Here is a 111,114-nt window from a genome sequence, read left to right on the forward strand (position 1 = left end):
AACTCATAGAACAACGCAGCTTGTTCGATTTGCCGATGCCCCATCATGACCTTCAGTCCTGCCAATTAGACAGACTGAATCACTGATATCTCTGCGTCGCAACAGCCGCCTTTTTCAACACAATCGGCCCCTAGCTGACTTTCGCTCAGGAAGCCGCCATGTCTGCTTCCGGGGATGAGGCGACCATGGTTAGGCAGGCCGCGCAGGTCTCAGCTTGTGACCCAACTCAGACATCGCAATTGCAGCCGCGCTGCCGTTGACACCCCCCTCGGACGGGGTCCATGCTGGGTTAGCGCGTTCGGCATTCGAGGCAGTGTCGGCGACGAACCTCGTTCCAATAATCAACCGTGCCGAGCCGCAGCATCCGCCTGACGGATCAATTCGGCTTCGAATGGGCACGCGCTCCTTAACTGGAGGGAACGCCATGTCAAACAAGACACCTTTTATGTACGCCATATCTCTCGGTCTGGCGCTAACCCCGATTTCTTTGTCCACAGTGTCGGCCCAAGAAAGATGCAAGGTCAGTGAGGATGCCACGGCCGCTAAATCCAACTATACTCAGCAACATGTGCTCGACGTCGGTGATGTACCTGGGCATCAGATCCGAGTTTACGAGCTCCACCGTACCTATGCGAACGACAAGCCAAACTGCGAGAACCTCAAGCGCACCGAGTTATGGAGCCGAGGTTATTCCGACTACATCGATCGCAATGGCCGAACCTGGGGATACGACGTAACCTTGTTCGAAAATGGCGACAAGATCTTTTCTCAATTTGACGGAACGAGCCAAACCACGGTCGGACCCGATGGTTCAAAGAAAAGCACCTTCACAGGTGTCACCCGATACACCGGCGGCACCGGAAAATACGAGGGTATTCGCGGCTTCTTGAGGATCCACGCTGTGTTTGAGCCCGACAAGAACGTGAACCAGCTGCAGACTGAGGGTGAGTACTGGTTGCCAGCTTCAACGGTGGGTCAGGGTCAGAAGTGACGACCAGCGCGGGGCACGTCTGCTTTACCCCCAGTAGCCGCCACGAACGGATTTGATCCTGGGGGAACGATCCGCCGTTCCGTCAATATCCGTTCGTGGCCCTAGCAGGCATCGCGAAGTCGCCTGCCAATTTCCGCTGTTGAGGGTACAACGGGCGCTCCGCAGCTTGGGTGCGGGGATTTCTTCAGCGAATTGCCGGCCGATCTGAAGCCGGCAGGTCAGCCGCGTGGTGCTCGTGCGCAGCGCATCGAAAACATGGGCCGCGAAGATGCCAGTGCTTACCATTGCCAGAAACGCTACCAACATTCTAATAGAACCAAGTTCATCTGACTTGCGGATTCTCAGCCGCGCGATGGAGAGAATGCGATCGCGGCTCGCGCCACGCGGCAGCTAGAGTGCTGCGGGGCGCCTCGTCCACCTTGGCTTCTTTCGTGTCGTCGCGTGGCGCCGACCCGAGCACCTCGACGGTTGCGGTGGCTCCCGCAACGAGTTCATTTCGCACAGTACGATCGAGAGCGATTCGGACCGGGATACGTTGGGCCAACCGCACCCAGTTGAAGGTCGGATTGACGTTGGCGAGCAGGGTAGAACCGGCGCTGCGATCCCGGTCTTCGATACCGGCCGCGACGCTCTCCACTTTGCCCTGCAACACATGGCTGCTTCCCATCAGCCGGACCTTGACCGGGTCGCCGATGTGGATGCGCTGCAGCTTGGTTTCCTCGAAATAGCCCTGAACGTGCAGCGTGTCGGTATCGAGCAGCGCCATCACGCCCTTTCCGGGCGTGAGGTAGGCGCCCGGTCGCAGCTCCATATTGGTGACGATGCCGCTGACGGAGGCGCGCACCTCGCTGCGATCGAGATTAAGCCTCGCAAGAGCGCGGTCCGCGACCGCCTGATCATAGCTTGCTTTTGCCGTGGCTTGCGTGGCGACGACCTGATCCATCCTCTGCCTGGAAACAACGACATCGGTTGTCAGCGCACTGTAGCGTTTCAGGTCGGCATTGGCATTGTCGAGCGTGGCACGTCTGGCGTCCAGCACCGCCTCGGCCTGTTCCAGCGCGATGGCGTACCGAGCCCGATCGATCCGGAACAGCACGTCACCGCTTTGTACTTGCTGGTTGTCCCGAACCAGAACCTCGCTCACAAAGCCGGAGACGTCGGGAGCCACGGGCACCACGTCGGCGCGAACGTGACCATCACGGGTCCAGGGCGCTTCAAAATAATAATCCCACAGCTTGTAGCTGGCCCAGACTGCGGCAAGCACCACGACACCGGTCAGCGCGAAGCGGCGTAGCGAATTCAGAAGGGCTTTCATGACACCAACTCCTTGGAGACGACGTTCGGCAGGGGCACGGCACTATCGCGCGTGTCTCGATTCCGGCAGCGCTTGGCGGCTTCGAAGTCATGCATCCCGGTCTGCCACTGCAAGCCAACAATTGTCCCCTTCACAGGCTGCAGCAAAAACAATGCCGCAAGCCCAGTAATGGGTACCCAGATCAGCAATTGAAGCCAAACAGGAGGTGAATAGGCCATCTCGACGGCAAGGAGTGCCGGCACGACAAGGTGGCCGACGACAGCGATCACAAGATAGGCTGGAAGGTCGTCTGCGCGTTGCGCCGTGTAATTCTCGCCGCAAACCTCGCAGCTGTCGACCACCTTCAGAAAGCGGCCGAACAGATGGCCTTGACCGCAGTTCGGGCACTTCATCGTGAACCCGCGCCATAAGGCTTTCGGGAACGAAACGGGCGTGGTCATGAGAAAAACTCCTTGGAAACGAAGACGAAGCTGGTGACGATGCAGACATAAACGGCGAAATCGAACAGCGCGGGATGCCAGACATGACGATAGAGACCGACGCGCCCAATCACCTTGCTCACGACGCGAGCGACGACATAGGCAAGCACGCTCCAGAGCAGGAGGCTCGGAACGATCACGCCGAACAGATCAAGTTGATATTTCATGCCGCGATTGTCCTCTGTTCGACTTGCTGCGGTTGATAGGGCGGCGATTCCGGGAAAAGCCCGGAGCGAATGCCGGCGAGACTCACAAGCACCTCAGCGTGGGCTTCGCCCGACGAATCCTGCAACGTGAATGCGATCGTGTCGTCGAGCTGTCCGATCAGGGCATCGGGAAGCCGACCGGTCGGGTGGGCCCTGCAAATCGAAGCAAGACGAGCGAGGAACGCTTCGATCGCCGCCCTTGTGCGGCGCGACAAGCCAGGGCTCACCCGCCTGATGTCGAGAACATTCAGCGCCGTTCGAAGCTGGCGGAGACTTGCGGCGTCGCTCTTTGCCTCGGCAGGAACCACGGTGATCCGCCCCGCAAGTAGCGCCAGGCGATGCTGCATCAGGCTGGCAAGGGCAAAAGGATCCTGGTCCGATTTGCGTTCTGCGACCGCAGCAAGCGTTGTCCAATTGCTCCGTAGCAATCGACTTGCGATCCACTCAGCCCCAAGCAGGCGAACGATGCCGCAGATCACGCCGGTCAGTGCGACCCCCAACATAAGCGCCAGACTTGAGTTGGCATAAAGCGAGAAATCGGCCGAGTAGCTTTCAGTCAGCGCCAATTGCACTGAGATGTAGATGGCAAGTATTGAGCCGACGCGCGCTGTCGCGGGCCGCGCAGCCATCCAGCCGAACAACAGGAAAGTCGGCATGAGTGCGGCAATCAGCATTTCCAGCGTCGTAATCCGCGGCAGCACGCCAAAAAGGTAGATTCCATGTATGGCGATGACGATGAGAAACAGGCCATAGAAGTTGCGGAATGTCGGAAGTGGGTCGTCTGCGCCGGCGAGGAAGCTGCCGACGACGGCGGCAAACAGCGGAGCGACGACGCCGTCGGACCAGCCGGTCGCGATCGAGAACATGCTGCAAGCCAGCACGGCAAGCGCCACGGACGCGGCAGTGAGGAGCGCAGACCCGTGGTCCCGGTGCGGGACGGCCATGGTCAACCTGTCAGGTCTGAACACGAGCGGAAGCGAATCCGGATGGCGACCATCGGCGATCGCCGCGCGCAAAAGCCGGCAATCCTGCATGACGTCCACAAGATTGCGCAGCCGGATGACGAGACCGGCGACCGTGATGTCGGTCCAGCCCGCATCCACGTCCAGAACGGGCCGAACCTCGTCAAGTGCTGCGCGCAACGCATCGGCCTCCTGACCATTGCGGCTGCCGTCTTCGAGCCATCGCGCGGTCCTTGCGCAGATTGCGGCAACGCGCGTCGACGCTTCTTCGTCCGAATTGAGTGCGAGCTTGCGGTCCTCGATCGATCCGAGCAGGGGAAGTAGCGACAGCATGTGCTGTCGCAGGCGCTGCAAGCCTTGCGCAATATTCGTGGAAGCGGCGACCTCATAGCCGAGATGGCGCCCAAGCTGGTCGATTTCGGACGCTGCGGCGGCGAGGCGGATGCGTTCGCGGTCCCTATCCTGTTCGCTGCCACGGCCGGTGAGGACGTCCAGGCCAAGCCGGCGTGCACCGGCGAGCCAGGTATCGGCTTGCGCGGTGATGCCAGAGGCGACGCTTCGTGGCAGCACGATCATGGCAACGACGCTCGCGCAGAGGATGCCAAGCCCGATCTCCTGCACACGGGCGACCACGATGTCGAAAGCCGATTGAGGCGTTGCAACGATTGGGAACCCAAGCAGCGCCACGGTGTAGCCTGCCAGCATGAACACATAGCTGCGCGGTGTGCCGTCGATCAGCGAGAGGTACAGGCAAATGCCGACCCAGAGCGCGATGCCGAGGCTGAGGAACTCAGGCGCATTGACGAGGTTCGGGACCAGGATGATCGTGCCTGCCGCTCCGATCAGCGTCCCCAGAACGCGATAGACGGCTTTCGAGTAGGTTGCCCCGGTGAACAAGTTGGCGGTGATGTAGACCGAGGCCATCGCCCAGTATGGACGCGGCATGTCCAGCAGGAGCGCGATCGAGAATGCCGACATCGCCGCTGCAAACGTCCTCAGCGAAAAGAGGAGGGCGGCATGTCGATTCCAGAATGAGGAAGGCTGGGTCATGACGATTGTGACATCCGCGGATTGTTATTTCAGCAGCGCATCCCGCTCGGAGCTGCAATGCGGGGACCGACGTTGGCTTGCGAAGCTGCTGGGAAGAACGCTAGCCCACATGCCTGCATTTCCGGACGCCTCGGTGCAGTGGCCGAGGTGCGGCGGTGTCCGGACGGCGCCGATGCTGCCGTCGGGCTTCAGGACGGTCACGAACACCATGAGGCACAGCACTTTGGCGGCGAACATGGCGAGGGTCACAACGTCGTTCATGTCAGCTCCCGTCAGTCGGCTTTGGCTGCACTGGTCATACGAGGTCCGAGCGGCCGCGGCTTTGCCCGGATTGCCGATGCTTTGTCATTTGTTGCTGTCGACGTGGCCTGAGCCCCTTCCATCGCTGCGACCGCGTCGAGTGGGCTGCGTTGCTCGGGCTGGATGAGGTCTTGGTCCGGAACGACATCCAGCTTGGATCCAAATTCTGTGGCGAGTTGCATTCCCGAATGCGCGGTATCGAACACCACGCGTTCCGGCCATTTGTGGTCTGAATGGATGCGCAGATTGACCCTTTCATTGGGAGGAAGCGCAGAATGTGAATGAGCAGCGGGACCTGGAAGCCACCAATCGGCGGCCAACAGCGCCACGAGAAGTGCACTTCCTACCCAAACAAAGTACTGACGTATCGGCATGGCGAGCACACCCTCAGTGGCTTACGAGGGCGAGGATAGTGGTATGACGGGCCACCGGCTTTGCATTGCGTGCTCTCGACTTGTCATTTGTTGCTGATGACTGGCGCGCCAGCGACATGCAGGTTCAGGCCAAAAACCGAAAGCGATTGCCTGGCATCCGTCAGAGAGAACCGGAATGGTTGCGATCCAGCCGTTTGACGATATTGACCTGGCGCTAACCCGTCGCCTGCTTGAAGGCTCGCGTGAAATTGGCTTGGCTGGAGAAGCTGAGCGCCAGCGCTGTGTCCACCAAGGGCCGATCGCCATGGATCAATAACGCTTTCGCGCGCTCGAGGCGCTTGGCGCTGACTCACACGAGATAGCCGGATACTCCGTCCCACAGTAATTTCAGCGCTGTCACGACCAACAATCCGTAGCAGACCCGATAAATCTGGCGTTGGTCCAAACTTCCGTGCAGCCGCCAGCCGGCCCACACGCCAGCGGGAATGGCGAGCACGCAAAGCGCCATCAATGTCCAGACGTTACCTGTTGGCTTCACCAGCAGGAGCCAGGGCACCGCCTTGGTCGCGTTGCCGACGGTGAAGAACAGGCTGGTCGTTCCTGCGTAGACGTCCTTGCTGAGGCCGAGGGGCAGCAGATACATCGCAAGCGGCGGTCCGCCCGAATGCGCCACCATCGTCGTGACTCCCGCGGCAAGGCCGGCGGTGATCGCCTTCGGCGTCGAACGTGGGCGCGTCGTCACCTCTGCGCCTGCAACAAGCCACAGCACGACAAAGATCAGGGTGATCGCGGCCATCGCGATCGCGATGGCGCGGTGGTCCAGGAAGCGGAATAGCAGATAGCCTAGTCCGATGCCGGTCACGAGCCCCGGTAACAGCGCTAGAAGGTCCGGCTTCGACCACGTCGAAGGCTTCCAGTAGAGCAGGCCGAACAGATCCATCGCGATGAACAATGGAGCGAGAAGGCCGCCGGCGGTGACCGGGTCCATCACGATCGACAACAGCGGAATGCCAATAATTGAGAATCCGCCACCAAACGCGCCCTTCATGAAGCAGATTAGGAACACGCCGGCAAAGGTGACCAGGATCGTGGCGACCGTCAGCTCCATGGTGCCGCCTCCAGCGTTGGCGCGTGTTGGCGTCCGCCTGGATATGTTGCGGCGGCCGAGATCAATTCGTCCGTTTTGTCCGAATGCGTCACCCGGCCGAAGACAGCCGCCTCCATCTGGAAACGGGTCAGGCCTATGTCCCGCAGTGCGCGGTCGTCGAGATCGTGAAGGCATGCCACGGCGGTCCGCCGGCCGAGGTGGTTAGCGATCCGATCACAAGCCGTGCTCAGCAGGCCGGAACAGGAGTCCAGCCCGGTCGTGACGGCAGGCAGCACGATGGTCGAGAGGATGACGGGCATTTGTAGTCCAATGTTCTTGGGGCCATGCAGTGCAACCTGGCGATTTTCGTCACGGCCGGCTGACGGGGGCTCCGCCCAACCGCCTCAATGATCCGCCGGCTCCGGGATCATCCACGAGGAAATCGTCTGCCAGGCGCCATCGCTCGACTTGCGCTGGTACGCGACGAAGTCGGCATCGTCGCCGTGCTGGATCTCGTAACGATAGGATTCGAAAGGTCTTGTCATTGAACTCTCCTTGCAGTTTTCGAGGACCGGCTTCACGCGCCGTCGTCAATGAAGATCTGCCGGATACGCGACCCCGTGTAGTGGTCGTCCGTGGAAACGGTCCTTCCGGGCAGCGGAAGGTCGTTTGAAAGGGACGTCCGTGCGCGCGACCTGCCAGGGATCGATGCTGCCTTCCGAATTCCGGGGCGCTATGGCAAAATCGGAAGACGTTCTTCCAAATATCGGAAGGGGGATGCAATGGATCGCCTCGAAGCGATGTCGACCTTTCTGACCGTGGTCGAGCAGGGGAGCTTGTCCGCTGCGGCGCGGCGATTGAAAACGCCGCTCACAACAGTCAGCCGCAACGTATCCGAGCTCGAGGCTCACCTGCGGACGAAGCTCTTCAACCGATCGAGCCGGCAGCTGGTGCTAACGGATACAGGCACTTCTTACGTTACGGCCTGCAAGCGCATTCTCGCTGATGTGACCGAAGCGGAGCGTACAGCGTCCGGTGAGTATACCGAACCGACTGGCGAGCTGGCGGTGACGACCCCATTGGGCCTTGGGCGCGTCATTCTCATGCCGATCATCGCGGACTTCCTCAAGACCTATCCGGACATCAAGGTTAGGATGATCCCTACCGATCAAAAGCTGAGTCTGGCTCAGGAGCAAATCGACGTCGCGGTGCGCATCGGAGAGTTGCCGGATTCGAGCTTGATTGCGTTACGGCTCGGCAGGACGCGCCGAGTAGCGTGCGCCAGTCCCGCCTATCTGGCGGCTCGTGGAACGCCGCGCACGCCGGAAGATCTGGCCAAGCATGATTGCATCAGTTATCCCGGCTTCTCGCCACCCGATGTCTGGACATTCGTCAAGGGCAACGCGACCATAGCGGCGCCGGTGCATACGCGGCTCATCGTCGGCAGCGCTGAAGCGGCTTGTGCCGCGGCCCGGGCCGGTATCGGAATTTCCATCGCCTTTGCTTATCAAATCGAGGCTGCTCCCGAAGAAGAAGCACTGACAACCGTGCTGGACGAATTCCAGCCGCCGGCAATGCCGGTCAACCTCGTGTATACGGCAAACCGGTTCTTGCCGATCAAAGTACGGGCTTTTCTGGACTTTGCAGCACCGCGGCTGAAGCGAGCCTTCGCGGAGTAGGCCGCGACACTCCGATCTCTGCTGTTCAGAGAATGCGGTCGCTTTTAGCCGCCAAAAGCGGTCCGCGTCTGCGCGCAATCTCCGTCCGGACTTGCTCGTGTGCGCTACTTCGGTTGGCGGAGTTGATCAGCACCGGTCCGGATTTCCAAAATTCGGAAGGATGACTTCCGATTTCCCCGCCTGTTGACCCAGGCCTTTCGCCCCATCTGCCATCCATGACCCGCCGAAAGCCGGCACAACAGTTGGAGGCGAATATGGGTGAAGTTATCCGATTTATCCCGAAGGCCGAGCGCGAACGGCTTCGGCTGATACGAGAAGCCCGCGCGAGATACGACAGCGTCTTCCCGCCGGCCGATTCCGTCCACGAGCAGCGCGACAACATTCCAATAGTTCATTCCGTCAATGGAACCTGGATTCATCAGGGCGGCGAACCGTTGTCGTGATCAACAACGTGGCCGTGCTCGATAGTCAACCAATAGGAGAAATCGCTATGTCAATTCGCAGCATACTTTTCGCCGCTGCATTCGGTATCGCCTCTCTGGCGTCCGCCCATGCTGATGGTCTGCGCCCGATCGAGGGCAAGAGCATCGACCTCGGCGGGATATCGGGGATCGCGTACTACACTGTCGAACGTGATGGGTTTCACGTCGTCGCCACCCTTGCGCAGGGCGAGGCAGGAACGCCGATCCGCGTTGTATCCGTTCTTGCACCTGGCCAGCGCGTGGTTCTCTCGACGCCGCAGCAAGCGGATGCAATCGAGATCAGCCGGAACGGCGACAGTGTTCTTGTTCGCAAGGCGAACGCGACGACGAACTGACTTCGACTCGAACCAGTGCAGTCGCTAAGCGGAAGGAAACTAAACATGTCCACCATCCACCTTCAGCGGACGACCACTGCGACACCCGAGCAGTACGTTGCCGGGCTCACCGATTTCGGGCCGGGTCGCTCGAAAATCTTCGGCAATAGCGCTGATGAATACCTGCAGGTGCACTATAAGGAGAGCTCGCAAGCCGATGTCACGGAAGGCTCGGGCGGAATCTGGGAGCGCCTGCACTACGATTGGTCCGATCCTAATCGCGTCGTCCTCACAACGACCGAGTCCAACGTGTGGGGTGGCGCGTCGGGTCACATCTACACCTTCACTCGTCAGCCTAACGGAACGACCGACATTGATGTGGTTGTCATACGCGATGGCAAAAACCTGACGGGGCGGCTCCTCGGGTTCGTGCTCGGGACCATCGGCAGGCGGGTTTTGGAAAAGGCGTTTGAAAACTCCGTCAAGGCCATCGAAGCCCGGAACAACAAGGCTGAACGCCTGGACGCAGGTAATTCCAAGCTCGCAGCCAGAGCAGGGGGTAGCGGGCGAAACCAGCAGGAAGTGACTGTCACCATCGTCAGCCTGAGGAGGTAGACATGCCTATGGTTCAAGTGAGCAGCGAGGCTGCAACCAGAGCCCCGCGGGACCAACTGTATCTTGACGACCTTTATGTCGGACAACGCTTTACCAGCGGGACGCACAGGCTTGACGAAGCGCAGATCAAGGCATTCGCGGTTCAATTTGATCCGCAGCCCTTTCACACGGACAAGCAGGCCGCTGAGCGCACATTTTTCAAGGGCTTGGTGGCGAGCGGTTGGCACACGGCCGCGATCACGATGCGACTGAATGTCGAGAGTGGTCCGCCACTCGCCGGCGGCTTCGTCGGCGCCGGGGGAGAGTTGAGCTGGTCGGCACCGACCCGTCCTGGAGACGTACTCCATGTTGAGAGCGAAGTCGTCGAAGTCACGTCCTCGCGTTCGCGACCCGATCGCGGCACGATAGTCCTTCTCAGCCGGACGATAAATCAGCGCGGCGAGGTCGTTCTGATTCAGAAGGCCAAGCTTGTTGTACCGCGCAAAGTCGCAGCGTGAGGCAAGCTCGGTTTACAGAATAGACCATCGGGCAAAATTCGGAATGTCGCTTATCTCACGACAGCGGTCTCCCGGATTCCGGGCCGAGCAAGTTGAGGCCACTCTGTAGGAGCGTGTCTTGGAAATCCAGCATGATCAGCCGGCCGCAGGGAGCCGATATGGATTGGAGCACTACGGTTTCGAAGGAATGCTGTCATCTTCGGCGGATCGAGCTTGGCCCGGCCTGTCGGCCCAACTATGTACCACCGTCCGCAAAGGGGTGATCCCATGGAGGACCCCACAATCCGAGATCAGCATTTGCGTCGATACCCACGGCAATGAATCGCTGGTCACGCGGCGGGCCCCAGGCGTCGAAAGCCGGGTAATCGCAAGGCGAGGTACAGTTTGGCTCTCTCCTCCTGGTTTGCAGGAAGGTTCGGTTGATATCGCCGAAGATCTGACGGGAATTTTGCATATCTATCTTCCGGTGAGCCATTTCTCGCCGGGCAATTTCGAAATCGATGTCGACCTAGCCGCAGTCAGTGCGCTGAACTACGAAAGGGCATTCGATGATCCGCTTCTGGCCGAGATCGGATTTGCGATTGCATCGGAGCTCCAGAGTGAAACCTCCGCCGGCGGCCTGCTCATTGGAGCCCTCGCAGCCAGTCTGGCGGCGAGGCTGGTTCAAAAATATGTCACCGCATCTTCCGCCCAATCCTTTCCTCGCCACACCGTTCAAGGGCTCGATCGGCGCAGGCTCTTGCGTGTGCTGGATTACATCGAAGCGAACCTGGAAGGCGATCTTAGCTTGGAGCGCATGGCATCCATTGCCTGTCTGAGCCGATACCACTTTGCCCGTGCCTTCAAGCAAGCCGTCGGGCAACCTCCTCATCGCTACGTAAGCGCCAAGCGCCTTGACCGCGCGAAGGCCTTGTTGATGCAGAGTCAGCGATCTTTGGTGGATATTGCACTGTCGCTAAGCTTTTCCGACCAAGCCAGTTTCACACGCGCATTCAGGCAAGCAACGGGTCAGGCACCCGGCCAATATCGTCGGGAGCTTGGATCGCGGGGGCCGGTAAAGTCACTGACTGTCATTAGGCAACCGTCCGCGAGTTTGGCCTGACTCTGCAGATCACAGCCGCATCAGCCTTCAAGACCGGTGGCTTCGTAGGGCTGCCCTCAAGATCAGCAACTGACAATACGACAGCATGTGACGCAAAGCATGCAGCCCGCCGCTTCACTATCTTCGATGCGATGAAAAGACATGAAGCCGGCGCGCGGGGGCGCCTTCGAATTTTCCGGCTCGCCATGGAGAAGCCGGCGCGCCGGTTATCACTACGCATTATGCGCGTTGCGCCACCTTCATGCTCTGCAGCGGCACCGCAAGCGGGAAGTCGTATGCAAGCTCGATCTTGCTGGACGGGCGTGAGTAGCGGCGAGTGAAGCAGCAGAATTTCTGGCGTGCCGTCGAACGCGCTTACGGGCGCAGCGACGGATGGTCCACGCAGTAAGCGATCCCACGTCCCTTCCATAGTTTGGAAGGACAACTCCCGACTTTTCTGTATTGCTGCAAAGCCGCCTAGCGTCGATATCGAACGGGCAGAACGACTGAGGAGTTCCGTGATGAGAATCGTAGATGCAACCGCGTTGTCAGGTTTTGCTCTCAAGACGGCTGGGTCAGCATCCGACTTCGCCAGCGTCGTTCACGACCTGATCATGGACGTGCGCGACAGCTACCGACCCGAACTGCTCTACATGCGCGGCCCCGACCCGAAATGGCGGACCCGTCGCGATGCGGCTAACCCAACCCAATAGCCGGCCGAGGTTGCGCAATCATGTTCGTGATTCCGGTGTACCTGCTTGCCGTTTCGCTCTTGATCAACCTGGCGACTATCGCAAGAGTCGAATCCTCGGAGCGCATCCGCATCTCCGATCGAGCCCCTAATCACGCTCGTTGGGCGGAAATCCGAGGTTGGATGCTGCTCGTTGGCGCTGGCCTCTGCATCGTATTGGTGGCTATGCTGAGCGGTTCGGTGCATGCCGGTGTCGCCCTCGAAGCGCGCAAACTGCCGATGACGTTCACCTGGGTCGATTGCCAGCCGAATTGCCGGGGCTGGGTCAGCGCGGTTGGTATCGTGACTGCCGATAGTCCAAGGGATTTTGATGAATTCGCCCGCGGCCGACAGCTCGGCGGCGCGACCATCCTACTGGATTCCAGCGGCGGCTCGGTCAACGACTCGATCGCGCTCGGAAGGCGGTTCCGGGAGCTCGGGATGGTGACAACCGTCGGGGCGACCCAAAGCGCGCGCGGCAAGCGTGCCCACGTGTCGCCGGAGGCTTACTGCGAGTCCATGTGTGCTTTTCTGCTGCTGTCAGGCAAGTTGCGCTACGTGCCGGAACAGGCGCATGTCCGTGTGCATCAGATCTGGATGGGCGACCGCGCTGACAACGCGCAGGCCGTGAGCTACAGCGCAAATGATCTCATGATCGTGGAGCGCGATATCGGACGTCTCGCCAAGTACACCTTCGACATGGGCGGCACGGGTGATCTGCTGGCACTATCGCTGAACGTGCCGCCGTGGGAAGCTTTACATGAACTGTCTCGGGAGGAATTGCGGCTGACCAATCTCATAAATACCGACATGGTTGCTCAGCTGGGCAGCCCCAACGCAGCGGGGGTCGAGCTGCCGCTCAAATCAGGACAGGGTCGGTTCGTAAGCACTGCGGCGGCTTCTGCTGGGCGAGAGTAGCGGGTAGCCCTTTCGAAGGGACTGCCTCCGGTTCTCGGAGGGCACGCAGTTTCCTCTGCGTCGACCAATGACGGCCGCGAGGTTCCGAAGGAGGGTTGTGCGCCCTCGCGAGCCGAGGCCGACGAACAGGAATTCGCATGTTAGCAGCAATCGCTCTGCAAGTACCTCAATCGCGCTGGCGCAGCAGCACGTCTGGTTCGCTAGACCATCGCGATGTCCACGCCAACGCCATTGTCCCAATTCCCGACCGGGGTCGCCACGCCGGCGTCGATCGTCGATGCGCTGTAAGCAGAAGCCAGTCATTCGCCAAAAGTACGCGCGAGCTTTGCGAAGGGCCGATGCGTCCGCGGCACGTATGTCCCCTCGGATCGGGCGGAGGAGATTACGAGATCCCTGAGCTTCACGAGACCATCACGCGTGCTGGCGCGTTTCTCGGTGGGTGGCGGCAATCCGAAAGTGGCGGATGACGACAGCCTTGGGCTGCGCGGCTTCAGTTTCAGGCTCGGGGGCGTTGACCAGCGCTCGGACATTCTCACACAAAGCGCTCCGGTTCATTATGCGAGGACCCTCGACCAGATGTTGGCCTTCCTCGAGGCGCGCATTCCGGGACCGAACGGAAGGCCGGATCTGGAGAATGTCAACGCATTCTCCGTTGCCAATCCTGAAACGTTGCATCAGGCAAACTATATCGCTGCGCATCCGCCGCGCGGGAGCTTTGCCGGCACGACCTATTGGGGCGTACACTCCTTTCCCGCAACGAATTCAAGAGGCGAGACGCGGTTCAGTTCAAGGTCGTTCCGGTCAGCGGAAGCGTAACGCTGACGGAGGATGAGGCCAGGATGAAGTCCGCCGACTTCCTGCACGGCGATCTCGAAAACCGGATTCGTGCGGGCGATATCCGCTTCAGCGTAATGGCGCTGCTCGACCGTTCCGGCGACCCCACCATGGACGTAACGATCCGATGGCCTAACGAGGACCGCCGTGAGGAGGTGCGGCTGGGAACGATCGTCATCACCGGTATCGAGCCAAACGAAGCGTGCGATGCAATCATGTTCGATCTAGCGAATCTCGCTGAAGGTATCGGACATCCGCCAGATGAGATCTTTGCGGCACGCCACGCCGCCGGCACCCTCTCATTCGCGAAACGCCGCTGAATGGAAGATGCCTGGCCTACCGGGGCCATGTCTCGCCCTCGGAGCGCATGCGCTTCCGACCAAGGAAGAAAACACCCTTGTAAAGTGGCTTAGATTGCCGAACCGGCCGATATCGCAATCTCCGACCGCGGCAGGTCACGGCGAAGTCGGACTGGTATCGCTCGCCCGCGATGTGGTTGAGCTTATCTGATAGCAGCGCACGATCGTCCACACGGAATTGCAGCGTATCGGTTCCGTGACACAAAGGCCGAGAAAGTGCCCAAGAACGTCAGAGCTATTGTCCTTCCGTGACAATCCCGCGATATGTGCGACAGCGGCAAAACGGCCGCGCGCCGCGCTTGCCCGCGACTTTGGTCGCCCGTAGGCGGGTTGGAGCAGGTTTAGGCAAAACACGGCCGCTTTGGGATAGACTCCGTACCTGCACAGCGCCTAGAACGCGTGCCGAACGTTCGATCAAGGTGCCCCCCTCAACGGCGAGGACAGGCCCATGAGCAAGCAGGTTCTGCGCGTTCTTTCGCAAGAGCATCAGCCAGACATTTCCCGGGCGCAGCAGCGCGATTTGCCGATCGGCGAGCGTCCTCACGCCGATGCGGAAATGACGCGCGTGCTCAAGACCAAGCCCGTTCGCATGGCGTCAGACCCGTCCAGCGGCGCGATCACCTTTTGGAAACATGATCCCCTGCACGACGTCGTTGCGCCCATGGCCGATCACGTAATCATGAGCTTCCCCGCCGAACCGGTGCGGTTCGAGCGCCGTAACGGGAAAGAATTTGTGAATGGAATGACGCGTCCCGGGACCGTGACGGTCATTCCGGCTGGTTCGAGCTCGCGATGGGACATATACCAGCCTCTGAATGTCGTTCAGCTCTACCTGCCGCACACGACGCTCCAGCGCGTTGCCCACGAAGCCGATGTAGCCGCTCCTGCCGATCTTGTGGAGCGAACGGTTCATCCCGACTCCGTTACATCCCGGTTGCTCCTCAGTGCTGCGGATGCGCTTGAAGGCAGTGCGGCGCTGGATTCGCTGTTCAGGCATCAGCTGACGGATCTTCTCGCCACGCGCCTCTTGGTGGCGCACGTCGGCTCGCCTGCAACGTTCCAGCCGGTCATGGGCGGGCTGTCGCCCAAGGTTCTGGGTCGCGCCATCGAACGCCTGCGTTCGGACAGCGATGCAGACGTATCGCTTGCCGCGCTGGCTGCTGATGCAGGCCTGTCGCGCTTCCACTTCTGCCGTGCCTTCAAGGAAAGCACCGGACTGTCGCCGCATGCCTGGTTGCGCCAGCACCGGCTTGAGCAGGCCATGAACATGCTTCGCGATCCTGACGCGTCAGTCGTCTCGATCGCAGCCACGCTTGGCTATTCCTCGCAGACTGCCTTCGCTGCGGCATTCAAGAAGCTGACCGGTGAGACTCCCAGCGATTGGCGGCGACGCATCCGGTGAACATGTCTTGCCGATGCCAACTTGGTGAATGGCAAATGCAAGGGTCGTTACGCTGATGGCATGATCAACTGGGCGGCCGTGACGGGGGAAACGACAATGCTTCCGAGCATGGGGGTGGATAGTTTCGGCAGCAATGGCATCACCGATTTCAAGTGCAGCGTCGAAAGGAACAGGCGATGAAGACGTTTCTCAGCATCGGCGCGGGCCCCGGGATGGGTTTCGCGACCGCCGAACGCTTTGCCAAGGAGGGTTTCCAAGTAATCTTGGCCGCTCGGAGCGTCGCCAAGACGCAAGAGCTGGCCGAAAGGCTGACATCAAAAGGGTACAAGGCTGACGTTCGCAAAGTCGATTCGAGCGATCCGAACAGCGTCGCGGAACTGGTCACTGAAGTTCAGAGGCAGCACGGCTCGATCGACGTCTTGCACTACAACGCTGCATCCAAGCGCAAGGCGACTCTCTCTGAACAGCCGCGCGACAGCTTCAATGGTGATCTCGCCGTGAACATCGGCGGAGCACTCGTCGCCGCTCAGGCGGTCGCCCCGAAGATGGAAGAGCAAAGGTCTGGTGCAATCCTGCTGACGGGAGGTGGCTTCGCACTAGCTCCCAGCCCGGACTATCTCTCGATCAGCATCGGCAAGGCCGGTATTCGCGCTCTGGCTCACGGACTTTTCGAACCGTTCCGAGAAAAGGGAATTCACGTCGCGACAGTAACTGTCTCCACGTTCGTTTCCCCGGAATCGAAGGAGGCCTCATCGGTGGCCGAACACTTCTGGCATCTGTACAGCCAGCCAAAGGACTCCTGGACCGTCGAAGCAAACTACGCCCCCGCGAGTGCATGACCCGGGGAGCGATTCCAGGTGGACAACACCATAACGGAGGTCAACCATGAAGATCGTTGTGATCGGCGGCACCGGCCTGATCGGCTCGAAGACTGTCGCCATTCTGCGCCAGGGTGGCCACGAGGTCCTCGCCGCGTCGCCCAACAACGGCGTCAACACCATCACGGGCGAGGGGCTCAAAGAGGCCCTGGCCGGCGCGCAGGTCGTAATCGACCTCGCCAATTCGCCCTCGTTTGAAGACAAGGCGGTACTGGCGTTCTTCGAGACCTCCGGCCGCAACCTTCTCGCGGCGGAGGCCGCAGCCGGTGTCCGACACCATGTCGCGCTCTCCATCGTCGCAATCGACCGGACAGACAATGGCTATTTCCGCGCCAAGGTCGCCCAGGAGAAACTGATCGAGGCCTCCGGCATCCCATACACCATCGTCCGCTCGACCCAGTTCCTGGAATTCGTCCGCGGCATCGCCGATTCAAGTGTGGATGGAAACATAGTCAGGCTTCCGCCCATCCTGTTCCAGCCCATTGCGGCGGATGACGTTGCTGCCAACGTTGCCGATGTGGCGCTCGCGCCACCGCGCAATGGTATCGTCGAGATCGCTGGCCCGGAACGAGCGCCATTCAACGAAATCATCGCCCGCTATCTGAAGGCGGTTGGCGACCCGCGCGAGGTCGTGAGCGATCCCGACGCCCGATACTGGGGCGGCCGGGTTGACGAGCACTCGCTCGTGCCGTTGGGCGAGGCGCGCCTCGGTCGCATCGGTCTCGACGAATGGCTTCGCCGCTCACAGGCGGCCGCCTGATCCCGCATCGGAGGTATGCCCGGTCTGTCACGAGCGTGTGCAGCGCCACGAATGAAAGAGGCGACCATGACGATCAAACTCGCTGCGTTGGTTCTTCTGTGCCTGATGACCGGCACGGCGGTGGCCCAGGAGCCCAAGGTCACGCCACTCATGTCCAAGGATCTTCCAGAGAATCCCGGCAGGGAAGCTCTGATGATCACAGTCGAACATGCGCCCGGCGGATCGAGCGCTATCCACCGACACAATGCACATGCGTTTGTTTACGTGCTGGAGGGCTCCGTCGTGATGCAGCTAAAGGGTGGACAACAGGTGACACTGACACCAGGACAGAGCTTCTATGAAGGCCCTGACGATGTTCATGTCGTCGACCGGAACGCAAGCGCCACCCAGCCGGCGAAATTCCTGGTGCTCTTGATCAAGGACAAGGGCGCCCCGGCGCTCGTGCCCGCACAGTGACTGTTACGGCAAGCCAAGTACGCGAAAGATGAAGCGAACAACAGGAGACAAACATGAGCCTAGACTACACCTCACATACCCCACATCCCGGTCGACCGGGTCCCGAAGAGTTGGTTCCGTCGCGCTATGCGCTGCGGATCGGCGAGATTGACGTGCTGGTAGTCAGCGATGGCGTGCTGCCGCTCCCAACCGCGATGTTGGCCCACAATATCGACCCTTCCGTTCGGGCAGCCTGGCTGAAAGACATGTTCCTGCCGCCGGACGCGTTCGATTGGGCGCTGAACGTCATCGTAGTGCGTAGCGGCGGCCGGACCATACTCGTCGACGCTGGGCTGGGGTTCGATCCGGACTTGCACTTGCCGCGGGCCGGGCAGTTGATCCATCGACTGGAGGCCGCCGGCATCGATCTGGCGTCCGTGACCGACGTGGTGCTGACCCACATGCACATGGACCACATTGGCGGGCTGCTCGTTGACGGGGTGAAGGACCGGCTGCCTCGGGACCTGCGGATCCACGTGGCGGCGGCCGAGATCAAGTTCTGGGAAGCGCCCGATTTCTCCCACGTCTCCATGCCACCCGGATTCCCGGACGCGCTCCGATCGGCTGCCAAGCGGTTCGTGAAAGAGTACCGCAGCCATCTGCGGTCGTTCGAGGAGGAGCATGAGGTTGCGCCGGGAGTGGTCGTCACTCGCACCGGCGGCCACACCCCCGGGCACAGCGTCGTCCGCGTGGCATCCGGCGGCGACCGGCTCACGTTCGCCGGCGACCTCGTGTTTCAGGTCGGGTTCGAACACCCCGAGTGGTACAACGGCTTCGAACATGACCCCGAGGAGGCGGCCCGCGTTCGTATCAGTCTTCTGCGCGAACTCGCCACGACCGGCGGGCTGCTGGTGGCCACTCACCTGCCGTTCCCATCCATCGGCCATGTGTCGCTGGACGGCGACGCCTTTCGCTGGGTGCCGGTCTCCTGGGACTACTGACCGCTTGTGGGGATGATTACCCGACAAATCAAAGCCCGCCGGTTCACGCTGGCGGGCCACGGCCCCGGATTTCTACGATGCAGTAACCTGCATTCTCCGACGGGCGAGAGCGTGATCCAGCTCACGTGATCGGGAAAAGTGGCAAATCAGCCGCTCCAGACGGGCGGCCCTTCTTCACAAATTCGGCGCAATACTTGGCTAGCATTTCTTCATTGCTACCAGTCCATTTTTTGTTCATTGCTATGAACGGATTTGTTTTGCGCTTAGGCGCCGTAGCCCTTTTATTGGGCTTCGCAATGTGGGCGACGCTTGGTCCGCCGAAATAAACCGTCGCTCGTATCAACATCGGTCACGCATATTAGAGTTCTTTCATCAGGGCCCAAAAATTGGACTCTGTAGTAACTGTCATGAACTCTTCCTCGGTTCCGCAGTTCTGGGTATGGTGCCTTGAGGCAAGTACGGGTGCGTAGATGACGGAACACACTCAATTGGCAAACACACCACGCGAACGTTTCCTTGAAGCGGCGCAAAAAGAGATGATCGACTTCGAGCGGAAAGAACGAGAGTTTCGAAAGAAAGCAAAGCAGGAGCGAGCCGCAGAACTGCGACTACCACTCCACAAGTCAGAACTTCACAGCTAGGCGGGGCCTGGAACGCCGCGCCACGCGGCCAGAGAGCCGTCGATAAGTCAATCCAGCGACGGCTCGTGTCGTTCATGGCGGGTCGGCTCAACGCGCAATGCACATCGTGGGGAAGTTGCAGCCGGTTCACGCTGGCAGGCCATTTGCACGCACGGACCGCCTAAGCCAGGCGGCTGTCCGAACGACCGGCTTTCCACCCGCCAAAGTCATCGGGGAGGGAACTGGCCAAGCTCTCCAGATTTGATTGCTCTTCGGTTAAGCGCTTTTGGACAAACTGCCGTTCAAGTTCTGTCAGGCTCGTTTTCAATAAGTTGCGATAGCGTTGAATATTACAGCGATGCGTACGCAATCGAGCCAACTGTTGATCAATCATCTATCGTCGTCCTTTGACGAGTGGGGTTTATTTGCTTTGTTTTGACGCAACGCCGGCCAGAGCGGAGTATATTCGCTCGGCGGCATTGGTATTTCCCCGGTCGGCTGCTGAAATGCCGGCTAGCTAACCTGCCGCAGGTTTGTGACGCTTTGATTACAGAGCCGATGGCCGAAGACCCGTTGAGAATCCAAGCTGTGACTAGGCGTTGTTCTTTGGCCTGGAGTCGAGAAGGCTTGGCAAAGGCGGCATCTGCTGGCGGGGAGCGTCGATCGGCTCGTCGGAAGGTGGCACAACTTCCTCCTCCTTACCGCTGAGAATGACACCAGCAAAGCCGGCGACTACCAGCAAGGTCCCTGCGATCATCAACCAATGTGGTAATCCCAACGATGCTATCATGAGCCTCGCCGATGCTGTGTTCTCCTCGCAGGGGCAAACCGGGCACGGTGAGGACAGTTCCTAGGGCATTCGTCGTTGCCGTGGTGAACGCACCTGACAAATTGGAGGAGCAAACGAAAATACTGGAAGTGATGCATCACCGGCCTAGGGCCATGTATGGGCCGACTTTTGGGGGCGCGACCCGACTGAAACCAGCGCAGGGATGCTAGTCAGTCGATTGGCACGAGCCGTTCGTCCCACTGCGCCGCTAGGTTCTTGATCTGCTCGAAATTCAGGATCGCCGGTTCACCCTCGCGGACGATTGTTGTCCGCTTGAATTGCTTCGCGACGCACAAGATGCAAACATCACCGAAATCGCAACGCGTTTCGGCTTCGTCCATCTCGGCCGCTTCGCGATCCAGTACCGGCATCGCTACGGAGAAACCCCGTCGGCGACGTTGCGGAGGTCGCGGCGGGCCAGTACGACGTCGGCGTCACAGTGGCCGATGCTTGCATCCAGGCTGGAGAGGCCGGCTATTGCCGTCCTTCCCTTCGACAACATCGGCCTGCCGCCCCATCATTCAACGGCCTTCGCCGACGAGATTGCCATGGCGCTCTGGCGCCTGCACTGGCTTCACGTCGTTGCGCCGCCGAATGCGCGCTATCGATTGTATGGCAAGGTGCGCGAAAGCGGGCGCGGGAGCGGGAGCATACGAGTTATCGTCCGTCTGCTCGATGCCCTGACAGGCCGATATCTATGGGCGGCGGCCTGGGAGGGCGATGTCCGCGACCCCATCGGCTTTGAGGAGCGCGTCGCTCACGGCGTGGCGCGCGCAATTCAGCCGGTGCTGCTCGATGCTGAGATCGATCGCGCGGCGCATCTCCAGCGTGGCGACCTCACCGCATGGGGACTGACCATGCGTGCGCTCCCATGCGTCACAGCAGTCGACGCTGCTGCTGAAGGCATGGCGCTCGAATTGCTGGACGAGGCCATGGAGCGTGCCCCGCGCGACCCGCTGCCGATTGCAACGGCTGCGTGGTGCCGTGGGCTGCGTGCCGGCCATCATTTCACGGTACGGCCCGAAGTGGAGAGAGCCGCGGCGAGCGAATTGGCCGCCCGCGCGGCAAAGCTCAATGCCGGCGACGCACTGGCAGAAACCATGCTGGCTGCGGGCTACACGCTCGCGCACGACCTTGCCTCGGCCGCAGTCCATGCCGACCGCGCGCTTGCGCTCGATGGCGGGTCGGCCTGGGCGTGGGGCCGTAGCGCCTGGGTCAAGGCATATCATGGCCAAGCGAGCGAAGCGCTGGAGGAATTCCAGATCGCGCGCTCCCTGGCACCGGCTGATCGGCTGAACTTTCTCTGGTCGGTCGGAATTGCCTCAACCAACTTCCAGAACGAGCGTTACGATGAATCGATCCGTTGGTACAAGCGCGCGCAGGCAGAAAATCCGGCAAGCACCTGGACCAATCGTTTCCTCGCAGCCACATACATCCTAGCGGGACGCGCCGACGAAGGTCGCCGCGCGCTCGATACTTTCATGCGCCACTATCCGGGCTTAACTATCAGTGCGGTGCGCTCGGGCCTTCCCTGGAACGCTTCTTACCTCGACCGTACCTGCGAAGGTCTCGAACAGGCGGGGATGCGGCCTTGAAGGCCCCATCGCTGCAGCGCCACTGGCACGGACAGTCTCTCCCAGCAACCGGCTGAAACGTCGGTTGAAAGCGATCCAGCACGGACCGGGCCAACCCCAGAATAACCCCGGCTACACCACGAACGAACGGGCGCAATCGTCCGCACAAAGAACCAAAGGTATAGGATTTTCAACGCTATACGCTGCAATAATCGGGTTCGGGACGCAATGGAGTTGAAAGCAAGCAGGGAAGTCTGTCACTTTGCGTAACACCGCCGGACGCACAGGCAGCCTTGGACCTCAATCTGCGGGGGGTGATGTCGGTCATGGTTTGCTCATGACAAAGCCCCGTGTGACGTTCCGGCCTGATGCCTTTTCGGCCAGGCTACCGCCTGAAACAGCGATTTGAGATGGTTGCACGTCCCCGCAACCAAACAAAGCCCTTGAGAACATGATGTTCTCAGGGGCTTTTTTACTGTCCAGAGTTTGGCTAGTAGCGTGGTTTGTGGAAGCGGCCGGAAGAAAGTTGCAGCGTAAATTCAGCGGGGGTGACGCGAGATATGACAACTCAATCGTGTCAATCCGCCGCGAATGATCCAGTGATCGATTGGAGGGGAGTTTGAGTTTTCAATCGGTTAGAAGGCGACGCGTGCACGATGTGCACCGAGAGGTCAAAAAACCGAAGGAGAGCTCATTGGGCCGGTGATCGCTGCGGGTGAACGCCACGGCCCGTTTCTTGATGACCGTCAAAATTGGGAAAATTCGGCCCGACGAACTCAGCGAGCCAACCTTCGGACACGAACGACGAAGAGACGTCGCTATTCAAGCCGCGCGAACGTTGACGAGAAACTTCTCGACGGCCGCTTTCAGGTGGGCGCTTTCGCTGGAGAGTGACTTCGCCGATTGCAACACCTGCGTCGAGGCGGCGCCAGTCTGAACCGAACCCTCGCTGACGTCAGAGATATTGGCTGCTACCTCCTTGGTCCAATGGCGGCTTGCCCGACATTGGTGGCGATCTCGCGGGTCATCACGCTCTGGGTTTCAACGGCCGCTGCAATGTGTGCCGCTATTTCAGACACGCTGCCGATCGTCGCGATGATCTCCTTGATCGCTTCGGCAGTCTCGGTCGTGGAATTCTGCATGCCCGCAACGTGGGCACCAATTTCTTCGGTTGCCCTTGGCTGTTTGTGACGCCAGCGCCTTTACCTCTTGAGCGACGACGGCGAATCCTCTGCCGGCCTCTCCGGCGCGGGCGGCCTCGATCGTTGCGTTCAATGCCAACAGATTGGTTTGCGCGGCAACAGACGAAATCAACTGAACGACATCACCGATCCGAGTCGCCGCTGCAGTCAGATCGACGATGCGCGCGTCGGCCCTTTGACCTTGCGCTACCGCCGCGTTCGCGATCTGGCTGGATCGATCGACCTGCTGGGCGATGGCTCCGACTGAAGAAAACAACTTGTCGGAGGAATTGGCCACCGAATCGACATTTGCCGACGCTTCTTCCGAAGAGGACGCGACGACTTCCGAAAGGTGCTGGGTTTTTTCTGCGGTTGTAGTCAACATCCTGCTGCGGATTCGAGCAAGCCGGCATTGGTCTGCCGAGTCGATCAACAACGACTACGCCGTCGGAAAGCCAATCGAGTTTGGCCGGTGAGTGACTACGAGCATGATCGGGGACGACGAGCCCGCTATAGGCGGTCATGCGCTGGTAGGCCCAATCACCCGCAATCTCGTCGGGTAGGGCGGCGTGGAGGTGAAAGCTGCGGCGCGCCAGCGCATCGAGCGGAGTGCCAGCGGACCAGTCGAGCGCCAGAAATCCGCCGGCCTTGCCGGACGCCGCCGCGGCCACTTCGGTCCGCTCCACCACGATGACGTCGATGCCGCGGCGAGCGAGGAAGTAGGCGGTGCAGGCTCCGATCACGCCGGCTCCGCAAATCACGATCCGCATGATGTCTCCATGGATCCCTACAGAAGCGCCGAGCCAGCCCAGGCCTGGCTCATTGGCTGCTGTTCGCCCGGCCACCAGTTTGACGGCGTGTTATGGCCGAAATTTTGGTGGGACGTAGCGTAAACGGGTGTCATCGCTTTGGTGGCTGTCAAAATAGCGGCACACTCCACAAAGAGTCGATCCCGGAGGACCGCTCCGATTAGAGAGTCGATTGCGAGGCGCGGCGTACTGAAGCGGCGTCGCGCCGATTTAGTTCAGCTCTGGCTCTGGGCTTGAAAAGCACTTATAGGCGGGAAATGCACCTCGCCTTTGGCCCATCTCGGCAAGTTATTGAAGCTGCAAACATCTTCTCCGCCCTCCGAGCGCACCACAGGCATAAACCATTGATGCGAAAAATGTTTTCGCGGTTTTTCTACTCCCGCATTGTTACTCACAGCGAACGTTAGTACTTTGTTCCGTGCAAATCTTCCCTGTTTGGTTTCGCGCGTCTTGGTTCAGCGCTTGCTCTCGTTGTCGTCGCATCTTTATTTGAACCAACGCCCCGCGAAGGAAAACCACCATTTGCTCACAAGAGGGCAGTGGCGTAGCGCAGCGCAGAAATCGGCGGGTTCGTACTCTTATCCGTGAGCGCTATGCGGTCCCCGAGCTGCGTGTCCATCAAAAGACATGCGGGCAGGGTGCCGTCCGCACTGCCAGACTACGTCGTTGAGCACGCCCACTGCCTCACGCCGATGTCGATCAATGACAGCCAAGTCGGGGTCGTATGGCGGTTACGGCAATGGACGGTGCCGAGACCGGAAAGTTGATTTGTCACGCTGATCCCTTGCCGACGCCTTGGCCATATTGGTCCGGTCCAAGCGGCATCGCTCCAGCTTGCCGCGGGCCTTCATGCGTAAGATTCAGGGAGCAGAAAAATCAGGTGGGTTGTGCGGAAAAACGGTAGCGCTCGCCCGCTACTTCTTCCCACTATTTCGTACGGCAGCCCACGATTATCTGCGATTTCGCACGCTTGATGGTAGCGCCCATGACGGCCTGCCCGAGTTGGCGATGGTGGCTTTCGCAGAATGAGCTGTTATGGAAGCTCTCCTTGGCAATAACGGACACCCCATTGGCGCCACCAATTGATTGGCGGCTCGCTACGAGACGGGGCTCAAATTACACAAATGGAGTCAGTCCGCGCACTGATAAGCAAAGAGGCGAAACCTTATCAATCGTGAGTTTGAAGCCCATTAACCGACATGGAGGCAGGCACGGCCGGGGCGATGTAGAGAGCTACTCCTTACTCTTCGCGCAGGCGAGTTTCATCGCTCGCCGGTCCGTCCGTACTTTCGGTCGTTCGCCGGCTCTGGATCTGGCTTGATCTCAACCGCACTGCTTGTGAACGGGCTACCGGGCTGAGCAACGAGGTCGGTTTTGACCCCAGACCGGACCTCATTGCCACGTTGTTTTACGGGCGACGATTTTAATGTTCTGGCCAAACGAAAGCCGACCCAGTTGTCCTGGACGTCTGGGGTGATAAGGAAGCGGCTTCCGGATCGGACGCCCAATGGATTGCCGATCCAGGAACCGCCGCGCACGACACGGTCGGTGCAATCTCCGTATGTGACGGGCGGAGCCATCGACCGGCGCGCTAGCAGCTGTCCCTGAAGCAGTCCTGCACCCGCGACAGAGTAGGCGCGGTTCGAGGGTTAACAACCGGTAAGTACAGCTGTCCGACTTCAGTCACGCGACTGTCACATAACCGTAATATTATGCCTTTGCCGCGTCTCTACCGGGTTGCTTCGGAACGCGATCCCAGGTGATCGACCGCCCGCCCGACGGACCTCTGAATTCATCAAAGCGGTCGTCAAGGCATCATAAATCCACAACGAGAAGTTTCTTAGGGTGCCGCTCCGGCGTTAAGCGTTTTTGAACCAGCCTTGAACGTCTAACCACAGGAGTTTGATATGAGAGCGAAGTTGCTTGCTGCCACGTCGTTCGTAGCTCTTGCCGGCGCGTTAAATACACCGGCATTCGCGCAGACGAAAACCATTACCATCGACGGTTCGAGCACCGTCTTCCCGGTTTCTGAGGCAGTCGCCGAAGAGTTCCAAAAACTAAAGAAGGCCGAGGTTCGTGTGACCGTCGGTATTTCGGGCACCGGCGGTGGATTCAAGAAATTCTGCCGCGGCGAGACGGACATTTCGAATGGCTCGCGGCCGATCCTTCGCCAGGAAATGGATGAATGCGCCAAGAACGGCATCAAGTTCATCGAGATGCCGATTGCCTTCGATGCGCTTACTGTCGCGGTCAGCCCGAAGAACAAGTTCCTGGAATGCATTTCCGTTGCCGATCTGAAGAAGATTTGGGAACCTGCTGCCCAGGGCAAGGTGATGAACTTCAGTGACGTCAATCCGGCATGGCCGAATAAGAAGATGGCGCTCTTTGGAGCGGGCGCTGATTCAGGCACATTCGATTATTTTACCGAGGCCGTGAATGGCAAAGCCAAGGCTACCCGCGCTGACTTTACCGCGAGTGAAGATGACAACGTCCTCGTGACGGGCATCGAGCGCGACGAGAATGGGCTCGGCTATATCCCGTTCGCCTATTACGAGCCGCACAAGAATAAGCTGAAGGCCTTGGGCATCGATGAAGGCAAGGGCAAAGGCTGCGTGAAACCGTCGCTCGAGGCGGTTACCGCCGGCACCTACAACCCGCTCGCGCGCCCGCTCTTCATCTATGTCAGCACCAAGGCCGCCGAGAAGCCCGAGGTGAAGGAGTACGTCGATTTCCTCATGACCAAAGGCCCGGCGCTTATAACGGAAGTGAAATATCTGCCGCTTCCTCCTGCTGCCTACGCAACTGCGCACAAGCACTTCAAGGATGGCCGGCTTGGCACGGTATTCGGTGGCGTCCCTGAGGTCGGCGTGTCGGTCGAAGACCTGATGAAGCGCGACGCGAAGACCTGATCGATAGAAGACCTGATCAAACGGCGGAGCATTGGCCCGGAGGAGCCGATAAGCCCCTCCGGGCCCTCTGACCGGGGCTAATGGGGAATAACTATGGCGTCTGCACTGACTGTCGGCGAGCGCCGCATCCAACGACTACGCGAGCGTGCGATTGAATTCGTTCTTCTTGTTGCGGCCGCATCGTCGGTTTTTGTAACGATCGCTATCGTTGCCGTGCTGATCTACGAATCGATCGGGTTTTTCAGCTCGGTGCCGATTTCAGAGTTTCTGTTCGGAACGACCTGGACTCCTCTCTTCGCAAACCCGCGATACGGTATCCTTCCTCTTCTTGGGGGCACGCTTCTGAGCACCTTTGTTGCGCTGTTGTTTGTTGCGCCCATCGGGCTTGTGACCGCGATTTATCTCAGCGAGTTCGCGTCACCCAAGGTTCGCGAAATCGTCAAGCCGATCCTGGAGCTGCTAAGCGGCGTGCCGACAGTTGTGTATGGTTTCTTTGCCCTATTGTTCATGACGCCGTTTTTGCAGACTTTTGTTCCAAACCTGCCGGGCTTCAACATTTTAAGTGCGGGCATCGTCATCGGCATAATGATCATTCCGTACGTGGCCTCGTTGTCGGAAGATGCCATGCGCGCTGTCCCCAACAACCTTCGCGACGGTTCGTTGGCGATGGGAGCAACTCGGCTTGAGACGGCCATCAAAGTCGTTCTCCCTGCCGCGACCTCTGGAGTGGCGGCCGCTTTCATTCTTGGAATGTCGCGCGCAGTTGGCGAAACGATGATCGTCGCGATTGCTGCTGGCCAACAACCAAATCTCACCGTCGATCCACGCGAACCCGCCGCTACGATTACCGCTTATATCGTTCAGGTTGCCCTAGGCGATCTGCCGCACGGCAGCCTTGCCTACCAGACGATCTTCGCCACCGGATTGGCGCTTCTCCTGCTCACTCTCTGCTTCAACATTGCCGGGTTTTGGCTCCGCCATAAATTCCGCGAGGTCTACTAATGTCCACCACATCGACGATGATTGGCGATAGGGCGACGAGCCGTGCGGTTGACAACGCATTTGTCGATCGTCTCAAGCGTCGCCGGACGAACGAAGTAATCTTTATTTGTCTGGGACTCGCTGCCACATCCATTGGACTGATTGCGCTGGCCGCGCTGATGATCGATCTGGCCGCTTCAGGTTATCCAAGGCTGACTGCCGACTTCTTTACCAATTTCCCGTCCCGGCGCGCGGGCCAGGCAGGTATCCTCTCCGCTTGGGTTGGCTCGCTTCTCGTGATTTCGGTCACAGCCTTTATTGGAGTTCCTCTCGGCGTGGCCGCGGGAATTTATCTCGAGGAGTATGCACCCAAGAATATCTGGACGAATGTCATCGAAATCAATGTCAGCAATCTTGCAGGCGTTCCATCGATCGTCTTTGGTCTTCTGGCCCTCGGACTCTTTGTCTACGGCTTCGGGACGGGCCGGAGTATATTTACGGCTGGCCTCACGCTGGCTCTGCTAATCCTGCCCATCATTATCGTTGCCACACGCGAAGCACTACGTGCCGTTCCATGGAGCCTGCGTGAGGCAGCGTACGGTATCGGCGCAACAAAGTGGCAAGTCACGCAAGACCACGTTCTGCCAGCGGCCGTTCCTGGGGTGCTGACAGGCGTTATTATTGGTATTTCCCGTGCTCTCGGCGAAACCGCGCCGCTTGTCACTATCGGTGCCCTTTCGTTCATCGCATTCCTGCCTCCGTCGCCCGTCAGCGCCGAGTTTCCTTTCATATCATTTGCGTGGTTGTTCGAAGGGTTCACGGTTCTGCCGATCCAAGCGTTCAACTGGGTGTCTCGCCCGGGCGAAGATTTCCACTCCAATGCCGCCGCAGCCGGCCTTGTTTTGTTGGCGATTACGCTTCTTCTCAACGGTGTCGCCATTTACTTCCGCTATCGGCTTCGAAAGAAGCTGCAATGGTAAGGCTTGATTTGCGAGCGCATACGGCAAGCCCAGAGTTACGGAGTTTTCGATGAACACCCACAGCGCACCAACAATGCCATCGGTGACGATTGGCGCATCCAGCGAAGTTCTCGCAAATCGGTCGAAAATTACCGCAAAGAATGTCAACGTCTTCTACGGAGAGAAACAGGCGCTTTTTGACGTTACGGTCAATATTCAGGAGAAGTCGGTCACTTCGTTCATCGGTCCCTCCGGTTGCGGCAAGTCGACGTTCTTGCGCTGTTTCAATCGAATGAACGATACGATTCCGATATGCCGCGTTACCGGCGACATCGAGATCGATAACACCAATATCTATGAGCGTGGCCTTGACGTGGTTCAACTTCGTGCCCGTGTAGGTATGGTGTTTCAGAAGCCAAACCCGTTTCCCAAATCGATCTACGACAATATCGCCTATGGGCCTCGAATTCATGGTCTCGCACGCAGCAAGGCGGATATGGACGGGATTGTTGAAACCAGCCTAAGAAAAGCAGGACTCTTCGAGGAGGTTAAGGATCGGCTCCGTGAGTCAGGAACCGGGTTGTCGGGCGGCCAACAGCAGCGTCTTTGCATCGCTCGTGCTATCGCTGTCGGACCGGAAGTCATTCTCATGGATGAGCCGTGCTCCTCGCTCGATCCGATCGCGACCGCCCGTATCGAAGAACTGATCGACGATCTGAAAGAGAACTTTACAATTATCATTGTCACTCACTCGATGCAGCAGGCCGCACGGGTCTCGCAGCGCACGGCGTTCTTTCATCTCGGTGTATTGGTGGAAGAAGGAGTGACGCAGACGATCTTTACCAATCCGCGGGACAAGCGCACGCAGGATTACATCACTGGCCGGTTTGGCTGACGCGCATAGTCGCAAGGAGAACAGACATGGCTTCTGATCATACCGCGAAGGCGTTCGACGAAGATCTGCAGGAATTGACTCGGCTGGTCGCGGAGATGGGTGGCCTCGCCGAACGCTTGATCACCGAATCCGTCGATGCGCTGGTCCGCCGCGACGTCGCACTCGGCAAGGGCGTCGTCGCTTCCGACGTCGAAATCGACCGCCTGCAGCACCTGATCGAGGAACGCGCGGTGCTGACCATTGCGCGGCGCCAGCCGATGGCGGTCGACCTGCGCGAAATCGTCGGCGCCATGCGGGTCGCAACCGATCTCGAGCGGATCGGCGACCTCGCCAAGAACATGGGCAAGCGGGTTGCGGCGCTGGAGAGCGATTTCCAGCCCCTGAAGCTGATGCGCGGGCTCGAGCACATGACCGATCTGGTGCAGTCGCAGGTCAAATCCGTGCTCGACGCCTACGCCGCGCACGACCTGCCGGCGGCCATGGCGGTCTGGAGGGGCGACGAGGATGTCGACGCCATCTGCACCTCGCTGTTCCGCGAACTCCTGACCTATATGATGGAAGATCCGCGCAACATCTCGTTCTGCATCCATTTGATGTTCTGCGCCAAGAACATTGAACGGATCGGTGATCACGCCACCAATATCGCCGAAACCGTGTTCTACATGATCGAAGGCCAGCAGCTCCTCGACAAGCGCCCGAAGGGCGACATAACGACGTTCGCCACCACGGTGCCGAACAACTGAGAGCGCGTTCTTCGAGCAGGGTGGATGCCAATTCGCGTGAAGAAAACGCGTCAATCAAAAAGAGAAGGCTTCACATATGACCGCGCGCATACTGGTGGTGGAAGACGAGGAAGCGTTGACCACCCTGTTGCGTTACAACCTCGATGCTGAGGGTTACGACGTCGAAACGGTCGCCCGCGGCGACGACGCCGATACCAGGTTGAAGGAGCGGGTTTCCGACCTGATCGTGCTGCACTGGATGCTGCCGGGCCTGTCGGGGATCGAGCTGTGCCGGCGCCTAAGGGCGCGGCCGGAGACCAGGCAGCTGCCGATCATCATGCTGACCGCGCGCGGCGAGGAAAGCGAGCGGATCAGGGGGCTGGCCACCGGCGCCGACGACTACATCGTCAAGCCGCTCTCGGTGCCGGAATTGCTGGCGCGGGTGAAGGGCATGTTGCGCCGCACAAGTCCCGAGCGTCTTGCCGCCGTGCTGACCTATGGCGACATCGAGCTCGACCGCGAGAAGCGCCGCGTGGTGCGCTCGGGCCGCCCGATCGATCTCGGCCCGACCGAGTATCGCCTCTTGGAATTTTTCCTGGAGCATCCGGGACGGGTGTTCAGCCGCGAGCAATTGCTCGACAGCGTCTGGGGCCGTGATATCTATCGACGAGCGTACCGTGGATGTGCACATCGGGCGCCTGCGTAAACTGTTGAACCCTGGCCGCGAGCAGGATCCGATCCGCACTGTCCGGGGCGCCGGTTACGCTCTCGACGATCGTTTCGCGAAAGAAGATCAATAAAACCAAATAAAACCAATCGACGCAATGGACGAACCTGCCGACACCACAGAAGTCACCTTGCATCATCTGACGGCCGTCGGGGAGTTCTTTCTCGATAGCGAGACCATTCGTGCTTGGCGAGGTAACCAAGCCCTCCGGCTGTCGATGCGGCAATTCCGATTGTTGGATGTTTTCATGCGGCATCCTGGGGAGCCGTTTTCCCGACGAGCATTGAGGGAGCTTGTGTGGGGACCCAAATCGACGATTGCGGAGACCACTGTCGACGCCGAGATCGCGCGCCTGCGCCGGGCTATCGGCGGACGTAGACGCGATATGCCCATTCGAACGGCCCGCAAGCTGGGCTATGTGTTCGAGGCTCCGAAGCGCCGCGCACAGTCCAAACAAAGGTTGTCTACTTCTGACGTTGAAGGACGGCCGTGATCCTAGCGGCTAAATGATCGGGGCGTTTCACTTCGGCTCTGGTGCGCCGAATCGAAGCAGCACCACTTAGTTCCGCTCAGATCGACCTTGCGAACGGCAGGCCGTGGGGCGATTTCTCAGGCTAACAAACCCAGAGCCGTCCGAGTAGCCCAGCGGTTGGTCTGGTAAATCGAATATTCCTGTCCCTTAAACCGTTTGCTCGCGAACCGACGAGAGCGTTTCCTGAGTCGGAAGCAGGAACGTAATAAGCCAGCATAGAAGTAGCATGACCGCTGAACCAACCAGGCATCCGGAGATACCGGCTACCTGATACAAAACGCCCGATAGGGTAATGCCGAGCAGCCGCCCAGCAGCGTTCGCTGCATAGTAGAAGCCGACGTCTTCGGCGGCCTTCTCCGACCCCGCATAGGCTAGAATGAGATAGGAGTGCAGCGAGGAGTTTACCGCGAACGGCAGGCCGAAAAGTGCCAAGCCTACAACAAGGACAATATCGGGGCGCGCAACATCCGTTACATTCATGATCACGGCCAAGGTGATCGGTACAGCGGCAAGCACCGCCGCCCACATTCGCGAGGCCGGGACCTCGCGACTCAAACCGTCGGCGCTGCGCGAGACGAGCGAGGGCGCAATGGCCTGAATCCCCCCGTATGCAATGGTCCATGCGGCAAGAAATCCACCGACCTCTAAGAAGCGCCAGCCATATGCATACAGAAAGACCGGTAGGCCGACCACGAACCACACGTCTCTTGCACCGAACATGAATATCCGGGCGGCGGCCAGCAGGTTGACGCCACGCGACTTGCCGAACAATTCCCGCATCGTCTTCGACGACTTGGCCTTACCGAGTTGGCGCGGCAACAGCAGCAAGCCGGCGACGAAGATCACGCTGAGCAGCGCGGCCATCATCCAGAGCGCGTTACGGAATCCTACGAGATCGAGCAACAATCCGCCGATAAAGAAGCCGATCCCCTTCATCGCGTTCTTGGAACCGGTGAACCACGCGACCCAGCGGAACAACTGCCCGCTGCCTTCGGCGGATGTCGCCTTGATCGCCGATTTCGATGCGGTCTTAGTCAGATCCTTGGCGACGCCGGCGATGCCTTGGGCGACCACGACCCAAGCGACGGAGGCCACGGCGCCCCATCCGGGGTCGAGCGCCGACAACATGAAGAGGCCAGCGATCTGGAGCATCTGGCCGATCGCGAGCATGCGGGGAATGCCGAAACGTGATGCGAAGTAGCCGCCAGCTAGATTGGCCCCAATCCCCGCCGCTTCATAAAGCAGGAAGAGAAACGCGAGGGTGAATGGGGTGTAACCCAACCGGAAAAAATGAAAGAGGACGAGCATACGCAATGCGCCGTCGACCAGCGTGAAGCCCCAATAGGATGCCGTGACTATGAGGTAGTTTCGGACCATGGCTTAAACGCCCGCTCGTTGAACAATGTTAGCGAGATCGACCATCCGACAGGCGTACCCGACTTCATTGTCGTACCAAGCATAGACCTTCAGGAGAGTCTCGTCCGTGACCATCGTACTCAAAGCATCAACAATCGAGCTGCGGGGGTCGTTGTTGTAGTCGGCCGAGACGAGGGGTCTGGTCTCTAGACCCAAGATACCGGCCAAAACGCTCTCCGATGCCGATTTGAAAAGCCGATTTACCTCCTCGACCGTGGTCGGGCGCTTCAGTTCGAATACGCAGTCCGTCAAACTGGCGTTCAAGACGGGAATGCGCACGGCGTGCCCGTTCAGCTTGCCCTTGAGTTCCGGATAGATCAACGAAATTGCGGTAGCGCTGCCGGTCGTTGTGGGTTGCATCGAAAGCATCGCGGATCTTGCGCGGCGAAGATCCTTGTGCGGTGCGTCAACGACGACGTTTGTATTGGTCGGATTATGAATCGTTGTGATCTGGCCGTGCCGGATTCCGATGGATTCATGAATGACCTTGACGACGGGCGCCAGGCAGTTTGTCGTGCACGACGCCGCCGTCAGCAGCCGATGCCGTTTGGGATCGTAGAGGTGATCGTTGACGCCAACCACGATGTTGAGCGCAGCCTCATCTTTGACAGGAGCGGCAACGATCACCCGTTTGACGCCCCGGTCGAAGTACGCCTGAAGCTGATCCGGCTTCAGAAATTTGCCGGTGCATTCTAGCACGACATCGCAACCGAGATCGCCCCATGCAACGTCACCCGGCGAGGCATGTTCGCTGAAGCCGACGCTCTTCTTTCCAAAGGCAATGGAGGCGCCGGCCTCCACCCCGATGGTTTCGTGCCAACGACCATGGATGCTATCGAATTCGAGCAGATGTGCAGTAGCCCCAATGCCGCCCTTCACCTCGTTGATGTGTGCAACGTCCAGACGGTTTTTCGCGCGCGGATCGCCCTCTGGACGCCATATGCCGCCGAATGCCGAACGCAGCACGAGCCTTCCGATGCGGCCCATGCCATTGATGCCAACTTTCATAGAAATTCCTCTTAGGGAGACATTCGTGTGGTGTCGCCGATCTCGTCCAGGCGTGCTTTCAAGGCCATACGGTCGAGGGCCGCGAACGGCAAACTGATGAAGATTTCAATCCTTCGCCGGATCATCGCGTAGAGCTCGTTCAGCAACGTCGTCCGCTCGGAGGCCGACCCCGTGAACTGTGCCGGGTCCGGTAGCGGCCACGCGCCGGTCACGAATTTTGTTCCGACGTCCGGGCAGAACTGCCCCTGCGGTGTGTCGCAAAGCGCGATGACAAAATCCATGCGCGGCGCCTCTGGGCCGGTGAACTCGTCCCACGACTTGCACCGCAAATGGGCGACGTCATGCCCCAGGTGCGTTAGGCGTTCGACAACCTCGGGCAAAGGGGCTTCAGCCGGATCGGAACCGGCAGAGTAGGCATGAAATCGTCCGCGACCGAATTTCTGCAAAAGCGCTTCAGCCATGATCGAGCGTGCGGAATTATGCGTGCACAGAAACAGGACGTTGAAGGCCGGCGCCACAACGTCGGTCCCAGGTTCTTCGGAAGGCGGCGCGATCCGGTCCGGAAGAAAGCCGCAGAGCTCAGGTTTCCCGTTACAGCAATCGCGCGCGAGAAACTCGACCAACCCGCGAAAGCCGTCAACATCGGCCCGGTAGTTCATCGCTCGGCCGTCCTTTTGAACAGCGACCAGGCCGGCCCGCATCAGGATTGCGAGATGATTGGACATGGTGTTGTGAGGCACCTCGCAGCGTTTGGCGATTTCGCCCGCAGCCAAACTCGCTGGATGAGCGGCGAGAAGGAGGCGCAGCGCGTGCAGGCGCGTCGGCTGCGCGAGCGACCCAAAGCCCTCGATTGCCGTCTCGGTGAAACTCGTCTGATCCATCGGTTAATCCTTCGCGAAACTCGCGATTGCGTCGGTATTCATCGACAAGTTACGTGACGGAGTAATGACAGTTGGTCACTGACAGCGCGGTCTTGGCGTCATTGTAGCGTCATCTTTCGTCTATATGTCGGGACTGATAGAAATATACACTAGGGAGGGATCGATGATCAAGCTCTGTCAGGCAATCCTCTTGGCATCGGCACTATCATTGTTGGGTTCCGCAACTCGTGCCGCGGAGACAACCGGAGCCGGATGCACGTTCGTCTGGCCCATTCTCGAGAAGTGGGCTGCGGAGTATCAGGCCAAAACCGGAAACAAGATCAGCTATCAGCCGATCGGGTCAGGCGCTGGCCTACATCAGATCCGGACTGCAGCAGTCGACTTCGGTGCCTCCGACATGCCCTTGAAGCCGGCCGAATTGGAGAAGAGCGGTCTCGGCCAATTCCCGCTTGTGATCGGCGGCGTTGTGCCCGTCGTCAACGTCGAGGGTGTCGGCCCCGGCGTCATGCGCTTTTCCGGTGCGATCCTCGCGGACATCTTTCTCGGCAAGATCAAGAATTGGGACCATCCGGCGATCCGCGCGCTCAATCCGGACGTCAAGTTGCCGGCGGCCGCAATCTCAGTCATTCATCGGCTGGACGGGTCGGGGACGACGTTCAACTGGGTGAATTATCTCTCGAAGGTCAGCCCCGAATGGAAGGAGAAGGTGGGTGAGGGCACAACAGTCGAGTGGCCCGTGGGCGCAGGCGGAAAGGGCAACGAAGGGGTTGCGGCGTTCGTGGGGGTTGCAAAGAACTCGATCGGCTACGTGGAGTATGCGTACGCCGTCAAGAACAAGCTTGCCTACGGACTCGTGCAGAACAAGGCAGGACGTTTCGTCCAGCCCGGCGCCGAGACCTTCCAGGCGGCCGCGAGCGCGAATTGGAGCGGAGCGAAAGACTTCTTCCTGATCATGACGGACGCTTCCGGCGAGAATGCTTATCCTATCACCGCTACCGTCTTCATCATCATGTACAAACAACCAAAGAATTTCGAACGAGCAAAACTGGCCAGGGATTTTTTCAAGTGGTCGCTGGAGAACGGACAGGCACAGGCCGACGCTCTGCATTACGTTCCGCTACCGCCCAATCTCGTTCGGCAAGTCGAAAGCTACTGGAATTCGGATTTCGGAGGTTGATCGGGGATAACGGTCTGCGGAAGCGCGGGCACATGGATACGCGGCGCTTGATCCACAACGCCGGCCTTGATCCGCACGTCATCGAGCAGCGAGAGCTGCTGATCTTGGTCGGGTGGGAGGACACTAACCGATGGTCAACGACGATTCTGCCAGGGAAGCCCGCCGCCTAATCCGGGTGGCTGAGGCTGTAATCGGAGAGCTGCGCCGTCAGGGGCTCTCTGCGGTTTTGACCGACCGTCGGTTCGATTTAGATAGCCATGGCGGTCATCAAGGCGGAAGACCGCGAGGAGGAGGGGGAGGAGGAGGTCCCGATCCAAAGGTCCAGGTAGCTTAGGGGCCTGCGTCCTAACGATCGGGCCGCACCGGTTTGCGCCGCTTGGTTTCCTACAGCGCGCGATCCAGCTGTAATCGTCCTGCCAGCTTTGCCGCTTCTTCCTTACGCTCGCTGTAGCGATCCGTAAGATAGGATGACCTCCCCCGCGTCAGCAGCGTGAACTTCACAAGCTCTTCCATCACGTCCACGATACGATCGTAATACGGCGACGGCTTCATACGGCCGGCATCATCGAACTGCTCATACGCCTTTGCGACCGATGACTGGTTGGGTATGGCTATCATACGCATCCAACGGCCAAGCACCCGAAGCTGATTGACCGCGTTGAACGATTGCGAACCGCCGCTGACCTGCATGACCGCCAAGGTCTTGCCTTGGGTCGGCCGCACGGCGCCGATGGATAGCGGTATCCAGTCGATCTGAGCCTTCATGATGCCGGTCATGGCGCCATGGCGCTCGGGGCTACACCACACTTGGCCTTCAGACCAGGCCGACAGGTCCCGCAGTTCTTGCACCTTTGGATGCTCGGACGGGGCGTCGTCCGGCAGTGGCAATCCGGAAGGATTGAAGATTCGGGTTTCAGCGCCAAAGGCTTCCAACAATCGAGCTGCTTCCACAGTGGCGAAGCGGCTATATGACCGTTCTCGCAACGAACCGTACAGCAGCAGAATGCGCGGCCGGTGTGCAACCTGCGGTGCGAACAGGGCTCCTTCTGCGGGAGCAAGAAAGTTCTCTGAAACAATGTTCGGAAGGTCGTGGATGCGGCTCATGTTCGCGACTCTGCTTCTAAGTTAGTCTGGGGACGCGCGCCGGCTTCGTACCATCCGCGTGAAGCCTTGACGATTTTGACGACCGACAGCATCACCGGCACCTCCACCAAGACCCCGACGACAGTGGCGAGGGCAGCGCCTGAATTAAGTCCGAAGAGGCTGATCGCGGCGGCTACCGCGAGTTCAAAGAAATTGCTCGCGCCGATCAGGGCCGCGGGAGCCGCGACGCACCATGCAACGCCGAAGCGTCGGCTGAGCCAATAGGCGAGGCCGGCGTTCAGGTAAACCTGGATCAAGATCGGTACCGCCAAGATCGCGATCACTGCCGGCTGCGTCAGGATTTGCTCTCCTTGGAAGGCAAACAGCAGCACCAACGTCGCCAGCAAGGCGACGAGGGAAACCTGTTGCAAACGGTTCATCGTTTGATCAAAGGCGTCTTTGCCGCTTGCGAGCAGGAACCGTCGCCAAAGTTGTGCGATGAACACCGGCACGACGATGTAGAGGGCAACAGAGAGCAGCAGCGTTGCCCAGGGAACGGAGATTGATGCAACTCCCAGCAAAAGCCCAACCAGCGGCGCAAAGAGGAAGATCATCAATACGTCGTTTAGGGCGACCTGACTCAACGTGTAGTGCGGCTCGCCTTCGCACAGGTTCGACCATACGAATACCATCGCCGTGCAGGGTGCCGCGGCTAGTAAGATAAGCCCCGCAATATAGGAAGGAATTTGCGCGGCTGGGAGAAGTGGCGCGAACAGATGCCCGATGAAGAACGTTCCGAGCAGGGCCATCGAAAACGGCTTCACCGCCCAATTGATGAACAACGTCACGCCCACACCGCGCCAATGTTCGCGGACTTGGCCCAGCGCGCCGAAATCGATTTTTAGAAGCATCGGTATGATCATCAGCCAGATCAAGACCGCTACAGGAATGTTGACCTTGGCGACTTCCGCGCCGGCGACAGCTGCAAATGCGCCCGGCATTGCATGCCCCAGCACAACGCCGACGACGATACATAGGGCGACCCATAGCGACAGATAACGTTCGAAGACATTCATTTTGCTTCACCTCGTTCCTTGCGTTTTCCCTTGGGTGGGGCACAAGGCAGGAAACTCTCGATGAGTGGTTCGCAAACCTCGGGACGACCGCCGCAGCAGTCCTGCATCATGAACAACATGAGTTCCTGAAAGGTCTTGATGCTGGCCCGGTAAATAATGGTGCGGCTACGCCGCTCACCTGCGATGAGACCGGCGTGGGACAATATCGACAAATGGGCCGACATCGTATTCTGAGGGACGCCGACGAGCCGCGCCAACTCGCCGGCAGCAACCCCCTCCGGTTCACTTTTCACCAGCAGGCGAAAGGTATCGAGGCGGGTCGCCTGGGCGAGAGCCGCCAACGCGGCTATGGCGTCGGTGTTTTTCATATATCGAGATATGTGGATAATTCTTGCGCTGTCAACTCGCTGTCTGAAGATTTAACAATGAGCGCGCCAGTTCCGGTGATTCCCGCGCTGACACAAGCCCAGGGCTATGACGCGATGGCCGCGATACCAACTTGGCCTAATAGCAAACGACCCGAACGCGATACGCTGAGGTGCCGTGGGCGGACAGCCGTTAGAGGGCTCTTTTAGTACGGGCCTTGGGTTTCGGTTGACTCTTGGTATTGGCTTTCTTCGGAACTGAGCCGCAACCAGAGCTAGCGCCCGTTGCTAGGCCCAACAAGTTGCAAAGTTCAGGATGTCCATCACAACAATCGTCCACGAGAAAAGAAATCAGCGACCGCATACCCTCGACGTCCGCGCGATAGATAATTGTTCGCCCCTCGCGAGAGCTGCGCAATAGTCCGGCTCGCACCAGAATGGCGAGATGAGACGACAGCGTATTGTGCGGTGCGCCGATCGTCCCTGCGATCACGCCAGCCGAAATACCAACGGGCTGATGTTTGATCAGAAGCCGAAAGATCGCAAGGCGGGTCGGTTGAGCAAGGGCAGCAAGGCCGGAAATCGCGTGCGCCTCCGAAAGCGCCTGTCCCGAACTGACGTGCGTCGCATGGCTCGCGACAGCCAGCATGGTCTTTCGCATTGCACCAACTCCCTTCCATGGCGTCTGCCTCGCTAGCCTAGGTGACAAACTAGGACGTTTCCATTATTCATATGTCGAGACGTCTCGAGATATCCGCAAAACCTCATCGAGGCTTTGTAACAATCAAAAGCAAGAGACGCCGAGCCGGTAGGCGTACCGGCGTTCCGGAGGAACCCGCCGGTAGGCGTGCCGGCGCGCCGAGGAGGACGTCCATGACCCATTGCAATCGAATGGTCGATGTCGGTCGCCGTAAATTTCTAGGCGGTGCCGGCCTAGCTGCAGCTGGCGCCGCAGCATCGACGATGATACCGCCACAGGCCAAAGCATTGCCTGCGGCCGCTCGCGTTGATTACCCCGTCAACAGGCTTGCGAATGTAAGCGATCTAAAGGTCAACGAGCCGCTTCATGTGGCCTATCCCGATGCCGACGCGCCGGGCGTTCTGCTCAAGCTCGGCAAGCGCGTCCCATCGGGTGTTGGGCCGGATGGCGACATCGTGGGTTTCACTACGATCTGCCCGCATAAAGGATTTCCGCTCAAATACAACGCCGCTGACAAGACACTGAACTGCCCGGGACATTATTCACGCTTCGATTGCGAAGCCGGAGGCCAGCAAATCTGGGGACAGGCCACGCAGAACCTGCCGCAGTACACGCTGCGCGTCGACGCCAATGGCGATATCTATGCCGAAGGTCTCGACGAGCTCCTGTACGGCCGGCTTTCCAACGTTCTCTGAGGGGAGGAAAAAATGGCCTACAAACGTCAGATTGACCGCCTCCCAATTATCCCGAAGGACGCGAAGGAGTTTAACGTCACCTGTCACTACTGCATCGTTGGTTGCGGTTACAAAGCTTATACTTGGGCTGCGAACAGACAGGGTGGGACCGCACCTGATCAGAATAAATTCGGCATCGATCTTAGCAAGCAGCAGGAAGCTGAGACCGCTGCGTGGTATTCGCCGGCCATGTACAACATCGTCCAGCAGGATGGTGAAGACGTCCATATCGTCATCAAGCCCGACAAGAACTGCGTCGTGAATTCCGGGCTTGGTTCAATTCGCGGTGCCCGCATTGCGGAGATGAGTTATTCGCAGGCGCGCAATACGCAGTTGCAACGGCTCACTGATCCGATGGTCTGGCGTTATGGCCAGATGCAACCCACGAGCTGGGACGACGCGCTTGATCTGGTCGCCCGCGTGACCGTCGCCGTCATCAACGACATGGGTGAGGATGGGCTGTTCGTGTCCGCGTTCGATCATGGCGGCGCGGGTGGCGGCTACGAGAACACCTGGGGCACTGGCAAGCTCTATTTCGGAGCGATGAAGGTCAAGAACATCCGCATCCACAATCGTCCCGCCTACAATTCGGAAGTTCACGCTACTCGCGACATGGGCGTGGGCGAACTCAACAACTGTTACGAGGACGCTGAGCTTGCCGACACCATCGTGGCCGTCGGTACCAACGCGCTTGAAACCCAGACCAACTACTTCCTCAAACATTGGGTACCGAATTTGCGCGGCACCTCGGTAGACAAGAAGAAAGCGGAATTCGGTACGGAACCGGTCGAGCAGGCGCGCGTCGTTATCGTCGATCCGCGCCGCACTGTCACCGTGAATGCCTGCGAGGTCGAAACCGGCAAGGATCGCGTGATGCATCTTGCCATCAATTCAGGGACGGACCTCGCGCTGTTCAACGCTTGGCTTACTTATATCAACGACAAGGGTTGGACTGACAAAGCCTTCATAGCCGCCTCGACCAAGGATTTCGACAAGGCGGCCGCCACCAATAAAACGAGTCTCGAAGAGGCCGCGGGCATCACCGGACTGACGGCTGACCAGATCCGGCAATCGGCTGAATGGATTGCGCAGCCCAAACAAGGGGGTATCCGGCGGCGAACCATGTTCGCTTACGAGAAGGGCCTAATCTGGGGCAATGACAACTATCGCACCAATGGCGCACTGGTGAACGTGGCGCTCGCCACTGGCAACATCGGGCGGCCGGGCGGCGGATGCGTGCGTATGGGAGGACATCAGGAAGGCTATTCGCGACCATCGGACGCACATGCCGGACGTCCTGCCGCCTATGTCGACAAGCTGCTTATCGAAGGCAAGGGCGGCGTTCATCACATCTGGGGCTGCGATCACTATAAGACCACGCTGAACGCTCTGAATTTCAAACAGGCGTATAAGAAGCGCACCGACATCGTGAAGGATGCAATGTCGGCTGTGCCCTATGGGGACCGCCCGGCATTGGTGAATGCCATCGCAGGCGCGATCAAAAAAGGCGGATTGTTCGCCGTCGATGTCGACATTGTTCCGACCAAGATCGGTCAAGCATGTCATGTCTGGCTGCCAGCCGCGACTGCCGGAGAGGCGAATCTTACGTCGATGAATGGCGAGCGGCGCATGCGGCTAACCGAACGCTACATGGATCCGCCCGGGCAGGCGATGCCGGATTGCCTCATCGCCGCACGCATTGCCAATCACATGGAGCGCGTCTTGCGCGAGCAGGGCAAGAACCAGCAAGCCGACCAATTTAAGGGGTTCGACTGGAAGACCGAAGAAGACGCCTTCATGGACGGATATGCCAAGCACGAAAAAGGCGGCGAATTCGTCACCTATGCGCGTCTGCGGGCCATGGGCACGAATGGTTTCCAGGAGCCTGCCGTCGGCCTGGAATCGACCGGAACGGTGGGCGAAGCCACCTCGACAGGCCGGCCGGGCGAAGTGCTGAAGGGACCCGCCATCGAAGGCGCGCGGGGTAAGGAGCCGGTGCAAAAGGATGTGCCGACGCAAACAGGCGCACCGGCAGCCGCGCCCATGGACGCGGCGCGTATCATCGGCACGAAGCGCCTTTATGCCGACGGCAAGTTCAACTCCAAGGATGGTAAGGCGACGTTTATGGAGACCAAGTGGCGCGGTCTCCAGGCGGAAGGCAAGGAAGCCGAGAAGCACAAATGGCCATTCCTCATCAACAATGGCCGAACCAATCACGTTTGGCAGAGCGCCTATCTTGATGTCGAAAACAAGCTGGTGATGGACCGCTGGCCCTATCCGTTCATCGAAATGAATCCACAGGATATGACAGACCTAGGCGTCAAGGCCGGCGATTTGATTGAGGTCTATAACGACAATGGATCGACCCAGGCCGTCGCCTATCCGACGCCAACGGCGAAGCGGAAGCAGACTTTCATGCTGTTCGCATATCCGACCGGTGTGCAGGGTAACGTGGTCTCGGCGGGAGTGAACGAGTTCGTCATTCCCAATTACAAACAAACTTGGGCCGGCATCCGCAAGATTGCAGATGCACCCGAGGGCGTGAAACATTTGACCTTCAAGTCAAACGAATACGTCGCCTGATCTCAATGCTCCTCCCCAAAACTTGCCCGGGCGCCTGCGTCCCGGGCAACTTCAAGTATCGAAGAGGGATGCAACCTTCGACCGTCGCGACCGGCCGTAGATTGCCACGTCGAGTTTCATTCGTCTTGCCAGCTTTTCGGCGAGTTCCGTCCAGCCGGTCCGAGACCTGTTGGATGGCCTGTAGGTCGCCTTGCTCTGCTTCTCAGCCAACTTGCGATCTTTGCTCGCACCGTGGCTCGTTCAGTCAATCCAGTCCTCAGAACAACAGCCACCCCGATCCAAAACGCAAGAGAACCGGGCTCCGCACCCGGCTTTCCTGCAAAATCGATGCTTCCCCACGTCAGATCAGGCCGATCTGTCGCTGCTTTCGAATAGTTCACGGGCGATGAGCGGATTTGCGCCGGCCTAGTCAGGTCTGGCGCTGCGGCCGATAGTGCGACCGACGTCGGCAACCGCCCCGTAGAGGCGCTGCCGCGAGAGCCAATGAAGGTCGTCCATGCGTTGCACGATTCCTACCACAACCGGCACGTGGTGGCGTCGCGCAAGCTGCTCAAGTGAGAAAATGGACCACCAGGCGCGAAAAGCGAGTCGCGTCCAAGCGCGCGCGTCCCAGCCGAGCAGGAGGACATCCGGCGCATACCTGCGCACCGCACGATTCAGGTTCCACGGGTACATGACGATAATGCCCAGGCGCACCGGTCGCGCACCCTCCCACGGAAAGGATCTTGCGACGGCGGCAAAGGCAAATACGACCGAGCGATGGGCCACGTTGCTGGCAACCAGTCTCTCGATGACTCTAGAGACAAGTCCCGTCTCCTTCACCTCCACAAACAGTTCAAGGTCAGTCGGCGAAAGAAGCGACAGTGCCGCATCGAGGGTAAGCGCATTCTCGACATGACGCGGCGGGTCGTGTGACACCACCAATGTGTCGGAATCCGCTGCAAGGCAGACGTCGAATTCGACACCAGATATTCTGCCGTCACTAGCGGCACGTGCGAACGCGGCGAGCGAGTTTTCACCCCGACCCGCGGACCATCCACGATGCGCAATAAGCTTCATGACGAGGTCCGTAAAGCCAAGCTGCGCGCGCCATGCAATCTCCCCGTAGAGAGAAATGTCAATCCGCGGCCACGACGTTGACCCCCTGATCAGCGCGGCGGCGCGGGCTTATTTGGATAGCGCGCGTGGGCCGTGGATCATCCCGGAAACGGTTATTTCCGGTGATCGTCGCGTGCCCAGCCCGTCGGCCGTCGCCAGCACAATCCGGGCGCGCCAGACGTGCTTCTGGGAGCTGTTGCGGTCATCGACGATCGCTTGCAGGCGCTTGCGATCAGTCGGGCTCAGATAGACGGTGACGCCAGTACGCAGCCCGCAGACTCGCACGACGCCAAGGCCATGGGAATCCCAACAAGGACTCTTACGTGGGCATCAATCCACTAGCGGCAAAGGATCCACACACAGCCGTTTGCGCGCGGTGGCCCCTTGGAACATGAATCAAGTCCACCTGGGCCCGTTGGGGTACGATGGGGTACATGGAGAAGGTTAGACCCCAGTTCCTCTCCCTCCGCCATCGACCAGGGCAGTCTGCTGTCGAGCTCGGTCGACCAGCCCCAAAATCCCCAACAAACTGAGACCTTCTGAGTGACGGACCGTACTAGAGATTGCCGAAGAGACGGCAATTTGCGGCTGGAGACGACATTTTTCTCCAAAGCTTCGTACTTGGTCATTTTAGTACAGTTCTGAAAACCAAGGGGCGAGCGCAATAACTTGCGCTGCAGTTTGCTCAGGGTTGAATCTTTCTCCGACAAGCAAGAGTAACAGCCTCTCTAACTTTTAGCGGTCCCGACCAGGAATGTCCGCTATCGGCGGAAGAGCGGAAAACATTTGCTCATATTGAGATCTTCTCAGTTTGGCGCAACACCGGACATGCAGCGCCGCATCGTCGACCGTGTCGAGCCGAAGACCTTATTCCCCTTCGGCGCGCCGGGCGAGGGTCCCCGTGCATGCGGCACCATCCGTTGGGCATCGCCAGTGATTGACACCGGCTCCCGCTTCTGGTTTTCGCCCCATAGCGTGGGCTGAAGTACATGGGCAATCGCGTGGGGTTGATCCTTGGGGCGGTAAATCGCGTACCGCCCCATTTTCATGTGTGCTACCTAGTTGGGTAGCAAAATGGTAGCAGGAAAAGCAGATCATGACTGACGATCAGGTCAATCTCGTCGTTCAGCACCTTGCGAGCAATTGCACTTGGCGCTCCGATTGAAGGGCAGCGAGGCACATCCACCAAACGCCAAGGATATTGGATTCGATCCTGCCTCTGTAAGAACTGTATTGCTGACCGGCTTGCGTTCGGCGGGTGTCACGATCCACCACGAGGCAGCCGGGGCGAGCGAAGAGCCGCCGTGGTCCTAAACGCAAAACGCGGGACAGAAGCCCCGCGCCAATGTCTCAGTTGGGTCATTTCGACCGACTTAGCCGGTTATCTCACCGGTTGATGTCCGTGTTGCCCCGGAAGCAGACCTGAAGCAGAAGGGGCGAATGCGACTCCGGTAGCCGCCGCTGGGCCCTCGTGATGTCGCTAGTCAAATCGCACATGTGCAGCAAATGCTGCCGCACGCGGCGGTCTTAGATACGAAACATGTTGACAGGGCTCGGCTTTATTCGTCCTTCCATTTGATCGAGCAGCCAATAGACGCCTTTTGGTCAGCCGGCGCCAGACCGGTGGTCGCAATCGCGCGCATGGCCTCGACAAGCTCTCGGGGCGCCCCCGCGCGAGGCGGAGTTGTGCGGCTTTCGTCGAGGCGGCCGCGATACTTGAGCTTGCGGTCGGCATTGTAACCGAAGAAGTCCGGCGTACAGACCGCCCCATACGCCCGAGCGACTGTCTGAGTCTCGTCGTGGAGATATGGAAACGGGAAATCATGAGCCTTCGCGAAACGCTTCATATTCTCAAATGAGTCTTCGGGATAGCTCGCCGCATCGTTCGAGCAAATCGCCGCAAAGCCTATGCTCTCCGACATCAGCACGCGGGCGTCCGAAACCATGCGGTCGATCACCGCTTTAACATAGGGACAATGGTTGCAGATGAAGACGACGACCGTGCCTTTTTCGCCCGCAACGTCGTCCAGTGCGTAAGTCTTGCCGTCGGTGGCCGGAAGCCGGAACTCCGCCGCCGGCGTATCAAGAACGACTTGGGTAGCCGTTGTCGCCATATCGCACCTCCTTGTGCCCAAATATATCAGTCGCGTCGTTTTGGCCATACGTCAGCCATTTCCGGTCGACCCTTAACAGCCGGCATTTGGACGAGTGCGGGATTTCGTCGGTGCGGGCCACTTTCGGACAAACTTTGCTGAAGAGCCTTCAGGAGAAGCCCATAAATAATCAGCGCCAAGGTTATACGCTGCAGCCGCTACCGACGGCCTCGCCACGCGGTCAGGCGCGGGATCCAACGCGGCACATTGATGCGGAAAGCTTCGTATTTCGCCCCGAATGATTTTCTTAGCGTCGGCTCCTCATAGCCCACGACAAACAGGTGGCAGACGAGGCAGAAGACCGCGCCGTAGGCGAACAGCCGCCAATCGCCAAACAGGACCGCCTGGCCGAAAATGACGGCGGCGACCGCCACGTAGATTGGATTGCGCACATAGCGATAGAGGCCGGTAACGACGAGGTGTTGGGTCGGGGCGATCGGCGCTGGCGTGCCGAGCCCCTGCAGCGCGAAACGCCCGAATGAATCCACGAGCCCGGATACGCCGGCAAGAATTAGCGCGGAGCCGACGAAGCGCGTGAGCTCGACGCCGAGAAACGACAACCTAAACTCCCAGTGCGAAATCCACCACGGCACCACCCCGGCCACCACGCAGGGCACGAACACGAAGAAGATGGCGGTGCCGATGACGGCGGCGGTTCTTCGCATGGACACGATCCATTCTTTCCTATTATAGCGCTCCGCACCGGGAGCGTCAGGTCTGCCTTGGATCAAACCCGGATGTGGAGGGCCGCTCGGCGTTGCCCTGCCCAAGTCCGCTGTATCGAATAGGCGATTAGACCATGGCTGGTGCCGCGTCAGAGGTCTGCGAACCCCTAAATCAATACAAGCCGGTCGCCCGGAACATCGGTATAGTGGACGGTCCTTTCGAGTATTTGACGACGGCCGGAGTAAGGCTTCCGTTGCCGTTTACTACTCGGATGACCGTGGTGCGGCTCGGCAACGGCGACCTGTTCATCCACTCCCCCATCGCATTCGAGCCTGCGCTCGCTGACCGCCTGCAGGCGATGGGCACAGTCCGCCACCTCGTATCTCCGAACCAGTTCCATTACGCGCGCATTGGCGAGTGGTCGCGTGCGTTTCCGGGGGCGGTTGCCTGGGCCTCTCCGCGCGCACGCAAGCGTGCCCGCTCGCGGGGCATCGATGTGCATTTCGATAGAGACATCGGCATCGAACCGCCGGAGGAATGGCGCGCCGAAATTGATCAGACCGCCGTTCCCGGAGGAATTTTCGGGGAGATTGTTTTCTTCCACAAGGAGTCGAAAACCCTCATATTGGCTGACACCATCATAAACCTTGAGCTTGACATGATCAGGCAGCCATGGCGGTTCGCCGCCAAGCTGACCGGAATGTACTATCCGCGCGGCCAAATATTCTTCGGCATGCGGTTGCTGCTTCTTTTGCAGAAACGAAAGACGCGAGCGGCGGTCCAAAAAATGCTGTCATGGCCAGAACGCATCATTCTCAGCCACGGGCGCTGGTTCGATTCGAACGCCAGTGAGACTCTGCAACGCACGTTCGGATGGGCGCTCTAGCCCATTGCGCTTCGCTCGAATGAGAATGTCAAACTTGGTCACTAGCCCGAATTTCCGCTCCGAGTCAAAATGCGACTTGGCCAGGAGGGCAGCTCTTGGCGCGCGAAGCGGACATTCGCTGGAACAGTGGGATCAGCTAAGTGCCAGCTTCATAGTTCAATGCGCGCCACCAGCAGTGCCCCTTACCTTGCGAGTCAGCGCAACCGCGAGTGCGGCCAGCACCAGCACGATGCCGATCACCGCAAAGGTGTCGCTGAATCCCATCACCAGGGCTTGATGCATTATCTGTTCCCAAGGGCGCCATTTGCAGAGCGCCCACACAGATGAAAGGCATTCTTATGGGGTGCGGCGGTCACCCTTGCGTTTTCCACGGTTGCCAACGCGCAGGCACCGAGCTGGACGGTCTCGGCGGAAAGCCAGCGCTGCCCGTCGAAATGGGGCGCGGCCGATGAGCGCGGTTCGGTCAATCATCAAAAACCCGCGGCCGTGATGAACGCGGCAAAACTGATCAAGACTGGCGAGGTGATCGAGCTCGCGCATGTGCTCGGTCCCAGCATGGCGTTCTTCGGGACGCGGCGCTTCGACATGCACACCAAGCGCACGTTCATGAACCAGTTCTCCAACATGCGCGGATCGAACGAAGAAATCATCATCACCGAGCTCGGCCAGGTCGGCACGCAGTTCGACGGATTTGCGCACCAGACCCATCTCAACAGCTGGTACAATTGCCAGAAGGTGGACGAAAACGCCGATCGCACCGGCTTCAAGAAGTTCGGCGTCCATAATGTAGGCGCGCTATTCACGCGCGGCGTCCTGATCGACGTGGCCGCCTTCAAGGGCGTCGAGATGCTCGGCGACAATTACGGGGATTTTTCCAGAAAAGCCTCTTACTATTCATATACGACAGGAAAAACAGCGAGTGGTTCCTCGTTCAATCGGGATTCACTGACCGCTGCCCACCGCAACCTGCCGTTCGGCACAAGAGTTCGTGTAACTGATCTTGCGAGCAGCAAGTCTGTAGTAGTTCGTATGACCGACCGGGGACCCTGGGTTCGCGGCCGCGTCCTCGACCTTTCACTCGGCGCTGCGCGCAATTTGGGACTACGGACCGCGGCGTGGCCCAGGTTCGCGCTGAGGTGCTTTAGCTTTTTGTCTGCTAGGGGAAGTCTCGCAGCAAGGAATGGAGACACAAAGTATCAGGAGATGAGCCGCGGGTGTCATCCTTCGATAGCAGTCTCCACCATCGAGCGCACAGGGTCGAGCATGTCTCTTAAGGGTCATTCGCATCGCTCTGACCTGCGACCAGCCACTTCCTGTCCGTCCCCGCAAGCAGACATCTTCAGAGTCCGTCGGCATGTCTCAAAGGTGCCATTACGGAAATCAAGCAAGCCTCGGAGCAAACAATAGCTCTCGCGCGCCTCCGCTTCGTCAGCGCAGGGCCAAACGCAACACCACTGCCCTTGTTGGACCGCCGCCAATGGCGTGTCGATGCTTACGGCAACAAGCATTATTGGTTGCAAGGGTCCCTGATCGCCCCTGCTGGCGCTCCTTTAGGGTCGATAAGAACAACAGCGCTCATGAAGAAGCCCGGTGCGACGAATGCGCGCCTGGCCCCTCCTTGGAGCGTTGCGGAGACAGACGCTCCACTCGAGCTCTAGGCGAAGTTACGACGATCCTGCCGGGAGGGAGTCTCGCAACGCACAATTCTGATTGCGTCGCAAAATGGCGACCTTGGTTGGGAGACCGAGCCGTTCATTTCTTGATACCGCCTGATCGCAAGGTGGTAGTCTTTCAGAACCAGCCAAAGCTCCTGGTACAGGTCTAATAACCACTAGGGGAAAGATATGGCCGACAAACTAGTGCAGCCCGGATGGGACCCGCTCGTCCTTGCGGCGCAATTGCAGAGAATCGCCAACCAAAGCCAGATACTGATGCAACGTTTCGTGTCGAATCAGCCGGACGCGGTCAAGCTTGGCATTGGCGACACGTCGAGCCTCGGGTTCGATTTTTTCAAACTCATGACGAAGATGATGACCAACCCCGCGGCGGTCGCGAGCGCTCAGATCGATCTATTTTACGGCAGTTTGAATGTTTGGCAAAAGACCGCCGAACGCATGCTCATGCCCCGCGCGCAGGAAGCCAATGCTCCGCAAGATAAGCGCTTCAAGCATCCGGAATGGAGCGAGAATGCCATCTTCGGTTTTGTGAAAGACAGCTATCTCGTTGCTGCCAAATCGATTCTTACGGCAATCCGCGAAGTCCAGGGCATGGACGACGCCACCGCTCGCAAGGTGGATTTCTACACTCGCCAATTCGTCGACGCTTTGTCGCCCTCCAATTTCGTCGCAACAAATCCGGAGGTCCTCGCCGAAACGCTGAATTCTGGCGGACAGAACTTGCTACGTGGCTTGGAGAATCTTCTCGTCGATCTGGAACGCGGCAACGGCCGGCTTTCGATTACGATGACTGACATGAAGGCTTTCCGCCTCGGCGAAAATATCGCCACGGCTCTAGGGAAAATCGTCTACCAGAACGAGCTCATGCAATTGATCCAATACGGGCCATCGACGCAGGAAGTCCGAAGGCGTCCACTGCTCATCGTGCCGCCGTGGATCAACAAGTTTTATGTTCTCGATCTACGGCCGCAGAATTCCTTCATCAAATGGGCTGTCGATCAAGGCCATACGGTCTTCGTCATCTCCTGGGTAAATCCCGACGAGAAGCTCGCTGAAAAGACCTTTGAAGATTACATGATCGAGGGACCCTTGGCGGCACTGGACGTGATCGAGTCCGCAACCGGAGAGCGGAGCGTCAACACGATCGGCTATTGCCTCGGCGGAACTCTCCTCGCCTCGACGGCCGCCTACTTGGCCGCGAAGGGCGACGGCCGGCTTGCAAGTGCCACGTATTTCGTGACACTCGTCGATTTTACCGATGTGGGTGAGATGGCCGTCTTCATCGACGAAGCGCAATTAACTTCTCTCGAAAGACGGATGCGCGAGCGCGGGTATCTGGAAGCGCAAGATATGGCGACGGCGTTCAATATGTTGCGGGCGAATGACCTGATTTGGTCTTTTGTCGTCAATAATTACCTGCTCGGCAAAGACCAAATGCCCTTTGATCTTCTGTTTTGGAATTCCGATTCGACGCGCATGCCAGCAGCGATGCATTCGTTCTATTTGCGTACGATGTATCAGCACAATCTCCTTGCAAAACCCGGCGGTATTAACCTCGCCGATACCCCGATCGACTTGTCGAAAATTTCGACGCCGACATTCATTCTATCTGCGCGCGAGGACCACATTGCGCCATGGAAATCGACCTATGCAGCGACCCGCTTCTATTCCGGTCCTGTCAAGTTCGTTTTGTCGGCGTCTGGCCATATCGCTGGCGTGATCAGCGCACCAGGCAGCAAATATGGTCACTGGACGAACGACAATTTGCCGCCGCGCCCTGACGAATGGTTTGCTGGCGCTACGCCTCATCAAGGCTCTTGGTGGCCGGTCTGGGACGATTGGGTAACGCGACTTGATTCCGACCGCGTTCCTGCGCGAGAACCCGGCGGTGGCAAGCTCACGATTATCGAAAACGCGCCGGGCTCTTACGTGCGGGTGAGATCCGCAGCGTAGAAATCCTGTTCCGACTTGTGCTTTCGGCGAACCGCATCAAGCTTGGCCCGGTGGCAACGCCAGCATGCAAGAAGGCCAGCATGCAAGAAATGAGCCGCACCGCTTTCGTTGGTGATCAAGTGACGCATGGCGGCCAAAAGGGTTTCGGCATGACCAAGCACGGCCGATCGGGGCACGCGACCCGATCGCCGCGTTTCCGTTTCCTGCAGAAGCTCGAAGCACAGAAGAACGATCGCAAGGACCGCTCTCGGATCAAGGACCCGAAACAGTCCATCGAAGAGCTATTCCATCCCCGGAAGCCAACGCGAACCTGACGAACTATTCTTTGATGACCTTCCGGGTGGGCACATTCGCCTGGGCAATAGCAGAACAAGTTGATGTCTGAAATACCCGGGCAGAGCGGACATGCTCTGCTCGATCTCCAATCGCCGGTTTGTGCCGATAGTCTTGCAAAGTCTTTTTGTCTCACCGATCCCAGATTTTCCGGGCTGTACGCGCGGCGATCGAACGTTGATGTGGGGGAGACCACTTCATTCTGTGACGAACTCACAGGCGACTTCGGTGGCGGGTTGAGGCTACATCGATCGACAGTTGCCGCTTATTTTATCGTTCGGCGGAAATTCAGTCGCACGGACTGATCCAACAGAAGTTCCGGATGTTTCATGAGTTCCGGGTTGCGCCAGGGCGGCCGTGTCCGAACGACCCAATGCGGTTGCAATGATTGTGGTAAGTTTCATGGATGGTCCTTCCTCATCTAAATGGGGACAACCGCACCGTCTGCCATCACGCTTCTTTCAATCTAGCGCGAGCGCGGTGGTGCGATCATCGCTGATGACCAAGACCGATTCCGAGCTTCAACGCTTTCTGTCGCAACGAGCCTTCGGATCTCTTCATAAGCTTCGCAATCGTCGATACCGGGGTTCGTGCCTTCGAATGCTGTTTGAGCAGCTTGATGTCGGACGCAGTGTACGGCTTGGGTGTTGGTTTCTTTTTCGCTTTAGCCACTTTATTCTCCTCGAACTAGGTTGCTCCAGTACGTGCGGTTTCCGAAGAAAGCAATGACGGCAGCAAATTGGATTCTCTTCCTTTGCACGGAAAACTACTATCGGAGCCGTTAAGCGGAAGAGCTATTCAACTTCCACGCCAAAGCTGCAGGCTTGCCGTGGTGCGCGTTCTCGCGAGGATTAGCTGAGAGGGGCTCACCTGAGAACGTTGGCCTATTTCTCAGTTCGCGCTCGAATCACTTCATGCAAAGAAGATTCAGCCAGAGGGATCGGCACGCAACCCCGCTTCCGTGTTCTCTGGCTGATTTCGATCAGGCCAAACTTGTCGTCGCCGTGGAAGAGGAGCATCGGCCGCTGATCGAGCAGCGGTTCCCGGAGATGGCGAAGCGCCTGAGCTACTGGCATATCGATGACATCGACCTCGCACACCCGACAGATGCGCTGGCGTTGATCGATTGTCGTGTGCAAGACCTGATTTTGGCGCTCCGGTCCGGCATAGGTGCTGCTTCGAGATAACAATGAGGTGCCGGAAACGACAGAGGCCGCCAACTGAGCCGGCCTACTCGCGCCTTCCCAGCTGTTCGGCATGCGGAGCTAGGCGGTCATACTCTTCGGCGATCTTGAGCAGGCGCGAAGGACTCCCGCTTTCGCCCGTGGTTTTTCCACACGTTCACGCCAGTGATTGGGATCGTAGATGGGATTTTTCATATTCATCTACATGAACACGCTACATGACAGGGCGCTGACAACTATCAGGCGAGGTTGCGCCATTTTCAACTTCCTGAGTACATTGAATCGGGATGCGCTGGAGCTGGCAACGACGGTCCGGCAAGACGGCGGCCGAGAATCTGCGCCTCGGCTAAGGTGCCAGCCTGAAGGACGACCGCATCGAACGTCAGCGCGCCAGTCGGCGGGCCGATTATTCGGGTACCGGAAGCCCTTCTTCGTTGAGCTTGGCAACCACGATGCCATTGCCAACAACGTCGCCAATGAAGCGTCCGCGGATCTTGTTCTGGTCTCGCCAAAATTCGAAGCTTGGGTTCGGCGACCCTGGTCTGCCCGGTATCAATGCTAGTATGTCGACAATCGGCAGGCAGTAGCCTCGGCCGTGCGTTCGGCCATCCCAGCGCTGTTTCCCTCCCTTCTGCCAGACCTCGCGAATTGCTGCAGGGGAGTATTTTGAGCCGCTCATGGTCGGATCTGCCGCTGCCCGAATCTGAACCCAAGTCTGGACCTCGGCGAGCCCCAACGAAATAGGAATTACGTCGCAGAGCGCGGGGCTTCGGTCCCGCGCCCGGTGGAAAGAATTTTCCCAACCTTTCGGGAGCGCGAATCACGCTACAGGACCATCGCGAGTTGGGGGCCATCGCTCGTCAATGCCAAGCGCCATCGAGCAATCGTCGATACGTATGTTCGGCTCAAAATCGCTGGGCCCTTGAGGCAATGTTGATGCATCGCCAGCGGCTTGCCATCAGTATTAAGGGAAGGGTTTACGATCGCAGCCCGGTGTTCGAGAAAGCCGATGAAGATATTGCGGCGATTCAAGCCGGTCTGAAACGGTTCACCGCTACGAACCAGGCAGTAGTCGCGTTTCTAATGAGTGCGGTAGGTCTCGACGGCATGCGCCAGAAAAATGCCCGCTCTCAAGAGCCTAAGAAATACGGTCGCGCCCGACTTAGCTCAGCTCTGGTGTTGGGCTTGAAAAGCACCTAGAGGCGCGAAATGCACTTCGCCTTTTGCCCATCTCGGCAAGTTATTGAAGTTGCTAACATCTTCTGCGCCCTCCGAGCGCACCACAAACCCACGTTTGGAGTTGAAATTGCTCGGCTAAGTTGGCCAGTTTTTTTGGCGGACTGTGAAGATGCCATCGAGCGAGTTAGGCCGTCCGTCCACCGGCAAAATCTCCTCTGCGGCTCTTGAGCTCGGTCGAGCGGAAGGTGCTGAAGCCGTGCCGCCTCTGAAGTTTTGCGAGCCGCTTATCGAAGCGCTCCCACTGGGATGGCGTGCCGATAAAGCCGGCCATCACGACATTCGGCGTGGGCCCGTGCGTGTCCGACTCCGTGAAGATCACGGGCGTGCGGTCGCGGATTTGCGTTCGTCCGGGGCTCGGAGCCCGGACAGAAGACGCAGCGCCACGGATCGTCGGAGAAATAAACAAAGGCTCGCGTTCGGCTCGCCAAGTCCTGAACCTCGAAGGAGTCCGCGCTCGACCAGCTTCCACCGCTTCGAGAAGTTTCCATTCGGTAATTCTAGCAGGCTGGATGGCAACGCCTGGCTAGCATGCTCAACGCCGAGGACAACGAGAAGAGTTTTGCAAACGTCTCAGAAGTGGCCGGAAATAGCCGGATCAAAATGTAGTGGGGTTGCAAAACTAGGTGAGGGATTTCAACGGCCTAGGCCGAAAGCCGTTGTGCTACCGTTACACCATTCCCCAATGGATTATCCAATATAATCAATGGTTTATCTGATTATCTGGATAGATCGCCGGCGGCGGGATCCGGACAAATCACCGCGCCAAAGGTTGGCGTCGTTCTACCCGCTTGGTCCTGTCTTTGGCAAGCGTGGAAGAGGGCGCATTTTGGTCTTCCGCCCTTCGGATTTGAAGCATTGGAAGCTCAAGCGGCCGTCACTTCTTAAGCCTGCGATGCGCGGCGGCTCGGGCGGACGCCGCGGGCGTCATCTCCGCCTGCAGCAACAGCAGCAGGCAATCCGCCAGCCGCTCCTCCAGTTCCTCGTCGTGAACCGATAGCGGGCCGGGATCGTTGAGGATGGCGTTGACCAGCGTGCCCAGCACGACCTGAAAGCCGAACGCAATGGCGCGTGTCTTTGCCGCCTTGCGGTCGCGGCCCATAGCGCCAAGCAGGATCGGCGTGGCATTGGCGACGTTGGCGCGCGCCAGCTCCTTGAACGTAGACCAGCGGTCCGGCCGTGTGTCGTCGTGCTGGAGCGCGGCGCGCAGCACGCCTTCATGCTTGCGGATCCAGCCGATGCTGCCGCGAACGAGCAGGCGGCTGAGATCGGCAAGGTCGGCATCGGCCAGCCGCTTGTCCTCGGTCATGCGAGCAAGCCTGCTTTCACCGTCGCGCGCGGCCAGCGCCATCAGCGCATTGAAATAGGCGTCCTTGCTCTCGAACCGGCTGTAGAACGCGCCGACGGTGGCGCCGACCTGCCGGCACAGTGCCTCGATCGACAATTCCGCCAGGCTGTGGGTGCGCAGCATCTCCGCGCCGGCCTGGAGCAGGGCGGCCGTGGTCTCGCGGCTGCGCTTCTGCCGCGACGGGGTGACGCCGGGAAGTTCGAGTTCGGCCGATCGGTGCATCCGCGCGCAACAAGTTCATCTTTCATGCCGGCATGGGACATGTGCCGACCGATGTCGCGCCCGATGTGCGGAGCCGCAGCTACACCATCGAGGCCCAGGTCGAGATCGGCGACCGTGGCGCCCGAGGGCGTGCTGATCGCCCATGGCGACGCGACCTCAGGCTACAGCCTCTACATCAAGGACGACTTTTTGGTGCACGATCTCAACATCGGTGGCGGCCATGAGATCGTGACCTCCGACCGCAAGGTACCATCGGGCGCGCACCGGCTCGGCGTGCATGTCGAACGTCTGGTGCGCAAGGAGCCGCCCGCCAAGGGCTCCCGCACCGGCCTGACGGCCTATACGCTCCTGATCGACGGCGAGCCGGCGGGCTCGATCCAGACCCAGCTCGCCTTCAACAAATTCATCTCGTGGTCCGGCCTCGACATCGGCCGCGACCGCTCCAGCCCGGTCTCGCATTACGAGGCGCCATTCGAATTCACCGGCCAATTGCTGAAGGTGACGGTCGACATGCATGAGGACCAAAAGCTGGACGGCGAGGGAGTTGGGACGGCGGAGATGGCGCGGCAGTAACCGCCGCACCGTCATTGCGAGCGCAGCGAAGCAATCCATGCATCAGCGAGCGCGGACGCTTGGATTGCTTCGTCGCTTCAGCGCAAAATTGCTTTGCAATTTTGTCGCGAGCTTCTCGCAATGACGTGGAGAGCGCGCTACTTGATCTTCTCATACGCTGACGCAAAGTCCGCCAGCGGCATCGGGATCGCAATCGTTTCCTTGGCGAGATTCTGGAACGAGACCTTCAACTGTTTGCCGGATTTCAACGCGGTGAGCATCTCGGGCGCGATCTGGAGGTTGGCGTAGCAGCCGCGGGCCTCGCAGGTCTGGATCTGCAGGTCGGACGCCTTGCCGTCATCGACCTGGAGCTTGGCGCCGGCCGGCAGATTGAGCCCGAGCGGTAGCTGGACGAGGCCGACCGGCGCGCGGGTTTCGGCTGATACGCGGATGTTGATCAGCACGATCAACTGGCCGGTCTTGGTCAGAACGGCGCTCTGCTCGATCGCGCATTCCAGCGGCGCACCGCGGCTGGCGCTGCTGCACCGCGCAATCCAGCCAGGAGGGGCGGGCATATTCGCTCCCTCGGCCGCAGCCGGAGCCGGCGTTGCCTGCGCCACAGGTGAGGGGTTCTTGGCTTTGGGTGCCTGGGCGTGGCTTTGCCCGCAAAAAGAGAACAATATCGCGATTGCAATCGTAAGCTTTGCAGCAATTGTCACGATCCAGCTCCGAAATGAACATCATTCGGATGTGCTGGTTGCAACCTAAAGTCAAGTCATTCGGCCGCCTGCTTGACCGATCCATGGGTGTGCGAATGCACATCATGGTTAGGATTGGACGAACGTCCCCACTGCGCAAACGCGTTGGAAAGCCGGTCGAGATAGAGATAGACCACCGGCGTGGTGAACAGCGTCAGCGCCTGGCTGACCAGCAGCCCGCCGACCATCGCATAGCCCAGCGGCTGCCGGATTTCCGAGCCCGTTCCGGTGCCGAGCATCAGCGGCACGCCGCCGAGCAGCGCTGCCATCGTCGTCATCATGATCGGACGGAAGCGCAACAGCGCCGCCTTGCGGATCGCTGCTTCGGGCTTCAGGTTCTCGTCGCGCTCGGCCGTGATGGCGAAGTCGACCATCATGATGCCGTTCTTCTTGACAATGCCGATCAGCAGCACGATGCCGATCAGCGCGATCAAGCTGAAGTCGAACCCGAATAGCATCAGGATCGCGAGCGCGCCGACGCCGGCGGACGGCAGCGTCGACAGGATCGTGATCGGGTGGATGTAGCTTTCGTAGAGGATGCCGAGGATCAGATAGACCACCACCAGCGCGGCAAGGATCAGCAGCGGCACGGTGCCAAGCGACTGCTGAAACGCCTGCGCGGTGCCCTGGAAGCTCGAATTGAGCGTTGCCGGCGCGCCGAGTTCGATCATCGCCTTCTGCACCGCGTCGGTGGCTTGGCCCAGCGCCACGCCCTGTGCGAGGTTGAAGCTGATCGTGATCGCCGGAAACTGGCCCTGATGGCTGATCGATAGCGGCCGCACCGGCACGCTGGTCCAGGTGGCAAAGGTCGACAGCGGCACCTGATCGCCAGTCGTGGGCGATTTCACGTAGATCTTGTTCAGCGTGTCGAGGCTGCCCTGCAATTCCGGCAGCACCTCCAGCACCACCTTGTAGGTGTTGAGCTGGGTGAAATACTGCGTCACCTGACGCTGGCCGAACGCATCATACAGCGTGTCGTCGATCAGTTGCGGCTGGATGCCATAGCGCGCGGCGGTATCGCGGTTGATCTTCAGCTCCAGCGTGGTGCCGTTGGTCTGCTGGTCGGTGGCGACGTCGCGCAGCTCGGGCAGCGTCTGCATCTTCGCCAGAATCTTCGGCGCCCATTCGTTCAGCTCGGCGAGGTCGGCGTCCTGCAGCGTGAACTCGAACTGGGTTCGCGTCGGCCGGCCGCCGAGCCGCACATCCTGCGCCGCCTGCATAAAGAGGCGGGCGCCGTCAACTTTCTCCAACTGGGGACGGAGCCGTGCTATGATCTGCTGCGCGTTCGCCTTTCGCTCCTCGCGCGGCTTCAGCGTGATGAAGAGACTGCCATTGTTCCCGGCGCGCCCGCTGCCGCCGATCAACATCGCGACCGAGGCCACGTCCGGGTCGGCCTGCACGATCTTTCCGAGTTCTTCCTGACGCCGTTTCATCTCGGCAAAGGAGATGTCTTGGCTGGCTTCCGAGGTGGCCGTGATCAGGCCGTTATCCTGCTGCGGGAAGAAGCCTTTTGGGATGATGACGAACAGGTAGACCGACAATCCAAGCGTGGCGAAGAAAACCATCAGCGTCGTGAGCTTCCAACGCAGCGCTAGGTCGAGGCCGCGCTCATAGACGCGCAGCATCGCATCGAAGCCGCGCTCGCTCCATTGATAAAACCGGCCATGCCTGGTTTCCCCGTGCGCGCGCAGGAAGCGCGAGGCCATCATCGGCGTCAGCGTCAGCGACACGATCATCGACACGAAGATGGTCATGGCAAGCGTCACCGCGAATTCGCGAAACAGCCGCCCGATGATGCCGCCCATCAGCAACAACGGGATCAGCACCGCGACCAGCGAGATGCTGATCGAGACGATGGTGAAGCCGATCTCGCGGGCGCCCTTGAAGGCGGCGGCGAGCGGCTTTTCGCCTTCCTCGATATAGCGCGTGATGTTTTCCAGCATCACGATGGCGTCGTCGACCACGAAGCCGACTGCGATGGTGAGCGCCATCAGCGAGAGGTTGTCGAGCGTATAGCCGAACACCCACATCAACGCGCAGGCGCCGAGCAGCGCCAGCGGCACCGTGACCGTCGGGATCACCGTGGCCCAGAAGCTGCGCAGGAAGATGAAGATCACCATCACGACCAGCGCAATGGTCAGGAGTAGCGTGAACTGCACGTCCTCCACCGCGGCGCGGATGGTCTGGGTGCGGTCGCTGATCACCTCGATCTTGATCGCCGGCGGAATGGCTGCCACCAGCCGCGGCAGCGTCGCCTTGATCTTGTCGACGGTCTCGATGACGTTGGCGCCGGGCTGCTTGAAAATCACCAGGAACACGCCGCGCTTGCCGTTGGCCCAGGCCGCCTGTTTGGCGTCTTCCGGCCCGGTGACGGCCTGGCCGATATCGCGGATCCGCAACGGCCCGCCGTTGCGGTAGGCAATGATGACGTCGTTCCAGTCCTTCGAGTCTGGCAACTGGTCGTTGGCATAGATGGTGTAGGCGCGATGCTCGCCGTCGATATTGCCTTTGGGGCTATCGACGGTCGTGATCGCGATCTGGCTGCGCACGTCCTCCAGCGAGAGGCCCTTGGCGACGAGCTTGGCCGGGTCGATCTGGATGCGGATCGCCGGCTTCTGCTGGCCGCCGATGATGACCTGGGCGACACCCGAGATCTGGCTGATCTGCTGCGCAAGCTGGGCGTCGACGGCATCGCTCACGGTCGTCAGCGGCAGCGTGTCCGAGGTCGCGGACAAGAGCAGGATCGGCGAGTCGGCCGGGTTGACCTTGCGATAGGTCGGCGGCGAGGGGAGGCTCTTCGGCAACTGGCCGCTGGCGGCGTTGATTGCGGCCTGCACGTCGTTGGCGGCGGCGTCGATCGGGCGGTTGAGATCGAACTGGATCGTGATCGCCGCCGTGCCGAGATAGCTGGTCGAGGTCATCTGTGCGACGCCGGGAATCTGCGCGAGCTGACGCTCCAGCGGCTGCGCCACAGATGACGCCATGGTTTCCGGGCTGCCGCCGGGTAGCGACGCGGAAACCTGAATGGTCGGAAAATCGACCTGCGGCAGCGGCGCAACCGGCAGCAGCGGATAGGCCACCAGGCCGACGAACAAGATGCCAGCCATCATCAGCGAGGTGCCGATGGGATAGCGAATGAAGGGCGCGGAGATTCCCTCGCTCATTCGCCGGGAACCTTCGCCTGATCCGAACTGGCGACTGCCGTCGTCACCAGCGTGCCCGGCTGAACCTTGAACTGGCCCGCCGCGATTACCTGCTCGCCGGGCGAAAGCCCGTCATCGACCACGGAGCGGCCGTCGATCGAGCGCATCACCTTGATCTTGCGGAGTTCGGCCTTGTTCTCCTTGTTGACCAGATAGGCGTAAAGACCATCGGGTCCATGCTGAACGGCGTCGTCGGGAATCACGGTGGCGTCCTTCAGCGTCGCAATGAGCAGCCGGGTCGAGACCGACTGGCCCGGCCACAGCGCGTGATCCTTGTTGTCGAACACGGCCTTGAGCCGGACGGTTCCGCTCGACGTGTCGACCTGGTTGTTGATGAGCGCGAGCGTGCCGGTGGAGAGCACGCGTTTGCCGTCGGTGGAGAGCGCGATCGTCTTGGGAGGGGAAGCCGCGAGCGCGGCCTTGATATCCGGCAACTGGTCTTCCGGCGCGGTGAAGATCACGGCGATCGGCTCGATCTGGGCGATGGTCACGATGCCGGTCTGCGTCGCGGCATTGACGATGTTGCCGACGTCGACCTGACGCAGCCCGACGACGCCGGAGATCGGGGCCTTGACGGTGGCGTAATCGAGCTGGGTCTGCGCGGTCTCGATCATCGCTGCATCAGCTTGGATCTGCGCGGTGAGCTGCGCGACCGTGGAGCGCTGCGTGTCGGTCTGTTGCCGGGTCGCGAATTCGCCGAGCTTGGTATAGCGCTGCAGGTCGAGGCTGGCGTTGGCGAGGTTGGCTTCGTCCTGCGCCTTCTTGGCCTTGGCCTGATCGAGCGCAGACTGGAAAGGCCGCGGATCGATCTCGACCAGCGTGTCGCCTTCCCGAACGACCTGTCCTTCCTGAAAAGCGATCCGGTTGATCTGGCCGTCAACGCGAGTGCGGACGACGACGGTGTTGAATCCCTGCACGGTGCCGAGACCGGTCAGATAGACCGGAAAATCGGCCTTTTCGACCGTGGCAATCCGCACCGGAACGGCGGCACGGGCGGGCGCGGCCTTCTGCGCTTCAGCTTGCGCCGGATGGTCTCCACTCTGGAATCGCTGCCAGCCGAGGTAGCCCAGCGCGGCGATCGCTACGATCAGCAAAGCCCAACGGATGGTGCGCGACCTCGACATGATTCATCGATTTCCGGAAGTTCCCCAAGTCCTCCGATATAACGTTCGCGCGTTCGCCCTGTACAAACACTAAGGCTTGAGAATCCTAAACAATAGGAAAGGTTGGCCGCCGCGGTGGGCGGCTCGCTGCGTCGCGTACTTCGGCGTGAGTTGCGCACAGGGATGACGTCCGGATTCTGATTGTGGGACTGATTGCGCGTGTTGCAATCGCCCCATCCCCTGCGCTTCCTCACCGGCCCTCAAAGCTGTCGTGAGGGCATCAGCATTGCCGCCATGGATCGACGGTCGGCGAACCGTTCCGCTGATGAAACCACCGGCACGGTTTGGTTGGTGAAAGCTGGACGAACAATCAGCGCCTGACTTTCCAGGATTTCCCGGCGGTCTTTAGAATGCTTGTAAGGGAGGTTAACAGGAACCGGAACGCAAAACTGTTGGTCACCAAACCTGACAAACGAGCTCGGCTACGATGTGCTCTGACCGGAGCGCGACGCCATTCGTGTTCCTGGCGCCTGGACGAAGCGTGAGCATGGTGCTCTCGGGCACGGTTCTAGACAAATTCTAAGGGGCAGTTGGAATGCTGGTCCGCATCGCCAACGTACCGAGCGACTGATGTGGTGGACTTCCGCCGCATCATGGTCGCGGCCGTGTGGAAGATGGCCGCTCCACCGCAGGCGCGGAGCGCCTACGCGCGGCCGTCGAGGGCTAACGACGCCGATCGCCAGTCCAGAATTCATCTCGGCGGCGACCCCGGCTGCATTTCGTCCCGCCGCTGTTTAACCGCTACGCGGCCTCAGACGGCCACCAATTCGGCCTTCATGTCGACAACGCGGTGAGGGGAGATCGCCTCACGGGATTGCAGATCCGGACCCACCTTTCAGTGACGCAGTGCCCGTCGGAACCGGACGAATACGACGGTAGCGAAGTGATAGTGGAGGACCTCTATGACTTACATGAAATCAAGCTCGGGGCCTGGGGCCTCATGCATTATCCTGCGTCTAGGTCGCATCTGGTTACGCCGGTCGCACGAGGTATGCATGTAGCGTCTTTTTTCTGGCTGCAGAGCATGGTACGGGATGGCCACGCCCGCAGCCTCGTCTTCGATCTCGATATCGCGATCCAGGCCCTGGTAGAGCGGCTCGGGCGAGACGACCCTGAAACGGTCAAATTGACCAATCGCAACCTGATCCGCTACTGGGCCGAAGAATGAACAAGATGACTCTTTCTCGCGTGACGACATTGGTGATGATCTCGGCGCTGGCGATGCTGTCGCTGGCGGTGCCGTCGTCCGCCCAGCAGGGCATGGCCCCTCCTGTAGCGCCAACGGCCCAGCAGGCGCCCGCCGTATCGCAATCGCAGCCTCCGGCCGCGCTGCCCCAGGCAGCGGCTCCGCAGGCCGCGCCTTCGGACGCGGCTGCGACGCCGGCCGAGCGCGAGGGTAAATTGCTGAAGGCGGCGGCCGCGGAGCTCAAGGAATTGTCGCCTTGGTCGATGTTCAAGTCGGCCGACGTGGTGGTCAAGGCGGTCATGATCGGCCTTGCCTTTGCTTCGCTGGTGACCTGGACCATCTTCATCGCCAAGATGCTTGAGCTGACCGTGGTTCAGCGCAAGGTGCGCTCGGCGCTGGCCAAGATCGCGGACGCGCGGTCGCTGGCGGAAGCGCAATTCGCGCTCGGCGCCAAGGGCAGCGTGCTGGCGTCCTTCCTTGCGGCAGCAATGCGCGAGGCGCGGCTGTCGGCGGGCATCTCGAGCGATGCCGGCATCAAGGAGCGCGCCGCATCGAGCTTTGCCGAAATCGTGCGCGCCGAAGCGCGGCGTATCAGGCTCGGCATGGGCCTTCTGGCAACCATCGGCGCGACATCGCCCTTCGTCGGCCTGTTCGGCACCGTCTGGGGCATCATGAACAGCTTCATCGGTATTTCGAAATCGCAGACCACGAACCTCGCCGTGGTGGCGCCCGGCATCGCCGAGGCGCTGCTCGCGACCGCCATCGGATTGGTTGCTGCAATCCCCGCCGTTATCATCTACAATCACTTTTCTCGCGTGACCAAGGGCTACATGGAGTTGGTCAGCCGCGCATCGGGCGCTGCGGCGCGGCTGTTGTCGCGCGATCTCGACCGCACCCATGTCAGTTCGCATTCCCGTACGGCGGCGGAGTAGGCGATGGGCGCCTCAATCGCAGAACATGACCACGATGACGACAGCGATTTTGCGGAATCGCATGAGATCAATGTCACGCCCTTTATCGACGTCATTCTCGTTCTCCTGATCATCTTCATGGTCGCGGCGCCGCTGTCCACCGTCGACCTGCCGATCGATCTGCCGACATCGACCGCAACTCCGCAGAAGAAGCCGGACAAGCCGACTTATGTCAGCATCAAGCCGGACCTCTCGATTGCGATCGGGGAGGATTTGGTCAAGCGGATCGATCTGGTGCGCTCGTTAGATGCGATGCCGGACAGCAAGGATCGTCATATCTTCATTCGCGCCGATCGCGCGGTACCCTACGGGGAGTTGATGGTCGTGTTGGAGATACTGCGCTCCGGCGGCTACTCGAAAATCAAACTGGTGGCGCTGGAAGGCGTTCCTGATGCGGCGGCGGCGCAGGCAGCGCCGGCAAACCCTTGACCGGCCTCGACGAACAGAAGCCATCCCGGCGGCTCTGGATTTCAGCCGCTGTGATCGCTCTCGCGCTTCATGTCGGGGGAGCAGCGCTGGCAATTGCGCATTTGCAAGTGGAAGGAGAGGCCGACGATGCCGTCGGTGCGGCGGCGATCGAGGTTGGAGTTGAACTTGCATCGGCCAACCGTGAAGACATCAACCTGCCTCCCGGTCCGGATACCGAGGCTGCCGTAGCATCGCCGCAACTCGCCGAACAAGAGGCCGAGGTTAAGGACACCGAACTGCCGCAGGACAAGCCGACCGACGTCGATGATGCGGACCGCGCGGTGACACCGAACAAATCGGAAAAGCCGAAGGAGGAGGATACGAAGCTTGCGGCGGTGCAGACGCAAGCTTCGCCGGAATCAGCGGCGCAAGAGGCAATGGCAACGCCTAACCTTGACGGGCGTCGTGAAGACACGGCCAAGGCGCCGAAATTGGGCATCGGCAAGAGCGTCGAGCTCGCGAAAGTGGCGTGGGAAAAGAAGGTTGTTGCTCATTTCAAGAAGTTCCTGATGTTTCCGGACGGCGCAAAGGTGAAAGGCGCGGCGTTGAAGCTCGAGCTTGAGTTTGACCGCACGGGTCACGTTCTTTCAGTTAGCGTCGCCGAAGGTTCTGGTCTGAGCGCTTATGACGAAGCTGCTCTGAAAATGGTCCGACGGGCGGATCCTGTACCGAAGCCGCCGCCGTTGGTCGCAGATCTAGGGTTGACTCGCACTTTGCCTGTCACGTTCAAGGACGCAAAATAAGTCGATAGTTCTGCTTTGCCAGTGATGTCGGGCATGATCGCCGACGAAGGTCTGACCTTCACCCCCGCCGCGCATTCTCTCCATCGTGCTAGATCGGATAATGCTGCGGTCCGGTCTCGATCGTGATCCAGCGCAATTCCGTGAATTCGGCAATGCCGGCCTTGCCGCCGAAGCGGCCATAGCCTGACGCCTTGACGCCGCCGAAAGGCATCTGTGCCTCGTCATGAACGGTCGGGCCGTTGACATGGCAGATGCCGGAGTCGATCCGCTTGGCGACCTCGAACGCGCGGGCGATGTCGCGGCCGAACACGGCGGCCGACAGGCCATACTCGGTGTCGTTGGCGACGCGAACGGCTTCGTCCACGCCGTTGACGCGCACGACAGAGACCACCGGACCGAACGACTCCTCGCCATAGATGCGCATCGACGAGTTGACGCCGTCGATCACGGTTGCCGACATCAGCGTGCCCTCGCTGCGTCCGCCGGCAACGACCTTGGCGCCCTTGCTGACGGCGTCGTTGATCAAGGCCTGGATGCGGGCCGCCGCATCGGTGCCGATCAGCGATCCCAGCGGCGCATTGCCCTTGCGCGGATCGGCCGCGACCAGCGATCCGGCTTTCGCAGCGAGCCTGGTCACGAATGCGTCGGCGATCTTCTCGTCGACAACGAGGCGCTCCGTCGACATGCAGATCTGGCCCTGGTTCATGAATGCGCCGAAGGCCGCTGCGGCAACGGCGGCATCGATATCGGCATCGTCGAGTACGATCATCGGCGCCTTGCCGCCGAGTTCGAGTAGCGCCGGCTTCAGATACTTCGCCGCCACCTGCGCGATGATGCGGCCGACGCGGGTCGAGCCGGTGAAATTGACGCGGCGCACGGCGGGATGGCCGATCAGCATTTCGATCAGGGCAGGAGCATCCTCCGGCGCGTTGGTGATGACGTTGAGTACACCCGGCGGCAGGCCGGCGTCGCGCAGACATTCGGCGATCAGCCGGTGGGTGCCCGGGCAGATCTCGGAGGCCTTCAGCACCACGGTGTTGCCGCAGGCCAGCGGCAGCGCAATGGCGCGCACGCCGAGAATGACCGGCGCATTCCACGGCGCCATGCTCAGCACCACGCCCGCCGGCTGGCGCACGGCCATGGCGATGCAGCCCGGCTTGTCCGAGGGAATGACCTCGCCCGAAATCTGGGTGGTCATGGCGGCGGCTTCGCGCAGCATGCCGGCGGCAAGGTGGACGTTGAAGCCGGCCCAGCCCGCGGTCGCGCCGGTTTCTGCTGCCATCAGCTCGATGAACTGCGGCGCCTTCGACGCCAGCAGATCGGCAGCCTTCAGCAGGATCGCGCGCCTTGCGTTCGGGCCAGTGGCGGACCATGCGGGGAAAGCGGCCGCGGCGGTGTCGGCCGCGCGCTTCGCATCCGCGATCTGGGCTGCCGCAGCGCGGCTTGCGACATCACCCGTGACAGGGTTGAGCCGATCGAACGTCGCGCCGTTTGACGCTGGGACATCCTTGCTCTCGAGCAGCAGCGTGATTTCGTGCATGACATTCTCCTTCGGGCGGTGGCGTTACGATGACGGTGTGGCGGTGGCCGGCGGCACGCCGCCGAGATAGGCCCGCTGGACGGCGGGATCGGACTTCAGATGATCGGCGCTGCCGTGGCCGACGATGATGCCGTTTTCAAGCACATAACCGCGGTCGGCGATCCGCAGGCTTTCCTGCGCGTTCTGCTCGACGAGCAGCAATCCGACGCCGGCCTCGCGTACCCGCAGCAGGGTGGCGAACAATTCCTGCACCATGGCAGGCGAGAGACCGAGCGACGGCTCGTCGAGCAGCAGAATATCCGGATTGGACATCAGGGCGCGGCCGATCGCGAGCATCTGCTGCTCGCCGCCGCTCATGGTGCGCGCGATCTGGGCGGCGCGTTCGCGCAGGCGCGGAAACAGCGAAAATACCTGCTCGCGCCGCGGCGCTTCGCCCTCGCGGGCGCGCTTTGGATTGGCGCCGAGCAGGAGGTTTTCCTTCACCGTCAGATCGCCGAAGATGCCGCGGCCCTCGGGCACCAGCGCCAGTCCGCTTTCGACGATGTCGTGCGGCGGAAGCACGGATATGTCACGGCCGCCGAGGCTCACCTGCTTGCCGGGCAGCGTACGCACAACGCCTGCGATGGCTTTCAGGAGCGAGGTTTTGCCGGCGCCATTGGCGCCGAGGATCGTGACGATCTCGCCGCTGTTGACATGGAGCGCGACGCCGTCGAGCGCGCGGTGCAGGCCATAGGCGAGGCTGAGATTTTTGACCTCAAGCATCCGCAGCCACTCCGCCGAGGTAGGCCTTGACGACCGCGGCATCGCTCAACACGTCCGCGGTGGCACCCTCGGCAATCTTGCGTCCGCTGCTCATGACGATGCAGCGGTCGCACAGGGCGCGCACCGCAGCCATCACATGCTCGACCAGCACGATGGTGATCCCTTCCGCCTTCAACGACCGGATCAGATCGATGCCGATTGCCAGCTCGGAGGGATTGAGGCCGGCGAGCCATTCGTCTAGCAGCAGCAATCGCGGCTTCGCGGCGAGGGCGCGCGCGAGTTCCAGGCGCTTGCGGTCGATATAGGTGAGGTCGGCCGCGGGCCGCCGGCCGTGCCCGGCAAGGCCGACGCGATCGAGCAGCGTGTCGATCCGAAGCTCGGCTTCGGCGGCGGGCAGATGGGGTCTCTGGAACGCCAGCCCTGCCTTGATGTTCTCGTGGCAGTCCATGCCATCGAGCACGCGGACGAGCTGGAACGTCCGGGCAAGGCCAAGCCGTGCGATCCGGTACGACGCAAGGCCCGCGATGTTCTGGCCCATCAGGCGGATGGTGCCGGCATCGGGACGCAACACGCCCGATATCAGATTGAGCGCTGTCGTCTTGCCCGACCCGTTGGGACCGAGCAGGCCCATGATTTCGCCTTGTCCGACCGAAAAGCCGAGATCGTTCACCGCGACCAGCCCGCCGAACGCGCGCCGCAGGCCGTCGATTTCGAGCACGGTCGTTTGGGTGCCCTGGCTCATGCGGCTACCCGTTGCGTGGTTTTGCCGGCAGACGTCGTCGACAGCTTCTCGAACAATCCGGCCACGCCCCGCGGCAGCATGTAGACGATCAACAGGAAGATGCAGCCGAGGATGATCGTGAACGTGTTGGGAAAGCGTGCGCTCAACAGTTCGAACAGCAGCGTCAGCGGCACGGCGCCGAGCACCGGCCCCCACAGCCGGTGCGCGCCGCCGAGCAGCGCCATGATCAGCACCTGAAACGAGATCATCGAATTGAAGGCGATCGACGGCTCGATATAGGTCCAGCGCGGCGCCATGATCGCGCCGACCAGCGTCATGACCGTGGCGCTGATCGTGAACAGGGCGACTTTTGCGAAGGTGGTATTGACCCCGCAATGCTTTGCGACGGTCTCGTCCTCGCCGATCACCCGCAGCGCAAAGCCTAAGCGCGAGCGCGCGATCAGCCAGCCCAGCAGGAACACCGCGGCGGTCAGCGCCAGCAACTGCCAGTAAATATCGGCCTGGGTGATGTTGACGAAGACATAGCGTCCGAGCACGCGCGACTTGTTGACCTCGAACCAGACCACGAGCTGGCGGATCAGCTCCGTGAGACCAAAGGTAAAGATGACGAAGTAGACGCCGCTCAGGCGCAGCGTCGACAGCCCGACGATGGCGGCGACAATGGCGCCGAGCGCCGCGGCGGTCAGCAGCACCAGCGGCCAGGGCAGGATTTCGCCGAGCACCGCGACGGTATAGGCCCCGACGCCGAAGAAGGCGGTCGTGGCCAGCGAGACATAGCGGGTGGGTCCTGAGAACATACCCCAGGCCGTCGCCAGCACGGTGTATTGCAGCAGGCTGATGGCAAGCGCGAGATAGTAGGCGTTGCCGAGACGGGGGACGAAGGCCAGCAGCGCGATTGCTGCCAGCGAAAGGAAGCCGAAGCCAGCGATACGCGCGCTCATCGCGTCGCCCTGCCAAACAGGCCGGCCGGCTTCACCAGCAGCACGGCGAGAAACAGCGCGAAATTCACCGCAAGCGTAAGCCCGGGATCGACATAGGAGGCAACCAGCGCCTCGCTGAGGCCAAGCGCCAGCCCCGCGATCAGGCAGCCCAGCATGTTGCCGACGCCTCCCATCACCACGACGATCAACGCCTTCATGGTGAAGACCACGCCGGATGATGCGCTGAAGGTGAGGAATGTGCTGACCAGCACGCCGGCCGCGGCGACCAGCGCACCGCCGAGCGCAAAGGTCAGGGCGGACGCCTGCGGCACATTGATGGCGACAAGCTGGGCCGCGAAGGGATCGACGGCAACCGCGCGTATCGCCGTGCCGGCGCGGGTGCGTGTCAGCGCGGCATAGAGCGCGAGCCCAAGCACGATGGTGATGCCAAGCGCGGTGAGGCGGTTGGCGGCGACCGTCTCGCCGAGAAACTGCACCGGGAAGGCCAGGAAGGAATAGCTGTAATAGGCTCCGCCGAACAGTGCCAGCATCGAGCCCTGAATGACGAAGGTGAGCCCGAAGGTAGCGAGAATGCTGTCGACCTCGAGCGCATCGCGGTTCGGCGCGCGGCGCACCAGCGGGGTCAGCAGTATCTTGTAGATCGCAAAATTCAGCACGAAGGCGAGGGGAACGACCAGCGCCAGTCCGACAAAGGGACTGACGGCCCAGCCCGTGAACAGCCAGTGCGATGCAAAGGCGGCGGCGATCAGGAACTCGCCGTAGGATAGGTTCATGATGCGCGCAACGCCGTACTGGAGCGTGAGCCCCATGGCGATGAGCGCATACATGCCGCCCAGCATCAGGCCGGTCAGAATGGCGTTGGTCATGGCTTGGCCGGCCGCCTCGCTGTCTTGAACGTTACGGCGCCACCCACGCCGGCTTCGGCACGATCGCTTTGCGCGCGCCTTCGTTGCCGGCCGGCGCGATGCCGTAGAACTCGCCATCCTGCCACTGGCCGACCCACCAGTAGCGCGTCGGCATGTTGTTCTCGAGCTTGACCTTGCCGATCACGGTGTCGAATGAGCCGGTCTGCAGATCCTTGATGACAGCGGCGCGGTCGACCTTGCCGACGCGTTCGATCGCCTGCTGCAGCATCTGCAGACTCGCATAGGTCACCGCGCTCGCCCAGCGGTCCGGCTCGGCGCCGTTGGCGGCGGAGGCCTTGTGGCGAGCGAGGTAGTCCTTGATCGCCGGACTGTCGCCGCTCCAGCCGCCGATGCCCATCACGCCTTCGGTGTTCTTGCCGAACTTTTGCTTGTAGAGCGGGAAGGCGGTGCCGACGCCGGTATAGAACACTTTTGGATTGAGGCCTGCGATGCGCGATTGCTCGGTCAGCGCCAGCGTATCCGGAGGGTAGCTGAAGGCGATGAAGACATCGGGATTGAGCGCCTTGATCTCGTTGACGATCGGCGCCAGGTCTTGCGTGCCGATCGGATAGGTCTTGTCGTAGGCGAGCTTGAACTTCGCATTGGTGAGCGCCGGCCGCGCCGCGCCGGACAGATCGATGCCAAAACCGTCGGCGATGCTGACCATCGCCACCGTGTCGCCGATCTTCTTTTCGTCGCGCAATTTGTTCAAGAGTTCGACCAGCGATTTGGCGGCATCCGCTGACGTGCCGAGCAGCCAGAAACTGTTGGGCCAGCGCTTGGCGAGTTCCGGCGCGCGATCGGTCACGGCGGTTGCGGCGAGGTGCGGATAACCTTCGCGGTTCAGCGTCGGTCCAACCGCCAGATTAAGGCCGGTGCCCCAGGGCGGCAGAATGAAATCGACCTTGTCCTGATTGATCAACCGTTCGAGCGCGCGCACGGCCTCTTCGGCGTTGGAGCGGTCGTCATATTGCACGACCTCGATCGGGACGCGCTTGTCGCCGAGCTTGATGCCACCGGCGGCATTTACTTCCTTCACCCACAATTCGTAGTTGGGAATGGTGGTGACGGCGGCGCCGCCGGTATTGGGGCCGGTGCGCGAGATCGCGTAGCCGATCTTGATCGAGGTTTGCGCTTCGGCGATGGCGGCGAGGCCGATGGTGGCGGCGCAGGTAGCGGCCGCCAGCAGGGCGGCACGGCGCGTCAACAATGTCGTCATGTTCTCCTCCCGGGTGATGCGACCGGCGCCATTGAACTGGCGCTCATGATCGTCCTGACGTTAGGGGAGGTGGCGGGACGCTTGGAATTGGACGAAGCCGGGGAAAGATTGTACTTTTCTGGCAAACGCCCCGGTTCACTGGCGGCGGATTGTCTCAGGAGGCGGGGGCATGTTGGTATCACCAGGACTGAATGGACTGCCGGTCGGCATCGCACTGGCGGTGCGGGCGGAGGCATTTTCGGCGGCGCTGGCGGCCAGATCTTGGGTGATCCGCCAGAGGTCCGAGCGGCGGGCGCATCTGTTGCTGCTGCAATCGGATCGCGGCCGTGCGTCCTGGCACGGGACCAGTGTTGCGATGGAAGCGCCGACGCTGCTTTGGCTGCCAGGCAGCACCGATGCGACGATCGAAGTGGGGCCCGGCGCGGAGGGCTTCCTGCTATCGGTCGACGACGATTTCCTGATCAAGGTTATCGCCGGCACGGCCGAGGCGCTGCATCTGCGCAGGACCACCGAGCGCGTTGCGCTGATATTAGGCGAAGCGCTTCCGCCCTCTCTGGATACGGTCGCCGAATCTTGCCGGGCCATCGTGGCTGAGTTGCGCGCCCCCGGCTTTGGCGGCGCGACGCTGATCTCCTCGCATTTGCTTCTGCTATGTCTGCAACTCTGGCGGCTCAGCGCCTCGCATGACGAGCGTCACGAGGTTGCGGCGCGCGGCGGCGGTCCGGCGTTGGTCGGCAATTTCCTACAAATGGTCGAACTGCATTACCGCGACGGCTGGCCGGTGGCGCGCTATGCGGACGCGCTCGGCGTCACGTCCGACAAACTGCATGCGCATTGCCAGCGCGAGAAAAGCTGTGGCCCGCGCGCGATCATTCACGAGCGCCTGGTCCGCGAAGCCTGCACGCGCCTGCAGCAGCTCGATCTTCCCGTCGAGCAGATCGGATACGGATTGGGTTTTCGCGATCCGGCTTATTTCAACCGCTTCTTCCGCAAGTACCGCGGCGCATCGCCGGGAAACTATCGCCGGCAGATAAGACTCGAGCACGCACGCAGCGGTCCGTCCTATGCGGCGTGGCCATAAGTACAATGGTCCGAAGTATGGTGGTCCGAAGCGGCTGTGTCAGCGCCAGTACAAGCGGATGCTGACATAGACAATGGCGAGGCACGCAAAGATCAGCGCCACCGGGAGCCGTGGTTTGGTCTGAGGTCCGGACGCGGCAGGCTTGGGCCGCGGCGGCGGCCGTCGGAACGCGGTGACGTTGCCTGCCTCCTTGACCGGCTCGGCCGCGCGCGAAGGCAGCTCGGGCGGCGTTCCGGAGCCGCCCATCTCGGCATAGTAGCTCTTGTACATGAGCTGGATGGTGGCCTCGGAGGCGTCCGCCTCGGTCATCCTCGCCAACAATTGCCGGTAGCCTTCCAAAAAGTTCTGCGCTTCGGCGGGCAGGGCGGAGAAGCCGTTAAGCTTGGCCAGCATTTTCCAGGTTGCGAAATCTGCCCTCGCCCGGGTATCGGCGCGTCGTGCAATCAACATATCGGCAGCTTTTGTCGCCATGGCCCGGGTCGGTTCTTCCCTTGCGCGCTTGTTCTATCGGAAGTTTAAGCGTTGCCGGTGATGAAGAGAAGCGCGCTCATCACATATCCGATAAGAGTCCGCAGTATCGCCGAAATAACATCAAGATTTAGGCCGAGCTGCGTCCCGATGACCGGAAGCAGGATCAAAAGACCGAGCAGGATCAGAATCCCGTACGGTTCCACCCGCGACAGCGGGTAAGCCAGCACCCGCGGCAGCAACCCGACGGCGACCCGGCCGCCATCCAGCGGCGGGATCGGCATCATGTTGAAGATCGCCAGCACGATATTGATCAGGAACGTATTTTTGAGGTTGTCCGCGGTCCATTTGGCTGCATCGGGAGGTACCAGGGGCAGGGCATGGAAGGCAAACGCTGCGATCGTCGCCAGGACGATGTTGGTGGCGGGGCCGGCCAGCGCCACCCAGACCATGTCGAGCCGGGGATGGTTAAGGTTTCGGAAATTCACCGGGACCGGCTTGGCGTAGCCGAACAGGAACGGAGAGTGCGCCAGCAGAAGCAGTCCCGGCAGAATCACGGTGCCGAATGGATCGATATGCTTGAAAGGGTTGAAGCTGACCCGGCCAAGCTGTTGGGCGGTATTGTCGCCGAGCTTGTATGCCACGAAGGCGTGCGCGGCCTCATGGAAGGTGATGGCGATCAGGAGCGGTAGCACCCAGACCGAAATGCCGTAGAGCGTGATGTTCAAGCGGTCTGCCCCGGTTTGCGCGTCGAAGCCGCTAGCCTAGCACGCCCGCGTCACTGGGGAACCGTCTCCTGATATTGCGGCAGGCCGTCATCAAGCCGCACCCACGCCATCTTTTCCGAGACCCAGATGTGCTCAGTCGGCACAAAAGCGTTGCGGTCGTCGAAGACGGCGAGCGCCACGCCGACGACGGTGCCGTTGGTGCGCCGGGAAAACAGCCTTGTCCCGCAAACCTTGCAGAATACCCGGTCGAGCGCTTCCGACGACGGATAGCGCGCGGTATCACCCGAGACGGTCAGATTCCGCTGGTCGAACAGCGCACGGGCAAAGAACGGCGAGCCCATCGCCTTCTGGCAGTTGCGGCAATGGCAGATCCGGACGTTGACCGGCTCGCCCTCGGTCTTGAACCTGACCGCGCCACACAGGCATCCGCCTTCTCTGGTCATTGTGTCTCCGCGGCTGCATTCACCGTTCTGGCGGTTGATATCCTGGTGAGACCCGTCACGCCTCGGCAATGGCTTCTATTTCCAATAGCCAGGCTTCGTCGAAAATGCCTGCAATGATAACGGTGAGCGCGGGGGCGTGCCCACCCAAAGCCTCCTGTCGCGCTTGACGGTTTTCGAGCGCGTATTTTCTGTCGGACAGGAAGATCGTAACCTTCACCAGATTGCCGATCGTCATGTCTGCGGCTTCGAGCTGTGCAAGGACGTTGGCCCATACAAACTTCGCTTGTTCAGCAAAGCTGTCAGGCACCGCGCCGCCGCGAGCCATGGGAATCTGACCGCTGATGTAAAGCCGCCGGATGCTGTTCGTTGTTTCCACGGCCTGGGAATAACCGCCGACCGCCTCAGGGGCCGACTTGGCGTTTATCGATCGAAGTTTCAACGGCATTGTTTCTGGTCCAGCTATTTGCAGCCGTCGATCGGCTAATAAGTTGCTCGTCCGCCCGAAATGTCGAACACGGCGCCGGTCGAGAACGCGCAATCCTCCGACGAAAGCCACGCCACCATCGCCGCGAGTTCTTCCACCAGGACGAAACGCGCCTTCGGAATTTTCGACAGCATGAAGTCGATGTGCTGCTGCGTGAGCTGATCGAAGATCGCGGTTTTCGCCGCCGCCGGCGTTACCGCGTTGACGAGAATGTCGTGCTGCGCGAGCTCCTTGCCGAGCGACTTGGTCAGCGCGATCAGACCGGCCTTCGAGGCCGAATAATGCGCGGCGTTGGGGTTGCCTTCCTTGCCGGCGATCGAGGCGATGTTGACGATGCGGCCGTATTTCTGCTTGAGCATCGCCGGCACCACCGCCTTGCAGCAGATGAAGGGACCGTCGAGATTGATGCGCATCACCTTGCGCCATTCGTCGAGGTCGGTTTCCCACACCGTTGCGTTGACGCCGGCGATGCCGGCATTATTGACGAGGATATCGATCTTGCCGAGCGCCTTCAGCGTCTCGTCGCGGGCTTTCTCGACGGCGACGAGATCGGAGACGTCGACCTTGAACGCCGAGACGGCCGGGCCGATTTCCTTGGCGGTCTTTTCCGCAAACGGCAGGTCGTGATCCCAGATCGCGACCTTCGCGCCTGACGCGACGAACCGCTCGGCGATCGCGCGTCCAAAACCCTGCGCCCCGCCGGTGACGACTGCGCAACGGCCGTTCAGATCGATCTTGTTCATGAAGGTGGTCCTCTCATTTCAATTCGGCGCCGCATCGACGGTCTACTCCCTCGCCCCGCTCTTCGCGGGGAGAGGTTAAGATCACAACGTCCAGCCGCCGTCGATGACGTGCGCGACGCCCGTCGTGAACGCACTCTCATCGCTGGCGAGATAGACGGCGAGCGAGGCGATCTCCCCGGCGGTGCCGAGCCGTCCCATCGGCTGTCGCGCGATGAACATCTCGCGGCCGTTGGGGCCTGCGGCCGCCGCACGATCGAGCATCGACGGGGTTTCGACGGTACCGGGGCAGATGCAATTGCACCTGATACCCTTGGCGATGAAGTCGGTCGCGACCGAGCGCGTCAGCGCGGCGACCGCGGCCTTGGTCGCGCCATAGACGTAGCGGTTCGGCGCGGCCTTGAAGACGCCCGCGGCGGACGAGATGTTCACGATCGTGCCGCGGCCATTTTCCAGCATGGCCGGCAGGAATGCGCGGATCGTGCGGTGCATCGACTTGACGTTGAGGTCGAACGAAAAATCGAAGTCTTCGTCGGAGCAATCCAGCACCGTGCCGTGATGCACGAAGCCCGCCGCGTTGAGCAGGATGTCGGTCTGGCCGGCGCGTTTGGCCATGGCGGCGACCGCTGCGCTGTCGCGCACGTCGAGCCTGGCCACTTCGGCAATGCCTTCACCCTTGAGCGCGGCGAGCTTGGCCTCGTCGATATCGGTGGCGAACACGGTTGCGCCTTCACGCGCAAAAGCCACCGCGCAGGCGCGGCCGATGCCGACGGCTGCCGCGGTGACGAAAGCACGCTTGCCCTTCAGGCGGTCTGACATGTTTTTCTTCTCCTTGGTTTTCCTTTTCGTCATTGCGAGGAGCGAAGCGACGAAGCAATCCAGATCGTTTCCGCAGGGGGATTTCTGGATTGCTTCGCTACGCTCGCAATGACGGTGATTGCCTGATGAAGGGTGGCTAATGATTATCCCGCGCCACACCGACCGTGCCGGCAATATTCTGATAGCGCGTGGCAAGCTCCATGCAGGCGCCAGTGGCCTGCTGGCCGACGGTCGAGCGATAAACCTCCTGCCACGGCGTCTGGTTGGCCGGGTAGGGGAAGCCGCCCTTGTCCTTCAATTCGGCGCGACGCTTCTTCAATTCGTCGCTTGATATCAGGATGTTGGCGTCGCCCTTGTTGAGGTCGATGCGAACCTTGTCGCCGGTCCGCAGGATCGCCAGCCCGCCGTCGGCGGCGGCTTCCGGCGAGGCGTTAAGGATCGACGGCGAACCCGACGTGCCGGACTGCCGTCCGTCGCCGATGCAGGGCAGAGACAGGATACCGCGTTTGATCAGTGCGGCGGGTGGCTGCATGTTCACGACCTCGGCGCCGCCGGGATAGCCGATCGGCCCTGCGCCGCGGATGAACAGCACGCAGTGCTCGTCGATATTGAGCGAGGGATCGTCGATCCGGTCGTGATAATCCTCCGGTCCCTCGAATACGATGGCGCGGCCTTCGAACGCATTCGGGTCTTTCGGATTGACCAGGTAGCGCTCACGGAATTCCTTCGAAATCACGCTGGTCTTCATGATCGCGGAATCGAACAGGTTGCCGCGCAGCACCAGGAAGCCGGCGTCCTTCACCAGCGGCTTGTCGTAGCTCCAGATCACGTCGCCGTCGGGCTTGGGCGCCTCGCGGCAGTTCTCGCCGATGGTGCGGCCGTTGACCGTGACGGCATCTTCATGGATCCGCTTCTGCGCCATCAATTCGCGCACCACCGCCGGCACGCCGCCGGCGCGATGATATTCTTCGCCGAGATAGAAGCCGGCCGGCTGCATGTTCACCAGCAGCGGGATGTCGTGGCCGTGCTTCTGCCAGTCGTCGATCGAGAGGTCGACGCCGATATGCCGCGCCAGCGCGTTGATGTGGATCGGCGCGTTCGTCGAGCCGCCGATCGCCGAATTCACAGCGATGCAGTTCTCGAACGCCTTGCGGGTCAGGATGTCGGAGGGTTTGAGGTCCTCCCAGACCATCTCGACGATCCGTTTTCCCGTCTCATAGGCGATCTGGCCGCGCTCGCGATAGGGCGCGGGGATCGCCGCGCATCCGGGCAATGACATGCCGAGCGCTTCCGCCAACGAATTCATCGTCGAGGCCGTGCCCATCGTGTTGCAATGGCCGACCGACGGGGCCGAGGAGGCCACGATTTCGATGAACTCGTTGTAGTCGATTTCGCCGGCGGCAAGCCGCTCGCGTTGTTTCCAGACGATGGTGCCAGACCCGGTGCGTTCTCCGTTGAACCATCCGTTCAGCATCGGGCCGCCGGAAAGCACGATCGCGGGCAGATTGACAGTCGCCGCCGCCATCAGGCAGGCCGGCGTGGTCTTGTCGCAGCCGGTGGTCAGCACCACGCCATCGAGCGGATAGCCGAACAGCACTTCGACCAGGCCGAGATAGGCGAGGTTGCGGTCGAGCGCCGCCGTCGGCCGCTTGCCGGTCTCCTGGATCGGATGCGTCGGAAATTCCATGGCGATGCCGCCGGCGGCCCGAATGCCTTCGCGTACCCGGTGCGCCAGCTCGAGATGATGCCGGTTGCACGGCGAGAGGTCATTGCCGGTCTGGGCGATGCCGATGATCGGCTTGCCCGATTGCAATTCTTCCCGGGTCAGGCCGTAATTGAGATAGCGCTCGAGATAGAGCGCGGTCATGCCCGGATTGTGCGGGTTGTCGAACCACTCGAGGGAACGCAGCCTGCGGCCCTTACCGTTGGTGGCAGTCTTGTTGTCGTTCTTTTTCATTGGTTCCTCCCGCACTGCAAATCCGGTGAGCGGTTCAAATCGAGGCAGCGATTGCACAATGCTGAAAATTTCATCCGCTGCAAACGCACTCGCCCGCGCCATTCGGTTTCAGGTCAATCAATCCTAATTCGCCCCAAAAGGTAGCGCTACCATTTTCGCCACCCGCTGCGACCTTCTGTCTGACGTCATCGTTACGTCGTTTGCGGCATCGAGCTTTCGCGCACCATGAGCTGAAAGCCTAGGTCGAGCACGGGCTCTCGCGGCCGGCGGCCTTCGATCGCGTCGATCACCATGGTAACGGCGTGTCTTCCCATCTCATAACGATTGGTGCGCACGCTGGTGAGGGAGGGGACCGCGGACGCCATGAACTCGAGGTCGTTGAAGCCGACGATGGCCAGGTCGCGCGGTACCGCGATCTGGCGGCGCTGGCATTCGAACAGCACGCCCAGCGCCAGGTCGTCGTTGACGCAGAATACTGCGTCGATCTCGGCCGTCCGCGCCAGAAGATCGGCGAACAACGTCCCACCAAGCGTCACGGTCGTCGGCACCGACGTGGTGACGACGAGGTTCGGATCAAACAGGGATGCCGCCTTCATGGCATCACGATACCCTTCGAACCGCCGCTGCACGCGCGGATCCATTCGTGCGCCGAGAAATCCGATGCGACGGTGCCCTTGCTCCAGAATGTGCGAGATCGCGGCAAAACTGGCATCGTAATGCGAAAAGCCGACCATCATGTCGACCGGGCTGTCGCCGATCTCCATGATCTGCGTGACAGGGCAATTCATCGACTCCAGGATCGTGCGCGATTCCGCGGTCTGATTGATGCCCGTGACGATCAGTCCTGCGGGCTTCTGCGCCCGGAACAGCCGCAGCAGCTTTTCCTCCTGCAGGATGCTGTAGCGCGTATTGGCAAGCTGAATCGAGTAGCGGCTGCCCTCGGATGAATCGTAGATGCCGCGCAACACATCGGCGAATACGTTGTTGGTGAGGGAAGGAATCACGACGCCGATGACTTCGGTGCGGTGGGAGGCGAGTGCACGCGCGGCGAGATTGGGAACGTAACCCAGTTCCTTCACGGCGCTGTCGACGCGTTCCCGCTTACTCTCCGACAGCGCTTCGGGGTTCCTGAAAAAACGCGATGCCGTGATGGGGCTGACGCCAGCGAGCTTGGCGACCTCGGTGAGGCGGATTTTGCCAGACTTTGTCTGTTTTCGTCCCATCTTGCGCTCATATCACAACAGATTAGACGTTTGAACAATTATTGACAGCGCTACCATCGGATTGCTAAAAACCGCCAAACTGCGGATGATAATGACCGTTGAATTCGGCTTCCGGCATTAGAGTCGAAAAGACAGCAAGGCGCCGCCGCCCGCTTGCGGCGCCAATAACAGACAATGAGGGGAGTGAATTCGATGTCGTCGGTACAGATTCGCGACGTGCGCAAGTCGTTCGGCAATTTTGAAGTTTTGCACGGCGTGTCGATTCCGATCGAGGATGGCGAATTCGTCGTGCTGGTCGGCCCCTCTGGTTGCGGCAAATCGACCTTGCTGCGGATGCTCGCCGGCCTCGAAAACATCACCTCTGGAACGATTTCGATCGGCGATCGCATCGTCAACAATGTCCAGCCCAAAGAGCGCGACATTGCCATGGTGTTCCAGAACTACGCGCTCTATCCGCACATGACCGTCGCCGACAACATGGGCTTCTCGCTCAAGCTGCGCGGCGCCAAGCCGGATGAAATCGCCACCGGCGTCAAGCGCGCCGCTGAAATTCTCGCGCTGACCCCGCTGCTCGATCGCTATCCGCGGCAGTTGTCGGGCGGCCAGCGCCAGCGCGTCGCGATGGGCCGCGCCATCGTGCGCGATCCGCAGGTGTTCCTGTTCGACGAGCCCTTGTCCAACCTTGACGCCAAGCTGCGCGTCGCGATGCGCACCGAGATCAAGGAGCTGCACCAGCGGCTGAAGACCACCACGGTCTACGTCACCCACGACCAGATCGAGGCGATGACCATGGCTGACAAGATCGTCGTGATGCACGACGGCATCGTCGAGCAGATGGGCACCCCGCTCGAACTCTACGACACTCCTGCCAACCAGTTCGTTGCGGGCTTCATTGGTTCGCCGGCGATGAACTTCCTCAAGGGCAAGGTGAAGTCGAACGGCAGCGCCGGGTTCGAAGGTCCGAACGGCGTGAAACTGCCGCTGGCCTCGGCGCCCACCAATTCCGAAGGCCAGCCGGCTGTCTACGGCGTGCGGCCCGAGCACTTCACCATTGCCGATGACGGCGCCGAAGCCGAAATCATCGTGGTTGAGCCGACCGGTTCGGAAACCCAGGTCTTCGCCAAGCTCGGCGGAGAGCAGGTGGTCGCCGTGTTCCGTGAGCGGCATCAATTCAATCCGGGTGACAAGATCCGGCTCAAGCCGGATCCGTCGCTCGTACATCTGTTTGACGAGGCGACTGGCAAGAGACTGAATGGCTGAGCAATTACAAAAAGTGGCTGAGCAATAACTAATAATATTCAAAGGGAGGATGGACTATGCAGGACTTTACCCGCCGCTCTCTGCTTCAGGGTGGCACCGCGCTGGCGGCGGCCGGTGCGCTGACCGGACCGGCACTGCTCGATTTCGCCAAGGCCTGGGCGCAAGCCTCGCCATGGAAGGCCGAATCCGGCGCCAAGCTCACCGTGATGCGCTGGAAGCGTTTCGTGCCAGCGGAAGACGACGCCTTCAACGCGATGGTCGCCGCATTCAAGACCGCGACCGGCACCGAAATGAACGTGTTCTCGGAGTCGTTCGAGGACGTGCAGCCGAAGGCATCCGTGGCCGCCAACACCGGCTCGGGCCTCGACCTCGCCTGGGGCTTGCACACGCTACCGCAACTGTTCCCGGCGCAGGTGCTGCAGCTGAACGACGTCGCCGACTATCTCGGCAAGAAATACGGCGGATGGACCGAAGCGGCGGCGGTGACCTGCAAGCAGGGCGACAACTGGCTCGGCATCCCGGTCGCGACCGTCGGCGGCTACATGACCTACCGCAAATCGTCGGTGGAAAAGGCCGGGTTCAAGGATTTCCCGAAGGACTTCCCGGGCTTCCTCGAAATGTGCAAGGCGCTCAAGAAGAACAACACGCCGGCCGGCTTCCCGCTGGGCCACGCCTCGGGCGACGCCAATGCCTGGCTGCACTGGATCCTCTGGGGTCACGGCGCCTACACCGTCGACAAGGACAACAAGGTCATCATTAACTCGCCCGAGACCGTGAAGGCGCTCGAGTACTGCAAGGCCCTGTCCGACACCTTCATTCCCGGCGTTGCGTCGTGGAACGATTCGTCGAACAACAAGGCCTATCTGTCGGGCGAACTGCACTGCACCGCCAACGGCATCTCGATCTATGTCGCGGCCAAGGACGATCCGACCAAGAAGGAACTTACCGAAGACACGTATCATGCGCTGTGGCCGGTCGGGCCCATCGGGAAGCCGACCGAACTGCAGCTCTGCGTGCCGATCCTGGCGTTCAAGTTCACCAAATATCCGAACGCCGCGAAGGCCTTCATCGCCTTCATGCTGGAGAAGGAAAACTACGACAAGTGGCTGATGGGCGCGCGGGGCTATCTCACGCACACGCTCAACGCCTACGACAACTCACCGGTGTGGACGGCCGACCCGAAGAACCAGGTGTTCAGCCAGGCGAGCAAGCGCGCGTTGCCTGCGTCCGGCATCGGTACGCCGGGCGAGAAGGCGGCAACCGCGATCGCCGACTTCCTGGTGGTCGACATGTTCGCCAACTACTGCACCGGCGCCAAGGATGCCAAGACCGCGATCGCGGAAACCGAGCGGCAGTTGAAGCGCATCTATCGCTGATCAACCGGAGCGGATGGCGCATGCCGCCGTCCGCTCCATTAATGTGAGGGCATGTTCCGGAAAAGCGGGTAGGGGCTTTCCGGAGCGATCGTGCTCTAGACAACGGCGCAAACGGGACATCGCCCATGGCAGACATCGCAATCGCGCCAAGACGCGCCAAGACGGAGATCCGCGAGGCCAGCGCGTGGGACCAGCTCAAGCACAACCGTAACTGGGTGGGCTTCTGGTTCATGGTACCGGCGATGGCGTTCCTGATTTTCTTCCTGGCCTATCCGCTTGGTCTCGGTATCTGGCTTTCGTTTACCGACACCCGCATCGGTCGCGTCGGGGCATACGTCGGGACCGAGAATTACGAGTGGCTATGGGACGACGCGATCTTCTGGCTCTCGGTGTTCAACACGCTTCTATACACGTTCATCGCGAGTGCGATCAAATTCGGCATCGGGCTCTATCTGGCGCTGCTGCTGAACGAGAACATGCCCTTCAAGGCGATGCTGCGCGCGCTGGTGCTGATCCCCTTCATCGTGCCCACGGTGCTGTCGGCGCTGGCGTTCTGGTGGATCTTCGATTCCCAGTTCTCGATCATCTCTTGGTCCTTGAAGCAGATGGGCCTGATCACCGAGAACATCAATTTTCTCGGCGATACCACGTGGGCCCGTATCTGCGTGATCTTCGCCAATATCTGGCGCGGCGTTCCCTTTGTCGCGATCACGCTGCTGGCGGGCCTGCAGACGGTGTCGCCATCGCTTTACGAGGCGGCGATCCTCGATGGCGCGACCAGCTGGCAACGATTCCGGTTCATCACCTATCCGCTGCTGACTCCGATCATCGCTGTCGTGATGACCTTCTCGGTGTTGTTCACCTTCACCGACTTCCAGTTGATCTGGGCGATGACGCGGGGCGGCCCGGTCAACGCCACCCATCTGATGGCGACCTTGTCGTACCAGCGTGCGATCATCGCTGGCCAACTCGGCGAGGGCGCGGCGATCGCAAGCGCGATGATCCCGTTCCTGCTCGCGGCGATCATGGTGTCCTGGTTCGGGCTGCAGCGCCGCAAGTGGCAGCAGGGAGAGAGCAATGACTGATCTTCCCACTTCGCGGATCGATCTCAAGGCCGTGCTGCATAGTTCCGCGCCGACAGTTGCGATGGACGATCACAGCGAGGGCATGAGTTACCTGCAGTCGGTACCGCGCCGGCTGGTGACGCTCTATTTGCCGCTGTCGATCATCGTCGTCGTCTTGCTGTTCCCGTTCTACTGGATGGGCCTGACGGCGATCAAACCGGACGAGCAACTGCTCGACCTCGACAAGTTCAACCCGTTCTGGACCTGGAATCCGACCTTCAAGCACTTTTACAAGCTGCTGTTCGAAAGCCACTATCCGATGTGGCTCTGGAACACGATGTATGTGGCGGTCTGCGCCACCATCCTGTCGATCATCGCGAGCGTGCTCGCCGCCTATGCCATCGTTCGCCTCCGCTACAAGGGCGCCAATATGGTCGGCGGCCTGATCTTCCTGGCCTATCTGGTGCCGCCGTCGATCCTGTTCATTCCGCTTGCCACCGTCGTGTTTCAGTACGGCCTGTTCGACTCGCCGATGGCGTTGATCCTGACTTATCCCACCATCCTGATCCCGTTCTCAACCTGGCTTCTGATGGGATACTTCAAGACTATCCCGTTCGAACTGGAGGAATGCGCGCTGATCGATGGCGCCAGCCGCTGGCAGATCCTGATCAAGATCGTGCTGCCGCTGGCGATCCCGGGACTGATCTCTGCGTTCATCTTCTGCTTCACGCTGTGCTGGAACGAGTTCATCTACGCGCTGACGTTCCTGCAATCGACCTCCAACAAGACGGTGCCGGTTGCGATCGTCAACGAATTCGTCGACGGCGATATTTATCGCTGGGGCTCGCTGATGGCGGGCGCGCTGGCGGGCTCTTTGCCGCTCGTCATTCTTTACGCCTTCTTCGTCGAGCATTATGTGTCGGCCATGACGGGAGCCGTGAAAGAGTAGGCGCTCGAGGCCCGTGTCGTATAACAGGGTTCAAAAAGGAGACGGGTCTTGCACGTTCTGATTCTCGGTGCCGCCGGCATGGTTGGCCGCAAGCTGACCGACCGGCTGCTGCGCGACGGCCGCCTCGGCAAGCACGACATCACCCGCATGACGTTGCAGGACGTGGTGGCGCCCGCCAAGCCTGCCAACGCATCGATCCCGATCCAGGTCGTGTCTTCCGACTTTGCCAATGCTGGCGCTGCGGCGCCGCTGATCGCACATCGGCCGGAGGTGATCTTTCATCTCGCCGCCATCGTCTCGGGCGAGGCGGAAGCCGAATTCGACAAGGGCTACCGGATCAATCTCGACGGCACCCGCCATCTGATCGACGCCATTCGTCATGCCGGCGGCGGCTACAAGCCGCGGCTGGTGTTCACGTCCTCGATCGCGGTGTTCGGCGCGCCGTTCCCGGAAAAGATCGGCGACGAGTTCTTCCATACGCCGCTGACGAGCTACGGCACGCAGAAATCGATCTGCGAACTCCTCATCAACGACTACACCCGCAAGGGCCTGCTCGACGGCATCTCGATCCGCCTGCCGACGATCTGCGTGCGGCCGGGCAAGCCAAACAAGGCGGCCTCCGGCTTCTTCTCCAACATCATCCGCGAGCCGCTGGCGGGCGAGGAGGCGGTGCTGCCGGTGTCCGAGGACGTGCGGCACTGGCACGCCTCGCCGAAATCCGCGGTCGGCTTTCTGGTCCACGCCGGCACCATGGATCTCGACGCGATGGGCCCGCGGCGCAATCTCAGCATGCCCGGCATGTCCGTGACCGTCGGTGAACAGATCGCAGCGCTCGACCGCGTCGCCGGCAAAAACGTCACCGCGCGCATCAAGCGCGTGCCCGATCCGACCATCATCGGCATCGTCTCGGGCTGGCCGCGGGATTTTTCCACCGACCGCGCGCTCAAGCTCGGCTTCACCACCGCCGAGAAGACGTTCGACGATATCATCCGGATCCACATCGAGGATGAACTCGGCGGCAAGTTTGCGGCCTGACGCGATCTCACGCCCAATCGCGCGGATGCGGTCATGAGCAAAGTAGCCTGCATCGGCGAATGCATGGTCGAGCTGAAGCAGGCTGATGGTGGCCTGTTCTCGCGCGGCTATGGCGGCGACACGCTCAATACCGCGGTCTATCTGGCCCGGCTCGGTGCGGGCGCCGATTACATCACCGCGCTTGGCGACGACAGCCTTAGCGACGAGATGATTGCCGGCTGGGCGGCCGAGGGGATCGGCACCCACCGCGTGGTGCGGCTGGCCGGCAAACTGCCGGGCCTCTACATGATCCAGACCGACGACAAGGGCGAGCGACGGTTCTTTCACTGGCGCGACAGCGCCGCGGCGCGCAGCCTGATGGATTTGCCGCAGACGCCGGAGATCCTGAATGGGCTGGCCGGCTACGATGTCATCTATCTCTCCGCGATCACGCTCTCGCTCTACGGCGGCGAGGGCCGCACCCGGCTGTTTGCGGCGCTCAGACGCGCGCGTGAAGCCGGGGCACGGTTCGCCTTCGATACCAATTTCCGGGCGCGGGGCTGGCCCGACCTCGACGTCGCCCGCGCCGTTTTCCGGGAGGCCTTTGCCGTAGCCGATATCGTGCTGGCGTCCACCGAGGACTTGGCTCCGCTTTATCCCGGCGAAAGCAACGACGCCTTGCTGGCGCGGATTCCGGGCGCGGAGGTGGTGCTGAAGCTTTCGGAACCGGCGAGCATTCTGCGTCTTCAGGGCGCGCTTTATCCGGTCCGGGCCGAACCATTGAAAGCGCCCGTCGTCGATACCACCGCGGCCGGCGACAGTTTTGCTGCCGCCTATGTTGCCGCGCGCCTGCTGGACGCGGATCCGATCGAAGCCGCGCGGGCGGGACACCGCCTCGCCGGGGTTGTGGTATGCCATCCCGGAGCGATTATCCCGCGCGCAGCGATGCCGCCCGGCCTCCTTCCCGCTACCTCTCGCAAGGCACCTCCATGAGCGCAGCTTCCCGACAGGAAAAACTCGCCGCCATCTTCAAGTCCGCGACTGTCATCCCTGTGCTCACCATCGAACGGCTGGAAGATGCGGTGCCGCTGGCGCGCGCGCTGGTCGCCGGCGGGGTGCGCGTGCTGGAAGTCACCCTGCGGACCCCGGTCGCTGCAGACGCCGCCAAGGCCATGATCGCGGAGGTGCCGGACGCTATTGTCGGCATCGGCACGATCCTGAACGCCGACGATCTGGCGAGGGCGACGGCGCTCGGGGCCAAATTCGGCATCAGCCCGGGCGCAACGCCGGAGCTCCTGAAGGCTGCCGCCGCAGGCGACCTGCCGTTCGCCCCGGGGATCGCGACGGCTTCCGAGCTGATGCAGGCGCTGGCCGCCGGCTTCGATCTCGTGAAATTCTTCCCCGCCGAGCAGGCTGGCGGTATCAAGGCACTTCGGGCGCTGGCGGGACCGTTCCCGAACATCAGGGTGTGTCCGACCGGCGGGATCGGTGAGGCCAATGCGGCGTCCTGGCTGGCCGAGCCCAACGTGGTGGCGGTCGGCGGTTCCTGGCTCTGCCCGGCAGCGGACATCCGGGCCGGCAATTGGGCCGGCATAACCGCCATGTGCCAGCGCACCCTGAAATCGCTGAAACCGGCGTGAAGTCTTTTTCCCGATAGGGTACAAGGGCTTCAGAACCGGAACAGGGAGAACGACCATGACAGCCAGCATCGTCGGGTGGGCGCACACGCCATTCGGCAAGTTCGACGCCGAGACCGTCGAAAGCCTCGTGGTGAAGGTTGCGACCGACGCGCTGGCCGATGCCGGCATATCCGCCGAAGACGTCGACGAGATCGTGCTCGGGCATTTCAATGCCGGCTTCTCGCCGCAGGATTTTACCGCCTCGCTGGTGCTGCAGGCCGATCCCAAGCTGCGCTTCAAGCCGACAACCCGTGTTGAGAACGCCTGCGCCACCGGTACGGCGGCGGTGCATCAGGGCATCCGCGCGATCGCCTCGGGCGCGGCCCGGATCGTGCTGGTGGTCGGCGTCGAGCAGATGACGCGGACGCCGTCGGCCGATATCGGCCGCTACCTTCTGAAGGCGTCTTATCTGCCTGAGGATGGCGACACCGTCGGCGGCTTTGCCGGCGTGTTCGGCAAGATCGCGCAAGGCTATTTCCAGAAATACGGCGACCAGTCGGACGCGCTGGCCTTGATCGCAGCCAAGAACCACAAGAACGGCGTCGCCAATCCCTATGCGCAGATGCGTAAGGATTTCGGCTTCGAGTTCTGCCGCTCCGAGAGCGAGAAGAATCCCTATGTCGCGGGTCCCCTGAAGCGCACGGACTGTTCGCTGGTGTCGGACGGTGCGGCAGCGCTGGTGCTGACCGATAGCGAGACCGCGAAGACGATGGGCAAGGCGGTGAACTTCCGCGCCACCGCGCATGCGCAGGATTTCCTGCCGATGTCAAAGCGCGACATCCTGCAGTTCGAAGGCTGCACGGTAGCCTGGCAGCGCGCGCTGGCGCAGGCCGGCGTGCAGCTCAGCGATCTCTCCTTTGTCGAGACGCACGATTGCTTCACGGTTGCCGAACTGATCGAATATGAAGCGATGGGCCTGACGCCGCGCGGGCAGGGTGCCCGTGCCATCAAGGAAGGCTGGACGCTGAAGGACGGCAAGCTGCCGGTCAATCCGTCCGGTGGCCTGAAAGCCAAGGGCCACCCGATCGGCGCGACCGGCGTTTCCATGCATGTGATGAGCGCGATGCAGCTCGCCGGCCAGGCGCCCGAGGGCATGCAGCTCAAGAACCCGAAGCTTGCCGGCATCTTCAACATGGGCGGCGCGGCGGTGGCCAACTACGTCTCCGTGCTGGAGCCCGCAAAGTAGCCGCGAATGTGCTATCCTAGGGGTGGGCAAGGGCGCATCAGCGCCGTGCCCACCATGAGTACCGCGAGATGAGGTTGGTGGGCACGCCTTGCTTTGCCCACCCTACAATTTCCGGAGCGTACATTATGAGCAACGAAAGTTCGTTGTCACAGTCAGAACTCAACAACCGGATCAGGATTCTGGAAGACAACATCCGGCAGTTGATCGAGCAGGCTGCCGCCGCCTCCGGCGAACAGAACGAAGCGCGCATCGCCGACCGCCTCCACCAGCAGAATGAAGAGCTGGAACGCCTGACCCGGGAGCGCGACGCCAGATCCAAACCGACGAAATAGCCGCCGCCATTGCGCATACGGCCATACGCTGGGCGCGCCTTGATCTTCGCAAGCGCCTGCCGTTACTTGGTTCCCACAACAATGCGGCCGGCGGTGGCCGTGTATCGGGAGCAGGCTGATCCATGGGACCATTGGCGGGCACCAAGGTCATCGATATGACGACCGTGCTGATGGGGCCCTATGCAACCCAGATGCTCGGCGACTTCGGCGCCGACGTCATTAAGGTTGAGTCGCTTGACGGCGACGTGACGCGGCAGATCGGGCCGACGCGCCATCCCGGCATGGGGCCGGTGTTCCTCAACACCAACCGCAGCAAGCGTTCCATCTGCCTCGACCTGAAGAAGCCGGCGGGACGCGCCGCCGTGCTGCGGCTGATCAAATCCGCCGACGTGCTGGTCTACAATGTACGCCCGCAGGCGATGGCGCGGCTGAACCTCGGCTACGACGTGGTATCGCAAGTCAATCCGCGCCTGATCTATGCCGGCGTGTTCGGCTTTGGTCAGGACGGCCCCTATGCGGCAAAGCCCGCCTATGATGATCTGATCCAGGGCGCTACCGCCTTGCCGGCGCTGATGGCGCAGACGGCCGACGGTGTGCCGCGCTACGTTCCCAATGCGCTGGTCGACCGCATCGTCGGACTGACGGCGGTCGGCGCGATCTGCGCCAGCCTGGTCGATCGCAACCGTACCGGGCGCGGCCAGCGCGTCGACATTCCGATGTTCGAAACCATGGCCGGCTTCGTGATGGGCGACCACATGGGCGGTCTCACCTACGAGCCGCCGCTCGACAAGGGTGGTTATGCCCGCCACCTGTCGCCGGACCGTCGGCCTTACAAGACCTCCGACGGCTATATCTGCGTGATCGTGTACAATGACAAGCAGTGGCAGAATTTCTTCGATGCCACCGGCCGCGACGATCTTCGCGTCCACCCGAAATTTGCGACCTTCGCCGGCCGCGCCGCCAATATCGACACGGTATACGCCGAGTTGGCGCGCATCCTCGAGACCAAAACCACCGCCGAGTGGACCGCGATCCTCGAGAAGGCCGACGTGCCTGTCATGCCGATGCACGATCTCGAAAGCCTGCTCGGAGATCCCCACATCGTTGCGACGAAGTTCTTCCCAGTGGTCAAGCATCCGACCGAGGGCCGCATTCGCAACATGAGGCCATCGACACGGTTTTCCGAAACGCCGGTTGAAACAAAACGGCTGGCGCCGCGCCTGAGCGAGCACAGCGCGGAAATTCTCAGCGAAGCGGGCTTTTCGGCGGACGAGATTGCCACCCTGGTGCGCGAAGGCGTCACCAAGACCGTGCCAAACACATAGGATGACACATGGATTTCGCGCTGTCCGCCAACCAGGAATCGATCCGCGACGCGGTCGGAAAGATCTGTTCGCACTTCGACGATGCCTATTGGCTGAAGAAGGACAAGGAGGGTGGCTACCCCGCCGACTTCCACCGCGCATTGGCTGATGCCGGCTGGCTCGGCATCTGCATCCCCGAGGAATATGGTGGCTCCGGGCTCGGCATCACCGACGCCGCGATCATGATGCGGACGATTTCGGAATCGGGGGCCGGCATGTCCGGCGCCTCCGCCGTGCACATGAACGTGTTCGGGCTCAATCCCGTCGTCGTATTCGGCACCAAGGAACAGTGCACGCGCATGCTGCCGCCGATCATCGACGGCCGCGACAAGTCGTGCTTTGCGGTGACCGAACCCAATACCGGGCTGAACACCACGCAACTGAAAACCCGCGCGGTGCGCAAGGGCGACAAATATGTCGTCAACGGCCAGAAGGTCTGGATTTCCACGGCGCAGGTCGCCAACAAGATCCTGCTGCTGGCGCGCACCACGCCGCTGGAAGAGGTGAAGAACCCGACCCATGGCCTGAGCCTGTTCTACACGGATTTCGACAAGCAGCGCGTCACGGTGCACGAGATCGAAAAGATGGGCCGCAAGCCCGTCGATTCAAACGAGCTGTTCTTCGAGAATTTTGAAATTCCCGTCGAGGACCGCTTGGGCGAAGAAGGCCGCGGCTTCGAATATATCCTGCACGGCATGAATCCCGAGCGCATCCTGATTGCGGCCGAAGCGGTCGGCCTCGGCCAGGTCGCGCTGTCGCGCGCCGCTGCCTATGCGAAGAACCGTATCGTCTTCAACCGTCCGATCGGCATGAATCAAGGCATCCAGCACCCGCTGGCGAAGAACTGGATGGAGCTGGAGGCCGCATGGCTGATGGTGCTCTCTGCCGGCTGGCAGTATGACCAGGGCATGCAATGCGGACCGGCCGCCAATGCAGCGAAGTATCTCGCCGCCGAAGCCGGCTTCCACGCCTGCGAGCAGGCGGTCATGACGCATGGCGGATTCGGATACGCCAAGGAATATCATGTCGAGCGATACTTGCGGGAATCGCTGATCCCGCGCATCGCCCCGATCAGTCCGCAGCTCATTCTCAGCTTTATCGCGGAGAAGGTGCTGGGCCTGCCGAAGTCGTATTGAGGATGGACGCACTCTCTCGAATGGTCGTTCCGGGGCGATGCGAAGCATCGAACCCGGAACCTCGAGATTCCGAGTTCGCGCTTCGCGCGCCCCGGAATGACAAGGAAGCATGGCGATGAGCTTCATCACCGGCGTCGGACTGACGTCCTATGGCAAGCACGAAGGCTCGTCCTCGCTCGATCTCATGAGCAAGGCCGCTGAAACAGCCATTACCGACGCCGGGTTGAAGCGCTCCGAGATCGACGGCATTCTCTGCGGCTATTCGACGGTCTCCCCGCACATCATGCTGGCGACCGTATTCGCCGAGCATTTTGGCATTCAGCCGTCCTACGCCCACGCCGTGCAGGTCGGTGGCGCGACCGGGCTTGCGATGACGATGCTGGCGCATCATCTGGTCGACGCCGGAGTGGCAAAGCACGTGCTGGTTGTCGGCGGCGAAAACCGTCTCACCGGACAGAGCCGCGATGCCTCGATCCAGGCGCTGGCGCAGGTCGGCCATCCCGACTACGAGGTGCCGCTGGGACCGACCATCCCCGCCTATTACGGCCTCGTCGCCTCGCGCTACATGCATGAATATGGCGTCACCCAAGAGGATCTCGCGGAATTCGCGGTGCTGATGCGCGCGCATGCGATAACCCATCCCGGTGCGCAGTTTCATGAACCGATCACCGTCGCCGATGTGATGGCCTCGAAGCCGGTAGCGATGCCGCTCAAGCTGCTGGATTGCTGCCCGGTGTCCGACGGCGGCGCGGCGTTCGTGGTCAGCCGTGAGCGCACGGGCGCGATCGGGGTTCGCGTGCGCGGCTGTGCGCAGGCACATACCCACCAGCACATCACGGCTGCGCCGGCCTTAAGCGAACTCGGCGCCGAGATTGCGATCGCCAAGGCCAAGGCCGCATCGGGCGTCGCGATATCGGATGTGCGTTACGCGGCGGTTTACGACAGTTTCACCATCACGCTGGCGATGCTGCTGGAAGACCTCGGCCTTGCCGGGCGCGGCGAGGCGGCGGCGCGGGTGCGGGCAGGGCATTTCGGCCGCGACGGCGCCATGCCGCTCAACACCCATGGCGGCCTTTTGAGCTACGGCCATTGCGGCGTCGGCGGTGCGATGGCGCATCTGGTCGAGACGCATTTGCAGATGACGGAGCGCGCCGGTCCCCGGCAGGTCCGCAATGCCTCGATCGCGCTGTTGCATGGCGATGGCGGCGTGCTGTCGTCGCATGTCAGCATGTTCCTGGAGCGGGTGCGATGAACGACAAGTCAGCCGATTGGACCAAGGGCGCCGAGGCCATCGTCTATCAATCCTGTGGTGTCTGCGGGAAACCACAATATTTCCATCGCAGCTTCTGCGCCGCCTGTGGTGCGCCGGATCCGGTTGCGAAACGCGCCAGCGGGATCGCGACCGTCTACGCGACATCGCTGGTGTGCCGCGCCGCGACACCGGAGACGCGCGCGCACGTTCCCTACAATATTGTGCTGGTCGATGCGGAGGAGGGCTTTCGCATGATGGCGCACGGCGACAACGATCTCGCCATCGGCGATGAGGTCACCGCAAGCTATCGGCCGTTTGCGGGAAGGCTGGTCCCGTATTTCGAGAAGAAAAAGTGACGTGTTCAAACACAATGTTCACGCAACGAAGCAACCCAGAATTACGCGGAACGGGTGAAAAATCTGAGTGCTTCGACGCGTCAACATTCAGTGCCAGTAGAACACAACGCTGGCGATAACGAGCATCGCTGATACCGCCAACATCTGCGCAAGTGCTTCCGAGGCCGCCTTCCTGGTGGCTTCCTTCATGCCTAACTCCCTAGACTTGGGCATGAGTCATCCTTGCCCGTGAAGGCCTGATGAACTCAGTTTGGTTTACTCGGAACACCCCGCGCGACGAGTATTCGCTCTTTTGAGTCCCCACTCAGCGAATATCGACAGTGCTGAGAATCGACCAGCATTGAGGCGGCAATTTGTCTCGCTCGCAGCCGGTTTGTGCACGAGAAAGGGAGTTTTTTGGCGCGGGTCTAAGGGCTTGAGTGCCGGCTCGAACCCGCGTCGGCAGCGTTTCGATGGTTGATCGGGCTCCTGCTGCGGTGCATGATCCCTCTGTCAGCAAATCAGAAAAGCCCAAGACCCCAAGGTGACGAATGGCCCGCATTGAATATAGCGATCCCGCCAAGCACAACGATCGCACCCGAGAACTGCTCGGCAAAAACCGCAATGCGAACATTTTCCGGATGATGGCGCATTCGCCGAGCTATCTCGAACAGTATTGCCGACTCGGCGGTGCCATCAGGCACAAGGGCGAACTGGACCCGATCGTGCGCGAGCTCGCCATCACCCGCACCGGCATCCTGTGCGAGGCGCCGTATGAAATCGTCGCCCACAAGCGGATTGGCAAGAATGTCGGCGTCACCGACGAGCAGAACGAGGCGCTAGAGCACTGGCAGGTGGCGACATGTTATAACGACGTGCAGCGCGCCGCGCTCGCCTTCACCGACGAAATCGTCAAGCTTCACAAGCCGACGGACGCGACCTTCAACGCCATCGCCGCCAAATTGACCCCGGCTGCATTGGTCGAGCTACAGCTTTCGGTCGGCTTCTACATCATGACGTCGAAGTTTCTGGAAACCTTCGCCATCGACATGCAGCCGGTGACGGAGGTGGTGGGCTGATCGGCGATCGTTCCGTCAACGACGGATCTTATTTCGCCGGCCCGTAGCGCCGCAGCGCCTCCAGCGTCAGCCCCTTACCGACGGCGCCGAAGATGTCGCCCTCGACGATGCGGGCCGACGGCACGGCCTTGGTGATTGCCTTGTGGACGTGGGCGAGTTTTACCGAACCGCCGGTCAGGAAAACGGAATCGATATCGCCGGCCTCCAGCCCCGCCTGAACGAGGCAGTTCCTGATGCGCGCCGCGATCCGATCGGCCAACTGTTTTGTGTGGCTGACGAGATCGGGGCGGCTGATGTCAGCGCTGAGACCGGGAGCGACCCATTCCAGCGGAATGTCCGCGCGGGGCTTCTCGGAGAGCGCGATCTTGGCGTCCTCGACTTCCATCGCCAGCGTATGGCCGCGCTGTTCGTGGATGACGCGGATCAGGCGGTCGAGAAGTTCCGGTTCCTTGGCCTGCTGCCGGACCTGGCGAATATCGGCCGTCACGCGCGGCTCGTACATGCGGTTGATGCTCGACCAGGTGGCGAGGTCGTGGAAATAGCTCGACGGCACGTCAAGCCCGGCACGTTTCATGGCGCTACGGAATCCGAACAGCGGCATGACGACGCCGAGGCTGAGCTGACGGTCGAAATCGGTGCCGCCGACGCGTACGCCGTCATTGGCGAGAATATCGGCCGCACGATCGGCCTTGCCGTGGCGCTCGGGTCCCAGACGCACGATCGAGAAGTCCGATGTGCCGCCGCCGATATCGGCGATCAGTGCGAGTTCCTCGGACGTGATCTGCCGCTCATAGTCGAGGGCCGCCGCAATCGGCTCGAACTGAAACGTGACTTCGTCGAAGCCGATTCCCTTCGCAATCGACCGCAGGGTTTCCTCGGCCTTGCGGTCGGCGTCCGGCGCATTGTCGACGAAGTGCACGGGACGGCCATGGACGACACTGCGCAGTTGGCGGCTAGTCGCCTGTTCCGCGCGGCGTTTGACCGCCCCGACATAATAGGCAATCACGTCGCGGAAGCCGACCCGCGCACGCCCGAGTCGGGTGGTTTCCTCGATCAGCGAGGTACCGAGCACCGATTTGAGGCTGCGCATCAGCCGGCCGGCCGTGCCTTCGACATAGGCCTCCATGGCCCTGCGGCCGATCAGGACGTTACCATTCGGCTCATAGAAGATCGCGCTGGGAATAGTGGTGTGCGCCGCCTCCAGCGCCGCCAGAACCGGCGTCCGGCCATCGATGGTGCCGAGCGTCGTGTTCGACGTTCCGAAATCAAGGCCGCAGATCGACATGGGAGGCTCCGGGAGGGAGCGCCCGTTTACACATTACGAGGCCATCAATCCACCCTTATCTCGGCGTGTTTTTCCTGCGATTCCCGGGTGCCCGAAGTTGACGGAGAGGGGCGATCCACAGATCAATTTCTTTCGTGCGGCGGGTTGGCAAATCAATCCGAGATGGTCCATAAGCTGCGTCCCCGCGGCGGGTTATCCTGCCGCAAACGGCTTTGGAATGAGGTCGCGTGGCAAATATCAACCGACAGATTGCGCAAGAGCTTGGCGTCCGCGAAGAGCAGATCGCGGCAACCGTCGAACTGCTGGATGGCGGCGCCACGGTGCCGTTCGTGGCGCGCTACCGCAAGGAAATCACCGGCGGCCTCGACGATGCGCAGTTGCGCACGCTGGAAGAGCGCCTGACCTATTTGCGCGAGCTCGAAGCTCGCCGGGTGGCAATCCTCGATTCGATCCGCGAACAGGGCAAGCTCGACGCCGCGCTGGAAGCCCAGATCATGGCGGCTGACACCAAGGGCCGCCTGGAAGACATCTATTTGCCATTCAAGCCGAAGCGTCGCACCAAGGCCGAAATTGCCAAGGAAGCCGGCCTCGAGCCGTTGTCCGAGCTGCTGCTGACGCAGCCGCAGAACGATCCGCAGGTCGTTGCCGCGGGCTATGTCGACCCCGAGAAGCAGGTAGCGGATGTCGCCGCGGCCCTCGAAGGCGCGCGCGCGATCCTGGTGGAGCGTTTTGCCGAAGATGCCGATCTGATTGGGCGCTTGCGCGAGGATATGTGGTCAAACGGCCTGATGACGTCCACGGTGCGCAAAGGCAAGAAGACCGAGGGCGAGAAATTCGCGGACTATTTCGAGTACAACGGAGCCCTCCACAAGCTGCCGTCGCACCGTATCCTCGCGCTATTTCGAGGCGAGAAGGAAGAAATCCTCGAACTGCAGATTCAGCCCGAGGCCACTGTGCCCGAGGCCGGCGTTCCCAGCGCCTATGAACTGAAGATCATGCAGCGTTTCGGCATCACCGATCAGAAACGCCCCGGCGACCGCTGGCTGGTCGATACCGCGCGCTGGGCGTGGCGCACCAAGATCCAGGTGCATCTCAACATCGATTTGCGCATGCGCCTGTGGACCGCCGCCGAGACCGAGGGCGTCCGAGTGTTCGCCTCGAACCTGCGCGATTTGCTGCTGGCCGCGCCGGCCGGCGCGCGCGTCACCATGGGACTTGATCCCGGCTACCGCTCCGGCGTCAAGACCGCCATCGTCGACGCGACGGGGAAGGTAGTCGCGACCACGACGATTTATCCGCACGAACCGCAGCGGCAGTGGAACGAGGCGCTGGCGACACTCGGCAAGCTCGCGGTCCAGCACCGCGTCGACCTGATCGCGATCGGCAACGGCACTGCCTCGCGCGAGACCGACAAGCTGGCGACCGAACTCGTCAAGCTGCTGCCGGATCTGAAAATGTCGAAGATCGTGGTGTCGGAGGCCGGGGCCTCCGTGTACTCCGCCTCGGCCTTTGCATCCGAAGAATTGCCGGAACTCGACGTCACCTTGCGCGGCGCGGTCTCGATCGCCCGGCGCCTGCAGGACCCGCTCGCCGAACTCGTCAAGATCGACCCGAAGGCAATCGGCGTCGGCCAGTACCAGCATGACCTCGGCGAGTCCAAGCTGGCGCGTTCGCTGGATGCCGTGGTCGAGGATTGCGTGAACGCCGTCGGCGTCGATGCCAACACCGCCTCCGCGCCGCTGCTGGCGCGAGTGTCCGGCATCGGCGCGGGGCTTGCGCAGAGCATCGTGCAGCATCGCGACGCCAACGGGCCGTTCAAGTCGCGGAAAGATCTGAAGCAGGTGCCGCGGCTCGGGCCCAAGGCGTTCGAACAGTGCGCCGGCTTCCTGCGCATCAACGGCGGTGAAGACCCGCTCGATGCGTCCGGCGTGCACCCCGAATCCTACCCGGTCGTGCGGCGGATCCTCACTGCCACCAAGAGCGACATCAAGGCGCTGATCGGCAACGCCGATGTCGTACGCCAGTTGAAGCCGCAGGCCTTTGTCGACGAAACTTTTGGCTTGCCCACGGTCACCGACATCCTGCGCGAACTGGAAAAGCCCGGCCGCGATCCGCGTCCGGCGTTCAAGGCGGCGGTGTTCAAGGAGGGCGTCGAGGAGATCAAGGACCTCAAGCCCGGCATGATCCTGGAAGGCACGGTGACTAATGTCGCGGCCTTCGGCGCCTTCGTCGACATCGGCGTGCACCAGGACGGCCTGGTGCACATCTCGGCAATGTCGAAGAACTTCATCAAGGACCCGCGCGAGGTGGTGAAGCCGGGCGACATCGTCAAGGTCAAGGTGCTGGAGGTCGAGGTCGCCCGCAAGCGCATCGCGCTGACGCTGCGGCTCGACGACGAAGTCGGTGCCAAGAGCGACCGTCCATCCCAGGGCAAGCCGCGTGAGTTTTCCAAAGCGTCGATGACGTCGTCGTCGCCGCGCAAGCCGCAGGAGCAGGGCGGTGCGCTCGCGGAGGCGCTACGTCGCGCTGCCGAAAAGAACGGGCGGGGCAAGGCGGGGTAGGCGCGGCCGGTGGCTTCATCCTTCGAGGCGCATCGCTGCTTGAGGAGGGGCGGCTCTTGGCAAGGCGCTTGACTGCTTGGGAAGGGAAAAGCGGATTTCGTTGGCCCACTGGTCGATGACGGCCAAGACCCCAAGCCGACATGGCGCCGCCGCAGCTGCTGCACCTGATCAGGGAGGAGAGGCGCGCATGGACCTTAGCGAAGGCAGTGCCCGTCGTCATGATGCTCGCGTTACGGGACTCGCCATGGGGTCAGCCGTGGAACCCAGCGCGGGACGTTGGCCCGAAAGTCCTCGTACTGCGCGCCAAACGTCTGCTTGAGCGTTGGTTCTTCGTACACCAAGACGAAGACGTGGAAAAAGAGCCAGAGCAGCGCGGCATACCAGAGGAGGCGCCAATCGCCGAATAAAAGTGCTTGACCAAAAATGACAGCAGCGACCCCGACGTAAATCGGATTTCGCACGTAGCGATAGAGACCCGTGACCACCAGCTTCTGTGTCGGCGCGATCGGGGCTGGCGTTCCCAGCCCCTGCAGTGCAAACCGCGCGAACGAATCCACAACTCCGGGCACTCCGGCAATGATCAACATAAGTCCGATGGCGCGGGTCAGTTCAAAGCCGAAAAAAGCCGGCCGGAACTCCCAATGTGTGATCCACCATGGGACGAACCCCGCCAGCACCAAGGGCGCGACGACGAAGAATAGAGCAGAGCCCAATACCGCGATCGTTTTCGGCATGGCACCTCCTTCCCGTCCTGTCGCAAGGCGGTCGGCAAAATTGAACCGTTGCATCATAGCGCCATTACGGCGAACACGTAGTGCCCATCATCATCGGCCGCGGCGCGCCAGCCCCGACATCGAGGCGCCGGCTCACGCACGCCAACAACTATCTTATCGTTGAATCGCGACGGCCCTGCGAAAGCGTCTCGACCAAGCCCACAGTCCAGCACATCGGGCATCCGCGTAGCGCGACGAGGGCGGCAACGCCCGCGCCCAAGGATAGCCAAGGGTGCGCGGTTTGGTGGACGATGGCCCAAGCGAGTAGCGCCGCCGCAGCTGCGCCGCGCATCAGGTGTGCGCCCAGGAAGGCGCTCCCGAACATGCCGACTCCACGAAAGTAATTCATGTGCTCTCTCGTCCGCTGTCCTTTGTGCCGAGCAAGTATTCGCGCACCAACGCGCGGGCGCGGCGCAGGCGGCTCTTGGCCGCTTCGCGCGTCACGCCGAGCCGCCCGGCGATTTCCCCAATCGTCAGATCTTCGAGATCTCGCAGCAGCAGCACTTCGCGATGGGACGGCGAAAGCGACTCGATCGCATTGACCAAGTCCATGCGTAACTCGTCCGGCGGGACCTTTGCGAGCTCGCGTGACTCTTCCAGGCTGGCGAGCTCCTCGACTCCGCGTATCAGCATCAGCGCCGGCAGCATGCAAAGGCGGGCGATGACGGTCAGCAGCCAGCCGGCGAGTGCGGCTGGACTGCGGATCGTACCCACGCGCCGGTACACGACGATGAGGGCTTCTTGCACCACATCTTCGATGACCGAGGTGCGGTGGCAAAGGCGCCGGGCGTAGCGTCGAATGTCCGGCTGCAGCGCCACCAATAGCTGTGTCAGCGCGTGCCGGTCACCCGACTGTGCCGCGAGCAAGATATCGTCTGATACGCGCGCCAAGGCGGTCACCCCTTCAGTGGCTCGCGCCCGGCGATGGCGCAGGCAGGGCAATAGCCGAACACGCCGGTGACCAGAGTCACGACACCCGCGCCGCTGAGCAGTAGCCCGAGCGGCGAAGCGTGCAGCGCAACCACGCCGCAGATGAGCATCAAGCCTCCGCCGATCAACCTGGCCGCGCGCTCCCACCCGCCAACGTTCTTCCTATACCACATGGTTCTGTGCTCCGGTTCGTGACGCGCCGCTATGGCGCATTCACCCAGACAAGAGGGCGCAAACCCGGCGCCGGGGTCGCGGCACAAAAAATAATTTGAGGGGGTGGCAGCTTCAGCAGGCTGGCGTGGGCGTCGGGTGCGGGCCTGGGCCGCTGAGGAACGCCGGCATCGGGTCGCCGGGGTGTGGACATACGATCCGGCAAAACTCCCGCCCGCGCCGAAGAGGTGATCGAATAGGACGCTATTTGCTGCACTGCATTAGTCGCTAATGGCCCTTAGCGGCTAGCGCCTGACCAATGACCGGTTTGCGGCCAGCAGCGGACGCCTGCCGGAATTACCCCGACGTCAGCACATTCAGCTTGGCGTTGGCGAGGATCAGGCGGTCGGCCAATAGTTGCGCGAGGTTGCGCATGATGCGCTCGCCGGCGCGCGGATGTTGTTTCCGGAAACGTTCGAAATCGCGCAGCGAAATTTCGTAGGCGGTCGCGGCCATGTCGGCCAGCACGTCGGCCGAACGATGCGACTCCAGCAGCGCCATTTCGCCAAAGGGCATTCCCGCCGTGAGCGTCGCGAGGCGGATGCCGTCGGGCAGGGTGACGTGGACGGCGCCACTGCGGAGGAAGAACAGGGATGTGGCGGCTTCTCCCGCGGAGATGATCTTCTCGCCGGTTTGATAGGTTCTGATCGATGCGAGCGAGGCGAGGTCGGTACGTTCTTCGTCGGTCAATCCCGCCAGCAGCGATTGCTCGGACAATTCGGTGGCATCGAAGAAATCGATCGCGCCGCCGTAGCGGTAGACCAACTGGTCTTCCGCCCACTCGATCGCGGCATCGAGCAGATAATAGTTGCGGATGTTGGTGAGGCCTTCCGTCCATTCGGCGATCATCTTCCAGTCCGGCGACGCGCGCCTGATACCTGATAGAATCACCGTGACGTGGTGCGCGGCGAGCTCGCGGAATTCCTCGGCGAGCAGGCGGGCGCCGGCGCGGGTCATGGCGGTGACGCGGCGCAGGTCGAAAATAACCAGTTGCGGGCGCGGCTTGGCCGCCAACTGGCGCGAGACGTAATCGACGTTTGAAAACGACAGCGTCCCGACCAGCTCGATGACGCGGACGTCCTCGTGATGCGCGGCGAGGATGTTCTGTTCCCGTGCGCGCCGCACGCGCCGCGACGGGCTGTTGCCGATGTCGTAATCGGCGATGATGCTGTTGCGCGCGTCGTCGCTGCGGTTCAGCATATGCAGGTCGTAATGCGACGACAGCGCCTCGCAGACCTTGATGCCGCGTACGCTGTTGCCGTGCTTGTCGAGCTTCGGCGAATAGCTACCGAGCCCGAGCCGGGCCGGGAGCGCCGCGAGGATGCCGCCGCCGACGCCGCTTTTGGCGGGGATGCCGATCCGGTAGATCCATTCTCCCGCATAGTCGTACATGCCGGAGCTCGTCATGACCGAAAGCGTGCGCGAGATGGCGTAGACGCTCAACACCTGTTCGCCGGTCACCGGATTGACGCCGCGATTGGCAAGCGTGGCCGCCATGACCGCGATATCGCGCGCCGTGACCAGGATGGCGCATTGCCGGAAATAGACTTCCAGCACGGCGGCCACATTGTCCTTGATCACTGCGTTGGTGCGCAGGAGATAGCCGATCGCCCGGTTGCGGTCGCCGGTTAAGCTTTCGGAAGCATAGACGGAGTCGTCGACATCGAGCTCGCGCCCGGCAAACCGTCCCAGCGCCTGCCGGATATAGTCGAACGCGGTGTCGCCCTTGGCCTCGTAAATGAGGCCGGAGCAGGCGATCGCGCCGGCATTGACCATTGGGTTGAAGGGATGGTTTTCGGCGTTGAGGCGGATCGAGTTGAAAGGATCGCCCGAGGGTTCGACGCCAATCACGCTTTCGACCCGTGCCGCCCCCAGCGTGTCCAGCGCCAGCGCGAACACGAACGGTTTTGACATCGACTGAATGGTGAAGGGGACCTGGGTGTCGCCGACCTCATAGACATGGCCGTCGAGGGTAGCGAGGCTGATGCCAAAATGAGCAGGGTCGGCCTTGCCGAGTTCAGGGATGTAGTCGGCGACGGCGCCGCCGGTCTCGGGGGTGAAATCGGCGTGACAGGCGTTAAGGAACCGCAGCAAAGGCGGCTTTGAACTAGCCCAGGCCGCGGGGCCGGCCGTGAACGGAGGAGGCGATTGTTTCATCGCCTCCTCTTGTGCAACGCAATCAGGGTGCGCGCAACTGGTCCGGCGCCAGGGTCTGGCGCCTTATCAGGACCAGCGCGATCAGCACGGTCGGGATCAGGATCGCTAATCCGAGCGAGGTGATCTGCCATTGCGAGAGTGGCATGATGCCGCCGCCGGGCGTGGCAATCACGAAGCCGCCGATTATGAGCAACACCCGCAGCGGCCATTCCAGCGCGCCCGCGCCCCTGAGGTCGCCGACAAACACCTGATAGCCCTGGATGCCGCCGCAGATGAACAGCGTGCCGAAGCCCGCCAGCGTCATCAGCCCGAGCCCTTCCAGATACGGGCTTGGTCCCTGCAACACCAGCGCCGGGTTCAGCACGAAGAAGAACGGAATGAAATAGATGATGCTGCCGACCCACATCGATTCCCATCCCGTCTTCATTGCCGACGAGCCGGCTATGCCGGCCGCGGCAAAGGAGGCGATCGCGACCGGCGGCGTGATCGAGGACAGCATGCCCCAGTAGAAGATGAACATGTGCACGGCCATGCGGTTGAGGCCGAGCTTTTCCAAAGCGGGCGCCACCAAGATGGCGAGGAAGATGTAGCAGGCCGTCGTCGTCAGCCCGAGCCCGAGGACGAGGCTGGTGAAGGCGCACATCACCAGCAGCAGCAACGCATTGTCGCCGGCGATCCGCAACAGGTCGTTGGCGAGGCTGGAGACGACGCCGGTCATCGAGAACGCACCGATCAGCAGGCCGCAGCCCGCGAGGATGCCGACCAGCTCAACAAAGGTGCGCCCGTTGACCTCGAGGAACTTGTTAATGGTCGAGAGCGTCCAGCGCGTGTCCTTTGAGAAAAGCTGGTTCAAGACCAGCAGCAACGCGGTCGCGTAGAACGGCGCGTGGCTCTCGCGCTTGAAATACAAGAGCATCACGATCAGGAGCGCGATGACGAAGACATAATACCAGCCGTCCTTGATCGTATCCCAGACCTTCGGCAGTTCGGCACGCGGAATGCCCTTCAGGTTGTGACGCGCCGCATAGGAGTCCACCTGCATGAACAGTCCGGCGTAATAGAGCACCGCCGGAATGATCGCGGCGAGCGCGACGTCGGCGTAGCTGACGTTGAGGAATTGCGCGATCACGAACGCGGTCGCACCCATCACCGGCGGCGCCAGCACGGCGCCGGTCGACGCGCAGGCCTCGATCGCGGCAGCATAAGAGGCGCGAAAGCCGCTCTTCTTCATGACCGGAATGGTCATGGTGCCGGCGGTCAGCACGTTGGAGATGATCGAACCCGACATCATGCCGAGCAGCCCGGAGGCGAAGATACAGACTTTTGCCGCGCCGCCGCGAAAGGTGCCGCATAGCGAGAATGACAGGTTGATAAAAAACTTTCCGGCGCCCGTCATCATCAGCGCGGTGCCGAACACCAGAAAGCCGATCACGGTGTCGGCAAAGGCCTGGATCGGGATGCCGAGCAGGCTTTCGCCCGACAGCACATGATAGGAGGTTGCCTGTTCCAGCGTCGATTGTGTGCCGCGGAACGGTCCCAGCCACTTCGCATCTGCAAACAGTGGATAAACCGTAAACGGCAGCACGCTAAGCAGCAGGCTCCAGCCGCCGGTGCGCCTCAACGCCTCCATCAGCACCACCCACATGATGACGCCGGCGACGATGACGTCCGTCGGCGCGCCGCCGAACTCCCAACCGGCTTCAGCCGCCTTGCGGACGCTGCGCATCAAGAGGATGGCGCAGGCGAAGGTGACAACGAAAAGCAGGATGTCATACCAGGGAATTCGATCGAGCGGCGCGCTCCCGGTTCCTGGAAAGATCAGGAACGTGAACGGCAGCATCAGCGCGATCAGGAGATAAAAATACTCGGTGTTGAGCTGCGTATAGCCGAGGAAGAAGCGCAGCGAGAATTGCTGGTTGATGCACAGCAGGATGGTTACCGCGGTGGCAACAACCAGCGCCCAGCGCCAGGCCCCACGCAATGTTCGCACCCGCGTGACTTCGGCTTCCTGCATGTTGGCATGCGGGTCGTCGAACTCAATTCGTTTTGCAGGCGCGACTACGCTATCGCTCGACATCATTTCCCCCGAGACGGTGTTGGCCTTCGACTTGAGCGAATAGCGGCGGTGCTATTCAAAGCCGTTCGGCATGTTCGCCTTTGCTAGCGCCGCCGCGCGCGCCTTCATCCAGCCGTCGAGAAACGCCTTGTCGTCCGACGGCGGATTCGACTTGCCGTAGTCCGCCCATGCCGTCGCAAGAACCTGCTGGCGCTTGAGCAACTCCTTGTTGTGAGCTTCCTGTGCATCGGTCCACTGACCGGCTTCCTTCAGCGCCTTCGCAGCTCCCGGATGCACCGGAACCACCCAGTTCTTGGTCTGCCGGTCGGCGGCAAGGCCGCCCGCGCCCGGCGCGGCATCCTTGTAGGCGTCGTAGCCCGTGATCATCGCCTTGGTGATCGAATAGACCTCGTCCGCGGCCAGCGATCCATAAGACACGAAGATCGGATAGGGGTAGTTGCCGAGCTCGATCGGCTTGTCCTTGGAAATGCCGGCGCCGCAGGTCGCGACGTGCGGGAAGAAGAACGAGCCAACCTTTTTCACGCGTTCCCAGCCGGCCTTGTCGCCGGGCGGCAGCGGTGGCCAGACGATGCCCCGCGGCGATGTCTCGAGTTCCTTTGCCGGGCCAGTAATGGTGGTGGCGAAGGCGGCATCGACGTCGTTGTTGACCATGCCCTTCCACATCGCGCCATAGCTCGAGAACTCGACGACCTTGACGTCGCTTTGCTTGAGGTCGCCGAACGCCAGGACCGCGAGCGCGTTCTGGTTCAGCGCCGGCGAACCGACCACGAAGCCGACGCGCTTGCCCTTGAGCTGCTTGATCTCGGTCACGCCCGTATCCTTGGCGACGCCGAGCGAAGCGCCGTTGCAATCGACGGTAGACAGCACCAATTGCAGGGCTTGCGGACCCCATTCCTTGGTGCCGAATTCGAACACGCCTTCCTGGGCGAAATAGGAGCCGGAGCCCATCGCGGACATGGCCGCGCGCTTGGCGCGCAGCGGCGCCAGCCGCGCCACGTCGTTGCCGGCCGGCAGCACGCGAACGTCGGTGCCGTATTTGTCTTTCATCATTTTGCCGACGCCGACGGCGATGTTGAAGCCCGCGGTGCCGGTGTCATAGGCGGTGACCACCATGGTCGGCGGCAGCTTGACGTCATCGGCGTACGCCGCCGGCATGGCCAGCCATGAGATGCCCGCAAGGGCGATTGGCGCGAGCGCCTTCAAGCCGTGAATCATATTTTCCCCTCAGATTGGTTCGCGATGCGAAATTCTCTCGTCCGCATTGATCATGTCATTCGCTACTTGCAATGGCAACGTTAGGACACGTGCGTCAACACCAAAGCTGGACAGATTGTCGCGGAACATGTCGCGAGCAAGTCTATGCCGCGATACTGTTAAGCTTCGATGATGGCGACGACCTGTCCTTCGGCAATGACGTCGTCGAGTTCGACCAGGATGGCCTTTATCTTTCCTGATGCCGTCGACGTCACCGGAATTTCCATCTTCATCGCTTCGACGAACGCAATCTCGTCGCCGTCGTCGACATTGCCGCCGGTTGTGACGTGAAGCCCGCACACGCGGCCGGCGACTTCGGTGACGATCTTGATTTCTGGCATTCCGTTCTCCCCGGGGACCGTCTGACGGACAGGCTGTCCTCGTGAACGGCTTTTTGTTGTGGCCGCAGATTGCCTGAGGTAGTTTGTTCTGCAAGTGGAATTTTGTTCCGCAGGGCGGAATTAGGCCATGGAGCCATAACAATGGGAAGACGCTCGGAAAGGCTAAGCAAACAGGGAATGCTCGCCAGCGATCTGGCGGGCGAGGGTGACGTGATCCAGGTGGTGTCGCGGGCGTTCGACGTCCTGCGCTGCTTCGAGGGTCATGAAGCAAGGTTAGGTAATCTGGAAATTTCCAGCCGCTGCGGCCTGCCGCGGTCGACGGTGTCGCGGCTCACCCACACTCTGACGCGGATGGGCCAACTCGTTTATCTGCCGCGCGACCAGAAATACCGCATCGGACCAAGCGCGGTGGCGATGAGCACCTCGATGATGAAGGGGTTGCAGCTTCGGAACCTGATCCGGCTGCGGCTGCAGGACGTCGCCGATCAATTGCCGGGAACCGTCGGCTTCGTAATTCCCGACCGCTATCATCTGGTCTATCTCGAATTCGCCCGCGCCGCGAACGCGCTCGGCCTGCACGAAGGCACTGGCAGCCGCATTTCGATGACGAGCACCGCGGCCGGCTTTGCCTATACCGCAGCGCTCGACACTGACGTCGGCGACGCCTTGATCGCCGAAATGGAGCGCGAGATTCCGGAAAATGCGGAACAGTTGAAGTCCCGCATCGAGGACAATCGCCGCCATCTGCGCGAACACGGCTATGTCGTCGGCTGCGGCACCTGGAGCCCGCATATCAACGGCTGCGCGGTGCCGGTGTGGTCACCGCAATATCAAACCTTCGTCGTCGTGACGATCGGCCTTCTCGCCGCGATGTTTGACGAGGAACGGTTGCACCGGGAAGTGGCGCCGCAGATGCTCGAACTCGGCGTTGCGATCGGCGGCCTGCTCGAAGGCGCCGAGGGCGACATCTTCGCCAACCGTATCGAAAGAAAGCCGCTTCCGGCGCGACCCCACAATAACAACAAGATCATCAAGACGGAGGATACGAATGAACTGGAAGCCGGAGCTCGACGAGCTCGCTCGGCGCGAAGCGTTCGCGCGCGAGATGGGAGGCGTTGACAAGGTCAAGCGCCAGCATGACCAGGGCCGGCTCACGGTTCGTGAGCGCATCGACAGACTGATCGACAAGAATTCCTTCCACGAGATCGGCGCGATTTCCGGCATTGCCGAATACGACGAGAGCAGCGAACTCAAGCACCTGACGCCGGCCAACTGCGTGTTCGGCCGCGGCAGGGTCGATGGCCGTACCGTGGTGGTGGTCGGCGATGATTTTACCGTGCGCGGCGGCTCGGCCGACGCCTCGATTTCGGCCAAGCCGCTGATGGCCGAGGAAATGGCGCATGATTTCCGCCTGCCGATCATCCGCGTGATCGAGGGCTCGGGCGGCGGCGGTTCGGTGAAGACGATCGAGACGCGCGGCGCGGCCAATCTGCCCGGCGGCGTCGGCGGCACCCGCTGGTACTGGTTCACGACGGCGAACATGGCGCGCGTGCCTGTAGTGGCGCTCGGGCTCGGTTCGGTCGCGGGCCTTGGCGCTGCGCGGCTGGCCGCCAGCCATTATTCGGTCATGACCCGGAATTCCGCGATGTTTGTTGCGGGACCGCCGGTCGTCAAACGCCTCGGCCAGGATTTGACCAAACAGGAGCTCGGCGGCGCCGAGATCCAGACCCGCGCCGGCGGTGTCGATGATGCCGTCGACACTGAGGAGGAGGCGTTCGAACGCGCGCGGCGTTTTCTGTCCTATCTGCCGTCATCGGTGTACGACCTGCCGCCGACCACGCCCTGCAGCGACGATCCGGAGCGCGCCGACGAGTCGTTGTTGAAGGCCGTGCCGCGCAACCGCCGCCAAGTCTACAAGATGCGCCCGATCATCGACGCCGTCGTCGACAAGGGTTCGTTCTTCGAAGTGAACTCCAATTTCGGCCGCCCGGTCATTACCGGGCTTGCCCGGCTTGAAGGCCGCGCGGTGCTGCTGCTCGCCAGCGATCCCTTCCACTACGGCGGGTCGTGGACGGCGGAGGCGTGCCAGAAGGTGGTGCGCTGGGTCGATTTCGCCGAAACCTTCCATCTGCCGGTGGTCTATTTGATGGATTGCCCCGGTTTCATGATCGGGCTCGAGGCCGAGAAGTCGGCGACCATCCGGCACGGCGTGCGCGCGATGGCCGCCGTGAACCAGTCGACCGTGCCCTGGTGCACCATCATCGTGCGCAACGCGTTCGGTGTGGCCGGTGTCGTGCATCAGCCGGCCAACCGCTATTCGATGCGCTATGCCTGGCCGTCGGCCTATTGGGGCTCGTTGCCGCTGGAAGGCGGCATCGAAGCGGCCTACCGCGCCGATATCGACGCCGCCGAGGATCCGGCGTTGAAGCTGAAAGAGATCGAGGAACGCCTCAACAAGCTGCGCTCGCCATTCCGCTCGGCCGAGAAATTCTGGGTCGAGGAGGTGATCGATCCCCGCAAAACGCGTTCGCTATTGTGCGAATTCGCGCGATTGGCGGAGCCGATCCGCAGCGTGGGTCCGCCAACCAACATGTCGACGCGGCCGTGAGCTTGCGCGGAAATCGTAGGGTGGGCAAAGCGAAGCGTGCCCACCATCCATCATCGAGCGAGCTGCGCGATGGTGGGCTCGCTTCGCTCAGCCCACCCTACGGCAGTTGTTATGCCGCCGCTGCTACCACCGGCTTCGGCCGCGAGATCGCCAGGACAATCAGCGCGGCGACGATGCAGAGCGCGCCAGCGACGATGAAGGCGGGCAGGTAGCTCTGCAACATCGTCCGCGACAATCCGGCACCGAACGCTGCGACACCCGCGCCTAATTGATGCCCGGCAAATATCCATCCGAACACGAGGTTGGCGCGCTCGGCGCCAAACCGCTGCGCGGTTAGCCTCACCGTCGGCGGCACGGTCGCGATCCAGTCGAGCCCATAGAACATCGCAAACAGCGACAGGCCGTACAGCGTGAAATCGGAGAAGGGCAGGAGCAAGAGCGACAGGCCGCGCAGTCCGTAGTACCAGAACAATAGCTTGCGATTATCGTAGCGGTCGGACAGCCAGCCCGAGGCGATAGTGCCGACGAAATCGAAAATGCCCATCGCAGCCAGCAGGCTTGCCGCCTGCACCTGCGGAATGCCGAAATCGAGACACATCGGGATCAGGTGGACCTGGACCAGACCGTTGGTGCTAGCGCCGCAGATGAAGAAGGTGGCGAACAGGATCCAGAACACGCCCGACTTCGAGGCATCGCGCAGTGTGCCCAGCGCTGCCGCCATGATCGGGGTGGTGTTGGGCGGCGGCGCCGGCAGCGGCTCGGTGCCTTCATCGCCGAACGGCCGCAGGCCGACATCACTCGGCCGGTCGCGCATAGTCATCAGCACGGCGAAGGCAGCGACGCTCAGCATCACGCACACCAGCGCCAGCGCGGGCCGCCAGCCATAGGCCTCGGTCAGGCTCGCCAATAGCGGCAGGAAGGCGAGTTGCCCGGTGGCAACGCTGGCGGTGAGAATGCCGACGACGAGGCCGCGCCGCGCCAGGAACCAGCGCGCGGCGATGGTTGCGCCCAGCACCAGCGCCGTCATCCCGGTGCCGATCCCGATCACCACGCCCCACAGCAGCATCAATTGCCAGACCTGCGTCATCGCCAGCGACGCGACGAGACCAGACACCACGATCAGCAGCGCCAGCAGCGTCACATTGCGCAGGCCGTAACGGTTCATCAGCGCGGCGGCGAACGGGGCCATCAGCCCGAACAGGATGAAGCGGATCGACAGCGCCGAGGAAATCTCCGCCGTGGTCCAGCCGAATTCCTTCTGTAGGGGCACGATGAAAACGCCGGGAGCGCCGACGGTGCCGGCAGAGATCAGGGCGGTGAGAAAGGTCACGGCGACCATCACCCAGCCATAGTGAATGTTGCGGCGGGCGAGGGTGGCGGACAACCAGTTCGAGATCATTGGGCCTCAGGAATTTCTGTTGGGGCGGTTTGCCTGATTTGCTTTTGCGCATTCTATCGTGATGATGGCATGACTTGAATGTCACACTTCCCTCGTTTCAAGACATGCACAACAATATGCGCCCAACAGGTGACATTCGCGAAGTGAAAGAACCCGCCAACTGAAGCGGCCTCAGTTTAGCGCTGTAGCGGCTTGCCTCCGTGCCACACCCGAGCATCCATTGGCCTCCAAAAATGCACTCCCCGCAATGGGAGCGTTCGAAAGCGCGACGTTCGGGAGCGTGTCAAAGTTCACCGTCTCAGTGTCCAAGCCGGAATGCACGGGCTTTCCAGTCGTAGGACAGCGGATCAGAATATCCGACACGCTGCGCACCACCATCCGACCGGCGCAGCGTGCGTTCGGACCTCTATGCTGCCAGAAACGGTATCTCTATCGCCAGTGTATAGCCGTTGACCATCAGCAGGCCACCCGCGGCACCGACGATGCTGCCGACGATCGCAAGCCAGGGCAGCGTCGCGACGATCGAGACCGAGATCAGCACGATGGCGATCTGCAGAAGCGCTTCGGCATAGTCGAAGTAGGGATCCTGCTTCAGCGCATGGTCGCGCCTGCTCTCGTAGTCCTTGGCCCGCATCATCAATTCCTTCTTGCCCTCCTGCGTCTCGGGCTCGGACTCGTAGCGTGCCGCCGTCTTGCGATAGGCGTCCGCTTTTGCCTTCAGGGCCGTCCTGGCCTCGGCGTTGAGGCTTCCGTCCTGCAGGAACGCCAGTTCGATCGCGTCGGCCGCGAGGTTGTAGTCGGTCTGGCGGATGTTCTTGGCCTGGTAGAAGGCATAGTGGTTCGCGGCATAGATGTTGTTGTTGGTCGCCTCCTTGCCGGCGTTGGCGCCGCCAAGCCCGGTGATGGCCAGCAGCATCGCCAGAATGGCGATGCCGACCGCCGCGCGCTGCTTGAAGCGGTCGTTCTCCTTCTCCTGATCCATCATGTCGGCGGCGTCTTCGGCTTTCATCGATCAGCTCCTCCTTGCTCCTAAAGGGCAGGCACCATAAACAACAGCGTTATGTCACCATCGCGACGCACGAGCACGTTGATTTGTTTCGCAAAAATGCGGCAGGCGCGATGGGTCATACGAAAGGGATGGTCAAGGTTTACGCAAACGTTCGGATGCTTCAGTTCAAGCGTCACCTTTACGGGAGAGAAGTCGACCAATATGAGGTCGAAACAGGCCAGCCACAAGGCCAATACAAACGGCATTGGCAGACATCCCAGGTTCAGCCCTCGAGGCCCGCTTCACCTCCAACCGCGGATACTGGCTATCCGACCACTCCGTTCTTTTCAGTCGGCTAGTGAGTACACGTCCTATTCCAGGTCCTCGAGTGCCGTCTTGATGGCCTTCCTGAAGACCGCGATATCGCCGACCTCGTGGCCGAGCACCAGCGCAAGCCGGGTCAGGAACAGCGCCTCGCGGTCGGGCCCGGCCATATCGATCGCCTTCGCCAGCGTCTCGTAGGCGGTCTCGAAGTCTTCAAACGGCATCGCGCTCATGGCATCTCGCTTCCCAGGCAAATGCCTGCGGTTCTCAGGATCTCGGAGGGGACAGCCGCCTTCCATCGCCCGGCGATGTGCAGGTCCGGCCGCAGCAGATAGAGCGTGCCGGGTGCTGCAGCAAACAGGCGGGCGATTTCCCCGCCATGATCAGCGATTGTCTTTGCGCCGGATATGGAGGTCTGTGAGCCCACGACAATGGCTGCGAACCGCTTGTCGATCCGGCCGAGATGTTCGATCGATGCCAACTGTTCGGCGGTGGGTTGTGCCTCGCAGAACAGGATCGCCGTCAGGCCATGGCCGGCGTAGTCGAGCAGGTAGCTTCCGTCGGCCAGCCCAGCGTTCGACGCGACACTGCCGCAGGCTGGCCCGCCGGCAAAGGCTGCATCGCGTGCGGCATAGGGTGTCAGCACACTGTCCGAATAGGTGTAGGGCTGCATCTGGCGCGGATTGGCCAGTCCCCGCGGAAATTCGTGCTTCAAGCTGAGCGACAACGCAGCCTCGCGCGCGAGCCGCCAGCCGCGCGTCGGCGGCGTCATGAAGCGCGTGCTTTTGGTGGCGTTGGCGAACACATCGAGCGTGGCGCCGCGCCGCTCCGGCGAATAGCTGTCGAGCAGCCGGTCGTCAGCCTCGCCATGGAGGACAAGCGCAAGCTTCCAGCCGATGTTTTCGGCATCCGCGAGACCATTGTTCAGTCCGCGCACGCCGAAAATCGGCACGATATGCGCGGCATCGCCGATGAAGAATACCCGCTCGTGCCGATAATCATCGAGGCACAAGGTATTGGCGGAATAGACGCTCCACCATTCCAACTCCCACGGTTTTGTGTGGCCGATATCGGCAAGGATCGCACTGACGCGTGCGCGGATATTCTCCTCCTTCAGGGCCTCGGCCTCGCTTTCCCCTTCGCGAAGTTGGTAGTCCACCCGCCAGATATCGTCCGGCTGCTTGTGGATCAGCACTGTGCCGCCGGGGTTGCCGCTCGGTTCAAAGAACGCCCGACGCTCGGTCGGAAAATCATGCTCCATGCGGATGTCGGCGATCACGTACCGGCCTTCGTAATTGTCACCTTTCAAGCGGAGCCCGAGCATCGACCGGATTGGCGAGCGTGCACCGTCGGCGGCCAGCAGATAGAGAGCGTCGAGAAAGTAATCCCCCACCGGCGATGAAATGCGGGCAGAAACACCATCTACTTGGCGCTCGAGGCCGGATAATTCGCTCTGCCAGCGCATGTCGATGAGATTGTTGGCGGCCACCGCATCGTGCAGGAATTTCTCGATGTACTGCTGCTGCAGATTGTACATCGGCAGATATTTTTCGCCCGGCGGCTGCGGCATCTCCAGCCGGAAAATCTGCTCGCCGCGGTAGTAGCTGCGGCCGAACCGCCAGCCGAGCGCCTTCTCGACAAACGGTGCGACCGCGCCGACTCGCTCCAGGATATGCATGCTCGGCCGCGCGATGCAGATCGCACGGCTGCCATCATTAAAAGTGTCCTTGCGATCGATCAGCACGCTCCTGATGCCGTACCGCGCCAGCACCAGCGCCGCCGTCATGCCGATCGGGCCGGCCCCCACGATCAGGACGGGA

General features: G+C 61.1%; 110 protein-coding genes and 4 pseudogenes (1 of these 114 only partly in view). 55 read left to right on the plus strand and 59 right to left on the minus strand.

The features are described from left to right. The first annotated feature begins 424 nt into the window (after nt 1-424). Nucleotides 425-991: a hypothetical protein gene (locus tag AC0QUY_RS27975; protein WP_475389436.1), complete on the plus strand. Its 567-nt coding sequence runs from the start codon at nt 425-427 to the stop codon at nt 989-991. Nucleotides 992-1,313: 322 nt separating this feature from the next. On the opposite strand, the gene AC0QUY_RS27980 is transcribed toward AC0QUY_RS27975, so the two are convergent. The 10 genes from AC0QUY_RS27980 to AC0QUY_RS28025 all read right to left on the minus strand — a co-directional run bounded on the left by AC0QUY_RS27980 (nt 1,314) and on the right by AC0QUY_RS28025 (nt 7,309). Continuing rightward, entirely contained in the window at nt 1,314-2,306 is a 993-nt protein-coding gene (locus AC0QUY_RS27980) for an efflux RND transporter periplasmic adaptor subunit (RefSeq protein ID WP_475389437.1), read from the minus strand. Continuing rightward, a complete protein-coding gene (locus AC0QUY_RS27985; RefSeq protein ID WP_475389438.1) occupies nt 2,303-2,746 on the minus strand; it encodes a DUF983 domain-containing protein in 444 nt (147 codons plus the stop codon). The genes AC0QUY_RS27980 and AC0QUY_RS27985 overlap by 4 nt, the downstream gene beginning before the upstream one ends. Next, nucleotides 2,743-2,952: a DUF1656 domain-containing protein gene (locus AC0QUY_RS27990; protein WP_475389440.1), complete on the minus strand. Its 210-nt coding sequence runs from the start codon at nt 2,950-2,952 to the stop codon at nt 2,743-2,745. The genes AC0QUY_RS27985 and AC0QUY_RS27990 overlap by 4 nt, the downstream gene beginning before the upstream one ends. Beyond that, complete coding sequence (locus AC0QUY_RS27995) at nt 2,949-5,003, minus strand: FUSC family protein (protein WP_475389441.1); 2,055 nt, start codon at nt 5,001-5,003, stop codon at nt 2,949-2,951. Before AC0QUY_RS27995 ends, AC0QUY_RS27990 begins: the two co-directional genes overlap by 4 nt. A gap of 24 nt (nt 5,004-5,027) precedes the next feature. Beyond that, a complete protein-coding gene (locus tag AC0QUY_RS28000; protein ID WP_475389443.1) occupies nt 5,028-5,264 on the minus strand; it encodes a hypothetical protein in 237 nt (78 codons plus the stop codon). 11 nt (nt 5,265-5,275) lie between these two features. Then, nucleotides 5,276-5,677, minus strand: a complete 402-nt coding sequence (locus AC0QUY_RS28005) for a hypothetical protein (protein WP_475389444.1) — start codon at nt 5,675-5,677, stop codon at nt 5,276-5,278. 214 nt (nt 5,678-5,891) lie between these two features. Then, the gene (locus AC0QUY_RS28010; RefSeq protein ID WP_475389562.1) at nt 5,892-5,966 is read right to left on the minus strand and encodes a hypothetical protein; all 75 of its coding nucleotides are present in this window, start codon (nt 5,964-5,966) and stop codon (nt 5,892-5,894) included. Nucleotides 5,967-6,026: 60 nt separating this feature from the next. Next, nucleotides 6,027-6,785, minus strand: coding sequence for a sulfite exporter TauE/SafE family protein (locus AC0QUY_RS28015; RefSeq protein WP_475389446.1), 759 nt, complete (start codon nt 6,783-6,785; stop codon nt 6,027-6,029). Continuing rightward, entirely contained in the window at nt 6,776-7,084 is a 309-nt protein-coding gene (locus AC0QUY_RS28020) for a DUF1127 domain-containing protein (RefSeq protein WP_475389447.1), read from the minus strand. Before AC0QUY_RS28020 ends, AC0QUY_RS28015 begins: the two co-directional genes overlap by 10 nt. Nucleotides 7,085-7,168: 84 nt before the next feature. Continuing rightward, nucleotides 7,169-7,309, minus strand: a complete 141-nt coding sequence (locus AC0QUY_RS28025; protein ID WP_202639062.1) for a hypothetical protein — start codon at nt 7,307-7,309, stop codon at nt 7,169-7,171. A 237-nt stretch (nt 7,310-7,546) separates the two neighbouring features. On the opposite strand from AC0QUY_RS28025, the gene AC0QUY_RS28030 reads away from it, so the two are divergent. The 14 genes and pseudogenes from AC0QUY_RS28030 to AC0QUY_RS28095 all read left to right on the plus strand — a co-directional run bounded on the left by AC0QUY_RS28030 (nt 7,547) and on the right by AC0QUY_RS28095 (nt 18,749). Continuing rightward, complete coding sequence (locus AC0QUY_RS28030) at nt 7,547-8,443, plus strand: LysR family transcriptional regulator (RefSeq protein WP_475389448.1); 897 nt, start codon at nt 7,547-7,549, stop codon at nt 8,441-8,443. A 254-nt stretch (nt 8,444-8,697) separates the two neighbouring features. Then, complete coding sequence (locus AC0QUY_RS28035) at nt 8,698-8,886, plus strand: hypothetical protein (RefSeq protein ID WP_475389450.1); 189 nt, start codon at nt 8,698-8,700, stop codon at nt 8,884-8,886. After that, nucleotides 8,883-9,260, plus strand: coding sequence for a hypothetical protein (locus AC0QUY_RS28040; RefSeq protein WP_475389451.1), 378 nt, complete (start codon nt 8,883-8,885; stop codon nt 9,258-9,260). Before AC0QUY_RS28035 ends, AC0QUY_RS28040 begins: the two co-directional genes overlap by 4 nt. Before the next feature lie 45 nt (nt 9,261-9,305). Further along, a complete protein-coding gene (locus AC0QUY_RS28045) occupies nt 9,306-9,854 on the plus strand; it encodes a hypothetical protein (RefSeq protein WP_475389453.1) in 549 nt (182 codons plus the stop codon). 2 nt (nt 9,855-9,856) lie between these two features. Beyond that, nucleotides 9,857-10,351, plus strand: a complete 495-nt coding sequence (locus AC0QUY_RS28050; RefSeq protein ID WP_475389455.1) for a MaoC family dehydratase — start codon at nt 9,857-9,859, stop codon at nt 10,349-10,351. A gap of 118 nt (nt 10,352-10,469) precedes the next feature. Next, complete coding sequence (locus AC0QUY_RS28055; RefSeq protein ID WP_475389456.1) at nt 10,470-11,453, plus strand: helix-turn-helix domain-containing protein; 984 nt, start codon at nt 10,470-10,472, stop codon at nt 11,451-11,453. Between the two features lie 500 nt (nt 11,454-11,953). Beyond that, nucleotides 11,954-12,145 (plus strand): hypothetical protein, encoded by a 192-nt coding sequence (locus tag AC0QUY_RS28060; RefSeq protein WP_475389457.1) that lies wholly within the window; start codon nt 11,954-11,956, stop codon nt 12,143-12,145. A 161-nt stretch (nt 12,146-12,306) separates the two neighbouring features. Further along, a complete protein-coding gene (locus tag AC0QUY_RS28065; protein ID WP_475389563.1) occupies nt 12,307-13,080 on the plus strand; it encodes a COG3904 family protein in 774 nt (257 codons plus the stop codon). 231 nt (nt 13,081-13,311) lie between these two features. Then, nucleotides 13,312-14,234, plus strand: a pseudogene (locus tag AC0QUY_RS28070) (catalase). Nucleotides 14,235-14,721: 487 nt separating this feature from the next. After that, nucleotides 14,722-15,675: a helix-turn-helix transcriptional regulator gene (locus tag AC0QUY_RS28075; protein ID WP_475389458.1), complete on the plus strand. Its 954-nt coding sequence runs from the start codon at nt 14,722-14,724 to the stop codon at nt 15,673-15,675. 176 nt (nt 15,676-15,851) lie between these two features. After that, nucleotides 15,852-16,514: an SDR family NAD(P)-dependent oxidoreductase gene (locus AC0QUY_RS28080; protein WP_475389460.1), complete on the plus strand. Its 663-nt coding sequence runs from the start codon at nt 15,852-15,854 to the stop codon at nt 16,512-16,514. 46 nt (nt 16,515-16,560) lie between these two features. Further along, on the plus strand, nt 16,561-17,313 hold the full coding sequence (locus AC0QUY_RS28085; protein WP_475389461.1) for an SDR family oxidoreductase: 753 nt from the start codon (nt 16,561-16,563) through the stop codon (nt 17,311-17,313). 66 nt (nt 17,314-17,379) lie between these two features. Next, complete coding sequence (locus tag AC0QUY_RS28090; RefSeq protein WP_475389463.1) at nt 17,380-17,769, plus strand: cupin domain-containing protein; 390 nt, start codon at nt 17,380-17,382, stop codon at nt 17,767-17,769. A 53-nt stretch (nt 17,770-17,822) separates the two neighbouring features. Further along, nucleotides 17,823-18,749 (plus strand): MBL fold metallo-hydrolase, encoded by a 927-nt coding sequence (locus tag AC0QUY_RS28095; protein ID WP_475389465.1) that lies wholly within the window; start codon nt 17,823-17,825, stop codon nt 18,747-18,749. 801 nt (nt 18,750-19,550) lie between these two features. Here the strand turns inward: AC0QUY_RS28095 and AC0QUY_RS28100 are convergent. Together AC0QUY_RS28100 and AC0QUY_RS28105 are read right to left on the minus strand one after the other, a co-directional pair. Beyond that, entirely contained in the window at nt 19,551-19,763 is a 213-nt protein-coding gene (locus AC0QUY_RS28100; protein WP_475389466.1) for a hypothetical protein, read from the minus strand. Between the two features lie 605 nt (nt 19,764-20,368). Beyond that, on the minus strand, nt 20,369-20,539 hold the full coding sequence (locus tag AC0QUY_RS28105; RefSeq protein ID WP_475389467.1) for a hypothetical protein: 171 nt from the start codon (nt 20,537-20,539) through the stop codon (nt 20,369-20,371). Between the two features lie 105 nt (nt 20,540-20,644). Between AC0QUY_RS28105 and AC0QUY_RS28110 the strand changes: the two genes are divergently transcribed. Further along, nucleotides 20,645-21,793: a hypothetical protein gene (locus AC0QUY_RS28110; protein WP_475389468.1), complete on the plus strand. Its 1,149-nt coding sequence runs from the start codon at nt 20,645-20,647 to the stop codon at nt 21,791-21,793. Nucleotides 21,794-22,843: 1,050 nt separating this feature from the next. Here the strand turns inward: AC0QUY_RS28110 and AC0QUY_RS28115 are convergent. Further along, nucleotides 22,844-23,338: a methyl-accepting chemotaxis protein gene (locus AC0QUY_RS28115; protein WP_475389470.1), complete on the minus strand. Its 495-nt coding sequence runs from the start codon at nt 23,336-23,338 to the stop codon at nt 22,844-22,846. A 199-nt stretch (nt 23,339-23,537) separates the two neighbouring features. Beyond that, a pseudogene (locus AC0QUY_RS28120) lies at nt 23,538-23,723 on the minus strand (FAD-dependent oxidoreductase); the annotation flags it as partial. 888 nt (nt 23,724-24,611) lie between these two features. On the opposite strand from AC0QUY_RS28120, the gene AC0QUY_RS28125 reads away from it, so the two are divergent. Further along, on the plus strand, nt 24,612-24,791 hold the full coding sequence (locus AC0QUY_RS28125; protein WP_475389472.1) for a hypothetical protein: 180 nt from the start codon (nt 24,612-24,614) through the stop codon (nt 24,789-24,791). A 233-nt stretch (nt 24,792-25,024) separates the two neighbouring features. On the opposite strand, the gene AC0QUY_RS28130 is transcribed toward AC0QUY_RS28125, so the two are convergent. Next, a complete protein-coding gene (locus AC0QUY_RS28130; protein ID WP_475389473.1) occupies nt 25,025-25,342 on the minus strand; it encodes an SUMF1/EgtB/PvdO family nonheme iron enzyme in 318 nt (105 codons plus the stop codon). 327 nt (nt 25,343-25,669) lie between these two features. On the opposite strand from AC0QUY_RS28130, the gene AC0QUY_RS28135 reads away from it, so the two are divergent. From AC0QUY_RS28135 to AC0QUY_RS28165, 7 genes and pseudogenes are all read left to right on the plus strand, one after another. Further along, a complete protein-coding gene (locus AC0QUY_RS28135) occupies nt 25,670-26,671 on the plus strand; it encodes a PstS family phosphate ABC transporter substrate-binding protein (RefSeq protein ID WP_475389474.1) in 1,002 nt (333 codons plus the stop codon). A gap of 93 nt (nt 26,672-26,764) precedes the next feature. Next, a complete protein-coding gene (pstC, locus tag AC0QUY_RS28140; protein WP_475389475.1) occupies nt 26,765-27,673 on the plus strand; it encodes a phosphate ABC transporter permease subunit PstC in 909 nt (302 codons plus the stop codon). Beyond that, nucleotides 27,673-28,632 carry a phosphate ABC transporter permease PstA gene (gene pstA, locus AC0QUY_RS28145; protein WP_475389477.1) on the plus strand — a complete coding sequence of 320 codons (960 nt, stop codon included), beginning with the start codon at nt 27,673-27,675 and terminating at the stop codon, nt 28,630-28,632. The genes pstC and pstA overlap by 1 nt, the downstream gene beginning before the upstream one ends. A gap of 73 nt (nt 28,633-28,705) precedes the next feature. Then, nucleotides 28,706-29,506 carry a phosphate ABC transporter ATP-binding protein PstB gene (pstB, locus tag AC0QUY_RS28150; RefSeq protein ID WP_475389564.1) on the plus strand — a complete coding sequence of 267 codons (801 nt, stop codon included), beginning with the start codon at nt 28,706-28,708 and terminating at the stop codon, nt 29,504-29,506. 26 nt (nt 29,507-29,532) lie between these two features. Continuing rightward, complete coding sequence (gene phoU, locus AC0QUY_RS28155; RefSeq protein WP_475389479.1) at nt 29,533-30,249, plus strand: phosphate signaling complex protein PhoU; 717 nt, start codon at nt 29,533-29,535, stop codon at nt 30,247-30,249. A 76-nt stretch (nt 30,250-30,325) separates the two neighbouring features. Next, a pseudogene (phoB, locus tag AC0QUY_RS28160) lies at nt 30,326-31,028 on the plus strand (phosphate regulon transcriptional regulator PhoB). 24 nt (nt 31,029-31,052) lie between these two features. Further along, on the plus strand, nt 31,053-31,448 hold the full coding sequence (locus AC0QUY_RS28165; RefSeq protein ID WP_475389481.1) for a winged helix-turn-helix domain-containing protein: 396 nt from the start codon (nt 31,053-31,055) through the stop codon (nt 31,446-31,448). Between the two features lie 186 nt (nt 31,449-31,634). Here the strand turns inward: AC0QUY_RS28165 and arsJ are convergent, their stop codons facing one another. Genes arsJ through AC0QUY_RS28180 form a run of 3 tightly spaced genes read right to left on the minus strand, consistent with a single transcriptional unit; the run spans nt 31,635 to nt 34,792 of the window. Beyond that, nucleotides 31,635-32,864, minus strand: a complete 1,230-nt coding sequence (arsJ, locus tag AC0QUY_RS28170; protein WP_475389483.1) for an organoarsenical effux MFS transporter ArsJ — start codon at nt 32,862-32,864, stop codon at nt 31,635-31,637. 3 nt (nt 32,865-32,867) lie between these two features. Beyond that, nucleotides 32,868-33,911, minus strand: coding sequence for an ArsJ-associated glyceraldehyde-3-phosphate dehydrogenase (locus tag AC0QUY_RS28175; RefSeq protein ID WP_475389485.1), 1,044 nt, complete (start codon nt 33,909-33,911; stop codon nt 32,868-32,870). A gap of 11 nt (nt 33,912-33,922) precedes the next feature. Next, nucleotides 33,923-34,792, minus strand: coding sequence for a metalloregulator ArsR/SmtB family transcription factor (locus AC0QUY_RS28180; protein ID WP_475389486.1), 870 nt, complete (start codon nt 34,790-34,792; stop codon nt 33,923-33,925). A gap of 163 nt (nt 34,793-34,955) precedes the next feature. On the opposite strand from AC0QUY_RS28180, the gene pstS reads away from it, so the two are divergent. Beyond that, nucleotides 34,956-35,969, plus strand: a complete 1,014-nt coding sequence (gene pstS, locus AC0QUY_RS28185) for a phosphate ABC transporter substrate-binding protein PstS (RefSeq protein ID WP_475389487.1) — start codon at nt 34,956-34,958, stop codon at nt 35,967-35,969. A 384-nt stretch (nt 35,970-36,353) separates the two neighbouring features. On the opposite strand, the gene arsH is transcribed toward pstS, so the two are convergent. The 4 genes from arsH to AC0QUY_RS28205 form a co-directional block, all read right to left on the minus strand. After that, nucleotides 36,354-37,073 carry an arsenical resistance protein ArsH gene (gene arsH / locus AC0QUY_RS28190; RefSeq protein WP_475389489.1) on the minus strand — a complete coding sequence of 240 codons (720 nt, stop codon included), beginning with the start codon at nt 37,071-37,073 and terminating at the stop codon, nt 36,354-36,356. Then, nucleotides 37,070-38,128, minus strand: a complete 1,059-nt coding sequence (gene arsB, locus AC0QUY_RS28195) for an ACR3 family arsenite efflux transporter (protein WP_475389490.1) — start codon at nt 38,126-38,128, stop codon at nt 37,070-37,072. The genes arsH and arsB overlap by 4 nt, the downstream gene beginning before the upstream one ends. Further along, a complete protein-coding gene (locus AC0QUY_RS28200; protein WP_475389491.1) occupies nt 38,125-38,496 on the minus strand; it encodes an ArsR/SmtB family transcription factor in 372 nt (123 codons plus the stop codon). Before AC0QUY_RS28200 ends, arsB begins: the two co-directional genes overlap by 4 nt. A 190-nt stretch (nt 38,497-38,686) precedes the next feature. Next, nucleotides 38,687-39,154, minus strand: a complete 468-nt coding sequence (locus tag AC0QUY_RS28205) for an ArsR/SmtB family transcription factor (RefSeq protein WP_475389492.1) — start codon at nt 39,152-39,154, stop codon at nt 38,687-38,689. Between the two features lie 212 nt (nt 39,155-39,366). On the opposite strand from AC0QUY_RS28205, the gene AC0QUY_RS28210 reads away from it, so the two are divergent. Beyond that, nucleotides 39,367-39,888, plus strand: coding sequence for an arsenate reductase (azurin) small subunit (locus tag AC0QUY_RS28210; RefSeq protein WP_475389494.1), 522 nt, complete (start codon nt 39,367-39,369; stop codon nt 39,886-39,888). 12 nt (nt 39,889-39,900) lie between these two features. Continuing rightward, nucleotides 39,901-42,510 carry an arsenate reductase (azurin) large subunit gene (locus AC0QUY_RS28215; RefSeq protein WP_475389496.1) on the plus strand — a complete coding sequence of 870 codons (2,610 nt, stop codon included), beginning with the start codon at nt 39,901-39,903 and terminating at the stop codon, nt 42,508-42,510. 405 nt (nt 42,511-42,915) lie between these two features. On the opposite strand, the gene AC0QUY_RS28220 is transcribed toward AC0QUY_RS28215, so the two are convergent. The 3 genes from AC0QUY_RS28220 to AC0QUY_RS28230 all read right to left on the minus strand — a co-directional run bounded on the left by AC0QUY_RS28220 (nt 42,916) and on the right by AC0QUY_RS28230 (nt 46,426). Next, on the minus strand, nt 42,916-43,569 hold the full coding sequence (locus AC0QUY_RS28220; protein WP_475389497.1) for a glycerophosphodiester phosphodiesterase: 654 nt from the start codon (nt 43,567-43,569) through the stop codon (nt 42,916-42,918). A 1,598-nt stretch (nt 43,570-45,167) separates the two neighbouring features. Next, a complete protein-coding gene (locus AC0QUY_RS28225) occupies nt 45,168-45,722 on the minus strand; it encodes a thioredoxin family protein (protein ID WP_475389565.1) in 555 nt (184 codons plus the stop codon). Nucleotides 45,723-45,919: 197 nt separating this feature from the next. Then, the gene (locus AC0QUY_RS28230; RefSeq protein WP_475389498.1) at nt 45,920-46,426 is read right to left on the minus strand and encodes a methyltransferase family protein; all 507 of its coding nucleotides are present in this window, start codon (nt 46,424-46,426) and stop codon (nt 45,920-45,922) included. A gap of 134 nt (nt 46,427-46,560) precedes the next feature. Here AC0QUY_RS28230 and AC0QUY_RS28235 point away from each other — a divergent pair, with 134 nt between their 5' ends. Continuing rightward, entirely contained in the window at nt 46,561-47,313 is a 753-nt protein-coding gene (locus AC0QUY_RS28235; RefSeq protein WP_475389500.1) for a DUF4336 domain-containing protein, read from the plus strand. Nucleotides 47,314-47,469: 156 nt separating this feature from the next. Here AC0QUY_RS28235 and AC0QUY_RS28240 read toward each other — a convergent pair whose 3' ends face one another. After that, nucleotides 47,470-47,595, minus strand: a complete 126-nt coding sequence (locus AC0QUY_RS28240; RefSeq protein WP_475389568.1) for a hypothetical protein — start codon at nt 47,593-47,595, stop codon at nt 47,470-47,472. 207 nt (nt 47,596-47,802) lie between these two features. Between AC0QUY_RS28240 and AC0QUY_RS28245 the strand changes: the two genes are divergently transcribed. Both AC0QUY_RS28245 and AC0QUY_RS28250 read left to right on the plus strand, forming a co-directional pair. Next, nucleotides 47,803-48,720 carry a septal ring lytic transglycosylase RlpA family protein gene (locus AC0QUY_RS28245; protein ID WP_475389501.1) on the plus strand — a complete coding sequence of 306 codons (918 nt, stop codon included), beginning with the start codon at nt 47,803-47,805 and terminating at the stop codon, nt 48,718-48,720. Nucleotides 48,721-49,157: 437 nt separating this feature from the next. Continuing rightward, complete coding sequence (locus AC0QUY_RS28250) at nt 49,158-50,942, plus strand: PHA/PHB synthase family protein (RefSeq protein ID WP_475389503.1); 1,785 nt, start codon at nt 49,158-49,160, stop codon at nt 50,940-50,942. A gap of 822 nt (nt 50,943-51,764) precedes the next feature. On the opposite strand, the gene AC0QUY_RS28255 is transcribed toward AC0QUY_RS28250, so the two are convergent. Next, nucleotides 51,765-51,947, minus strand: coding sequence for a hypothetical protein (locus AC0QUY_RS28255; protein WP_475389504.1), 183 nt, complete (start codon nt 51,945-51,947; stop codon nt 51,765-51,767). A 242-nt stretch (nt 51,948-52,189) separates the two neighbouring features. Between AC0QUY_RS28255 and AC0QUY_RS28260 the strand changes: the two genes are divergently transcribed. Continuing rightward, nucleotides 52,190-52,462: a hypothetical protein gene (locus AC0QUY_RS28260; RefSeq protein ID WP_475389506.1), complete on the plus strand. Its 273-nt coding sequence runs from the start codon at nt 52,190-52,192 to the stop codon at nt 52,460-52,462. Between the two features lie 403 nt (nt 52,463-52,865). Here the strand turns inward: AC0QUY_RS28260 and AC0QUY_RS28265 are convergent, their stop codons facing one another. Next, nucleotides 52,866-53,138 carry a hypothetical protein gene (locus AC0QUY_RS28265; RefSeq protein WP_475389507.1) on the minus strand — a complete coding sequence of 91 codons (273 nt, stop codon included), beginning with the start codon at nt 53,136-53,138 and terminating at the stop codon, nt 52,866-52,868. Between the two features lie 257 nt (nt 53,139-53,395). Here AC0QUY_RS28265 and AC0QUY_RS28270 point away from each other — a divergent pair, with 257 nt between their 5' ends. After that, nucleotides 53,396-53,659, plus strand: coding sequence for a hypothetical protein (locus AC0QUY_RS28270; RefSeq protein ID WP_475389509.1), 264 nt, complete (start codon nt 53,396-53,398; stop codon nt 53,657-53,659). A 913-nt stretch (nt 53,660-54,572) separates the two neighbouring features. Here AC0QUY_RS28270 and AC0QUY_RS28275 read toward each other — a convergent pair. Continuing rightward, on the minus strand, nt 54,573-55,265 hold the full coding sequence (locus AC0QUY_RS28275; protein ID WP_475389510.1) for a TetR/AcrR family transcriptional regulator: 693 nt from the start codon (nt 55,263-55,265) through the stop codon (nt 54,573-54,575). Between the two features lie 114 nt (nt 55,266-55,379). Between AC0QUY_RS28275 and AC0QUY_RS28280 the strand changes: the two genes are divergently transcribed. After that, nucleotides 55,380-55,838: a hypothetical protein gene (locus AC0QUY_RS28280; RefSeq protein WP_475389512.1), complete on the plus strand. Its 459-nt coding sequence runs from the start codon at nt 55,380-55,382 to the stop codon at nt 55,836-55,838. 137 nt (nt 55,839-55,975) lie between these two features. Here the strand turns inward: AC0QUY_RS28280 and AC0QUY_RS28285 are convergent, their stop codons facing one another. The 3 genes from AC0QUY_RS28285 to AC0QUY_RS28295 form a co-directional block, all read right to left on the minus strand. After that, nucleotides 55,976-56,530, minus strand: coding sequence for an invasion associated locus B family protein (locus AC0QUY_RS28285; RefSeq protein ID WP_475389566.1), 555 nt, complete (start codon nt 56,528-56,530; stop codon nt 55,976-55,978). Between the two features lie 62 nt (nt 56,531-56,592). Then, entirely contained in the window at nt 56,593-59,739 is a 3,147-nt protein-coding gene (locus tag AC0QUY_RS28290; protein WP_475389513.1) for a multidrug efflux RND transporter permease subunit, read from the minus strand. Beyond that, nucleotides 59,736-60,902: an efflux RND transporter periplasmic adaptor subunit gene (locus AC0QUY_RS28295; RefSeq protein WP_161853993.1), complete on the minus strand. Its 1,167-nt coding sequence runs from the start codon at nt 60,900-60,902 to the stop codon at nt 59,736-59,738. Before AC0QUY_RS28295 ends, AC0QUY_RS28290 begins: the two co-directional genes overlap by 4 nt. A 574-nt stretch (nt 60,903-61,476) precedes the next feature. Between AC0QUY_RS28295 and AC0QUY_RS28300 the strand changes: the two are divergent. The 4 genes and pseudogenes from AC0QUY_RS28300 (at nt 61,477) to AC0QUY_RS28315 (ending at nt 64,309) form a co-directional block, all read left to right on the plus strand. Beyond that, a pseudogene (locus AC0QUY_RS28300) lies at nt 61,477-62,109 on the plus strand (Fe2+-dependent dioxygenase). A 5-nt stretch (nt 62,110-62,114) separates the two neighbouring features. Further along, a complete protein-coding gene (gene exbB / locus AC0QUY_RS28305) occupies nt 62,115-63,059 on the plus strand; it encodes a tonB-system energizer ExbB (RefSeq protein ID WP_475389514.1) in 945 nt (314 codons plus the stop codon). A 3-nt stretch (nt 63,060-63,062) separates the two neighbouring features. Next, a complete protein-coding gene (exbD, locus tag AC0QUY_RS28310) occupies nt 63,063-63,527 on the plus strand; it encodes a TonB system transport protein ExbD (protein ID WP_475389515.1) in 465 nt (154 codons plus the stop codon). Continuing rightward, on the plus strand, nt 63,524-64,309 hold the full coding sequence (locus AC0QUY_RS28315) for an energy transducer TonB family protein (RefSeq protein WP_475389517.1): 786 nt from the start codon (nt 63,524-63,526) through the stop codon (nt 64,307-64,309). Before exbD ends, AC0QUY_RS28315 begins: the two co-directional genes overlap by 4 nt. Nucleotides 64,310-64,397: 88 nt before the next feature. Here the strand turns inward: AC0QUY_RS28315 and AC0QUY_RS28320 are convergent, their stop codons facing one another. Genes AC0QUY_RS28320 through AC0QUY_RS28345 form a run of 6 tightly spaced genes read right to left on the minus strand, consistent with a single transcriptional unit; the run spans nt 64,398 to nt 70,418 of the window. Beyond that, nucleotides 64,398-65,849, minus strand: a complete 1,452-nt coding sequence (locus AC0QUY_RS28320; RefSeq protein WP_475389519.1) for an aldehyde dehydrogenase — start codon at nt 65,847-65,849, stop codon at nt 64,398-64,400. Between the two features lie 24 nt (nt 65,850-65,873). Continuing rightward, nucleotides 65,874-66,611 carry an ABC transporter ATP-binding protein gene (locus AC0QUY_RS28325; RefSeq protein ID WP_475389520.1) on the minus strand — a complete coding sequence of 246 codons (738 nt, stop codon included), beginning with the start codon at nt 66,609-66,611 and terminating at the stop codon, nt 65,874-65,876. Beyond that, nucleotides 66,604-67,353 carry an ABC transporter ATP-binding protein gene (locus AC0QUY_RS28330; RefSeq protein WP_161853998.1) on the minus strand — a complete coding sequence of 250 codons (750 nt, stop codon included), beginning with the start codon at nt 67,351-67,353 and terminating at the stop codon, nt 66,604-66,606. Before AC0QUY_RS28330 ends, AC0QUY_RS28325 begins: the two co-directional genes overlap by 8 nt. After that, nucleotides 67,350-68,294, minus strand: a complete 945-nt coding sequence (locus tag AC0QUY_RS28335; RefSeq protein WP_475389521.1) for a branched-chain amino acid ABC transporter permease — start codon at nt 68,292-68,294, stop codon at nt 67,350-67,352. The genes AC0QUY_RS28330 and AC0QUY_RS28335 overlap by 4 nt, the downstream gene beginning before the upstream one ends. Continuing rightward, on the minus strand, nt 68,291-69,160 hold the full coding sequence (locus tag AC0QUY_RS28340; RefSeq protein ID WP_246738189.1) for a branched-chain amino acid ABC transporter permease: 870 nt from the start codon (nt 69,158-69,160) through the stop codon (nt 68,291-68,293). The genes AC0QUY_RS28335 and AC0QUY_RS28340 overlap by 4 nt, the downstream gene beginning before the upstream one ends. A gap of 31 nt (nt 69,161-69,191) precedes the next feature. Next, complete coding sequence (locus AC0QUY_RS28345; RefSeq protein WP_475389522.1) at nt 69,192-70,418, minus strand: amino acid ABC transporter substrate-binding protein; 1,227 nt, start codon at nt 70,416-70,418, stop codon at nt 69,192-69,194. A 169-nt stretch (nt 70,419-70,587) separates the two neighbouring features. Here AC0QUY_RS28345 and AC0QUY_RS28350 point away from each other — a divergent pair, with 169 nt between their 5' ends. Then, on the plus strand, nt 70,588-71,499 hold the full coding sequence (locus tag AC0QUY_RS28350; protein ID WP_475389523.1) for a helix-turn-helix domain-containing protein: 912 nt from the start codon (nt 70,588-70,590) through the stop codon (nt 71,497-71,499). A 39-nt stretch (nt 71,500-71,538) separates the two neighbouring features. Here the strand turns inward: AC0QUY_RS28350 and AC0QUY_RS28355 are convergent, their stop codons facing one another. From AC0QUY_RS28355 to gntR, 8 genes are all read right to left on the minus strand, one after another. After that, nucleotides 71,539-71,970, minus strand: a complete 432-nt coding sequence (locus AC0QUY_RS28355) for a hypothetical protein (protein ID WP_475389524.1) — start codon at nt 71,968-71,970, stop codon at nt 71,539-71,541. Nucleotides 71,971-72,014: 44 nt separating this feature from the next. Beyond that, nucleotides 72,015-72,695, minus strand: a complete 681-nt coding sequence (locus tag AC0QUY_RS28360) for a site-2 protease family protein (protein WP_475389525.1) — start codon at nt 72,693-72,695, stop codon at nt 72,015-72,017. 50 nt (nt 72,696-72,745) lie between these two features. Then, a complete protein-coding gene (locus AC0QUY_RS28365) occupies nt 72,746-73,138 on the minus strand; it encodes a GFA family protein (RefSeq protein ID WP_475389527.1) in 393 nt (130 codons plus the stop codon). 55 nt (nt 73,139-73,193) lie between these two features. Then, nucleotides 73,194-73,577, minus strand: a complete 384-nt coding sequence (locus tag AC0QUY_RS28370; protein ID WP_475389567.1) for a RidA family protein — start codon at nt 73,575-73,577, stop codon at nt 73,194-73,196. Nucleotides 73,578-73,618: 41 nt separating this feature from the next. Then, nucleotides 73,619-74,365: an SDR family NAD(P)-dependent oxidoreductase gene (locus tag AC0QUY_RS28375; RefSeq protein WP_475389528.1), complete on the minus strand. Its 747-nt coding sequence runs from the start codon at nt 74,363-74,365 to the stop codon at nt 73,619-73,621. An 81-nt stretch (nt 74,366-74,446) separates the two neighbouring features. Continuing rightward, nucleotides 74,447-75,181, minus strand: coding sequence for an SDR family oxidoreductase (locus tag AC0QUY_RS28380; RefSeq protein ID WP_475389529.1), 735 nt, complete (start codon nt 75,179-75,181; stop codon nt 74,447-74,449). 136 nt (nt 75,182-75,317) lie between these two features. Then, a complete protein-coding gene (locus AC0QUY_RS28385; RefSeq protein ID WP_475389531.1) occupies nt 75,318-77,138 on the minus strand; it encodes an IlvD/Edd family dehydratase in 1,821 nt (606 codons plus the stop codon). Between the two features lie 191 nt (nt 77,139-77,329). Then, complete coding sequence (gene gntR, locus AC0QUY_RS28390) at nt 77,330-78,361, minus strand: HTH-type transcriptional regulator GntR (RefSeq protein WP_161854007.1); 1,032 nt, start codon at nt 78,359-78,361, stop codon at nt 77,330-77,332. A 192-nt stretch (nt 78,362-78,553) separates the two neighbouring features. Here gntR and AC0QUY_RS28395 point away from each other — a divergent pair, with 192 nt between their 5' ends. The 14 genes from AC0QUY_RS28395 (at nt 78,554) to AC0QUY_RS28460 (ending at nt 92,387) form a co-directional block, all read left to right on the plus strand. Then, nucleotides 78,554-79,621, plus strand: coding sequence for an ABC transporter ATP-binding protein (locus AC0QUY_RS28395; RefSeq protein WP_475389532.1), 1,068 nt, complete (start codon nt 78,554-78,556; stop codon nt 79,619-79,621). Nucleotides 79,622-79,677: 56 nt separating this feature from the next. Beyond that, nucleotides 79,678-80,997, plus strand: coding sequence for an ABC transporter substrate-binding protein (locus tag AC0QUY_RS28400; protein WP_161854009.1), 1,320 nt, complete (start codon nt 79,678-79,680; stop codon nt 80,995-80,997). 125 nt (nt 80,998-81,122) lie between these two features. Beyond that, complete coding sequence (locus AC0QUY_RS28405; RefSeq protein WP_161854010.1) at nt 81,123-82,082, plus strand: carbohydrate ABC transporter permease; 960 nt, start codon at nt 81,123-81,125, stop codon at nt 82,080-82,082. Next, on the plus strand, nt 82,075-83,010 hold the full coding sequence (locus AC0QUY_RS28410; protein ID WP_161854011.1) for a carbohydrate ABC transporter permease: 936 nt from the start codon (nt 82,075-82,077) through the stop codon (nt 83,008-83,010). The genes AC0QUY_RS28405 and AC0QUY_RS28410 overlap by 8 nt, the downstream gene beginning before the upstream one ends. A 48-nt stretch (nt 83,011-83,058) precedes the next feature. Continuing rightward, nucleotides 83,059-84,045, plus strand: a complete 987-nt coding sequence (denD, locus tag AC0QUY_RS28415) for a D-erythronate dehydrogenase (protein WP_161854012.1) — start codon at nt 83,059-83,061, stop codon at nt 84,043-84,045. 33 nt (nt 84,046-84,078) lie between these two features. Continuing rightward, nucleotides 84,079-85,017, plus strand: a complete 939-nt coding sequence (locus AC0QUY_RS28420) for a sugar kinase (protein ID WP_475389533.1) — start codon at nt 84,079-84,081, stop codon at nt 85,015-85,017. Next, nucleotides 85,014-85,664 carry a bifunctional 4-hydroxy-2-oxoglutarate aldolase/2-dehydro-3-deoxy-phosphogluconate aldolase gene (eda, locus tag AC0QUY_RS28425; protein ID WP_475389534.1) on the plus strand — a complete coding sequence of 217 codons (651 nt, stop codon included), beginning with the start codon at nt 85,014-85,016 and terminating at the stop codon, nt 85,662-85,664. The genes AC0QUY_RS28420 and eda overlap by 4 nt, the downstream gene beginning before the upstream one ends. Nucleotides 85,665-85,719: 55 nt before the next feature. Then, nucleotides 85,720-86,889: an acetyl-CoA acetyltransferase gene (locus tag AC0QUY_RS28430; protein ID WP_161854015.1), complete on the plus strand. Its 1,170-nt coding sequence runs from the start codon at nt 85,720-85,722 to the stop codon at nt 86,887-86,889. 125 nt (nt 86,890-87,014) lie between these two features. After that, a complete protein-coding gene (locus tag AC0QUY_RS28435; RefSeq protein WP_161856636.1) occupies nt 87,015-87,221 on the plus strand; it encodes a hypothetical protein in 207 nt (68 codons plus the stop codon). Nucleotides 87,222-87,343: 122 nt separating this feature from the next. Next, on the plus strand, nt 87,344-88,546 hold the full coding sequence (locus AC0QUY_RS28440; RefSeq protein WP_475389535.1) for a CaiB/BaiF CoA transferase family protein: 1,203 nt from the start codon (nt 87,344-87,346) through the stop codon (nt 88,544-88,546). An 8-nt stretch (nt 88,547-88,554) separates the two neighbouring features. Then, nucleotides 88,555-89,721 (plus strand): acyl-CoA dehydrogenase family protein, encoded by a 1,167-nt coding sequence (locus tag AC0QUY_RS28445; protein WP_475389536.1) that lies wholly within the window; start codon nt 88,555-88,557, stop codon nt 89,719-89,721. A 115-nt stretch (nt 89,722-89,836) separates the two neighbouring features. Further along, entirely contained in the window at nt 89,837-90,973 is a 1,137-nt protein-coding gene (locus tag AC0QUY_RS28450) for a thiolase family protein (protein WP_475389537.1), read from the plus strand. Next, nucleotides 90,970-91,329: a Zn-ribbon domain-containing OB-fold protein gene (locus AC0QUY_RS28455; protein ID WP_475389538.1), complete on the plus strand. Its 360-nt coding sequence runs from the start codon at nt 90,970-90,972 to the stop codon at nt 91,327-91,329. The genes AC0QUY_RS28450 and AC0QUY_RS28455 overlap by 4 nt, the downstream gene beginning before the upstream one ends. A 530-nt stretch (nt 91,330-91,859) precedes the next feature. Beyond that, entirely contained in the window at nt 91,860-92,387 is a 528-nt protein-coding gene (locus AC0QUY_RS28460) for a carboxymuconolactone decarboxylase family protein (RefSeq protein WP_161854019.1), read from the plus strand. Nucleotides 92,388-92,415: 28 nt separating this feature from the next. Here the strand turns inward: AC0QUY_RS28460 and AC0QUY_RS28465 are convergent, their stop codons facing one another. Then, a complete protein-coding gene (locus tag AC0QUY_RS28465) occupies nt 92,416-93,672 on the minus strand; it encodes an Hsp70 family protein (protein WP_475389539.1) in 1,257 nt (418 codons plus the stop codon). Nucleotides 93,673-93,899: 227 nt separating this feature from the next. Between AC0QUY_RS28465 and AC0QUY_RS28470 the strand changes: the two genes are divergently transcribed. Continuing rightward, complete coding sequence (locus AC0QUY_RS28470) at nt 93,900-96,233, plus strand: Tex family protein (RefSeq protein ID WP_475389540.1); 2,334 nt, start codon at nt 93,900-93,902, stop codon at nt 96,231-96,233. A 230-nt stretch (nt 96,234-96,463) separates the two neighbouring features. On the opposite strand, the gene AC0QUY_RS28475 is transcribed toward AC0QUY_RS28470, so the two are convergent. The 7 genes from AC0QUY_RS28475 to AC0QUY_RS28505 form a co-directional block, all read right to left on the minus strand. Then, nucleotides 96,464-96,967 (minus strand): methyltransferase family protein, encoded by a 504-nt coding sequence (locus tag AC0QUY_RS28475; protein WP_475389542.1) that lies wholly within the window; start codon nt 96,965-96,967, stop codon nt 96,464-96,466. Nucleotides 96,968-97,351: 384 nt separating this feature from the next. After that, nucleotides 97,352-97,897, minus strand: a complete 546-nt coding sequence (locus tag AC0QUY_RS28480) for an RNA polymerase sigma factor (RefSeq protein ID WP_161854023.1) — start codon at nt 97,895-97,897, stop codon at nt 97,352-97,354. Nucleotides 97,898-97,902: 5 nt separating this feature from the next. Then, nucleotides 97,903-98,109, minus strand: a complete 207-nt coding sequence (locus AC0QUY_RS28485) for a YgaP family membrane protein (RefSeq protein WP_092512150.1) — start codon at nt 98,107-98,109, stop codon at nt 97,903-97,905. A 334-nt stretch (nt 98,110-98,443) separates the two neighbouring features. Further along, nucleotides 98,444-100,303, minus strand: coding sequence for a glutaminase A (gene glsA, locus AC0QUY_RS28490; RefSeq protein WP_475389543.1), 1,860 nt, complete (start codon nt 100,301-100,303; stop codon nt 98,444-98,446). Nucleotides 100,304-100,325: 22 nt separating this feature from the next. After that, a complete protein-coding gene (locus tag AC0QUY_RS28495) occupies nt 100,326-102,380 on the minus strand; it encodes a TRAP transporter permease (RefSeq protein ID WP_475389544.1) in 2,055 nt (684 codons plus the stop codon). A 51-nt stretch (nt 102,381-102,431) separates the two neighbouring features. After that, nucleotides 102,432-103,595 (minus strand): TAXI family TRAP transporter solute-binding subunit, encoded by a 1,164-nt coding sequence (locus AC0QUY_RS28500; RefSeq protein WP_475389545.1) that lies wholly within the window; start codon nt 103,593-103,595, stop codon nt 102,432-102,434. A gap of 158 nt (nt 103,596-103,753) precedes the next feature. Continuing rightward, nucleotides 103,754-103,975, minus strand: coding sequence for an acyl-CoA carboxylase biotin carboxyl carrier protein subunit (locus AC0QUY_RS28505; RefSeq protein ID WP_161854027.1), 222 nt, complete (start codon nt 103,973-103,975; stop codon nt 103,754-103,756). A 141-nt stretch (nt 103,976-104,116) separates the two neighbouring features. Between AC0QUY_RS28505 and AC0QUY_RS28510 the strand changes: the two genes are divergently transcribed. After that, nucleotides 104,117-105,094: an IclR family transcriptional regulator gene (locus tag AC0QUY_RS28510; RefSeq protein WP_161854028.1), complete on the plus strand. Its 978-nt coding sequence runs from the start codon at nt 104,117-104,119 to the stop codon at nt 105,092-105,094. After that, nucleotides 105,024-106,583 (plus strand): acyl-CoA carboxylase subunit beta, encoded by a 1,560-nt coding sequence (locus tag AC0QUY_RS28515; protein WP_475389546.1) that lies wholly within the window; start codon nt 105,024-105,026, stop codon nt 106,581-106,583. Before AC0QUY_RS28510 ends, AC0QUY_RS28515 begins: the two co-directional genes overlap by 71 nt. Before the next feature lie 109 nt (nt 106,584-106,692). Here the strand turns inward: AC0QUY_RS28515 and AC0QUY_RS28520 are convergent, their stop codons facing one another. The 5 genes from AC0QUY_RS28520 to AC0QUY_RS28540 form a co-directional block, all read right to left on the minus strand. Continuing rightward, complete coding sequence (locus tag AC0QUY_RS28520; protein WP_475389547.1) at nt 106,693-107,982, minus strand: MFS transporter; 1,290 nt, start codon at nt 107,980-107,982, stop codon at nt 106,693-106,695. Between the two features lie 406 nt (nt 107,983-108,388). Next, nucleotides 108,389-108,991: a DUF4337 domain-containing protein gene (locus tag AC0QUY_RS28525; RefSeq protein WP_161854031.1), complete on the minus strand. Its 603-nt coding sequence runs from the start codon at nt 108,989-108,991 to the stop codon at nt 108,389-108,391. Nucleotides 108,992-109,011: 20 nt separating this feature from the next. Continuing rightward, a complete protein-coding gene (locus tag AC0QUY_RS28530) occupies nt 109,012-109,236 on the minus strand; it encodes a hypothetical protein (protein ID WP_161854032.1) in 225 nt (74 codons plus the stop codon). A gap of 105 nt (nt 109,237-109,341) precedes the next feature. Beyond that, a complete protein-coding gene (locus AC0QUY_RS28535) occupies nt 109,342-109,527 on the minus strand; it encodes a DUF2783 domain-containing protein (RefSeq protein ID WP_161854033.1) in 186 nt (61 codons plus the stop codon). After that, nucleotides 109,524-111,114: the 3' portion of an FAD-dependent monooxygenase gene (locus AC0QUY_RS28540; RefSeq protein WP_475389548.1), read on the minus strand. The gene runs 101 nt beyond the window's last position; 1,591 of the gene's 1,692 nt are visible here — the last part of the coding sequence; the start codon falls outside the window, past its right edge; the stop codon is at nt 109,524-109,526. Before AC0QUY_RS28540 ends, AC0QUY_RS28535 begins: the two co-directional genes overlap by 4 nt.

Source organism: Bradyrhizobium sp. WYCCWR15520 (assembly GCF_056174665.1).

What these genes read in the sequence shown, in the direction of transcription:
- AC0QUY_RS27975 (WP_475389436.1), top strand. Translation starts at nt 425, where the DNA reads ATGTCAAACAAGACACCTTTTATGTACGCCATATCTCTCGGTCTGGCG.
- AC0QUY_RS27980 (WP_475389437.1), bottom strand. Translation starts at nt 2,306, where the DNA reads ATGAAAGCCCTTCTGAATTCGCTACGCCGCTTCGCGCTGACCGGTGTC.
- AC0QUY_RS27985 (WP_475389438.1), bottom strand. Translation starts at nt 2,746, where the DNA reads ATGACCACGCCCGTTTCGTTCCCGAAAGCCTTATGGCGCGGGTTCACG.
- AC0QUY_RS27990 (WP_475389440.1), bottom strand. Translation starts at nt 2,952, where the DNA reads ATGAAATATCAACTTGATCTGTTCGGCGTGATCGTTCCGAGCCTCCTG.
- AC0QUY_RS27995 (WP_475389441.1), bottom strand. Translation starts at nt 5,003, where the DNA reads ATGACCCAGCCTTCCTCATTCTGGAATCGACATGCCGCCCTCCTCTTT.
- AC0QUY_RS28000 (WP_475389443.1), bottom strand. Translation starts at nt 5,264, where the DNA reads ATGAACGACGTTGTGACCCTCGCCATGTTCGCCGCCAAAGTGCTGTGC.
- AC0QUY_RS28005 (WP_475389444.1), bottom strand. Translation starts at nt 5,677, where the DNA reads ATGCCGATACGTCAGTACTTTGTTTGGGTAGGAAGTGCACTTCTCGTG.
- AC0QUY_RS28015 (WP_475389446.1), bottom strand. Translation starts at nt 6,785, where the DNA reads ATGGAGCTGACGGTCGCCACGATCCTGGTCACCTTTGCCGGCGTGTTC.
- AC0QUY_RS28020 (WP_475389447.1), bottom strand. Translation starts at nt 7,084, where the DNA reads ATGCCCGTCATCCTCTCGACCATCGTGCTGCCTGCCGTCACGACCGGG.
- AC0QUY_RS28025 (WP_202639062.1), bottom strand. Translation starts at nt 7,309, where the DNA reads ATGACAAGACCTTTCGAATCCTATCGTTACGAGATCCAGCACGGCGAC.
- AC0QUY_RS28030 (WP_475389448.1), top strand. Translation starts at nt 7,547, where the DNA reads ATGGATCGCCTCGAAGCGATGTCGACCTTTCTGACCGTGGTCGAGCAG.
- AC0QUY_RS28035 (WP_475389450.1), top strand. Translation starts at nt 8,698, where the DNA reads ATGGGTGAAGTTATCCGATTTATCCCGAAGGCCGAGCGCGAACGGCTT.
- AC0QUY_RS28045 (WP_475389453.1), top strand. Translation starts at nt 9,306, where the DNA reads ATGTCCACCATCCACCTTCAGCGGACGACCACTGCGACACCCGAGCAG.
- AC0QUY_RS28050 (WP_475389455.1), top strand. Translation starts at nt 9,857, where the DNA reads ATGCCTATGGTTCAAGTGAGCAGCGAGGCTGCAACCAGAGCCCCGCGG.
- AC0QUY_RS28060 (WP_475389457.1), top strand. Translation starts at nt 11,954, where the DNA reads ATGAGAATCGTAGATGCAACCGCGTTGTCAGGTTTTGCTCTCAAGACG.
- AC0QUY_RS28065 (WP_475389563.1), top strand. Translation starts at nt 12,307, where the DNA reads ATGCTGCTCGTTGGCGCTGGCCTCTGCATCGTATTGGTGGCTATGCTG.
- AC0QUY_RS28075 (WP_475389458.1), top strand. Translation starts at nt 14,722, where the DNA reads ATGAGCAAGCAGGTTCTGCGCGTTCTTTCGCAAGAGCATCAGCCAGAC.
- AC0QUY_RS28080 (WP_475389460.1), top strand. Translation starts at nt 15,852, where the DNA reads ATGAAGACGTTTCTCAGCATCGGCGCGGGCCCCGGGATGGGTTTCGCG.
- AC0QUY_RS28085 (WP_475389461.1), top strand. Translation starts at nt 16,561, where the DNA reads ATGAAGATCGTTGTGATCGGCGGCACCGGCCTGATCGGCTCGAAGACT.
- AC0QUY_RS28090 (WP_475389463.1), top strand. Translation starts at nt 17,380, where the DNA reads ATGACGATCAAACTCGCTGCGTTGGTTCTTCTGTGCCTGATGACCGGC.
- AC0QUY_RS28095 (WP_475389465.1), top strand. Translation starts at nt 17,823, where the DNA reads ATGAGCCTAGACTACACCTCACATACCCCACATCCCGGTCGACCGGGT.
- AC0QUY_RS28100 (WP_475389466.1), bottom strand. Translation starts at nt 19,763, where the DNA reads ATGATTGATCAACAGTTGGCTCGATTGCGTACGCATCGCTGTAATATT.
- AC0QUY_RS28105 (WP_475389467.1), bottom strand. Translation starts at nt 20,539, where the DNA reads ATGGACGAAGCCGAAACGCGTTGCGATTTCGGTGATGTTTGCATCTTG.
- AC0QUY_RS28110 (WP_475389468.1), top strand. Translation starts at nt 20,645, where the DNA reads ATGCTTGCATCCAGGCTGGAGAGGCCGGCTATTGCCGTCCTTCCCTTC.
- AC0QUY_RS28115 (WP_475389470.1), bottom strand. Translation starts at nt 23,338, where the DNA reads ATGTTGACTACAACCGCAGAAAAAACCCAGCACCTTTCGGAAGTCGTC.
- AC0QUY_RS28125 (WP_475389472.1), top strand. Translation starts at nt 24,612, where the DNA reads ATGCGTAAGATTCAGGGAGCAGAAAAATCAGGTGGGTTGTGCGGAAAA.
- AC0QUY_RS28130 (WP_475389473.1), bottom strand. Translation starts at nt 25,342, where the DNA reads ATGGCTCCGCCCGTCACATACGGAGATTGCACCGACCGTGTCGTGCGC.
- AC0QUY_RS28135 (WP_475389474.1), top strand. Translation starts at nt 25,670, where the DNA reads ATGAGAGCGAAGTTGCTTGCTGCCACGTCGTTCGTAGCTCTTGCCGGC.
- pstC (WP_475389475.1), top strand. Translation starts at nt 26,765, where the DNA reads ATGGCGTCTGCACTGACTGTCGGCGAGCGCCGCATCCAACGACTACGC.
- pstA (WP_475389477.1), top strand. Translation starts at nt 27,673, where the DNA reads ATGTCCACCACATCGACGATGATTGGCGATAGGGCGACGAGCCGTGCG.
- pstB (WP_475389564.1), top strand. Translation starts at nt 28,706, where the DNA reads ATGCCATCGGTGACGATTGGCGCATCCAGCGAAGTTCTCGCAAATCGG.
- phoU (WP_475389479.1), top strand. Translation starts at nt 29,533, where the DNA reads ATGGCTTCTGATCATACCGCGAAGGCGTTCGACGAAGATCTGCAGGAA.
- AC0QUY_RS28165 (WP_475389481.1), top strand. Translation starts at nt 31,053, where the DNA reads ATGGACGAACCTGCCGACACCACAGAAGTCACCTTGCATCATCTGACG.
- arsJ (WP_475389483.1), bottom strand. Translation starts at nt 32,864, where the DNA reads ATGGTCCGAAACTACCTCATAGTCACGGCATCCTATTGGGGCTTCACG.
- AC0QUY_RS28175 (WP_475389485.1), bottom strand. Translation starts at nt 33,911, where the DNA reads ATGAAAGTTGGCATCAATGGCATGGGCCGCATCGGAAGGCTCGTGCTG.
- AC0QUY_RS28180 (WP_475389486.1), bottom strand. Translation starts at nt 34,792, where the DNA reads ATGGATCAGACGAGTTTCACCGAGACGGCAATCGAGGGCTTTGGGTCG.
- pstS (WP_475389487.1), top strand. Translation starts at nt 34,956, where the DNA reads ATGATCAAGCTCTGTCAGGCAATCCTCTTGGCATCGGCACTATCATTG.
- arsH (WP_475389489.1), bottom strand. Translation starts at nt 37,073, where the DNA reads ATGAGCCGCATCCACGACCTTCCGAACATTGTTTCAGAGAACTTTCTT.
- arsB (WP_475389490.1), bottom strand. Translation starts at nt 38,128, where the DNA reads ATGAATGTCTTCGAACGTTATCTGTCGCTATGGGTCGCCCTATGTATC.
- AC0QUY_RS28200 (WP_475389491.1), bottom strand. Translation starts at nt 38,496, where the DNA reads ATGAAAAACACCGACGCCATAGCCGCGTTGGCGGCTCTCGCCCAGGCG.
- AC0QUY_RS28205 (WP_475389492.1), bottom strand. Translation starts at nt 39,154, where the DNA reads ATGCGAAAGACCATGCTGGCTGTCGCGAGCCATGCGACGCACGTCAGT.
- AC0QUY_RS28210 (WP_475389494.1), top strand. Translation starts at nt 39,367, where the DNA reads ATGACCCATTGCAATCGAATGGTCGATGTCGGTCGCCGTAAATTTCTA.
- AC0QUY_RS28215 (WP_475389496.1), top strand. Translation starts at nt 39,901, where the DNA reads ATGGCCTACAAACGTCAGATTGACCGCCTCCCAATTATCCCGAAGGAC.
- AC0QUY_RS28220 (WP_475389497.1), bottom strand. Translation starts at nt 43,569, where the DNA reads ATGAAGCTTATTGCGCATCGTGGATGGTCCGCGGGTCGGGGTGAAAAC.
- AC0QUY_RS28225 (WP_475389565.1), bottom strand. Translation starts at nt 45,722, where the DNA reads ATGGCGACAACGGCTACCCAAGTCGTTCTTGATACGCCGGCGGCGGAG.
- AC0QUY_RS28230 (WP_475389498.1), bottom strand. Translation starts at nt 46,426, where the DNA reads ATGCGAAGAACCGCCGCCGTCATCGGCACCGCCATCTTCTTCGTGTTC.
- AC0QUY_RS28235 (WP_475389500.1), top strand. Translation starts at nt 46,561, where the DNA reads ATGGCTGGTGCCGCGTCAGAGGTCTGCGAACCCCTAAATCAATACAAG.
- AC0QUY_RS28240 (WP_475389568.1), bottom strand. Translation starts at nt 47,595, where the DNA reads ATGCATCAAGCCCTGGTGATGGGATTCAGCGACACCTTTGCGGTGATC.
- AC0QUY_RS28245 (WP_475389501.1), top strand. Translation starts at nt 47,803, where the DNA reads ATGAACGCGGCAAAACTGATCAAGACTGGCGAGGTGATCGAGCTCGCG.
- AC0QUY_RS28250 (WP_475389503.1), top strand. Translation starts at nt 49,158, where the DNA reads ATGGCCGACAAACTAGTGCAGCCCGGATGGGACCCGCTCGTCCTTGCG.
- AC0QUY_RS28260 (WP_475389506.1), top strand. Translation starts at nt 52,190, where the DNA reads ATGCAAAGAAGATTCAGCCAGAGGGATCGGCACGCAACCCCGCTTCCG.
- AC0QUY_RS28265 (WP_475389507.1), bottom strand. Translation starts at nt 53,138, where the DNA reads ATGAGCGGCTCAAAATACTCCCCTGCAGCAATTCGCGAGGTCTGGCAG.
- AC0QUY_RS28270 (WP_475389509.1), top strand. Translation starts at nt 53,396, where the DNA reads ATGCATCGCCAGCGGCTTGCCATCAGTATTAAGGGAAGGGTTTACGAT.
- AC0QUY_RS28275 (WP_475389510.1), bottom strand. Translation starts at nt 55,265, where the DNA reads ATGCACCGATCGGCCGAACTCGAACTTCCCGGCGTCACCCCGTCGCGG.
- AC0QUY_RS28290 (WP_475389513.1), bottom strand. Translation starts at nt 59,739, where the DNA reads ATGAGCGAGGGAATCTCCGCGCCCTTCATTCGCTATCCCATCGGCACC.
- AC0QUY_RS28295 (WP_161853993.1), bottom strand. Translation starts at nt 60,902, where the DNA reads ATGTCGAGGTCGCGCACCATCCGTTGGGCTTTGCTGATCGTAGCGATC.
- exbB (WP_475389514.1), top strand. Translation starts at nt 62,115, where the DNA reads ATGACTCTTTCTCGCGTGACGACATTGGTGATGATCTCGGCGCTGGCG.
- exbD (WP_475389515.1), top strand. Translation starts at nt 63,063, where the DNA reads ATGGGCGCCTCAATCGCAGAACATGACCACGATGACGACAGCGATTTT.
- AC0QUY_RS28320 (WP_475389519.1), bottom strand. Translation starts at nt 65,849, where the DNA reads ATGCACGAAATCACGCTGCTGCTCGAGAGCAAGGATGTCCCAGCGTCA.
- AC0QUY_RS28325 (WP_475389520.1), bottom strand. Translation starts at nt 66,611, where the DNA reads ATGCTTGAGGTCAAAAATCTCAGCCTCGCCTATGGCCTGCACCGCGCG.
- AC0QUY_RS28330 (WP_161853998.1), bottom strand. Translation starts at nt 67,353, where the DNA reads ATGAGCCAGGGCACCCAAACGACCGTGCTCGAAATCGACGGCCTGCGG.
- AC0QUY_RS28335 (WP_475389521.1), bottom strand. Translation starts at nt 68,294, where the DNA reads ATGAGCGCGCGTATCGCTGGCTTCGGCTTCCTTTCGCTGGCAGCAATC.
- AC0QUY_RS28340 (WP_246738189.1), bottom strand. Translation starts at nt 69,160, where the DNA reads ATGACCAACGCCATTCTGACCGGCCTGATGCTGGGCGGCATGTATGCG.
- AC0QUY_RS28345 (WP_475389522.1), bottom strand. Translation starts at nt 70,418, where the DNA reads ATGACGACATTGTTGACGCGCCGTGCCGCCCTGCTGGCGGCCGCTACC.
- AC0QUY_RS28350 (WP_475389523.1), top strand. Translation starts at nt 70,588, where the DNA reads ATGTTGGTATCACCAGGACTGAATGGACTGCCGGTCGGCATCGCACTG.
- AC0QUY_RS28355 (WP_475389524.1), bottom strand. Translation starts at nt 71,970, where the DNA reads ATGGCGACAAAAGCTGCCGATATGTTGATTGCACGACGCGCCGATACC.
- AC0QUY_RS28365 (WP_475389527.1), bottom strand. Translation starts at nt 73,138, where the DNA reads ATGACCAGAGAAGGCGGATGCCTGTGTGGCGCGGTCAGGTTCAAGACC.
- AC0QUY_RS28375 (WP_475389528.1), bottom strand. Translation starts at nt 74,365, where the DNA reads ATGAACAAGATCGATCTGAACGGCCGTTGCGCAGTCGTCACCGGCGGG.
- AC0QUY_RS28380 (WP_475389529.1), bottom strand. Translation starts at nt 75,181, where the DNA reads ATGTCAGACCGCCTGAAGGGCAAGCGTGCTTTCGTCACCGCGGCAGCC.
- AC0QUY_RS28385 (WP_475389531.1), bottom strand. Translation starts at nt 77,138, where the DNA reads ATGAAAAAGAACGACAACAAGACTGCCACCAACGGTAAGGGCCGCAGG.
- gntR (WP_161854007.1), bottom strand. Translation starts at nt 78,361, where the DNA reads ATGGGACGAAAACAGACAAAGTCTGGCAAAATCCGCCTCACCGAGGTC.
- AC0QUY_RS28395 (WP_475389532.1), top strand. Translation starts at nt 78,554, where the DNA reads ATGTCGTCGGTACAGATTCGCGACGTGCGCAAGTCGTTCGGCAATTTT.
- AC0QUY_RS28400 (WP_161854009.1), top strand. Translation starts at nt 79,678, where the DNA reads ATGCAGGACTTTACCCGCCGCTCTCTGCTTCAGGGTGGCACCGCGCTG.
- AC0QUY_RS28405 (WP_161854010.1), top strand. Translation starts at nt 81,123, where the DNA reads ATGGCAGACATCGCAATCGCGCCAAGACGCGCCAAGACGGAGATCCGC.
- AC0QUY_RS28410 (WP_161854011.1), top strand. Translation starts at nt 82,075, where the DNA reads ATGACTGATCTTCCCACTTCGCGGATCGATCTCAAGGCCGTGCTGCAT.
- AC0QUY_RS28420 (WP_475389533.1), top strand. Translation starts at nt 84,079, where the DNA reads ATGAGCAAAGTAGCCTGCATCGGCGAATGCATGGTCGAGCTGAAGCAG.
- eda (WP_475389534.1), top strand. Translation starts at nt 85,014, where the DNA reads ATGAGCGCAGCTTCCCGACAGGAAAAACTCGCCGCCATCTTCAAGTCC.
- AC0QUY_RS28430 (WP_161854015.1), top strand. Translation starts at nt 85,720, where the DNA reads ATGACAGCCAGCATCGTCGGGTGGGCGCACACGCCATTCGGCAAGTTC.
- AC0QUY_RS28435 (WP_161856636.1), top strand. Translation starts at nt 87,015, where the DNA reads ATGAGCAACGAAAGTTCGTTGTCACAGTCAGAACTCAACAACCGGATC.
- AC0QUY_RS28440 (WP_475389535.1), top strand. Translation starts at nt 87,344, where the DNA reads ATGGGACCATTGGCGGGCACCAAGGTCATCGATATGACGACCGTGCTG.
- AC0QUY_RS28445 (WP_475389536.1), top strand. Translation starts at nt 88,555, where the DNA reads ATGGATTTCGCGCTGTCCGCCAACCAGGAATCGATCCGCGACGCGGTC.
- AC0QUY_RS28450 (WP_475389537.1), top strand. Translation starts at nt 89,837, where the DNA reads ATGAGCTTCATCACCGGCGTCGGACTGACGTCCTATGGCAAGCACGAA.
- AC0QUY_RS28455 (WP_475389538.1), top strand. Translation starts at nt 90,970, where the DNA reads ATGAACGACAAGTCAGCCGATTGGACCAAGGGCGCCGAGGCCATCGTC.
- AC0QUY_RS28460 (WP_161854019.1), top strand. Translation starts at nt 91,860, where the DNA reads ATGGCCCGCATTGAATATAGCGATCCCGCCAAGCACAACGATCGCACC.
- AC0QUY_RS28465 (WP_475389539.1), bottom strand. Translation starts at nt 93,672, where the DNA reads ATGTCGATCTGCGGCCTTGATTTCGGAACGTCGAACACGACGCTCGGC.
- AC0QUY_RS28475 (WP_475389542.1), bottom strand. Translation starts at nt 96,967, where the DNA reads ATGCCGAAAACGATCGCGGTATTGGGCTCTGCTCTATTCTTCGTCGTC.
- AC0QUY_RS28485 (WP_092512150.1), bottom strand. Translation starts at nt 98,109, where the DNA reads ATGTGGTATAGGAAGAACGTTGGCGGGTGGGAGCGCGCGGCCAGGTTG.
- glsA (WP_475389543.1), bottom strand. Translation starts at nt 100,303, where the DNA reads ATGAAACAATCGCCTCCTCCGTTCACGGCCGGCCCCGCGGCCTGGGCT.
- AC0QUY_RS28495 (WP_475389544.1), bottom strand. Translation starts at nt 102,380, where the DNA reads ATGTCGAGCGATAGCGTAGTCGCGCCTGCAAAACGAATTGAGTTCGAC.
- AC0QUY_RS28500 (WP_475389545.1), bottom strand. Translation starts at nt 103,595, where the DNA reads ATGATTCACGGCTTGAAGGCGCTCGCGCCAATCGCCCTTGCGGGCATC.
- AC0QUY_RS28505 (WP_161854027.1), bottom strand. Translation starts at nt 103,975, where the DNA reads ATGCCAGAAATCAAGATCGTCACCGAAGTCGCCGGCCGCGTGTGCGGG.
- AC0QUY_RS28510 (WP_161854028.1), top strand. Translation starts at nt 104,117, where the DNA reads ATGGGAAGACGCTCGGAAAGGCTAAGCAAACAGGGAATGCTCGCCAGC.
- AC0QUY_RS28515 (WP_475389546.1), top strand. Translation starts at nt 105,024, where the DNA reads ATGAACTGGAAGCCGGAGCTCGACGAGCTCGCTCGGCGCGAAGCGTTC.
- AC0QUY_RS28520 (WP_475389547.1), bottom strand. Translation starts at nt 107,982, where the DNA reads ATGATCTCGAACTGGTTGTCCGCCACCCTCGCCCGCCGCAACATTCAC.
- AC0QUY_RS28525 (WP_161854031.1), bottom strand. Translation starts at nt 108,991, where the DNA reads ATGAAAGCCGAAGACGCCGCCGACATGATGGATCAGGAGAAGGAGAAC.
- AC0QUY_RS28530 (WP_161854032.1), bottom strand. Translation starts at nt 109,236, where the DNA reads ATGCCGTTTGTATTGGCCTTGTGGCTGGCCTGTTTCGACCTCATATTG.
- AC0QUY_RS28535 (WP_161854033.1), bottom strand. Translation starts at nt 109,527, where the DNA reads ATGAGCGCGATGCCGTTTGAAGACTTCGAGACCGCCTACGAGACGCTG.